This window comes from Mesorhizobium sp. M8A.F.Ca.ET.161.01.1.1 (genome assembly GCF_004792105.1).
Taxonomy (GTDB): Bacteria; Pseudomonadota; Alphaproteobacteria; order Rhizobiales; family Rhizobiaceae; genus Mesorhizobium.
Map to the genome: position 1 here is coordinate 1 of NZ_SRTD01000017.1, position 114,518 is coordinate 114,518.

Annotated in this window: 90 protein-coding genes and 16 pseudogenes; 56 read left to right on the forward strand and 50 right to left on the reverse strand. The window is 59.3% G+C overall.

Annotation, left to right across the window (positions count from 1 at the left end; all coding sequences use genetic code 11):
• Window positions 1-260: 260 nt before the first annotated feature.
• From EN804_RS28385 to EN804_RS28400, 4 genes are all read right to left on the reverse strand, one after another.
• Complete coding sequence (locus EN804_RS28385) at window positions 261-944, reverse strand: lytic transglycosylase domain-containing protein (protein ID WP_024505647.1); 684 nt, start codon at window positions 942-944, stop codon at window positions 261-263.
• Window positions 932-1,480 (reverse strand): S26 family signal peptidase, encoded by a 549-nt coding sequence (locus EN804_RS28390; RefSeq protein WP_024505646.1) that lies wholly within the window; start codon window positions 1,478-1,480, stop codon window positions 932-934. Before EN804_RS28390 ends, EN804_RS28385 begins: the two co-directional genes overlap by 13 nt.
• Window positions 1,477-1,746 carry a helix-turn-helix domain-containing protein gene (locus EN804_RS28395; protein ID WP_024505645.1) on the reverse strand — a complete coding sequence of 90 codons (270 nt, stop codon included), beginning with the start codon at window positions 1,744-1,746 and terminating at the stop codon, window positions 1,477-1,479. Before EN804_RS28395 ends, EN804_RS28390 begins: the two co-directional genes overlap by 4 nt.
• 181 nt (window positions 1,747-1,927) lie before the next feature.
• Entirely contained in the window at window positions 1,928-2,251 is a 324-nt protein-coding gene (locus EN804_RS28400; protein WP_024505644.1) for a DUF736 domain-containing protein, read from the reverse strand.
• Between the two features lie 1,010 nt (window positions 2,252-3,261).
• Here EN804_RS28400 and EN804_RS28405 point away from each other — a divergent pair.
• From EN804_RS28405 to groL, 3 genes and pseudogenes are all read left to right on the forward strand, one after another.
• On the forward strand, window positions 3,262-3,609 hold the full coding sequence (locus tag EN804_RS28405) for a hypothetical protein (protein WP_063169239.1): 348 nt from the start codon (window positions 3,262-3,264) through the stop codon (window positions 3,607-3,609).
• Between the two features lie 62 nt (window positions 3,610-3,671).
• Window positions 3,672-3,965 (forward strand): annotated as a pseudogene (gene groES / locus EN804_RS28410) (co-chaperone GroES); the annotation flags it as partial.
• 65 nt (window positions 3,966-4,030) lie between these two features.
• A complete protein-coding gene (groL, locus tag EN804_RS28415) occupies window positions 4,031-5,686 on the forward strand; it encodes a chaperonin GroEL (protein WP_126057772.1) in 1,656 nt (551 codons plus the stop codon).
• Window positions 5,687-5,843: 157 nt separating this feature from the next.
• On the opposite strand, the gene EN804_RS28420 is transcribed toward groL, so the two are convergent.
• The gene (locus EN804_RS28420; protein WP_126059319.1) at window positions 5,844-6,845 is read right to left on the reverse strand and encodes a zincin-like metallopeptidase domain-containing protein; all 1,002 of its coding nucleotides are present in this window, start codon (window positions 6,843-6,845) and stop codon (window positions 5,844-5,846) included.
• Window positions 6,846-7,456: 611 nt separating this feature from the next.
• Between EN804_RS28420 and EN804_RS38205 the strand changes: the two genes are divergently transcribed.
• A complete protein-coding gene (locus EN804_RS38205; RefSeq protein WP_245454735.1) occupies window positions 7,457-8,026 on the forward strand; it encodes a hypothetical protein in 570 nt (189 codons plus the stop codon).
• A 6-nt stretch (window positions 8,027-8,032) separates the two neighbouring features.
• Here EN804_RS38205 and EN804_RS28430 read toward each other — a convergent pair whose 3' ends face one another.
• On the reverse strand, window positions 8,033-9,232 hold the full coding sequence (locus EN804_RS28430; RefSeq protein ID WP_306462679.1) for a cation:dicarboxylase symporter family transporter: 1,200 nt from the start codon (window positions 9,230-9,232) through the stop codon (window positions 8,033-8,035).
• A gap of 707 nt (window positions 9,233-9,939) precedes the next feature.
• Between EN804_RS28430 and EN804_RS28435 the strand changes: the two genes are divergently transcribed.
• Window positions 9,940-10,329, forward strand: coding sequence for a hypothetical protein (locus EN804_RS28435; RefSeq protein ID WP_024505560.1), 390 nt, complete (start codon window positions 9,940-9,942; stop codon window positions 10,327-10,329).
• Window positions 10,330-10,518: 189 nt separating this feature from the next.
• Here the strand turns inward: EN804_RS28435 and EN804_RS28440 are convergent, their stop codons facing one another.
• The 3 genes from EN804_RS28440 to EN804_RS28445 form a co-directional block, all read right to left on the reverse strand.
• Window positions 10,519-10,764 (reverse strand): hypothetical protein, encoded by a 246-nt coding sequence (locus EN804_RS28440; RefSeq protein WP_063169243.1) that lies wholly within the window; start codon window positions 10,762-10,764, stop codon window positions 10,519-10,521.
• A gap of 174 nt (window positions 10,765-10,938) precedes the next feature.
• Window positions 10,939-11,073, reverse strand: a complete 135-nt coding sequence (locus tag EN804_RS38725; RefSeq protein ID WP_256754986.1) for a hypothetical protein — start codon at window positions 11,071-11,073, stop codon at window positions 10,939-10,941.
• Complete coding sequence (locus EN804_RS28445) at window positions 11,066-11,536, reverse strand: hypothetical protein (RefSeq protein WP_245454734.1); 471 nt, start codon at window positions 11,534-11,536, stop codon at window positions 11,066-11,068. Before EN804_RS28445 ends, EN804_RS38725 begins: the two co-directional genes overlap by 8 nt.
• A 599-nt stretch (window positions 11,537-12,135) precedes the next feature.
• Between EN804_RS28445 and EN804_RS38210 the strand changes: the two genes are divergently transcribed.
• The gene (locus EN804_RS38210) at window positions 12,136-12,384 is read left to right on the forward strand and encodes a DUF6074 family protein (protein WP_063169245.1); all 249 of its coding nucleotides are present in this window, start codon (window positions 12,136-12,138) and stop codon (window positions 12,382-12,384) included.
• A gap of 366 nt (window positions 12,385-12,750) precedes the next feature.
• Here EN804_RS38210 and EN804_RS28455 read toward each other — a convergent pair whose 3' ends face one another.
• The 4 genes from EN804_RS28455 to panB form a co-directional block, all read right to left on the reverse strand.
• Window positions 12,751-13,383, reverse strand: coding sequence for an acyl-homoserine-lactone synthase (locus EN804_RS28455; protein WP_126057769.1), 633 nt, complete (start codon window positions 13,381-13,383; stop codon window positions 12,751-12,753).
• A 92-nt stretch (window positions 13,384-13,475) separates the two neighbouring features.
• Window positions 13,476-14,195 carry a LuxR family transcriptional regulator gene (locus EN804_RS28460; RefSeq protein WP_126057768.1) on the reverse strand — a complete coding sequence of 240 codons (720 nt, stop codon included), beginning with the start codon at window positions 14,193-14,195 and terminating at the stop codon, window positions 13,476-13,478.
• Window positions 14,196-14,293: 98 nt separating this feature from the next.
• Entirely contained in the window at window positions 14,294-15,202 is a 909-nt protein-coding gene (panC, locus tag EN804_RS28465) for a pantoate--beta-alanine ligase (protein WP_024505565.1), read from the reverse strand.
• Window positions 15,199-16,035, reverse strand: a complete 837-nt coding sequence (gene panB / locus EN804_RS28470) for a 3-methyl-2-oxobutanoate hydroxymethyltransferase (protein ID WP_126063927.1) — start codon at window positions 16,033-16,035, stop codon at window positions 15,199-15,201. Before panB ends, panC begins: the two co-directional genes overlap by 4 nt.
• Before the next feature lie 171 nt (window positions 16,036-16,206).
• Here panB and EN804_RS28475 point away from each other — a divergent pair, with 171 nt between their 5' ends.
• The 10 genes from EN804_RS28475 (at window position 16,207) to EN804_RS28520 (ending at window position 27,600) form a co-directional block, all read left to right on the forward strand.
• Window positions 16,207-17,169 carry a hypothetical protein gene (locus tag EN804_RS28475; protein ID WP_126063926.1) on the forward strand — a complete coding sequence of 321 codons (963 nt, stop codon included), beginning with the start codon at window positions 16,207-16,209 and terminating at the stop codon, window positions 17,167-17,169.
• Between the two features lie 62 nt (window positions 17,170-17,231).
• The gene (gene nadA / locus EN804_RS28480; protein ID WP_126063925.1) at window positions 17,232-18,206 is read left to right on the forward strand and encodes a quinolinate synthase NadA; all 975 of its coding nucleotides are present in this window, start codon (window positions 17,232-17,234) and stop codon (window positions 18,204-18,206) included.
• A complete protein-coding gene (locus EN804_RS28485) occupies window positions 18,203-19,744 on the forward strand; it encodes an L-aspartate oxidase (protein ID WP_024505569.1) in 1,542 nt (513 codons plus the stop codon). The genes nadA and EN804_RS28485 overlap by 4 nt, the downstream gene beginning before the upstream one ends.
• A 1-nt stretch (window position 19,745) precedes the next feature.
• Entirely contained in the window at window positions 19,746-20,627 is an 882-nt protein-coding gene (gene nadC / locus EN804_RS28490; RefSeq protein WP_024505570.1) for a carboxylating nicotinate-nucleotide diphosphorylase, read from the forward strand.
• A 174-nt stretch (window positions 20,628-20,801) separates the two neighbouring features.
• On the forward strand, window positions 20,802-21,770 hold the full coding sequence (bioB, locus tag EN804_RS28495) for a biotin synthase BioB (RefSeq protein WP_245454882.1): 969 nt from the start codon (window positions 20,802-20,804) through the stop codon (window positions 21,768-21,770).
• Window positions 21,767-22,906: an 8-amino-7-oxononanoate synthase gene (locus EN804_RS28500; protein ID WP_135921824.1), complete on the forward strand. Its 1,140-nt coding sequence runs from the start codon at window positions 21,767-21,769 to the stop codon at window positions 22,904-22,906. Before bioB ends, EN804_RS28500 begins: the two co-directional genes overlap by 4 nt.
• Window positions 22,903-23,538 carry a dethiobiotin synthase gene (gene bioD / locus EN804_RS28505; protein ID WP_063169254.1) on the forward strand — a complete coding sequence of 212 codons (636 nt, stop codon included), beginning with the start codon at window positions 22,903-22,905 and terminating at the stop codon, window positions 23,536-23,538. Before EN804_RS28500 ends, bioD begins: the two co-directional genes overlap by 4 nt.
• Window positions 23,538-24,803, forward strand: a complete 1,266-nt coding sequence (locus EN804_RS28510; RefSeq protein ID WP_126080683.1) for an adenosylmethionine--8-amino-7-oxononanoate transaminase — start codon at window positions 23,538-23,540, stop codon at window positions 24,801-24,803. Before bioD ends, EN804_RS28510 begins: the two co-directional genes overlap by 1 nt.
• The gene (locus EN804_RS28515; protein WP_126063924.1) at window positions 24,800-25,783 is read left to right on the forward strand and encodes a beta-ketoacyl-ACP synthase III; all 984 of its coding nucleotides are present in this window, start codon (window positions 24,800-24,802) and stop codon (window positions 25,781-25,783) included. The genes EN804_RS28510 and EN804_RS28515 overlap by 4 nt, the downstream gene beginning before the upstream one ends.
• A gap of 173 nt (window positions 25,784-25,956) precedes the next feature.
• Window positions 25,957-27,600 carry an MFS transporter gene (locus EN804_RS28520; protein WP_126063923.1) on the forward strand — a complete coding sequence of 548 codons (1,644 nt, stop codon included), beginning with the start codon at window positions 25,957-25,959 and terminating at the stop codon, window positions 27,598-27,600.
• Between the two features lie 234 nt (window positions 27,601-27,834).
• Here EN804_RS28520 and hemN read toward each other — a convergent pair.
• Window positions 27,835-29,161, reverse strand: a pseudogene (gene hemN, locus EN804_RS28525) (oxygen-independent coproporphyrinogen III oxidase).
• Between the two features lie 470 nt (window positions 29,162-29,631).
• Window positions 29,632-29,988, reverse strand: coding sequence for a hypothetical protein (locus EN804_RS28530; protein ID WP_024505577.1), 357 nt, complete (start codon window positions 29,986-29,988; stop codon window positions 29,632-29,634).
• Window positions 29,989-30,670: 682 nt separating this feature from the next.
• Here EN804_RS28530 and EN804_RS28535 point away from each other — a divergent pair.
• On the forward strand, window positions 30,671-31,810 hold the full coding sequence (locus tag EN804_RS28535) for a porin (RefSeq protein WP_126063922.1): 1,140 nt from the start codon (window positions 30,671-30,673) through the stop codon (window positions 31,808-31,810).
• Between the two features lie 482 nt (window positions 31,811-32,292).
• On the opposite strand, the gene EN804_RS28540 is transcribed toward EN804_RS28535, so the two are convergent.
• From EN804_RS28540 to EN804_RS28595, 12 genes and pseudogenes are all read right to left on the reverse strand, one after another.
• Window positions 32,293-34,164, reverse strand: coding sequence for an acyltransferase family protein (locus EN804_RS28540; protein WP_126080682.1), 1,872 nt, complete (start codon window positions 34,162-34,164; stop codon window positions 32,293-32,295).
• 83 nt (window positions 34,165-34,247) lie between these two features.
• Window positions 34,248-34,808 (reverse strand): CpaD family pilus assembly lipoprotein, encoded by a 561-nt coding sequence (locus EN804_RS28545; protein WP_135921825.1) that lies wholly within the window; start codon window positions 34,806-34,808, stop codon window positions 34,248-34,250.
• Between the two features lie 12 nt (window positions 34,809-34,820).
• Complete coding sequence (locus EN804_RS28550; RefSeq protein WP_246693498.1) at window positions 34,821-36,242, reverse strand: type II and III secretion system protein family protein; 1,422 nt, start codon at window positions 36,240-36,242, stop codon at window positions 34,821-34,823.
• Window positions 36,243-36,313: 71 nt separating this feature from the next.
• Window positions 36,314-37,000, reverse strand: coding sequence for a response regulator transcription factor (locus EN804_RS28555; RefSeq protein ID WP_024505585.1), 687 nt, complete (start codon window positions 36,998-37,000; stop codon window positions 36,314-36,316).
• 812 nt (window positions 37,001-37,812) lie between these two features.
• Window positions 37,813-37,981: pseudogene (locus EN804_RS38215) on the reverse strand (transposase); the annotation flags it as partial.
• Between the two features lie 714 nt (window positions 37,982-38,695).
• Complete coding sequence (tdh, locus tag EN804_RS28565) at window positions 38,696-39,730, reverse strand: L-threonine 3-dehydrogenase (protein WP_127309475.1); 1,035 nt, start codon at window positions 39,728-39,730, stop codon at window positions 38,696-38,698.
• Between the two features lie 65 nt (window positions 39,731-39,795).
• A complete protein-coding gene (locus EN804_RS28570) occupies window positions 39,796-40,809 on the reverse strand; it encodes an adenosine kinase (protein WP_063170366.1) in 1,014 nt (337 codons plus the stop codon).
• 100 nt (window positions 40,810-40,909) lie between these two features.
• Window positions 40,910-42,085 (reverse strand): methionine adenosyltransferase, encoded by a 1,176-nt coding sequence (metK, locus tag EN804_RS28575; protein WP_063169265.1) that lies wholly within the window; start codon window positions 42,083-42,085, stop codon window positions 40,910-40,912.
• Window positions 42,086-42,142: 57 nt separating this feature from the next.
• Window positions 42,143-43,480, reverse strand: coding sequence for a serine hydroxymethyltransferase (glyA, locus tag EN804_RS28580; protein ID WP_063169266.1), 1,338 nt, complete (start codon window positions 43,478-43,480; stop codon window positions 42,143-42,145).
• A 37-nt stretch (window positions 43,481-43,517) separates the two neighbouring features.
• Complete coding sequence (locus EN804_RS28585; RefSeq protein WP_082826567.1) at window positions 43,518-43,862, reverse strand: helix-turn-helix domain-containing protein; 345 nt, start codon at window positions 43,860-43,862, stop codon at window positions 43,518-43,520.
• A gap of 1,056 nt (window positions 43,863-44,918) precedes the next feature.
• A complete protein-coding gene (locus EN804_RS28590) occupies window positions 44,919-46,853 on the reverse strand; it encodes an HrpF/NolX family T3SS translocon protein (protein WP_024505366.1) in 1,935 nt (644 codons plus the stop codon).
• Between the two features lie 301 nt (window positions 46,854-47,154).
• Window positions 47,155-47,853, reverse strand: a complete 699-nt coding sequence (locus EN804_RS28595; RefSeq protein WP_024505367.1) for a secretin N-terminal domain-containing protein — start codon at window positions 47,851-47,853, stop codon at window positions 47,155-47,157.
• Window positions 47,854-48,040: 187 nt separating this feature from the next.
• On the opposite strand from EN804_RS28595, the gene EN804_RS28600 reads away from it, so the two are divergent.
• The 12 genes from EN804_RS28600 to EN804_RS28655 all read left to right on the forward strand — a co-directional run bounded on the left by EN804_RS28600 (window position 48,041) and on the right by EN804_RS28655 (window position 57,592).
• Window positions 48,041-48,550 carry a nodulation protein NolB gene (locus tag EN804_RS28600; RefSeq protein WP_024505368.1) on the forward strand — a complete coding sequence of 170 codons (510 nt, stop codon included), beginning with the start codon at window positions 48,041-48,043 and terminating at the stop codon, window positions 48,548-48,550.
• Between the two features lie 36 nt (window positions 48,551-48,586).
• Window positions 48,587-49,423: a type III secretion inner membrane ring lipoprotein SctJ gene (gene sctJ / locus EN804_RS28605; protein WP_272483026.1), complete on the forward strand. Its 837-nt coding sequence runs from the start codon at window positions 48,587-48,589 to the stop codon at window positions 49,421-49,423.
• Window positions 49,368-50,054: a nodulation protein NolU gene (locus EN804_RS28610; protein WP_281033888.1), complete on the forward strand. Its 687-nt coding sequence runs from the start codon at window positions 49,368-49,370 to the stop codon at window positions 50,052-50,054. Before sctJ ends, EN804_RS28610 begins: the two co-directional genes overlap by 56 nt.
• Window positions 50,051-50,674 carry a type III secretion system stator protein SctL gene (gene sctL, locus EN804_RS28615; RefSeq protein WP_024505371.1) on the forward strand — a complete coding sequence of 208 codons (624 nt, stop codon included), beginning with the start codon at window positions 50,051-50,053 and terminating at the stop codon, window positions 50,672-50,674. The genes EN804_RS28610 and sctL overlap by 4 nt, the downstream gene beginning before the upstream one ends.
• Window positions 50,671-52,029 (forward strand): type III secretion system ATPase SctN, encoded by a 1,359-nt coding sequence (sctN, locus tag EN804_RS28620; RefSeq protein ID WP_024505372.1) that lies wholly within the window; start codon window positions 50,671-50,673, stop codon window positions 52,027-52,029. Before sctL ends, sctN begins: the two co-directional genes overlap by 4 nt.
• Window positions 52,005-52,517 carry a hypothetical protein gene (locus EN804_RS28625; RefSeq protein WP_032899688.1) on the forward strand — a complete coding sequence of 171 codons (513 nt, stop codon included), beginning with the start codon at window positions 52,005-52,007 and terminating at the stop codon, window positions 52,515-52,517. The genes sctN and EN804_RS28625 overlap by 25 nt, the downstream gene beginning before the upstream one ends.
• Window positions 52,518-52,606: 89 nt before the next feature.
• A complete protein-coding gene (sctQ, locus tag EN804_RS28630) occupies window positions 52,607-53,635 on the forward strand; it encodes a type III secretion system cytoplasmic ring protein SctQ (RefSeq protein WP_095769044.1) in 1,029 nt (342 codons plus the stop codon).
• Window positions 53,628-54,293, forward strand: coding sequence for a type III secretion system export apparatus subunit SctR (gene sctR, locus EN804_RS28635; RefSeq protein WP_029354851.1), 666 nt, complete (start codon window positions 53,628-53,630; stop codon window positions 54,291-54,293). The genes sctQ and sctR overlap by 8 nt, the downstream gene beginning before the upstream one ends.
• A 2-nt stretch (window positions 54,294-54,295) precedes the next feature.
• Window positions 54,296-54,571 (forward strand): EscS/YscS/HrcS family type III secretion system export apparatus protein, encoded by a 276-nt coding sequence (locus tag EN804_RS28640; protein WP_024505375.1) that lies wholly within the window; start codon window positions 54,296-54,298, stop codon window positions 54,569-54,571.
• An 8-nt stretch (window positions 54,572-54,579) separates the two neighbouring features.
• A complete protein-coding gene (sctT, locus tag EN804_RS28645; RefSeq protein WP_127395286.1) occupies window positions 54,580-55,398 on the forward strand; it encodes a type III secretion system export apparatus subunit SctT in 819 nt (272 codons plus the stop codon).
• A complete protein-coding gene (locus tag EN804_RS28650; RefSeq protein ID WP_029354843.1) occupies window positions 55,395-56,432 on the forward strand; it encodes an EscU/YscU/HrcU family type III secretion system export apparatus switch protein in 1,038 nt (345 codons plus the stop codon). Before sctT ends, EN804_RS28650 begins: the two co-directional genes overlap by 4 nt.
• A 356-nt stretch (window positions 56,433-56,788) precedes the next feature.
• Entirely contained in the window at window positions 56,789-57,592 is an 804-nt protein-coding gene (locus EN804_RS28655; protein WP_024505378.1) for a hypothetical protein, read from the forward strand.
• A gap of 542 nt (window positions 57,593-58,134) precedes the next feature.
• On the opposite strand, the gene EN804_RS28660 is transcribed toward EN804_RS28655, so the two are convergent.
• Window positions 58,135-60,249: a hypothetical protein gene (locus EN804_RS28660; protein ID WP_246693497.1), complete on the reverse strand. Its 2,115-nt coding sequence runs from the start codon at window positions 60,247-60,249 to the stop codon at window positions 58,135-58,137.
• Between the two features lie 1,351 nt (window positions 60,250-61,600).
• Here EN804_RS28660 and EN804_RS28665 point away from each other — a divergent pair.
• The 6 genes from EN804_RS28665 to EN804_RS28690 all read left to right on the forward strand — a co-directional run bounded on the left by EN804_RS28665 (window position 61,601) and on the right by EN804_RS28690 (window position 67,534).
• The gene (locus EN804_RS28665; RefSeq protein ID WP_129554541.1) at window positions 61,601-61,954 is read left to right on the forward strand and encodes a nodulation protein NopC; all 354 of its coding nucleotides are present in this window, start codon (window positions 61,601-61,603) and stop codon (window positions 61,952-61,954) included.
• A 72-nt stretch (window positions 61,955-62,026) separates the two neighbouring features.
• On the forward strand, window positions 62,027-62,269 hold the full coding sequence (locus EN804_RS38220; RefSeq protein WP_224570034.1) for a nodulation protein NopA: 243 nt from the start codon (window positions 62,027-62,029) through the stop codon (window positions 62,267-62,269).
• 117 nt (window positions 62,270-62,386) lie between these two features.
• Complete coding sequence (locus tag EN804_RS28675; protein WP_024505382.1) at window positions 62,387-63,277, forward strand: hypothetical protein; 891 nt, start codon at window positions 62,387-62,389, stop codon at window positions 63,275-63,277.
• A gap of 232 nt (window positions 63,278-63,509) precedes the next feature.
• On the forward strand, window positions 63,510-65,573 hold the full coding sequence (gene sctV, locus EN804_RS28680; protein ID WP_024505383.1) for a type III secretion system export apparatus subunit SctV: 2,064 nt from the start codon (window positions 63,510-63,512) through the stop codon (window positions 65,571-65,573).
• Window positions 65,574-65,626: 53 nt separating this feature from the next.
• Window positions 65,627-66,169, forward strand: a complete 543-nt coding sequence (locus EN804_RS28685) for a tetratricopeptide repeat protein (RefSeq protein WP_081714429.1) — start codon at window positions 65,627-65,629, stop codon at window positions 66,167-66,169.
• 894 nt (window positions 66,170-67,063) lie between these two features.
• Window positions 67,064-67,534 carry a MucR family transcriptional regulator gene (locus EN804_RS28690; protein ID WP_024505385.1) on the forward strand — a complete coding sequence of 157 codons (471 nt, stop codon included), beginning with the start codon at window positions 67,064-67,066 and terminating at the stop codon, window positions 67,532-67,534.
• Between the two features lie 228 nt (window positions 67,535-67,762).
• On the opposite strand, the gene EN804_RS28695 is transcribed toward EN804_RS28690, so the two are convergent.
• The gene (locus EN804_RS28695; protein WP_008874821.1) at window positions 67,763-67,975 is read right to left on the reverse strand and encodes a cold-shock protein; all 213 of its coding nucleotides are present in this window, start codon (window positions 67,973-67,975) and stop codon (window positions 67,763-67,765) included.
• A 524-nt stretch (window positions 67,976-68,499) separates the two neighbouring features.
• Between EN804_RS28695 and EN804_RS38225 the strand changes: the two are divergent.
• Window positions 68,500-68,716 (forward strand): annotated as a pseudogene (locus EN804_RS38225) (transposase); the annotation flags it as partial.
• A gap of 794 nt (window positions 68,717-69,510) precedes the next feature.
• On the opposite strand, the gene EN804_RS28700 reads toward EN804_RS38225, so the two are convergent.
• Entirely contained in the window at window positions 69,511-70,632 is a 1,122-nt protein-coding gene (locus EN804_RS28700; protein ID WP_128242924.1) for a DUF418 domain-containing protein, read from the reverse strand.
• Window positions 70,633-71,386: 754 nt separating this feature from the next.
• Here EN804_RS28700 and EN804_RS28705 point away from each other — a divergent pair.
• From EN804_RS28705 to EN804_RS28735, 7 genes and pseudogenes are all read left to right on the forward strand, one after another.
• Complete coding sequence (locus EN804_RS28705) at window positions 71,387-71,845, forward strand: response regulator transcription factor (RefSeq protein ID WP_224570033.1); 459 nt, start codon at window positions 71,387-71,389, stop codon at window positions 71,843-71,845.
• A 244-nt stretch (window positions 71,846-72,089) separates the two neighbouring features.
• Window positions 72,090-72,526 (forward strand): annotated as a pseudogene (locus EN804_RS28710) (helix-turn-helix domain-containing protein); the annotation flags it as partial.
• Between the two features lie 619 nt (window positions 72,527-73,145).
• Window positions 73,146-73,805, forward strand: a complete 660-nt coding sequence (locus EN804_RS28715) for a response regulator transcription factor (protein ID WP_127294589.1) — start codon at window positions 73,146-73,148, stop codon at window positions 73,803-73,805.
• A complete protein-coding gene (locus EN804_RS28720; RefSeq protein ID WP_135921826.1) occupies window positions 73,802-75,130 on the forward strand; it encodes a HAMP domain-containing sensor histidine kinase in 1,329 nt (442 codons plus the stop codon). The genes EN804_RS28715 and EN804_RS28720 overlap by 4 nt, the downstream gene beginning before the upstream one ends.
• 1,933 nt (window positions 75,131-77,063) lie before the next feature.
• Window positions 77,064-78,368: pseudogene (locus EN804_RS28725) on the forward strand (pitrilysin family protein); the annotation flags it as partial.
• Window positions 78,369-78,917: 549 nt separating this feature from the next.
• Window positions 78,918-79,643, forward strand: a pseudogene (locus tag EN804_RS38865) (pitrilysin family protein); the annotation flags it as partial.
• 412 nt (window positions 79,644-80,055) lie between these two features.
• A complete protein-coding gene (locus EN804_RS28735; protein ID WP_095486045.1) occupies window positions 80,056-81,531 on the forward strand; it encodes an NAD-dependent succinate-semialdehyde dehydrogenase in 1,476 nt (491 codons plus the stop codon).
• Window positions 81,532-82,317: 786 nt separating this feature from the next.
• Here EN804_RS28735 and EN804_RS28740 read toward each other — a convergent pair.
• Window positions 82,318-82,833 carry a DUF2285 domain-containing protein gene (locus EN804_RS28740; RefSeq protein ID WP_224570032.1) on the reverse strand — a complete coding sequence of 172 codons (516 nt, stop codon included), beginning with the start codon at window positions 82,831-82,833 and terminating at the stop codon, window positions 82,318-82,320.
• Window positions 82,834-83,626: 793 nt separating this feature from the next.
• Here EN804_RS28740 and EN804_RS28745 point away from each other — a divergent pair.
• Window positions 83,627-84,082 (forward strand): transposase, encoded by a 456-nt coding sequence (locus EN804_RS28745; RefSeq protein WP_256748481.1) that lies wholly within the window; start codon window positions 83,627-83,629, stop codon window positions 84,080-84,082.
• 974 nt (window positions 84,083-85,056) lie between these two features.
• Here EN804_RS28745 and EN804_RS28755 read toward each other — a convergent pair.
• From EN804_RS28755 to EN804_RS38235, 3 genes and pseudogenes are all read right to left on the reverse strand, one after another.
• Complete coding sequence (locus EN804_RS28755) at window positions 85,057-85,686, reverse strand: hypothetical protein (RefSeq protein WP_126080679.1); 630 nt, start codon at window positions 85,684-85,686, stop codon at window positions 85,057-85,059.
• A gap of 192 nt (window positions 85,687-85,878) precedes the next feature.
• A pseudogene (locus EN804_RS38230) lies at window positions 85,879-86,192 on the reverse strand (ATP-binding protein); the annotation flags it as partial.
• A 10-nt stretch (window positions 86,193-86,202) separates the two neighbouring features.
• A pseudogene (locus EN804_RS38235) lies at window positions 86,203-86,735 on the reverse strand (IS21 family transposase); the annotation flags it as partial.
• Window positions 86,736-87,251: 516 nt separating this feature from the next.
• Here EN804_RS38235 and EN804_RS28770 point away from each other — a divergent pair.
• Window positions 87,252-87,608 (forward strand): hypothetical protein, encoded by a 357-nt coding sequence (locus EN804_RS28770; protein ID WP_126080678.1) that lies wholly within the window; start codon window positions 87,252-87,254, stop codon window positions 87,606-87,608.
• A gap of 569 nt (window positions 87,609-88,177) precedes the next feature.
• Here EN804_RS28770 and EN804_RS28775 read toward each other — a convergent pair.
• Entirely contained in the window at window positions 88,178-89,494 is a 1,317-nt protein-coding gene (locus EN804_RS28775) for a HipA domain-containing protein (protein WP_063169281.1), read from the reverse strand.
• On the reverse strand, window positions 89,484-89,822 hold the full coding sequence (locus EN804_RS28780; protein WP_063169282.1) for a helix-turn-helix transcriptional regulator: 339 nt from the start codon (window positions 89,820-89,822) through the stop codon (window positions 89,484-89,486). The genes EN804_RS28775 and EN804_RS28780 overlap by 11 nt, the downstream gene beginning before the upstream one ends.
• 611 nt (window positions 89,823-90,433) lie before the next feature.
• On the opposite strand from EN804_RS28780, the pseudogene EN804_RS37415 reads away from it, so the two are divergent.
• A pseudogene (locus EN804_RS37415) lies at window positions 90,434-90,930 on the forward strand (aldehyde dehydrogenase family protein); the annotation flags it as partial.
• Between the two features lie 512 nt (window positions 90,931-91,442).
• Here the strand turns inward: EN804_RS37415 and EN804_RS28795 are convergent.
• Both EN804_RS28795 and EN804_RS28800 read right to left on the reverse strand, forming a co-directional pair.
• Window positions 91,443-91,903 (reverse strand): annotated as a pseudogene (locus EN804_RS28795) (OB-fold nucleic acid binding domain-containing protein); the annotation flags it as partial.
• 307 nt (window positions 91,904-92,210) lie between these two features.
• On the reverse strand, window positions 92,211-94,142 hold the full coding sequence (locus tag EN804_RS28800) for a potassium transporter Kup (protein ID WP_126080677.1): 1,932 nt from the start codon (window positions 94,140-94,142) through the stop codon (window positions 92,211-92,213).
• A gap of 975 nt (window positions 94,143-95,117) precedes the next feature.
• Here EN804_RS28800 and EN804_RS28805 point away from each other — a divergent pair.
• The 5 genes and pseudogenes from EN804_RS28805 (at window position 95,118) to EN804_RS37420 (ending at window position 101,541) form a co-directional block, all read left to right on the forward strand.
• Entirely contained in the window at window positions 95,118-95,396 is a 279-nt protein-coding gene (locus EN804_RS28805) for an AlpA family phage regulatory protein (protein WP_063169289.1), read from the forward strand.
• On the forward strand, window positions 95,393-96,025 hold the full coding sequence (locus tag EN804_RS28810) for a hypothetical protein (protein WP_135921827.1): 633 nt from the start codon (window positions 95,393-95,395) through the stop codon (window positions 96,023-96,025). The genes EN804_RS28805 and EN804_RS28810 overlap by 4 nt, the downstream gene beginning before the upstream one ends.
• 702 nt (window positions 96,026-96,727) lie before the next feature.
• Window positions 96,728-100,261, forward strand: coding sequence for an autotransporter domain-containing protein (locus EN804_RS28815; RefSeq protein WP_082826570.1), 3,534 nt, complete (start codon window positions 96,728-96,730; stop codon window positions 100,259-100,261).
• A gap of 243 nt (window positions 100,262-100,504) precedes the next feature.
• Window positions 100,505-101,188 (forward strand): annotated as a pseudogene (locus EN804_RS38240) (integrase); the annotation flags it as partial.
• 116 nt (window positions 101,189-101,304) lie between these two features.
• Window positions 101,305-101,541 (forward strand): hypothetical protein, encoded by a 237-nt coding sequence (locus EN804_RS37420; protein ID WP_063169293.1) that lies wholly within the window; start codon window positions 101,305-101,307, stop codon window positions 101,539-101,541.
• Window positions 101,542-101,702: 161 nt separating this feature from the next.
• Here EN804_RS37420 and EN804_RS28830 read toward each other — a convergent pair.
• Window positions 101,703-101,903: pseudogene (locus tag EN804_RS28830) on the reverse strand (SMC-Scp complex subunit ScpB); the annotation flags it as partial.
• A gap of 93 nt (window positions 101,904-101,996) precedes the next feature.
• Entirely contained in the window at window positions 101,997-102,257 is a 261-nt protein-coding gene (locus EN804_RS28835) for a hypothetical protein (RefSeq protein ID WP_095769041.1), read from the reverse strand.
• A gap of 217 nt (window positions 102,258-102,474) precedes the next feature.
• Between EN804_RS28835 and EN804_RS28840 the strand changes: the two genes are divergently transcribed.
• Together EN804_RS28840 and EN804_RS28845 are read left to right on the forward strand one after the other, a co-directional pair.
• Window positions 102,475-104,637, forward strand: a complete 2,163-nt coding sequence (locus EN804_RS28840) for a prolyl oligopeptidase family serine peptidase (protein WP_082826571.1) — start codon at window positions 102,475-102,477, stop codon at window positions 104,635-104,637.
• A gap of 38 nt (window positions 104,638-104,675) precedes the next feature.
• A complete protein-coding gene (locus EN804_RS28845) occupies window positions 104,676-105,374 on the forward strand; it encodes an OmpW family protein (protein WP_063169295.1) in 699 nt (232 codons plus the stop codon).
• Between the two features lie 307 nt (window positions 105,375-105,681).
• Here the strand turns inward: EN804_RS28845 and EN804_RS28850 are convergent, their stop codons facing one another.
• From EN804_RS28850 to EN804_RS28885, 9 genes and pseudogenes are all read right to left on the reverse strand, one after another.
• Entirely contained in the window at window positions 105,682-105,882 is a 201-nt protein-coding gene (locus tag EN804_RS28850) for a hypothetical protein (RefSeq protein ID WP_244514237.1), read from the reverse strand.
• Window positions 105,883-106,026: 144 nt separating this feature from the next.
• Window positions 106,027-106,686 (reverse strand): hypothetical protein, encoded by a 660-nt coding sequence (locus tag EN804_RS38245; RefSeq protein WP_063169296.1) that lies wholly within the window; start codon window positions 106,684-106,686, stop codon window positions 106,027-106,029.
• Window positions 106,687-106,787: 101 nt separating this feature from the next.
• Window positions 106,788-107,443, reverse strand: a pseudogene (locus tag EN804_RS28860) (IS630 family transposase); the annotation flags it as partial.
• Window positions 107,444-107,511: 68 nt separating this feature from the next.
• A pseudogene (locus EN804_RS28865) lies at window positions 107,512-107,746 on the reverse strand (aldehyde dehydrogenase family protein); the annotation flags it as partial.
• Window positions 107,747-108,054: 308 nt separating this feature from the next.
• Window positions 108,055-108,303, reverse strand: coding sequence for an aminotransferase class III-fold pyridoxal phosphate-dependent enzyme (locus EN804_RS38730; RefSeq protein WP_063169297.1), 249 nt, complete (start codon window positions 108,301-108,303; stop codon window positions 108,055-108,057).
• Window positions 108,264-108,491 carry an aminotransferase class III-fold pyridoxal phosphate-dependent enzyme gene (locus EN804_RS38735; protein WP_263485461.1) on the reverse strand — a complete coding sequence of 76 codons (228 nt, stop codon included), beginning with the start codon at window positions 108,489-108,491 and terminating at the stop codon, window positions 108,264-108,266. The genes EN804_RS38730 and EN804_RS38735 overlap by 40 nt, the downstream gene beginning before the upstream one ends.
• Before the next feature lie 221 nt (window positions 108,492-108,712).
• Complete coding sequence (locus EN804_RS28875) at window positions 108,713-110,695, reverse strand: argininosuccinate synthase-related protein (RefSeq protein ID WP_135921828.1); 1,983 nt, start codon at window positions 110,693-110,695, stop codon at window positions 108,713-108,715.
• A complete protein-coding gene (locus EN804_RS28880; protein WP_082826572.1) occupies window positions 110,692-111,636 on the reverse strand; it encodes a DMT family transporter in 945 nt (314 codons plus the stop codon). The genes EN804_RS28875 and EN804_RS28880 overlap by 4 nt, the downstream gene beginning before the upstream one ends.
• Before the next feature lie 657 nt (window positions 111,637-112,293).
• A complete protein-coding gene (locus tag EN804_RS28885) occupies window positions 112,294-112,512 on the reverse strand; it encodes a helix-turn-helix transcriptional regulator (RefSeq protein WP_029354714.1) in 219 nt (72 codons plus the stop codon).
• Between the two features lie 109 nt (window positions 112,513-112,621).
• Between EN804_RS28885 and EN804_RS37425 the strand changes: the two are divergent.
• Window positions 112,622-112,889, forward strand: a pseudogene (locus tag EN804_RS37425) (DUF2285 domain-containing protein).
• Between the two features lie 438 nt (window positions 112,890-113,327).
• Here the strand turns inward: EN804_RS37425 and EN804_RS28895 are convergent.
• A complete protein-coding gene (locus EN804_RS28895; RefSeq protein WP_082826573.1) occupies window positions 113,328-113,561 on the reverse strand; it encodes a helix-turn-helix transcriptional regulator in 234 nt (77 codons plus the stop codon).
• A 115-nt stretch (window positions 113,562-113,676) separates the two neighbouring features.
• On the opposite strand from EN804_RS28895, the gene EN804_RS28900 reads away from it, so the two are divergent.
• Window positions 113,677-113,958: a DUF2285 domain-containing protein gene (locus EN804_RS28900; protein WP_063169301.1), complete on the forward strand. Its 282-nt coding sequence runs from the start codon at window positions 113,677-113,679 to the stop codon at window positions 113,956-113,958.
• 438 nt (window positions 113,959-114,396) lie between these two features.
• A partial coding sequence (locus EN804_RS28905; protein ID WP_245474027.1) for a leucine zipper domain-containing protein occupies window positions 114,397-114,518 on the forward strand: 122 nt, incomplete at its 3' end.

Below are 114,518 nucleotides of genomic sequence, written 5' to 3' on the forward strand. Positions count from 1 at the left end.
CCTGGCCGGCATAGCGTTTGCCGGCCTTCGAGCCGCGCGACCCGATTTTGCCGAGCTTCGGCCTGAACTCGTCATCCTTAATGCGAGCCTCCCAGACATATCAAGCAAAATCAGACACTTACACGTCAAACCCTCTTGGCACCGGCGGCAGCCTCCCGGAAAAACGATGTGCAGACAAAGATTTAACCGCCTCCTGGAGGCGGTACCTTTATCTTGCCTTCCGCGCCCAGCCCCGCCAGACGCGCCCCCGTCCGCCATGGCTAACGCACCGGCTCCTTCGGCTGCGCGCCGTCCTTGCCGAGCGGCACGAAGAGATCGCCGTTTCGCACGCCTGAGTGAACACCGTCATGAATGAAGAACAGCGACCGTCCGAGAGGAGCGATTTGCGCCTTTGGAGCGACAGATTGGCTTTCGAACGCCTCGATGTCGGCCGCCGAAACTCCGGCCGCCTTGAGTTGGTCGAGGTACTCGACGGTCTCTTCTGGCAGCGGTTTGCCACGCTTCAAATGCTCGTCGTAGCGCTCGGGACCGGCATTGTAGGCGCCAAACAGGCCAGGAAATCCGAAGCGGTCATACATGGCACTGAGATAGGCCGTGCCGGCCAGGATATTGTCGCGCGGATCGTGGGGGTTAGGCCCAAGGCCGTGTTCGACCCGCATCTCTTCATAGGTGCCGGGCATCACCTGCATGAGGCCCATGGCGCCAGCGGGGGAGGTGATGGGGCGGCCGCCGCGCATTGTCTTGCCGCCGCTTTCGGCAGCCATGACGGCATAGATCCAGGCTTGGGGAATATGGAAGCGCCGGCTTGCTTCCGATACCAACGTCTGCCACTTTCGCAGCTGCGGACTTTGGGAGATGGCGACCGGCTCAGCGCCGGTCGAGGCGGAACAGGCGCATGGCGCAATGGCGATCATGCCCAACAAGAGGAGGGTCACTCGGTCCATAGTGGTACGAGCCTCCCGATGACATTTTGAGTGGGAACAGGCCCGAAATAGCGGCTGTCGAAGGAGCGGTTTTTGTCGCTGCCGAGCAGGAAAACCTCGTTATCCCCGAGCGCTCGGCAGCCGTTCCACCATGGCAAAGGTCGGCCTTCGGCGTCGATTTTGAGCCGGCGCGCGACGATGTCGCCGCCGATGATGATGGCGTCATTGAAGGCGCAGACATTATCGTCCGGCAGCGCTGCAAGACGTTTTGCCAGCGGCACATTGCGAGGCAGATAGCTGCGCTCGGCGGCGAGATACGCCGCGTATTCAGGCGGGCGCACGAGCACGAGATCGCCACGCGCCAGCGCTCCCGCAGCGATGCGGTAAAGGCCGATCGGCGCGCTGGCCGAGGCGTTCCAGACCAGCCAAGGGGCGGGCTTTCCCAGCGCCGTGAAGCCCAAAAGACCGAGACCGGCCGCGGCCAAGGCGACCGTCTTACGGGCTCGAACACGCCTCAGGCGGCTGCCGATCAGATGGATGGAAGGGCGCCGCCTCATGAACGGCCTCCCGTGCCGCCCTGGCCGGAACCGGCCTTGCCATCGCCGGCGATGGAGTGCTGCGGGTGTCCTTTCGACCAATGGTCGAGTTCGTCGATGTGATAGCGGACATAGCGGCCGTGCTTGCGGAATTTCGGGCCGCCGCCCTTGAGCCGCATCTTTTCGAGCGTGCGCTGGGAGAGCCCGATATAGAAGGCGGCTTGGGCTGTGCTGAGAAACGGGCTGCCCTTTTTCGCGCGGGCCGCGCGTTCGTTTTCGTCGTCCATGATGATCCTCGTTTCGCTTCGGACAAGCGAGGGCGAGGATGGGCGAGGGAGATCGTCTCGGGGACGGGCGAAGAGTCGGGGGAGAGTTTTCGCCGCCCTTTAGGGCGGACGGGGTTTGGGTGGAACTCCTGGGAATGAGCCCCGCGCCGGGGCTGCGGCGCGAGGCTCTTATCTCGGCCGGTCAGTCGGCCGGGTTCCAGATGATGGCGTAGGTGTCGTGATCGTCCTGGCCGGCGGCTCGGCCGAGATTGGCGTAGAGCTTGCGCGGTCCGAACTCCGGCGCTGCAATCGACAGGCTCACATAATCCTTGCCGGAAGTCTCGCCGGTGCGGATCCAGCCAGCGCCGACTTCGACCCCTTGCGTAAGCACCCGGAAGTCGGGATGGTTATCGGCGCTCTTGGCCTGGTTGGGGACGATATCGATGTCGGCGCGGACGCTGAGCGTCTTGAACTGGCCCTTGTAGGCGCCGTTTTCCTGCTTGTTGACGTAACCGATCGCGGTCATTTCGAAGTCTCCTTTTGTGGTTTCGCCGGGGACCATCCCCTGCGATGGCGCACCGTAATGGGCGCGTCAGGACCGCCTGAATCCGACAGGGCCGCAGCGACAGTGAAGGACCCGAGCGGGCAGCTTTTTTGTGAGCGAAGCGGCGCGAGGAAGCCGCCGCAGGCGGCGGGGAAAAAAGCTGATGGCGCGAGGGTTTCGGGCGGCCGGACCCGCCCATAGGTCGACAAGCCAGCCGCAGGGATGGTCCTTGGAGAGAGCATGGAGACCGCTCGCCAAGTGCGGTCTGTCAGCCAAGCAGGACGCCGGGATGAAACGGCCTGCAAAGATGCTGCGCCCTTATGCCGGATCGAGATCGTGCCAGCGGGTCGGGCGCCAGAGCAGACATCCGGCATGGTGCGATCTATGAAAGCAGGGCTCGCCAGCGGGAATTTGATACGCGAGGGGGCCAAAGTAAGGCTGGATGAGAAGCCGGTGCTACCTGCAGGTCCAGTGTCATGTGGCGGCGCTCGGGAAACCGCTACGCAATGTAACGCGCTCTTATGAGGCGAACAGACCGGCCCCAAAACCGATCGACCGGTGGTCGGCGCGAAACGCGTCATGCCTGTCCGAAAGCTGACAGTGGCAGAAGACGCATGTCGGGTTCCGCACAATTGACCATGCTGGATTTGTGAGGTTTTCAGGGAGAGCCATGCGTTCACTTCCCAGTGAGCTTTGGCACGGCATTTGCTCTTGATGTGGCAACACGGATCGAAGGTTGACTGCATGCACAAGCGCGAGATGAGCAATGCTCTCCTTTCCTGGAGGCTTGGCAGCAGATTCGATTTGACGTTGCGAGGAGCTTCAGCCGCTCGCGGCGGAAGTGATCTCAAATCTGAAGGCACCGTTGGGGCCGCAGCCATCAAACACATCTTTCTCTTTTTCGCAGCTCGTCTTCAACGCGATGCGGACTTCTTCGCGTCGACGGCGGCCGAAGGTGGAGAAGGGGCTCGACTTGCAAAAAGGAGTTGTCAATGACGTCTTACGTTCGCACCAACAGCCCGGCGCAGGTGCGCTCACTGTCCACCTTTGGCAAGCATCTGCAAAGGAGCGTGCTGACGGCGACGCTGCTTGCCGCGGCTTCGACGGGAAGTGAAGCGCAGCCCTATGTTCGTGCTGACGGCAGCACGACTGACGACTTGGAAGCGGCGCGAGCAAGTTGGCGTCATGACGCCGAATTCAATGGAAATGTGGGGCTCGCAGCCATCAACGCGGATGCCGCGTATGCGTTGGGTTCCACCGGGGAGGGGGCCAGAGCTCCTCGCCTGCCCTCGTCCGTCTTGACGAGTGCCCGCTTACAGCCTACCTCACTATCGCGTTAGCACTCGTCCATCGCGAGTGCTAACAAAAACCCCTCAACAGCGCACCAGGGAAAAATCCGAAAATGGCAAAGTCGAAGTTCCGCCCGCTGCATGACCGCGTGGTCGTTCGCCGGGTCGAATCCGAATCCAAGACCGCTGGCGGGATCATCATCCCCGACACGGCAAAGGAAAAGCCGCAGGAAGGCGAGATCATCGCTGTCGGCTTCGGCGCTCGTGACGAAGCTGGCAAGCTGGTCCCGCTGGACGTCAAGGCCGGCGACCGCATCCTGTTCAGCAAGTGGTCGGGCACGGAAGTCAAGCTCAATGGCGAAGACCTTCTGATCATGAAGGAATCCGACATCATGGGCATCATCGGCTCATATCAGGCCCTTTCGTCAACTGAATTCCCGGGCTCGATTGAAGCCCCTGCCAGGAGCTAAAAATGGCTGCCAAAGACGTAAAATTCTCCCGCGATGCCCGCGAGCGCATGCTGCGCGGTGTCAACATCCTCGCTGACGCGGTGAAGGTCACGCTCGGCCCCAAGGGCCGCAACGTGGTCATCGACAAGTCGTTCGGCGCCCCGCGCATCACCAAGGACGGCGTCACCGTCGCCAAGGAAATCGAGCTTGAGGACAAGTTCGAAAACATGGGCGCGCAGATGGTCCGCGAAGTTGCTTCGAAGACCAACGACATCGCTGGCGACGGCACCACGACCGCGACCGTTCTGGCGCAGTCGATCGTCCAGGAAGGCCACAAGGCCGTTGCCGCCGGCATGAACCCGATGGACCTGAAGCGCGGCATCGACCTCGCGGTAACCGACGTCGTTGCGACCCTGATCAAGAACGCCAAGAAGATCAAGACCTCCGAAGAGGTTGCCCAGGTCGGCACCATCGCCGGCAACGGCGATGCTTCGGTCGGCAAGATGATCGCCGAAGCGATGCAGAAGGTCGGCAACGAAGGCGTCATCACGGTTGAGGAAGCCAAGACCGCCGAGACCGAACTCGAAGTCGTCGAAGGCATGCAGTTCGACCGCGGCTACCTCTCGCCCTACTTCGTCACCAACGCCGACAAGATGGTTGCCGAGCTCGAGGACGTCTACATCCTCCTGCACGAGAAGAAGCTGTCCAACCTCCAGGCCATGCTGCCGGTTCTCGAAGCCGTCGTGCAGACCTCGAAGCCGCTGCTCATCATCTCGGAAGACGTCGAAGGCGAGGCTCTGGCCACGCTGGTCGTCAACAAGCTGCGTGGCGGCCTGAAGATCGCCGCCGTCAAGGCGCCGGGCTTCGGTGATCGCCGCAAGGCCATGCTGGAAGACATCGCCATCCTCACCGGTGGCCAGGTCATCTCGGAAGACCTCGGCATCAAGCTCGAGAACGTCGGCCTCAACATGCTCGGCCGCGCCAAGAAGGTGTCGATCTCCAAGGAGAACACCACCATCGTCGACGGCGCCGGCAAGAAGGCCGAGATCCAGGGCCGCGTTGCCCAGATCAAGCAGCAGATCGAAGAGACCACTTCGGACTACGACAAGGAGAAGCTGCAGGAACGTCTGGCGAAGCTCGCCGGCGGCGTTGCGGTGATCCGCGTCGGCGGTGCGACGGAAGTCGAAGTCAAGGAAAAGAAGGACCGCGTCGATGACGCCCTCAACGCGACCCGCGCGGCCGTCGAAGAAGGCATCGTTGCTGGTGGTGGCGTCGCGCTGCTGCGCGCTTCGGCCAACATCAAGGCCACCGGCGTCAATGCCGACCAGGCCGCCGGCATCAACATCGTGCGTCGTGCGCTTCAGGCTCCGGCCCGCCAGATCGCGGCCAACGCCGGTGCGGAAGCATCGATCGTTGCCGGCAAGATCCTTGAGAACAAGGGCGCGACCTTCGGCTACAACGCCCAGACCGGCGAGTATGGCGACATGATCGCCATGGGTATCGTCGATCCGGTCAAGGTTGTCCGTACGGCTCTTCAGGACGCGGCCTCGGTCGCCGGCCTGCTGGTCACCACCGAAGCCATGATCGCGGAGGCTCCGAAGAAGGAGTCGGCTGGCGGCGGCATGCCTGGCGGCATGGGCGGCGGCGGCATGGGCGGCATGGGCGGCATGGATTTCTAATCCAGCTCTGGCAGCTTTCGCAACGAGAGGGCGGCATCAATGCCGCCCTCTTTTTTTGCGAACCTCGGTCCGATGAACGATCGACGCCAACGCCGGCCATCGGCGTTAGGGCAACCTCAAAAGAACTGTCGAGTTGGTTGCGCGCGGCTTTGCGTCATCAGAGGCGCAAGGCGGTCGCGTGTGAGGATTGCGCGCTCCCATAGGCGGTTTCGGCATGTGCCTCGCCTTCGACATCGACATTGCGGCCAAGCAGGAAATCGGCGGCTTTCGAGGCATGGCTTGCGGCGCGGAAGATGGCGCGGTTGTCCTCGCGCAAAACCGTCAGCCATGAGCCGATGTAGTCGGCATGGCGCACGCTCGGCTCGATGCCGAGACTGCTGCAGATGAAGGCTGATGCGATTTCGGCGACCAGTTCCTCGCGCGCATAGGTGTTGGACCCGAAGGAGCCGGACAGGTCGCGCGCGAGTCGCCTCGGGTGGCCGGTCCAGTGTCCAAGCTCGTGAAAGCAGGTCCGGTAATAGTCGATCTGGTGGAAGAAAGCCGGCTGCGGCGGCACCTGTATGGTGTCGCTGCCGGGCATGTAGAAGGCGCGCTCGCCGCCGATGCGAAAATCAGCGCCGGTTGCATGAATGAGCGCCTCGGCCTGCGGGACCATCTCGCGCTCAGGCAGAGGCTCGCCGGCGGCGTAAAGATGTTCGGGCAGATTATCGCACTGCGCGACATCGAAGACGGTGAAGCGCTTCAGGAAGGGCACCGCCTGCGGTTCGTCGCCATCGGTGTCGGCGCGTTGCTTTTCGTTCTTGGGAACAAAGCGGTCAGCGTGAACGATGGTGGTGCCGTGCTCGCCCTTCCTGACATTGCCGCCAAGCGAAAGCGCCTGCCGGAAGGTGAGCCAGTTCTGGCTGGGGAAACCGCGCTCGATGACCGCGCCCCACAGGATCAGGATATTGATGCCGGAATATCGGCGCTGGGTGGCCGCATTCCGCGGCAGGCCGAGGCCTGTCCTTGCCCTGCCCCACGGCTTGACCCATGGCACGGTGCCGCGCTCCAGTTCGGCAATGATGCGGTCGGTGATTTCCTGATAAAGGCTGGCGCCGGTGCGCCCGCCACTGTCTGCGCCAGCCTGTCGGCTGCCGCAACGTTTGTTGTTTGCACGCATCGTGATGTCCTCCGCTCTACAATCGCGCGCCCTCCCCGGAAGCGGGGTGGGCGGCAAAAGCGACCGGAAAGGCCCGCCGTCGGAGGCGGACTGCATCAGCAGGACCGGAACGGAGTGGAGGACCCGAAAGCGACAAGCGAAGGGTTGCGGGACGCCGCGGCGGGCCTAGAAGGGAGTGCTGCCCACCCTGCGCCAGGGGGAAGGCCACAATAGAAAGACGCCGGCCGACAGGCCGGCGACCGTCAGCAGCCGAAGGCTGCCCCGCGCCAGGGGGCGATGCCGCAGGGCCAAGACCGCCTGAGCTTGCCGAAGAAAAGCGGGCTCGGTTCACGAGCACCCGGCCAGCGACTTCAGGCGCGGGCGCTCAGGATTGTTGTTGGCGCCCACGGCAGCTGGATGACCGCAACAAGATTACGAGGAGCGACAGCAAAGCCAGCTGCCACAAACGGCACGCTCCGGCAACAACAGCGTGGCCGGTCTACAGATGCTGCCCCGCACGAGAGCCAGCACGCTTTGAGCGCGCATCGGCGATGCAAGCGTTGCAAGCTGGCCATGTCCACAAGGTCGGCGACCACTATATCGCCGACCACCAACGCGGGCGTACCGTCTAAGTGCAGACCTTTCGCGAGTGCGCGGACCGCGCATTTCATCTGCGATGGCCGGATCTTGCATTCCCGCTTGAGCTGCTCAACGTCAAGGCCTACACGCGCTGCGATCTTGAGAGTGACCCTTCAACTGGGGGAAATCATAAGGGCGCGGTGGAATTCGTCGAACTTTCCCTGTTTTCTCGAGGCGAGTGCGGCGAAGGCTGGGAATTGGGAATCCGGTCCCAGGACCGGGAACTGTTTGATCACAAGCTTCAGATTGGGTTCATGCTTGAAGGCTTTTTGGTAGTTGATATCAGCCAGTCTGCAATGCGGACAGTTGTGGTAGTCATTGAATATGACCAGAACGGCATCGCCTTGCGGGTTGCCGGCGATTGGCGAAGGAGATCGTTGTCGAATGCGCCGCTCCACTTTTGCCTGTCGGTCGACCACGCCTGCCGGTGCAGGTTCGCGCTATATTGGCTCGCCAGCAAGGCGAGGAGTAAAAGAAGAGCTGCGACAGTGATGGCAGTCGGCTTAGACATGAGTCTCCAATCCATGGACGGCGTGGCAGCAACGGCCGCCTTTTTGGTGTAAAATGGGTCAGTTTTGATCGTGCCCCGCAGTTGCTACAGGCGCACAGGTGCCGGTGCGATCTGGCGGTTTCTCAAATACGGCTTTGCGCCATCGGGTCCACCCCAATAGCTGAGCGTCGTTCGCACGGGGAATTGTGTTCACCACGCCGGGCGACTTGACCGTCCACCGCCGGAGCGCTGAACGGTCCGCTAGTGAGGCGCTCCCCGAATCGTCGTTTATCCCGCTCGCCCCGGACCGGGTGACAGCCAGCGTTGCCGCTACGCTGCGGAGAAAAACCGTCAGCGCGTGGCATTCGGACATAAGCTGATCGACGCCAAGAATAAGCCCCACGGAGGTGACCGGTGCGGCCGGAACAAGAAAGAGCGTTGCAGCCATTGTGACGAGGCCTGCACCGGTAATGCGGGTTGTTCCGTTCGAAGGGAACAATGCGACAAACAGCATGAGGATCCGGCAGCCGATCGGGAGATCAGTTTTCGTCGCTTGGGCGATGAAAAGGGCGGCGAGCATCATATTCGTGCCGTCCAGATTGAATGGAATGAGACCCACGACCGAATGCGTGGCGCCGGCCCTTTCCATCTTCTCCATGAGCGAGGCCAGCGCGGCCTCTGAGGAGGACATTGCGAGCAGCAGCTCGTCCTTGATGTATCGGACGAGAGAGAAGAGCGAGCGGCCGTTGTAGCGGCAGACCGCGCCGAACAGGACCGAGAGGAACAAGACTTGCAGGATGTCGCCTTCCGCGAAGGCATTGGCAATCGTTGACGGGATGATGTTCATCAGGAAGCTGGTCACGGACTGCTCGTGAGCCGTGGCCACATAGCCCTTAACGGCTTGGACATCGAGCGAGGCCGGATCGATGTTGAGGCCGGCGCCAGGCTGAACGATATTCGCGACAATCAGCCCGACAACAAAAGCGAGCGTCGAAAAGGTGAGAAAATAGACCATCGCCTTGGCGGCAACTCGGCCGACCTTCTGCAGATCGCTCATGCCGGCAATGCCGGTCGCCATTGTCAGGAAGATGACAGGTACGGTGATTATCTTGACGACATCGACGAAGGCATCGCCGAGCGGCTTCAGGCTGTGGCCGGTCTCCAAATGGAAATAGCCGATTGCGGCACCCAGGATTATGGCGGCAAGTACCTGCACGTAGGTCCGGGCAAAATGGCGCTTGCGGGGCGCTGCGATCGCGCGGGGAACTCTTGGAACCAACACCGTCTCTCTCCTTGACCGGATCGGGGTGGGGCTCCTCCCTCTCCCATGCAGTGCTCCGGTCGAACGCTGCGCCCACTTCGGCGCAAACGATGTGCCAAATAGCAAAGAGGGGAAAACGCGCAGGACCTCACGCAATGCTTGCGATTCGCTCTCCCACACTCGTGCAGTGGTTGCCTGTCGCAACTATGGAAGGGTCGATTCTTGGGAACTCCAAAGGCCGCTCTTTGCGTCGAGCAGCTTGGCTGCCTGGAAGGTTCCCTCTTTGCCTTGCGGTCTGCGAGCTGAGTCCAGATCGTCATCATTTGGCTGCGCGCCGCACGGGGCTCGAAAGATTCAATCGAGGACGGGTCCTCTTGGAAAACGGGGGCAGCGTTGGTCAAGCCCTTCCACCCTGCTGTCCCAATGGTGTTCAGAAGCTCAGTTCACGATCAAGCGATGGATCAGCGTCATCTGGCGTTTGCGCCATCGCGGCGGCGTTGCAACGGGTCTGCCAAAGATGAGAAGGCCGCGAGGCAGGGTCCGAGACCTAGACTCCAACCTCATAGCGCGCTCGGCTCGCGTTCGGAAGGTTCGAACCGCAGCACGATCAGGTGGCGACACCGTTGGTCGGAACCGGAACCCGACGAATGATCGTTCGTGACCGACATCTGTGAACAAGCAGTATGTGTCATTGCAATCACCACCCGTTGCGCGGAAATGCCCATATGGCCGTGAATGAACTGGATTTGGTGATTTTCCAGATGGCGGTGGAAAGCGTCCGCTTGCTCTCTTCAAGCTTTGATGAGAAGGCGGCTGAGATAGCCACGAGGAGCCGTGGTAGCCTTCTTTTTGACGTGCGGGTGGACGGTGACCTGGAGGTCCAGCGAGTCGCAGCCATTGGATATCCAGGCGACAAGATCGGTGTGGTGGCATTGGACCGAGAGGGCCTTGTTAGCTGTTGTTGCCTAGTCAATGGCACCTTCTCACCTTTCATTGCACCGTTGGAGAACTGGACCAGCATGCCCCTTTCGATGCAGGCCCAGATCGATGTCACAGGCTATGCGAGGCTCCTTCTGGCCGCCTTGCGAAATGCTGGACATATGCTGGACAGGTAGCATCGCGATGATGTCTGTGATGAGATGGTGCAAACGGCTGGATGAGGCGATCGCTTGCTGGCAGCTTTGGCAACAAAGCGATCGGTGAGTTCGCAATGCTGGAACACGTCCTTTAGACTCTGCAGTTAAGTTAGCGGACTACCATCTGACGAATGCCCTCTGACAGTCTGCATGGCGCGGCATGCCCTCTTAGGAATGCAGCCGTGGTTCTACACCATCGGCTGTTTTTGTGTCGAAGGCGACGGGCACGCCATGAACGAAGGAAGCGGCCGCCAACAGTTCCTCCAACTCGCGGTCGGTGGCCTTGCATGCCGGCATTAGTGTTCGGATGGCGCGGATCGCCTGCGCCATGGAGAGAAAGCGGACCCTTCCCCTGGAAAGGACATAGGCTTCTGCGGCTTTTTCGACGGTGACGGTGTGAAACGAATTGGTCATGACGAATTCCTCCCTGAACCCTGACCAACCCGACTTATGGCACGAATTCGACCGCCTTCAAGCCTATGTCCGATTGCGGACAATAGCTGCGATTCGTTCAAAACCGCTGATGCTTTTGGGCGACCTGGTGAGGGGCAAGGAGACGTCGGCTGAACCCGTTTCAACCGACATGCTTCAGGCAGCGGCCAGGCCGAAATAACGCTGCTCCTCCTTGTCATAAGCGCCATGTGTGAGCTTTATCAATCCGGCACGGTCGATGATCGTGATCTCGCCGCGCTTGGCGTGCACCAGTCCTCGATACTCAAGCATTTGCAGGGCCGTGGTGACCCCGGGCGGTGGGCGCGAGCATGGTCGCCAGAAATTCATGCGTCGGGAGGATCTTATCTCCTTCCGCACGGTCGTGGACCATCAGCTGCCAGCGGGCCAGCCGTTCTTCGATCTTGGAGTGGCCATTGACCAGTGCCGTCCGGCATGATTGGACGAGGAACGCGTGGGCATAATCCAGCACTGAGGTGCGAAGCGACGGGCTAATCGCAGGGCGAAGGTTTTCAACCGGCAGGCGCCAGGTAGTGCTTTCCTTTCCGAGAATGACGGCAATTCCTTTCATCCCGTCATAGCCGACAATGCCGACTTCACCTTGCCGCCCGCCGGTCATGGTGGCGACCACCGACGCGATGCCCCTCTCGGGAAAATATACGTTCTTGATCGGCTGATGCGCGACCTCCAACTGGTCCTTGATGCCCGGTTCGACGTGATGCAGCGATGGTCGCAAAAGCGCGAAGTCCTGCGGGGTGAGGGCTTCAGCACCTGGTCGCGAAAGAGGGATCGGGCAAGGCTCTCTTCCAACGGGGCAAGAGCGCGTACGTCTTACTGTCGGCTGCACCGAAGTAAATGCCGGCCGATGCCAAAGCATAGGCTTCGAAACGCGCGATTGCAAAGCCCTGTCGGGGCAGTGCAGTCATGCTAGAAGTCGCGCCGCCTACGATAGGCAGCGGATGACATGATTCCCTTCTGCGGCGGCCACCAAGAACGGCTCGGGCACGCTTTAATCGTTCATACACAAGCTCGCAGGAATGTAAGCAGCGGAACAATCGGGTGATTCGTACCGCCCTGCCCTTTCAGAGATCAAGTCATTGGACGTCAATTCGGCTGGAACGCCTCGTCGAACGGCCCAGGAAAATGCAGCCGGATGAGCAATGGTGGTTCACCTTATGTGCGGTCCCGGATATGCGGTCCGGCGGCTCATCTCCCAATAGCTTGTCGATGGGGAAGTGGAACTCGTCATGTCGCCGCGAACCGTCACCGCGCTAGCGGGGCTCTTTTGAAGACGCCGGTGTTTTTCTTTGTGGAACTGAATCTGTGAGGTGATTGATGCATGAATCAAACATTTGCGTATTTCCGCTGCATCGGCGACGTATATTGGTCGAAAGTATCGCCCAGGCCCTCGAGACCAAGAACGGCGAGGCGGCGAGTGCGTTCTGGCGCTGTGCTGCCAAGAAAATGCTCATTCAATTGTCCGATGTAGGAATTGCGCCAGAGCTCGCTGCGCAGGAGGTTGGAAGCCTTCTTCATGCGGTCTTGGACGACATGGCCAACCGAACGGTAATGCACAAAGCATAGGCTCGGGCGCTGTTGGACCGCGCGTCAGCTCGGGTCCTTATCAGGGGACTGCTCCGACTGGCCGACGGTCCGGCCAAACCGGCATACCGGCAAAGGTTTGAGGTTGCGATCGCTCACGGCGGCCGGTCCAATATTCTAAGACGACCTCAGAAGCCACGTTGGCTTCTTTGGACGAAGCGGAGGGGCGCCATTTTGGCGTGCTCACGCTGGACTGCGGGTTGCGCCTACGGAAATCCAAAGTCCGGCCGCGCGAGCCAATCGACCGGAACAGTCGAAAGCTCGTGGGGGCGGGTCCGCTCACCCTCACGGCGGCGGTGGCGGCCGTGAGCAGACTTAACTCAAGTCACGGCTGAGCATCCGCAGGCGCTATGCCGATTGGATGAGAACTGGTTGCCACAACACCGGCCCGTTGAGGCGTCCCCTCCAGCGGATGCGCAAGAGACTGGCGTAGGAAATATCGAGGAAGCCGGCGACTGCCTCGGTGTTGCCGACCTGCTTGGGCTGTCCGATACGTGACAACGGCCAGGTGGCGAGACGAAGGATCCTTTCGATGCGCGTATCTGTCACCGTTACGATCCCGGAGAGATTGTTGGCCAAGCCGAATTCGATGATCCCCGCGAAGAGCTCGTAGGTTGCTTGGGCCAGGCCGCCAGCTGCCTTCGGCGCTGTCGCAGGGAGATCGAGCGCGAAACGACTACTCTCCCAGATATCGGCACTCGCAGGGACCACCATCTCATCCAGCAGCGTCGGAAACGTATCGCGCAACATTGTCGGTCCGGTGGTCGGCAAAAGGCGGACGCAGCCGCAAGTTCGCCAATCGGACCCCTTGAGAAGCAGGTAGACGGGGTTCAGGCTGTCAAACGGGTCCGTTTCCATTTCGCCTTCGGTCTGCACTTCCCAATCGAGCCGCTTCTTGAAAACCCGATACCTAAGTCCGTGCATTTCCTTGAGTTCGCTCGCAAACTCGGCGTAGCAGTCGGGTGTTATCAGCTGCATCATTGTCGTCTCCGTGCGGGATGTGTCCACGCAATCGAAGGGCAAAGCCGTCATGAATGCAGCCTGTAGACCTTTACAGCTAGACTTGGAGAGGATCAGGATCTCGCCCGAGCAGCCATCCGCACTACGGCCTGGTTGATGGTTCGCACGCCAAGCTTCGCCTTGGCGTTTTCCTGATGGAAGGTCACGGTGCGTTTCGAGACACCGAGAATCTGGCTGATATCCCAGGCCGACTTGCCGCACGCCGCCCATTTCAGGCACTCGAACTCCCGCCGGGTGAGCGTTATGCCATCTACCACGCAATCTTCGGCGAGCCTGCGCCGGGCATGGATATGAACGTTGATCGCAACCAGTTGCATTGCTTTTTCGTAGCGCGTCAGCGACCTCAGAAATGGCGGATGCGCCTCGTTGGAGGCGAAGGTCAGTGCGGCGAACCGGCCGCGATGATCATGCATCGACATGGTCAGTCCGCCGCGAATGCCGAACTCAGCTGCTTTTTCCAGGACTTCCTGCTGAGAGGTCGGCAAATAACGGTGATCGCGGTCCACACCCCAGTCGAAGGTATCCCAGCCCCGCAGTCCCCGCAGGATCACGGGATCCACGCTGTGGTAGCGCTGTTGCAGGTAATGTGATGTCCATGATGATGGATAATTCGAGATCAATCGCGGCCTGTCGCCGGAAGCGGATGGGTAGGTGAAATAAGCGAAGAGCGGAAAGTCGAACCCGGCTGCGGCGGACGCCATTGCCTCATGGAGATCGACGGCATCGACGCTTGCAGAGAGTTGCTCGACCAAGGTTTCAAATACGCGATGCATCTGCGCTTAGCGTACCTCGCGGAGGTTGCTGGAAGCCGACGGAGACGTGGTTCTAAATGATGGCCTGTCCCTGCAGGGCATACGACGCGCCGCCGTCATCACCGCAATTGCTGTGCTGCTTCCGATTGGAGAGAGCTCCGCCCACCTGACCAACTACCGATGGGTGATATTGCGACGTTATCGATGAGCCGCGTGTCGCCAAGCCAAGCCGCAGCAAGCAAGCGTGCCGGTCGGTCAAGGCTTGCTAACGATTGCAGGTCTGTTTCTCCGCGCAGCTCCAGGTATTCGAGCTCGCGATAGCCGGCAGCCAGAATTGCTGCACGCGCTTCATCAAGCGTAGGCAGGATGGGGGAGCCGCGTGCAAGCCGCTCGGCCGTATCGAGCAGGACCGATGCTAGTTTTGGGGCAATGGCGCGTTGGGCTGGGGAGAGCCGCACGTTACGCGACGATAGCGCAAGACCATCGGCTTCGCGGACTGTCGGACAGGGCACAATAGTGATCGGAATGTCGAGATCCCGGACCAAGCGCCTGACAAGCTGAAGTTGCTGAAAATCCTTTTCGCCAAAAAAGGCGAAGTCAGCGCCGGCCTGCAGGAAGAGCTTGGCCACGACCGTCGCCACGCCATTGAAATGGCCGGGCCGGAATGCGCCGCAAAGGCATTCGCTGATGCCGGACACTGAAACGGCCGTGGCGAAGCCCACCTGGTACATTTCCTCTGTGTCCGGCACATAGAGCAGATGCGTGCCCAGCAGAGCGAGCTTGGCAGCATCGTCGCTTTCCGTCCGAGGGTAGGCAATCAGGTCGGCGGGGCTGTTGAACTGCTTGGGGTTTACGAACAGCGTCACGATCACCCGCTCGGCCCTTTCGAGCGCCTTCCGCACGAGGCTCAGATGCCCGTCGTGCAAGGCTCCCATGGTCGGCACAATACCGATCGTGGCACCCGAGCGACGCCATTGCGCAACGACGCCGCGCAGCTCGCTCACGGTTCGAGCGATCGGCACGCTCATGTGAAGTCACCGGCCTTCAAGGCGTTGACATAGAGATGTTCGACCGCCGGAAAGTGCCGGTTCCGCACATCGGTGGCGTAAGCGGCGATTGCCGCCTCAGCCTGCTCACCGAGCTCGGCATAGCGTTTGACGAACTTCGGCCGAAATGAGGTGAAGAGCCCGAGCATATCGTGGCTCACCAGAATCTGGCCGTCGCAAGCTGGCGAGGCACCGATGCCGATTGTGGGTATGTCGATATCGGCGGTTATCTGCCGTGCAAGCTGCTCCGGTATCTTTTCCAGCACCAAGGAGAAGGCGCCCGCTTCGGTTACCGCCCTGGCGTCGCGCCTGATCCGCTCTGCATCGGCTCCCCGGCCCTGCACACGATAGCCTCCAAACGTGTTTACCGCCTGCGGCGTCAGGCCCACATGGGCCATGACAGGTACGCCGCGCGCGGTAAGGAAGCGGATGGTTTCCGAGATGGTCTCGCCGCCCTCGATCTTTACCGCTGAACAACCGGTCTCACCCATCACGCGCGCAGCGTTGCCGAAAGCGTGCTCTGGGCTTTCCTCGTAGGAACCGAAGGGCAGGTCGACGACCATCAGCGCGTGTTCAAGGCCGCGGCGAACGGCCTGTCCGTGCATGATCATCATGTCGAGCGTGACCCCCAGCGTCGACGACAGGCCGTGCAGCACCATGCCGACGCTGTCGCCGACAAGAACGATGTCGCAGTGGCGATCGAGCAGCCTCGCGACCGGCGTGGTGTAGGCCGTCAAGCATACAAGTGGCGTCTGGCCTTTTCGCGATCGAATATCTGGAGGAGTCATCCCTTTTATCTCACCAGCCGCGCTCAACCGAGGCCCCTTCCCTTACGTTACCAACAGCGGGTGTCGCGTTTGGCATATTTTTGTGCGACTGCGAAGAGCTAAAAACAGCGCTTGAGTACTCTGGTGTTGACGTGCTGGCTTCCAAGGTTACATTCAATCGATTAAGGCGCTCCGTTGGGCCAACCCGCTTTCGCAAACATGGATCCTCAGACAAGAAGAACCAAGAAAGGCAAAGCCGCCGTCAAAGCTGACGAAGCCAAAGTGGACCTGACTGCCGTCGTGGTCGCCGTAAACGACAGTGAGCCCTGTGTCCTCACAGTCGGTCATGCGGACACCCTCCCTTCTGGACCTTTTGCCCTTGAGCATCGATCACTGCAGTCGGGTTTGAGGGGGTGGGTGGAGCAGCAGACCGGCCATGCACTTGGATACATCGAGCAACTCTACACCTTCGCCGATCGCGATCGCATCGGCACTGAGCGCCACCAGCGCGTCATCTCAATCAGCTATCTCGCATTGACCAGGAAGGAACAGGCAACGAACTCGGCCGCGTGCGGCTGGCAAAGTTGGTACGAATATTTTCCCTGGGAGGACCACCGCTTCGGCACGCCGCCTGTGCTGCTCGATAGATTGCGGCCCCGCCTGATTGAGTGGGCCGGCGGCGCCAGCGAGCCGACCACTCAACGCGAGCGCCGGCAGCGCGCTGCGATAGCCTTCGGCTTCGACGACCGCCATTGGAACGAGGAACTCACGCTCCAACGCTACGAGTTGCTCTATGAAGCTGGTCTGATTGAGGAGGCCGGTGGCGGCAGGGACGCGATTGCGGCCGCGGCTGGCAAACCAATGGTCGCTGACCACCGTCGTATTCTGGCAACCGGGATCGCGCGGCTGCGTTCGAAGATCAAATACCGGCCGGTCGTGTTCGAGCTTATGCGGCCTTCCTTCACGCTGCTGCAACTGCAGCGAACCGTGGAAGCTTTGGCTGGCAGGCTGATCAACAAGCCGAACTTCCGGAGATTGGTCGAGCAGCAGGAACTTGTTGAGGAGACCGGGGAGACCTCCCTCGACACGGGCGGCCGACCGGCGAAGCTTTATCGCTTCCGGCATGCCGTCCTCGACGACAGGGCTATCGCCGGGACAAAATTACCGCTGGCGCGGGCTTGACATACTTATAGTCAAGGTAGATATATTCCCTTATTGTCAAACCGAATATAATCGAGGCGCCAATGACTGGGGCGTTACCTATGGCTGCGTCCCTGTATGAGCGTGTCCGGCGGGTGATCCCACCCGTTGAATGGCTCGCGTTCGCCGGCGATATTGAAGCCATCTTAGCGCTGAAGCGTGAGCGCAATGCGGTGGTGCTGGCGCACAATTACCAGACGCCCGAAATTTTTCATTGCGTGGCAGACATCGTCGGCGACAGCCTGGCGTTGGCCCACAAGGCGGTGACGGTCGACGCCGACATCATCGTGGTTGCCGGCGTTCATTTCATGGCCGAGACGGCAAAACTGCTCAATCCGAACAAGACCGTGCTCATCCCGGATCTCCGCGCCGGCTGCTCGCTGGCCGAATCGATCACGGCAAACGACGTGCGGCTAATGCGGCTGCGGTATCCGGGGGTCCCCGTTGTTACTTACGTCAACACTTCCGCCGCCGTAAAAGCGGAGTCCGACATCTGCTGCACGTCCGGCAACGCCAAGGCGGTGGTGGAATCGCTTGGCGTGGCGCGTGTGCTGATGCTCCCGGACGAATATCTGGCGAGGAACGTGGCAGCCGATACAGACGTCGAGATCATCGCCTGGAAAGGCCATTGCGAGGTGCATGAGCGCTTCACCGCAGCAGACATCCGGGAACTGCGCGATGCCCATCCAGGCGTCATCGTGCTGGCCCATCCAGAATGCCCACCAGACGTTGTCGCGGAGGCGGAGTTCTCCGGCTCGACCGCGGCGATGTCGGATTATGTCGAGCGTGAGAAACCGACGCGTGTCGTCCTTCTGACCGAATGTTCGATGAGCGACAACGTCGCGGTCGCGCATCCCGACGTCGAGTTCGTTCGCCCATGCAATCTGTGCCCGCACATGAAGCGCATCAACCTGGCCAACATTCGCGCCGCACTCGAGCAGAACCGGCATGAGGTCCGGATTGATCCCGAAATTGCCGGCCCCGCCCGCCGCGCGGTCGAGCGCATGCTTTCCCTATGAGTCTGGAGGTTCGCGACATCGCCGGGGCGCCGGTCGTCATCGGCGGCGGCATTGCCGGCCTGATGACGGCGCTTCATCTGGCGCCGGAACCGGTCGTGCTTTTGACCAACGCGCCGCTTGGAACCGGAGCCTGCAGTGAACTTGCCCAGGGCGGTCTTGCGGCAAGTCTCGGGGGCGACGACGGCCCAGATTTTCACCTTTGCGACACGATAGCTGCCGGCGACGGACTCTGCGATGAGGCCACGGTGCGGCGAGTGGTACGAGCTGCACCCGAAGCGATTAGGACGATCCAAAGGTTCGGCGTCGACTTCGACCAGCACCCTGACCGCGCGTTGCGACTTGGGCTCGAGGCGGCACACTCGCGACGGCGAATTGTGCATGCAGCCGGCGACGCCACCGGTCGCGAGTTGGTGCGCGCGCTCGTCGCCGCGGTTCGGCGTACAGCCTCGATCACCATTATCGAAAATGTGGAGGTCCGCCGGCTGGTCGTGCAGGACGGGTCGGTCATCGCCGTGGTCGCAGCAGGACGAGCCGGCGCGCTCGCTCTGCCCACGCGTCGCGCGGTGCTGGCGACCGGCGGCGTCGGCGGGCTGTTTTGCGACACGACAAACCCCGCTGGCTCATGGGGTCACGGGCTGGCGCTCGCCGCATGGGCGGGGGCGGAACTCGCCGACTTGGAATTCATACAGTTCCATCCAACTGCGCTCGACGGTCCGCGCCGGCCGATGCCGCTGGTGAGCGAAGCCGTGCGTGGCGAAGGCGCGGTGCTCATCGATGAGCGAGGAGAGCGCTTCCTCGCCGACACACCTGGCGGTGAACTTGCGCCTCGCGACGTCGTAGCGCGCGCCATTTGGCACCAGCTTGCCGTTGGACGCCGCGTATTCCTGGACGCACGGCAAAGTCTCGGCCCGAGATTTGGCAAGCGTTTTCCAGGCATCGCCGAATTGTGCCGGAGCGCAGGAATCGACCCCGCGACCGACCTGATCCCGGTGCGCCCGGCGGCACATTATCACATGGGCGGCGTCGCCGTAGACAGCGCCGGCCGCAGCTCCATCGAGGGATTGTGGGCCTGCGGTGAGGTGGCCTGTACCGGCCTGCACGGCGCCAACCGCCTGGCCAGCAACTCGCTCACCGAAGCGGCGGTCACCGCGAGCTGGGTTGCCGAAAGCGTTGCCGGCACGTCGTATACCCGGCGACCGCGCAGATGCTCCACATTCGTCCCTCCACGACCAGACGCTTCCGTGGTCCGCCCGATTGTCTCCGCCGCCCTGGGTATCATCCGCGACGGCGAGGCAATGCGCGAAGCGGTGGCGACCCTGCTGCCGATCGCAGCCAATAGTGTCGCTGCCTCTGGTCCGGCTTTGGTCTCACTGATGATCGCCGCGGCGGCCCTGAGGCGGGAAGAGAGTCGAGGCGCGCACTGTCGGTCCGATTTCCCGCTCCACGATGCCAACGTGCGCCCATCACGGCTGACACTGCACAGCGCAATGCGGGCCGCGGCCGCACTCGATTGCCGGGCTACCATACGGAGCACTTGATATGACTTCATTCTCCCCCCTCCCCGCGACCCTGATCGAACCGATTGTGCGCGTTGCGCTCCTCGAAGACCTGGGCAGATCCGGCGACCTGACCACCGATGCGGTTATCCCGTATGATTGCACTGCCACGTTGGTGCTCAAAGCGAGGCAGGCGGGCGTCGTTGCCGGGCTCGATCTGGTCTCGTATGCCTTCCTTCTCGTGGAACCGGCGATCAACATCCAGATCTGGCGCCCTGATGGCAGCGAGGTTGGGGCCGGGGAAACCATTGCAAGATTGTCCGGACCCGCACGAGGCCTGCTCACGGCCGAACGCACGGCCCTCAATTTCTTATGCCGGCTGAGCGGCATTGCCACTGCCACAGCGGCCATGGTTGAGGCCGTGCGCGGTCACAAGGCGAGGATTGTATCGACGCGAAAGACGACGCCCGGGCTGCGGGCATTGGAGAAATACGCCGTGCGCGTCGGCGGCGGTGCCAATCACCGGTTCGGCCTCGATGACGGCGTGCTCATAAAGGACAACCACATCGCGATCGCCGGCGATATCCGCACAGCAATAGAGCGGGCGCGCGCCGCAGCAGGGCATATGGTGAAGGTCGAGGTCGAGGTCGACACGCTGAAGCAGCTCGATGCAGCGCTCGCGATTGGTGTTGACGCGGTGCTGCTCGACAATATGTCGGTCGAGGATCTTGCCCGCGCGGTTTCTATAGTGGATGGCCGTACGATCACCGAGGCGTCCGGTCGGGTGATGCCGAAAACGGCGGCGGCGATTGCGGCGACCGGTGTCGATCTCATCTCCATGGGTTGGCTGACGCACAGCGCCCCGATCCTCGACATCGGCCTGGACATGCCGGACCACCAGAACATCTGCAAGCACTTGAACTGAGGATTACGGCGTGAGGAGCAACATCAGCTCGGCAGGCGTAGGAGGTGCTGGAAAGACGTGCCGCAGCTCGCCTTTAGCGAGTGCGCCCCAAAGCCAAGAAGGCGTACCGGACTAGCAAACAAAGGTTTGACGATGACGATTGGAATGAACTCGGAGTTCGACGTGAACCAGACCATGCAATCGGTCGATGGAACGCCTCCGCGATGGAACCGCAAAGAGGCCGAGGCCATCTACGGCATGCCATTCAACGATCTGCTGTTCCTAGCTCAGACGATCCACCGCCAGAACTTCGATCGAAACCGAGTGCAGCTGTCGCGGCTCCTTAGCATCAAGACCGGCGGGTGCCCCGAAGATTGCGGCTATTGCAGCCAGTCTGCGCATTACGAAACCGGTGTGAAGGCGTCGAAGCTGGTGGACGTCAAGCATGTCATCGACGAAGCGGCCATGGCGCGTGATGGCGGCGCAACGCGCTATTGCATGGGCGCGGCGTGGCGAAGTCCCAAGGAGCGCGACATGGAGGTTGTGGTCGCCATGATTGAGGGCGTCAAGGCCCTCGGCATGGAGACCTGCATGACGCTCGGCATGCTCGATCTTGAGCAAGCTGCTCGCCTGAAGCAGGCCGGTCTCGACTACTATAACCACAACATCGATACCTCTGAGCGCTACTATGGCGAGGTTATTTCAACCAGGACTTTTGCCGACCGGCTGGAAACGCTTGGGCACGTGCGCGCGGTTGGGATGAAAGTCTGCTGCGGCGGCATTGTCGGGATGGGAGAAGAAAAGACCGATCGCATCGACATGCTGGTCACGCTCGCGAACCTGCCCGAGCCGCCGGAAAGCGTGCCGATCAACATGCTTATTCCCATCGAAGGCACGCCGCTTGCCGCGGCCGACGCCATCGATCCGATCGATTTCGTCCGCATCGTTGCGCTCGCGCGGGTGATGATGCCGAAATCCTATGTAAGGCTGTCCGCCGGCAGGACGGCGATGAGCGACGAAACGCAGGCGCTGTGCTTCTTTGCCGGGGCCAATTCGATCTTTGTCGGCGACACGCTGCTGACGGCGGGAAATCCCGGCGAGGACAAGGATACCCTTCTGTTCCGGCGCCTCGGCATTGAGCCTATGGAACTCGCCACGCAATGAAGGAGGCAATTCTTGCCCGCTATGACGCAACCTTGCGGGGACTGGGGCGCAAGGACCGGTTGCGGACGCTCGCACCGCGCGCCGGGCTCGACTTCTCGTCGAACGACTATATCGGACTTGCCGCCTCCAAAAGACTGGGCGATGCGGTTTCGACGGCGATTGCGCGGGGCACGCCAGTGGGCGCCACCGGATCGCGGCTGTTGCGCGGCAATGCACCGGAACATGAGCAACTGGAGGCGGACGCAGCGGCATTTTTCGGAGCCGAGCGTGCACTGTTCTTCGGCAGCGGCTATATCGCCAACTTCGCTCTGCTGACGGCCCTGCCGCAGAAAGGCGACCTGCTGGTCCTCGACGAGCTCGCTCATGCCAGCTTGCATGAGGGTGCCCAGGCCGGGCGCGCTGAGTTCAAGCTGGCCGCGCACAACGACGTCGACGCTGTCGAGGACGCAATCACCCGCTGGCGCGCCGAAGGCGGCATGGGGCGGGTGTGGATCGCCTTCGAAAGCCTTTACAGCATGGATGGCGACCGTGCGCCGATGGAGAGCCTGGTCGCGCTGGCTGATCGGTACCAGGCATTCATCGTCGTCGATGAAGCGCATGCCACCGGCGTCTGGGGACCGGACGGCCGGGGACTGGCCGCCGCGTATGAAGGCCGCGACAACATCGTCACGCTCCACACATGCGGCAAGGCGCTTGGCGCATCCGGCGCGCTCGTTACCGGACCGCGAACACTGTGCGACTATCTTATCAACCGGTGCCGGCCATTCATCTATGCGACCGCACCATCGCCGCTGATGGCAGTCGCGGCACGTGAGGCGCTGACTATTCTGTCTGACGAGCCTATGCGTCGTGCTCAGTTGCACGAGCGTGTCGCTTTCGCGAGCCGGCAATTGGCCGAACGCTGCGGCGTGATGCCCAGCGGTTCGCAGATCCAGCCGCTTGTGATCGGCGATAACAGCCGCACCATGGCGGTGGCGGCAGGACTGCAGGCACGCGGCTTCGACATACGCGGCATTCGCCCGCCGACAGTGCCTGAGGGTACGTCGCGCCTGCGCATTTCGCTGACTCTCAACGTCGACGAAGCCGACATTTCCGCCATGGTCGAGGCTCTCGTCGGAGTGTTGGCCACAGCATGACCAAACGCATCGTCGTCACCGGAACAGACACTGGAATTGGCAAGACAGTGTTTTCGGCCGGACTTGCCGGGCTGCTCGACGGCTTCTACTGGAAGCCGGTGCAATCGGGCCTCAACGAGGAGACCGACAGCGAGGTCGTCGCCCGGCTTTCCGGCTTGCCCGACGGACGCGTGCTGCCCGAAGTCTATCGACTGACGATGCCGCTGTCGCCGCATCGATCAGCCGAAATCGACGGCGTCGCGATCGAGGCCGACGATCTTTCATTTCCGGTCCTGCCGACACCGCTCGTCATCGAAGGCGCCGGCGGGCTGATGGTGCCGCTCAATCGACAGACAAGGTTCATTGACATATTCGAACAATGGCGGCTGCCGGTCATACTGTGCGCCCGCACCGCGCTTGGCACCATCAATCATACGCTGTTGTCGATCGAGGCCCTGAGAGCCCGCTCCATCCCGCTCATCGGCATTGCCTTCATTGGCGAAGAGGTGGCCGATACACAAAGGACAATCGTGGAATTCGGCGGCGTGCCGCAGCTGGGCAGGCTGCCGCACCTCGGTCCGCTGACGGGTGAAACGTTGAGAGATGCAATGATTTCCGGCTTCGACCTGGCCATGATTGCCGGAGGCGACTGATGGCGGAGTCTCGAGTCTGGCATCCGTTCACGCAGCACGCGCTAGAGCCCTCGGTCCCTGAAATCGTGCTGACTGAAGGCGCCTATCTCCACAAGGCCGACGGCTTCCGCATCCTCGATGCGATTTCTTCCTGGTGGGTCGTCACCCATGGCCATCGCCACCCCCGCATCATGAAGGCCATCGAGACGACCGCGTCGAGCCTCGACCAGATCATCTTCGCGGGCTTCACCCACGAGCCGGCCGAACGGCTGGCCGAGGCGCTTATCGGCATCGCACCCGCCGGCCTCGACCGGGTGTTCTATTCCGACAGTGGCTCCACCTCAGTCGAAGTCGCGCTGAAGATGGCGCTCGGCTATTTCCGCAACATCGGCGCGCCGCGTTCGCGCATCGCCGTCATGGAGCACAGCTATCATGGCGACACGATCGGGGCGATGAGCGTCGGCGCCCGCGGCGTCTTCAACGCCGCCTATGATCCTTTGCTGTTCGAGGTCGACGCCATCCCCTTCCCGGCCGCCGGGCGCGAGCAGGAAACGCTGGATCGGTTCGAGGCCGTTAGCCGCGACCGGCGCGCAGCCGCGCTGATCGTCGAGCCGCTGGTGCTTGGCGCCGGCGGCATGCTGATGTATCCGGCCTGGGTTCTTGCCGAATTGAAGAGGATCGCCGAAGCCTCCGGCACGCTGCTGATCGCCGATGAAGTGATGACCGGCTGGGGGCGCACCGGAACCATGTTTGCCTGCGAACAGGCGTCCGTCTCGCCCGACATCTTGTGCACCTCGAAAGGTCTGACCGGTGGTACCATCCCGCTGGCCGCCACGATCGCCACCGATGCCATCTTCCACGCTCACTTTTCGGAGGATCGCAAGAAGACGTTTTTCCATTCGAGCTCCTACACCGCCAATCCGATCGCCTGCGCGGCAGCACTTGCCAATGTCGAGATCTGGCGTGACGAGCCGGTGGCCGAGCGGATCGCGGTCTTGAGCGCGAGGCAGGCCGCCGGGCTGCAACGCTTCCGGGTCAATCCATATTTCACCGACTGCCGGACAACCGGCACCATCGCGGCACTCGACCTACGCACCGGCTCAGCCGGTTATCTGGCCGAGATCGGGCCAAAACTGCGCGCTTTTTTCCTTGAGCGGGGGCTACTTGTGCGCCCGCTCGGCAATGTCCTCTATCTTCTACCGCCCTATTGCATCACCAGCGACGAATTGGGCGGGCTCTATGACGCGATAGAGGAGGCCGGCGAACGCTTCGGCTCGCGGCCATGAACCTATCGTCGCGCGTTCTCGGCTTCGGCCATCATGCGCCGGCGCGCAAGGTCGAGAACCCGGAAATCGAAGACCGGCTCGGGCTTGAGCCCGGCTGGATCGAGCGGCGCACCGGAATTCGCTCGCGCTTCTGGGCAACAGACGAAGACACGCTGTCGGGCCTTGCCGCCTCTGCCGGCGACATGGCGCTGACCAATGCCGGTATCGACCGCGGCGACGTCGGTCTACTCTTGCTCGCCACGTCGACGCCCGATCACCTTCTGCCGCCAAGCGCGCCGCTGGTCGCACATCGGCTGGGGCTAGGCCGCGCCGGAGCGATCGACCTGACCGGCGCCTGCGCCGGCTTCATCTATGCGCTGATGTTCGCCGACGGGTTCACCCGCCTGCACGGCAAAGCGAGCCTTGTCATCGCCGCCAACATCCTCAGCCACCGCATCAATTTGGCCGAGCGCGCCAGCGCCGTGCTGTTTGCCGATGCCGCCGGCGCCATGGTGATCAGTCCTTGCGATGACCCGGATCGAGGCATTCTCGGCGCTTCGGTGGATTCCGACGGCTCGCGCTACGGGCTAATCCAGATTCCCGCCGGGGGAAGCAACACTCCGTTCCATGCCGACCTCGACCTCGCGCAGACACGGATGACGATCACTGACGGCCGTGAAGTATTCAGCAAGGCCGTGGAGATGATGACCGCCTGCTCGAGAGATGCGCTCACTGCTGCCCGACTGAGGCCGCAAGACCTCGATCGTTTCGTGCCGCATCAGGCCAATGCGCGCATTTTCGACGCGGTCGGCAGGAACCTCGGCATCGCTGATCACTCGATCGTCAAGACGATCGCCGAATATGGCAACTCTTCCGCCGCGACGATCCCGCTCTCATTGTCGCTGGCCCATCGGGCGCAGCCGTTTCGGCCTGGCGAGAAAGTCCTCTTGGCGGCAGCGGGTGCGGGTCTCAGCGGCGGCGCGCTTGTGGTGGGAATTTAGCAAAGCAATGCTTGCGCACAGGACTGCTCATGAATGAGACTATGAGAATGGCTCAATACGTAAATAGTCGCCGGCAAGCTCCATAGAGCTGGGTTCCGTGCGGTGCTCCGCGATGTCTAAGTATCGACCCGCTTGCTCAAATCGCAGCGCTCATCGAAGGCCAGCAATACCTCATGCAGAGCGAAAATCCTCAACCGCCCGTTTCAAAGACGCTCGCCCCATTTCGAAACAAGGTGTTTCGCTCAATTTGGGCGGCCACCCAGATTTCCAGCCTCGGTTGGCTAGTGCAAACGGTCGCCATCAGTTGGCTTATGGCAACGATTTCAGCGTCCGACCTCATGGTGGCACTCGTCCAGGCCGCATCCACATTGCCGGTGTTCTTCCTCTCAGTTTTCGCCGGAGCCATTGCCGACAACTTCAGCCGCCGGTGGGTGATGTTTGCGGGACACTGCCTGATAGCATCGGCGTCGACGACGCTGATGATTTCTGTGGGTCTGGGATTTGTCAGTCCTTGGCTGATTCTCGGGTTAGGTTTCCTGGCCGGCTGCGGCTTTGCCTTGAATGATCCGGCTTGGCACGCTTCGGTCGGCGATATCCTTCACAAACGCGACATTCCGGCCGCAGTGACGCTTATGTCCGTCGGATACAACATTGTGCGCAGCGTTGGTCCGGCCTTGGGGGGCGTGATCCTGGCCGTCTTTGGGCCGCTGGCCGCTTTCGCCTTGGCTGCGGTGAGTGATCTGGCGCCCATAAGCGCGATATGGCGCACCAAATGGGAGGTCCGCTCTTCGCCTCTCCCTCGTGAGAGAATGACGACGGCAATTCATGACGGAGTGCGCTTTACTGCGATGTCTTTGGAGATCAGGGCAGCGACCGCCCGAGCCGCTCTTTTCGGATTGGCAAGCATCTCCATTCTGGCGTTGCTCCCCCTCGTCGTCCGGGATCAGTTGAAGAGTGGGCCAATTGTCTACGGTATCTTATTGGCCGGCTTCGGCATGGGTGCTTTCATCGCGGGCATGGGCAACGGCTTCTTGAGGAAGGTCACGTCTCAAAACAGGCTGGTGGCCTTCGCCTCTGTGGCTTGTGCAGTCTGTTGCCTCTCCCTTGCCCTTACATCGTCGATTCCTGTGGCGGCCATTTCGCTGGCGCTCGGCGGAGCGGGTTGGCTTATCACCTGGACGGGCATTGACGTGTCGGTGCAGTTGGCAAGCCCAAGGTGGGTTGTAGGCCGCACGCTCTCCATTTACTACGCCTTGAGCGCAGGCGGTATGGCTGCTGGCAGCTGGATCTGGGGTTCTGTCGCGCAAAACTATTCCTTGACCTTAGCATTGGAGGGCGCCGCAGGCGCTCTGTTGCTGGTTGCAGCAGCGGGGATCGTGTTGCCGGTCCGTCCCTGGGAAGAAACCGATCAAGAAAGTTCAGTTTTTCATCCGCCGGACGTGGCTCTCGATCTGAAACCCAGAAGTGGCCCTATCGTGGCCAAGGTCGAGTATTTGATATCGGAGGAAAATATCGAGGCCTTTCTGGGCTCCATGCGCACGCGGCGACACGTCCAGAGCCGTGCCGGTGCACGAAACTGGACGCTCCAGCGAAATCTGCAAACACCATCACTTTGGACGGAGACATTCCGCACCCCCACCTGGATGGACTTTCTCCGCCTAAATCATCGACTCACCGCAGCAGATAAGGAAGTCGCCCAGCATCTCCTGTCACTGCATGAAGGAGAGGTGCCTCCGCAGACAGTGCTTTCGATTGAACGGACGACCGAGGCAATTCGTACCCGTACCTCGACAATCTTTTCTCGTCCTCCAAGATGACGCCATCAAGCTGCTGTCCAGGGACAGGGTGGATCACCGGTGCTTTGCAGAGCACGGCCTCACACCGAGAGCAGCGTGCTCCGGGTTGTGCGCTTTCGCGCGCACCCAGGCGAGATGATGGTGAACGCGGCGTCAAGTGGAAGTCCCCTGCATACGCTTGCGGAGTCTTCTGCGAGAGCCCATGCCGACGAGCGCCAAACAAGGTTTGATGCCTTTCGGCGTCGTGGCCTCAACTCATCGATTCGCGAGAAAAGCATCGAATGCAGCAGCAACGGCGCGAACAACAAAGCGGTGCTCCGGCCGCACGCGGATGAAGCCGTTTTCGACGTCCAGGATCCCCTCCTCAGCCAGCGTCACCAAACTCTCAACTGAATCGAGAAAACGAGCTGGTTCGATTTCGTGGGCGGCACAGATGGTCGGCACGTCGGCCTCCAAATCGCACATCAGTCGCTCGATGATCGCTGCGCGCACCCGGTCATCGTCGGTCAGACGGTGACCCTTTGATGTCGCCAGACGTCCACTTGCGATGTGCCGGGCGTAAGAATCCCGTGTTACTTCGTTCTGAACATACCCCTCGCGGACTCGGCCAATAGCCGACGCGCCTAAGCCGATCACGTTTTGCAAGTATCGGCCGAGTATCCCAGCGAATTACGCCGTAGGCGCGCCCGGTCTTCTGCGCTAGCGCGAGTTCGTCGTCCGGCGGAGCGAAATGATCGAGCCCGATCTCCCGGTAGCCAGCGCCAACCAGTGTCTCGGCGACAGCTGCAGCCTGTTCGGCGCGAAGATCGCCGTCCGGTAGACCTGCCTGCTCGATAGGCGCTGGTTCTTTATCACGGAAGGAATATGCGCGTATCCGAACACCGCAAGCCGGTTGGGGCGCATGGCGACCGCAGCCATCGCGGTCTGGATGCAGGACTGCACAGTCTGTTTCGGTAGACCGAAGATGAGGTCGAAGTTGATATGGCCAACGCCATGCCGGCGGAGATTTTGGACTGCAGCGGCCGTCTGCACCTTACTCTGGATCCGATTGATCGCCTTTGCACATCGGGATCAAAGCTCTGCACGCCGATGCTCGCGCGGTTGACACCGTTAGCTGCCAAGGCTTCGGCCATTTCCGGTGTGAACGTTCGGGGATCGATCTCCACGGTGATCGCAGCAGTTTTGCTGAAAGCGAAGTGGCGGCGTAGAAATTCCATCAGCGCCAAGTGCTCGGCTGGCCCGATAAGGTGAGGCGTTCCGCGCCGAAATGCACATCGCTCACCGGCAGCCCTTGCCGCACTTGCTCCGACACCAAACTGATCTCCTGACGCAGCACCGCTAAATAATTAAGGATCGGGCCGTTGCGACGGATGACCGCGGTAGGGAAGCCGCAATACCAGCACATGGATCGGCAAAACGGAATGTGGAAATAGAGCGACACCGATTCGTCGGCCGGGAGGCCCCCCAGCCATTCCTCATAATCGTCAGCACCAACTGCCGCAGAGAAGTCTGGCACAGTCGGATAGATGGTATACCAAGGCGGCCGGGGGTCCCGGTACTTTGTCAGGATTGAGGTGTGCAAGGAGCTGTCATCCCACGTCGCTGATCCATCATTCTTTCGTTGCGCGCTCGTCCTGGTCTCTGACCTAAGTCAGTGCGTCCCGCTTATGTCGCAGTCTCGTTTGGACAGGATGGGGTCAACCACGCCGGGGAGCGCGCGTGCCATGGTTGCGCCTGAGGTGATGGTGCGGTGCCGCATTCAACGTCTGAGTAGTACGTGACGCCAGTGCAGTGTGCTTGAGGCGTCTGCGGAAGAACTTTGCAATGCGAAATTCATGTCCGACGCAACGGACCTGTCAAGCCTCGTTCAGACGCCATCCAGGTCCAGCCAGCGGCCTTCCCTGCCGGCCGAAAAACCATACCGGCTTTAGCCACCGAGACGCTCTAAAGCTGACGTCGGCTCATTTGATGAAAGGAGGACGCCGCTAGGGGGTGCACAAGGTTCCCCGGCTTGACGTCGCTTCGAGCGAAGAGCGGCGGTGTGGCTTGTCGTCAAGCGCCGGGCAGCGTGCCCCCTACCGATATCCCGAAAAGATCGACCAAGATGGCCATGCCGACGCCACACGCGGTCTGGATGAGGCCGACCATGAAAATGCGATTGGCGCGTTCGTAGATGGGGCGCCGCAAGGAACTCATGTCGAGCAGCATGGACAGCGCTCTCATCTGCAGTGCGATGCCGAGCAGGATCGGCACTACGGCGAACAGATCGTAGAGTTGCCATGGCAAGGGGTTCGCGGCCCAATGAGTGAGGAAGCCGAGCGAAAAGGCAAGCAGGATACCCACGGCAGTGATTGTGCCGTTGCGGAAAATGGTCTCGATCGGTTCTTCCTTCGGATCGTGCTCGTCCAAGCGGCTTCCTTTCGTTGCTCTTTCCGTCGAGACTAAGTTCTCGAGAATGCTGTTCATCGCCAATTACTCGAGGCGAGCCGTAGGCAGCCGTTTCAGGGTGCGCTCCCTCTCGCTTCCGGCCGCGCAATGTACCTGCACGGCGAACTTACAGCGGCGAAAAGGTGCTGCGGCCACCATGCGACGCCTCGGACGCGCACGCCCTCTGTTCCTGGCGCAGCCCTTGCGGAGCGTACGCGCAGTGATCCTTCTCGGTAGCGCATGGCGCGGCCTCCGTTGCGGTCAGACGGGAAGCCGTCGCTGTTAAACGAGACTGTCACATATCGAACATGGCGAACCGTGTCGCACATTGCTTTTCGCAGTGACCCTCAAAAAAAGTGATTCCAGCGAGACGAAGGCGCGTCGGCCCGATTTTGGTGTCGGCCGCATTTACGCTTCAGGTTGGCATGTCGCTTGCTGCTCTATTTCGGAGAGCTGCAGCGGTCCGACCGGAGTGTTTCACATGTAAACGATAATGAATCTCCTAACAGAAAACACTATTATAAGTACATGTGGCTTTTACGCTGGCTCACCTCTCGTGTCAAGCGCTTTGGCGTCCACATATTGGAGACAACACGCACAAAATTTAGAGGAAAAGCTTGCTCTTTCGCCTCTATCCTTTTTATTCCTTCATGGAGATCTAGACATGTACATCAAGAGTCCTCTTCTCGGCTTAACTGCTCTGATGACCGTTTCCGTCGGTCGAGCAGCTGGCGCCGAGCGGGAACCGGCCGAGTACATCAAGATCTGCGACGTCCTCGGCTCGGGATATTCCTATATTCCCAACACCGAGACCTGCCTGCGCATCGGCGGCTATGTCCGTTACGATATCGGCCTGGGTGACGTCCGATCGTATGACAGCGCAAGAACCTCGGACGTGAGAACTGGCGAGGACCAAGGCACTTGGCGAAACAGCACACGCTTCACGTTCAAAACTTGGACCGGCCAGCAGACCGAGCTCGGCGCGTTGACGACCTATACCGAAACCCACGTGAATTTTGGCAACAGCGCTAACTCGCATGACAGTCCTCAGAACTATGATTTCAACAGCGGCCTCGCACTGGCTTCTGCCTGGGTCGAGCTGGGAGGCCTGCGAGTTGGCAAGGAGGGGTCGGCCTTCGATACGTTTGTAAGCTACGCTGGCGACGTTCTCGATAGTATGCTCGTTCCGTCGGCCGGCTTCGACACCAACGTGGCTCAGTACCACTTCGACGCCGGCAACGGCATTTCGACTGTGATTTCGCTCGAACAAGGATCGGGCTCAGCCGGTACTATCGACAGCTATATTCCGCACGTTGTCGCCGGCTTGAAATACACGCAAGGCTGGGGCTCGATCACCGGCGTCGCGGCTTATGACAGCAATTACGAAGCTTTTGCCGGCAAGATCCGCGTCGACGTCGCTGTCACAAACCAGCTGTCGCTGTTTGGACTCTTCGGCTACGGTTCCAATGCCAGTCTCAACGAGGACTCAAACGGCGCAATTGCCAATCATGGGCGCGGCTCGTACAAAATCTGGAACGGCCAGTGGGCTTTCTGGGCGGGCGCCACCTACGAGTTTGACGAGAAAACTTCGTTCAACCTTCAGGTCTCGGGTGATCAGCTCAAGGATGCTGGTGTGGCTGCAAACGTCGCCTACATGGTCGTTCCCGGCTTCACGGTCACAGCCGAGGTCGATTACGACCACTACGGCAACTCTGGCCTCGGCCCTGCCGAGCCTACCGCCGTCAAGGGCACGAGCAAGCCGAACAGCGTCGGCGGCATTCTCCGCTTACAAGGCTCATTTTGAAATCTCTCCAGTCGCGAGCATGGCAAAGGCACTTGCCTCGACAACGCACGCATGGAGAGCTTCGTTCGCCATCTTGAAGTCTGCATCGACCGTCCACGGCCCATCGTACCAACTAGAAACTGAAAGTTATGAGCCCTGTGTACTACACCTAGCCCTTGACCTGCCCGATGAACCGGCCAGGGGCCGTCAGTTCAAATTCGGGGCCGCTTAGAGGGCAGTGTGAGGCCGTGTTAGGTAAGCGCCACTGCAATGTCGAGGCCGCGACACGCCTGTCGCTTTGGACGGCTGGAATTGCCCTTCGCGGCGCCATTCATTCTCTCAACATTTACGTGATAATGCACGCTGAGTCCGAGCCGCGTGGCAGCACCCATCCTAGGTCACTATCGGGGGGCCTTAAACCTGAACAGCTCCATCGTCGCGGCTGCTGCGGAAGCAGGAGCTATCACTGGGACCCGTACTGGTGCTTGTCAGCCGCTGAGCCGCTACTTCGTCTTAGGAAGAGCATTGTCCTTGCCAAAAGCCGGCCAGTATTTCGAGATTGCCAGTGTGGCGCCGGCTGAAGAGAAATGACCATAGTCGAAATATAAAAACTCTCCTCTATCGGAATAGGCGCAGCGTCCTGCGCTGCACAGGAATTTCAGCGGATCGATGAATGTGGCGCCTTTGGTAAATGAGCGCACACGTTCGTTGATGTCGGGGTCCATCGCGATCGGCCAGGACGTATCGTCCAGATTTTGGCGCTTGGCGAAGAACGCAATTTTCCGGACGTCAGTTGGGAACTGCGGAGACTGGCCGATGACAAACACGCGCACGCCCAGGGCACGAAGCGTAGCGATTGTTTGCTGAAGACCGTCGAAACCTCTGACCTCATAGTCACTCCATCTACCGCTGAGGATAACCGTCTTGATGTCCGCTTCCAAGATGACGTCCAAGGCCTTGCGATTGAACCGGACACAATCAAGACGATCGTAAGGGTAGTAATAGAGTATCGGCGCGCAGCTGGCGTACGTATATTCAACGATGTTCGCCTGCAATCGATTTATGTTAGCACCCAAGCCGGAAACATAGTGCGCGGCGAAGGAGTCGCCCCACAAAAAAACCGTTGTTGGAAAACCGCTGGTGCGCGTGCAATCCTCCATATTCCAGCTTTCGATCCGGCTGGTGCCCTCGTTGAAACAGATGCCATTCCTCCAGTCCCCGACGGAAATGCGCCGCTGGACATAGTCCGGAAACCGTTGCGGAAAGCCATTGCCGAGCGCCCCCGCCGCTCCGCCGGCACAAAGGACAACGATCGCGAGCGCTGAAAAGGCGAAGATAGGCCCCGGGGAGGTGAAGGCCCTCTTCTGTCGAAACGGCTGCTCTACAAACTTCCAGGAGAATGCAGCCAATGCGAGGCTTGCCACCAACATCGCACCGGTCATCAACGGATCGAGTTTTTGGAACGAAAGATAGTGCGCGAACGCATTGAGAGGCCAGTGAACAAGATACAACGAATACGAGATGAGCCCAATCCAGACCAGCGGCCGGACTTCGAGCATGCGGGTGGCGACCGTCGAGGGGGTATTTTGGCCAACATAGATCAGAAGGGCCGTTCCGATGCATGGATACAAGGCGTTGTAGCCTGGGAACGGATCACTCGCCGAAATCGCGAAGAACCCGATGGCGAGAAGGCCAAATCCGGCCACCCCCACCGACTCCATCAGGAATCGGTTGCCCAGCGGCGAGGGGCATTTGAGCATGAGCAGGGCGCCCAACATGAGTTCCCAGATTCGGGTCGGCAGCAGATAGAATCCGGCGGTGGGTGCCAGCGATGTCGCCATCACCGCCACTACGAAGCTGCAGAGAATTATCGGAAGAAGTGTCGTCAGCCAGCGCTTCCCGATGTAGCGATAGATTAGGAACATCAGGATTGGTGCGAAGATGTAGTACTGCTCCGCTACGGAAAGCGGCCAAGTGTGCAACAGTGGTAGAAGCGCGGCATCGATAGAGAAGTAACTTGACGTTTTCCAGAAGAAAACGTTCGACCAGAAGGTCGAGGTAGCTATGATGCTAAGACTGAATCCGCGCAGATCCGGTGGCAGAAGAATGAACAATGCTGCAATGCAGGTGAGAAGCATCACAAAGACGAGCGCCGGCAGAATGCGCCGGGCACGGCGCCAGTAGAAGTTGACGATGGAAAATTGGCCGCGTTCAAGGTCATCCAGGAGGCTTCCGCTGGTTAGGTAGCCGGAGATGACGAAGAAGATATCGACCCCGCTAAAGCCACCCGGGATCGCCGAAATTCCGAAATGAAAGAGTACGACCGGAAGTACAGCAACGGCCCTAAGGCCCTCGATATAGCGCCTATATTGCATCCAGCGGTTCCTTTTATTTTAGATCAGGACGCGATTGGAAGCTTTCAATCTCCGGTAGGAGTGCTGCCGAGATAAGGGCGGTATCAGCCACCTTTATCCGTCCCGAATGTTCTGTAAGTTGCAACTGGTACAGAAGCACGATCGCCATCGCCGGCCTTGACGGCCTGATTGTCGAGCAGATCGCGCGGATCGTTGACCATCACGGCCAGGTTATGTCCTGTCGAACAACCAAGCGGCTGTTTGAAGGATTCTTCATTGGGTAAGGCACCATATGAGGGACAGACCGGCGGACGGGCGTGATAGACAATCGCCTCAATTCGCACTGAGCCGGCGTCGTGTTGATCGCGCAATTGAATGTTGTCTTCTTCGATTGCCAACTGCCTGGCCTGATGGGCTACCCCTGCGCTGAGCTGGGGCGAACCGCTGATGAGGAGGTGGATGGCATCGAACCGGCCGCGACTGGCCTTGTCTAGGAAAACACGCAAACGCTGCCGTTCGGAAGCGCGCAGGCTTTGCAACGTCAGGACGGTGGTCTCCTCTCGGACAAGCATTGGTGCCGATGGTTCGACATCAACTGGCGTAGTGTTTGTGCAGCCACTTACGCTTGGTGCCAGAGCGACAAAGAGGATTATAAAACGCAACATCTTTGGATGACACTATTCGATGATGAAGCCGAGACCGCCCTGGGCGCTTGGCGCGCCCGCACGGATAGCAGCGCGGTCTCGCGGGGGACTTGTCACGGAATTCGTCGGAGCGCCCCCTCCGTTCAAAGCCGGTGCCGCCCGCTCGGTCGGTGCGCTCATCTGGTTTGGGTTGGAGCCTGGTCTTACAATGTAAGGCGTAACTAGAATGACCAGTTCTGACTCCTCTTTTTGAAACGAGGTCGAGCGAAAAAGCGGTCCCAGGATCGGCAGTTCTCCGAGCCAGGGAAAGGCCCTGACATCATTGTTGACGTTCCGCCTGATTAGACCGCCGATTGCGAAGCTCTGGCCGCTGGCGAGTTCGACGACCGTATCGGCTCGGCGCGTGGAAACTGCCGGCACGGAAATTCCGTTGATTTGCACGGCACCTTGCGTCGACAGTTCACTGACTTCGGGCGTTACGTGAATGTTGATTTGATTGTTGCTGAGAACTGTCGGCACAAATTCCAGACTGACGCCGAAGTGACGGAATTCAACCGATACCTGCCTGTTTTCCTGCAGGACAGGAATGGGAAATTCGCCGCCCGCGAGAAAGCTGGCCTTTTCACCCGACATAGCGGTGAGGTTCGGCTCAGCCAGGACGGAAGCTATATGCTCCTTGGCGAGCGCGTCGAGAACCGCGCTGACGTTGACGGCACCGTTGTCGAATCCGATTTCTGCTGTACCGCCACCCTGGGTTGAACCAGACCCAGCGCTTGCAGCGCTTCCGCTTAGAACGCCCACTTTGAAATTGCCGATTTGACCGAAGGCGGACAAGTTGACGCCGAGTGACTTCATGGCGCTGCGTGAGACTTCGGCTACGCGCACGCTGAGGTTAACTTGCAGGGATCCAGCGACCTTGATGTTGTTGACGACTTGCGCTCCGTCGCCCAGATATTGCTCAGTGACTCTTTTTGCGGTGTCGGCGACCTCTGCGTCGGGCGCCGTCCCGCTAAGGATTGCGCCGCGCGGCGTATAGTTGACGCGGATGGGATAGTCGCCGACCTGCTCCCGCAACATGGCGCGTAAATCCCCGATCGGTTGCGTGACAACGATACGCAATTCGGCGAGAGGCTCGCCATTGCCATCCAAGGCGAATAGGCTGGTCCGCCCCGATTTCTTGCCAAAGACGAAGATTGTTTTGCTCGATGGCGCCTGAAAATCCGCGATCGTGGGGTCAGCAACAAAGATGGTCGTGGCTGGCCCGGGCAGATGAACGGTCTCCCCGAGCGAAGAGGAAAGGGTCAGCGTGGCGTTGATGCTATTCGAAGCCGCATGCGGCGGGCCTTTGTCCTGCTTGTTTTGCGCCGCGACACCAAGTGGGAAAGTCACAATAAGCGCGCAGAGGAGATGGCCCAGGTAACGGGGCACTGCAGGTCTTGTAACCTTGTTGGCGATCGCCCGCCAATTGAGCGCAGCGCAAGGATGTTGAAGGATCAGCAAAATAGATCTTCTTTCGATTCGACAAACTATGCGGACGAGGCGTCAGTCAATTCTAGGATGTAACCAATGCCTCGGATGGTCTTGATCCGTGGCGTTGCACCTGATCTGGTCAGATGTCCCCGTAAACGATAAATTCCGACTTCAAGCGCGTTGGCAGACACGTCGTCGTTGAATGAATAGAGGTGATCTTCCAATTGCGCACGGGGCACGATGCGGCCTGCCCGGTTAAGCAGGTGCTCTAGAATACAGAGTTCGCGACGTGCGATCATCATTGGGTGCCCATCAACGAAAACCTGGCGGGCGACCGGATCAAAGTCGAGATTGCCAAATACGAGCCTCAGGTCGGTCATCTGTGTCGCCCGGCGCAGAATGGCTCTCATTCTGGCAATAAGCTCATCGGTAGAGATGGGTTTGAGCAGAAAGTCGTCCGCACCACCGTTGAAGATCGCAATTCGCTTATCGAGATCGTTAAGGCTGCTCATAATGACGGCAGGAACTGAATGCCCGTGGGTCCTCAACTGCCTCAGCCAACCCAAGCCATCGCCATCTGGCAGAGCCAATTCCAGCAGGAGAATTTCATAGCTGGCGCAAGAAAATGCACTCGAAGCCAGTTCCAGAGTACCAACGACATCAACGACGAAGCCGCCATCCCCGAGCGCAAGTCGCATGGCGCGCGCAAGATCCGCATGATGATCCACGAGCAGCGTTCGCATTTCATCTCCTCTCGAAGAGGGACGGCCCATCGAACGCGTCACCGGCGGCCATCTGATCGGAGCACACGGCGCGCAACTCGTCGCAGCTCTCGGAACTGGTCCGAGTCGGAGGGACATGCAAGTCGCTCGGTGGCAATAGGCGCGGGTGAGGACCAACTGACGGGCTCAAATACGCCGGTCGGCGAACCCACGAGGCCAGCAACCCGCGTGCGATTTCTCGTTGCATCATCTCTCCTACGTGCAGCCCCTGCGCTCGCAAGGCAGCGTCGCGGCTCAGAGCCCGATTCCCACAGAGGGTAGGGTTAGCTTTCGAGAAACTGATTGAACAAATCGATTATTTGGATCGAATGCATCCACGGTATGGATGCAGCGCACCATCTTCAACGACTGCGGCGTCCTGATGCACTGTTGTGTCTGTCGTGCTCTGCTTTTTTCGCTGTCCTTCAAGGCTGGCGAGCCTGGTGGAACCTGCGCGTCATTGGCTTGGTAGCTTGAATGCTCAACAACGGAGCGCCCTGCGCAAAGCCGCTCTCATTTCCAAAAAGCCTTGCAATCTGGTTGGAGCACTTCGCGCTCGACACCAAAATAGGCGAGGAAAACTGACGTCTGACAGGGATGTACATGCAACAGCCGATTTGCGGCACCAGCAAACGACCGCGTTCAGGCTGAAGATCGACGACCAACGGCTCCTCGATTTCCGCACCGACCGCTTTTACAAGCTCTTCCTGTGCGGGCGGATGCCGGCAAACAGCAGCACAGGGTCAGCGAAACCGGGAGCGGGCCTGCTTGATCGCCATGATCACATTGCCGCTGTCGCGCGTGCGGAGCGGAATGCAATCGGTCCAGCCGGCGGCAATCCGGTCAGCACCATCGTCTGCACGAAGCTCCCTGACGAAGACGTGCCCGAATGCGCTCAACAAAGCCGGGCGGCGGATCTTTCCAATCGCCGAAGGTGCGGGCTGGCACCGAGCGGCGAACTGCGAACTCATTCCTGCCCGGCGGCGCTGGCCGCCGCGAGCGTCGATGCGGACCCAGCCGCTCCGAATCCTCCCACAACACGATGAGCGCGTCGCGGACATCGCTGCCGTAACAGCGGCTGCGGCTCTTGCCCGCAGACGGCCTCTGCTCACGACGGTTCATAAGACGGATCGCGCGCTTGCGAATAATAGCCGGTTACCGCCTCGAACTCATCCAGAATGCGCCGCTTGTCAACGCCGCAATAAAGCTCCACGATCGCCGCTTCACCGTGTCGCCATGCTGAGCCGCGCCATCCTTCCCCCGAACCGGAATGGCACGACCTGTCCATCCCCTTTGGAACAGGACACTATTGGTAACATTTTGCTTGAGGCAATGCGGCTCGTTGCCTTCCTTTTCGCTGACCGGAAGGGTACCGGAAGTCGTCTATCGCATCTTACCCGCTGAAAGCGGCAACACCTCGACCTCAATCGCAGATCATAGGAAATAGACGATCGCGTCGGGGCCTCAGCATCGGTTCACCGGGTTTCCGTCATCGACTGAAGCGAATTGCCCCATCGACCGTCACCGGGTGGGCCGCGATACGTCGCCGTATATGATTAGCGAGCGCACGTAGCGGAGCCATAGCTCTCCACCCAGCCATGTTCCCCTAGTTGGAAAATGTCCGGCGGACCAGAGGTGCTGTCGTCAGCTTTTCCTGAATAGCGGCCAAGGCAATCCCTACCAGTCCATCACCACCTTGCCGGAACTGCCGCTCTTCATCGCATCGAAACCGATCTGAAAATCGTCGATGCCGATGCGGTGGGTGATCAGGCCGGAGACATCCAGCGGACCCTGCACAAGCGCGATCATCTTGTACCAGGTTTCGAACATCTCGCGGCCGTAGATGCCTTTGAGATGCAGCATCTTGAAGATGACCTTGTTCCAGTCGATCTCGAAGCCGGTCGGCGCGATGCCCAGAATGGCGATCTTGCCGCCATTGTTCATGGTGTCGATCATGTCGCGGAAAGCGGGGGTGGCGCCTGACATTTCGAGGCCGACGTCGAACCCCTCGGTCATGCCGAGCACCGGCATGACGTCGCGCAGCTTCTCCTTCGAGGCGTCGACGACATGCTGGACGCCGAGTTTCTTGGCTAGCGCCAGCCGCAGCGGGTTGATGTCGGTGATGACCACTTTGCGCGCGCCGACGCATTGGGCGACGAGCGCGCCCATGATGCCGATCGGCCCGGCGCCAGTCACCAGCACGTCCTCGCCGACCAGATCGAAGGACAATGCGGTGTGGACGGCATTGCCCAAGGGATCGAAGATCGCGGCAATCTCATCGGGCACATCGTCGGGGATCGGCACGACATTGTGCTGCGGGATCGCCAGATACTCGCCGAAGGCGCCTGGACGGTTGACGCCGACGCCGAGCGTGTTGCGGCACAGATGCCCTCGCCCGGCGCGACAGTTGCGGCAATGGCCGCAGACGATGTGGCCTTCGCCCGATACACGCTGGCCGACCTTGTATTCGGTGACCGCTGCGCCGAAATCGGCAACGGTGCCGACGAATTCATGGCCCGTCACCATCGGCACCGGCACCGTCTTCTGCGCCCACTGGTCCCAATTGTAGATGTGCACGTCGGTGCCGCAGATCGCCGTCTTCTTGATCTTGATCAGCACGTCGTTGGGGCCGATTTCCGGCACCGGCACCTCTTCCATCCAGATGCCCGGTTCGGCCTTGGCCTTCACAAGCGCCTTCATCATGTTCGACATCAGGATTTCCCTATTCCGTGATTGCGCTTCTGGCGAGATAGCCTGCACAACGGGAAGGTAGGCCACTAACTCGTTTGAACGTCCGGAATGGTCAGCCCCGCCTGCTCAGCCTCGCGGCGCAAATTCTGACGGGGCCTGGGGCCGATCTGCTGGATCACCAATCCGGCTGCCAGTGAGCCAAGGTCGCCGCAAGTCTGCAGGTCGCGGCCTTGCGTGTAGCCATGCAGGAAGCCGGCGGCATAGAGATCGCCGGCGCCCGTCGTGTCGACCAGTTCCTTGATGGCGGTCGCCTTGATCACCACGGTCTCGTCGCCGCGCACGATCACCGAGCCTTTTTCCGAGCGGGTGACGGCGGCGATCCGGCAATCCTTGCGGATCTGGGCCAGCGCCTCGTCGAACGACGATGTCTGGTAGAGCGACTTGATCTCGTGGCTGTTGGCAAAGACGATGTCGACCGTGCCCGAGCGCACCAGGTCGAGGAATTCGTCGCGGTAGCGGTCGACGCAGAACGAATCCGACAGCGTCATCGACACTTCTCGGCCTGCCGCGTGCGCCAGCTTCGCCGTCTGGCGGATTGCCTCCTTGGCGCGCGGCGGGTCCCACAGATAGCCTTCGAAATAGGTGACCTTGGCGCCGGACGCCTTGTCGGCTTCGACATCCTCAGGGCCAAGCTCGACGCAGGCGCCGAGATAGGTGTTCATCGAGCGCTCGCCGTCGGGCGTGACGAAGATCATCGAGCGCGCCGTCGGCGGCTCACCCTTGAGCGGCGTGGTGCCGAAGGCGACGCCCTGCGCATGGATGTCGTGGGCGTAGATTTCGCCCAGCGCATCGTTGGAGACCTTGCCGAAGAAGGCCGCGCGGCCGCCGAAGCTGGCGACGCCGGCCGCCGTGTTGCCGGCGCTGCCGCCGGACGCCTCGATCGCCGGCCCCATGCGGCTGTAGAGCAGTTCGGCGCGCTGTGTGTCGATGAGGTTCATCGCGCCCTTGATGATGCCGTTGGTCTCGAGGAATTCCTCGTCGCACTGGGCGATGATGTCGACAATGGCATTGCCGATGCAAAGCACGTCATAATCCGGCATCAAAATCTCCGCCAAAACCCGAGCCGGCTTCTTGCCACGCCGGCCGGGCGTGGTCTCGCGAGTTGAAATGGGTTGCCGCATGCGCTTGATCCAGCCGCCCTCACGCAGCTGCCGGTCCGGCTTCACGCAGCAAATCGTCAGCTTTGTCCGTCTTCTCCCAAGTGAACTCAGGCTCTTCACGCCCGAAGTGTCCGTATGTCGCCGTCTTGCGGTATATCGGCCGTAAGAGATCAAGCATCTTGATGATGCCTTTCGGTCGGAGATTGAAAACCTCGAGAACAAGGCGCTCGATCCTTTTTTCCTCGATCCTTGCGGTTCCGAAGGTATTGACCATGACAGAAACCGGACTGGCCACGCCGATCGCGTAGGCAAGCTGAACCTCGCAGACCTCCGCAAGGCCGCTGGCAACGATGTTCTTCGCGACATACCGGGCGGCATAGGCCGCCGAGCGGTCAACCTTGGATGGGTCCTTGCCCGAAAAGGCACCGCCGCCGTGACGCCCGGTCCCACCGTAGGAATCGACGATGATCTTCCGTCCTGTGAGGCCGCAGTCGCCGGCAGGCCCACCGACCACGAACCGCCCTGTTGGGTTGACCAGAAATCTGATCCCCGAAGTATCCAGGTGGGCCGGCAGGACCGGTTTTATGATCTCCTCAATGACGCCTTCGCGGACCGTGGCTTGTGAGACCGCTTCGTCATGCTGCGTTGACAGGACTATGGTATCCAGCGCCACCGGGCGGAGCCCTTCGTAGCGTACCGACACTTGAGATTTCACGTCCGGACGCAGCCAGCCAAGCTGTCCCGCTTTCCGGACCTCGGCCTGTCTTTTCGTCAAATGGTGAGCGAGTTGGATCGGCAGGGGCATCAATGTATCCGTCTCGTTGCATGCGAATCCAAACATGATGCCCTGATCCCCTGCCCCTTGCCCGAGATCCTGCCCTCGTCCTTCATCAACGCCCTGGCTTATGTCGGGCGACTGCTCGGTGAGGGCCAGAACGACGGCGCAACGTCGACCATCAAAGCCAATCGCATCATCGTCGTAGCCAATATCGAGTATCGTATCGCGGGCGACTTGGCTGTAATCGATGTGGGCATGGCTGGTGATCTCGCCAGCCACAACGACCATCCCCGTCTTCACCAACACTTCACAGGCGACGCGCGCCTTCGGATCGGTGCGCAGGACCGCATCGAGAATGGCATCGGAGATGTTGTCTGCCATCTTATCGGGGTGTCCCGCGCCGACGGATTCGGAAGAGAACACGAACTGCCTGGTCATAAAAATGCCCTCGCTTCAAGTGCTGGAGTTAGTGAGGAGTTTCTGGATTGGGGTGGCTTATCGGTCGGGGATGCCGGGAACATCGAACGCAGTGCAGAAGTCGGCAACGTCTCTTCGTACGCTCGCATGAACTTCCTGGTCATCGGGCTGGCGGCAGACCGAGTCGATGAAAGCGGCGATCTGCACCATCTCCGTTTCGCGCATGCCCATGGACGTCACCGCTGGTGTCCCTAAGCGGATGCCGCTTGTCAGCGCCGGATGCCGCCGGTCGCCCGGGACCATATTGAAATTCGCAATGATGCCTGCACGCGATAAGCGCTCCGCATAGGCTTTGCCTGACAGCGACCGGTCCCGAAGATCAAGGATCAGCATGTGATTGTCAGTGCCCCCGGTGACGAGTTCATAACCTCGCTCCAGAAGTGCCTGGGCCAGAGCCTTGGCGTTGTGGACGATCTGCTGACCGTAGACACGAAAGGACGAGTTCGCTGCTTCCTGCAAAGCGACGGCAAGCGCGGCGATAGTATTCATATGCGGTCCGCCTTGCAGAAGAGGGAACACGGCGCGGTCTATACGTTTGGCCAGATTGTGTTTGCTCTTCGGATGATGGAGGGGCTGATAACGGTCTTCATTCCTTGATAAAATGAAGCCACCCCGGGGACCGCGGATCGACTTGTGAGAGGTGCTGGTGACCACATCGCAATGGGACACGGGGTTCGGATGCACTCCTGCGACAACCAGGCCGCAGATGTGGGCGATGTCAGCCACCAGATACGAGTTCACCTCCGAAGCAATTTCGGCCATTGCCGCGTAGTCAAAAATACGCGGATAAGCAGTTCCGCCGACCCAAATTAGCTTCGGGCGTTCCCGCTTGGCGGTCTCGCGCAAGTGGTCATAGTCAATTTGCTGTGTCTTTTCGTGCAGCCTGTACGGGACGCGCTGATAATCGCTGCCGGAAAAATTGACGGACCAACCGTGAGTCAGATGGCCGCCTTCGGGTAAAGGCAAGCCCATGACTTTGTCACGGGGGCTCAAAAGCGCGCGATAGACAGCCTGGTTGGCTGGCGAGCCTGAATAAGGCTGGACGTTGGCATGTTCACTGCCAAATAGCGCTTTCAGGCGCTCGATCGCGAGGGTCTCAAGCTCATCGACGATCTCGTTTCCGGCGTAGTAGCGCGCACCGGGGTATCCCTCGGCATACTTGTTGGTGAAAATCGACCCGGTCGCTTCCAACACCGCCGAGGAGGCAAAGTTCTCGGAGGCGATCAGTTTGAGAGTTGTCCGCTCCTGACGCTCCTGTCTTAGAAGCAGTTCGTGAACGCGGGAGTCGACGGCGGCTAAGTGAGGCCGCCCGTAAGTGTCGGGCTGCGCGATGGCGCCGCCGGCGGAGTTATCCATGGTAGTCGCGCTCCATTTGGACTGATCTATTTCACGATCAAGCAGGCGGTCCCTTCAACCGCGCGTCTTGTATTGCTTCCAGGCGTTGTAGGTCTCTTTTATGATGGCCATCATCGTGGGGCAGGAGATCGACCACCAATTGAGCCAGCTCGCCATCCTTGCCTCCTGCTTGCATATGGTACGAAGACTGCGGACGTTGTTCGTTGCAGCAAAGAAAGTTGGCTCTGACCAGCCGCCGAACGTGGCGTCGAACCTGCTCGCGAGGCAGACCGGTAATATCGGCCAGCTCGCCGACGGTTAGATCCGCATGCGCGCAAAGGCCCAGGATTCGAAGGCGATCAAGATGCGCTGCCGTCCTTAGGCGATTTACCAGTGTCAACATTGGTTAGCATCAACCCGGACGGGATGCAGCAAGCCGCTAGCCCTTCTATCCCCATCAATCCGCATGAGACCTCTCTCGTCATTTGCTGTAAATCCGCTGGTATGGATGCTAATGGAAGATAGATCACAGTCCTTTCTACGACTAAGACGCCAGATATTGGGGCTAATGTACCACCTGACAGGAGACTACACTCACGAACATTATGTGAATTTTTTTTAACGTTGCTGAGAATCAAGGGGGAGGTTTGGCGAATGTCTCGCCGTCGACTGTCGAATCCTGCCCGACGGGATTATAGGGTGCGTAGCCTGCTTGTCCTTTCCACATGACCAGCGACGATGGGGCGAAGGCGGCAGACATAGCTCTGGAGCATGCTGCGGTATCTTTGGCCTGAAGCCGAGGAAGGCGGACCGTGGCTTCCGCGCCGCTGCCGGGAGCCCGCGAACAGGCCAAGTGGATCAGCCGGGTGTTGCCGTCATAGAGCGTGAGACCCAAAGCTGGCCAGCCGCGCCCTGAGGCTGACGCACCGCTCAGCGTCCACCTTGCTCTCGAAGCCCATCGGCATAGCGCCGATAACGACTTGACCGCGTGCGTGTCGACGAGCGATCGGTGAGCGCAAGGATCGAGGGTGCAGTGCAGGATAATGCTGTTTTAAATCAGCGCTGTTTTCAGCCGACTGCCTTGAGCGTGGCACGAGGATATAGGCCCAAGGCAGGAGATCATCGTCTGCTGTTCGGGAGGCCGCCCTGGGCGCGCGACAGCCGTTCCTTCGGCTGCGCCGCTCCGCCACCATCCGCGCCGTGCCTTCCGGAGACCATTCCCGCTACCGGCCGGCGCCCGTGAAAACCTCGACCCGGCGCACCGGCTCGAGATGGCTGGGCTCAGCGTAACTCTGAAGTCGTCATATACCGAAGTCTTCACAGACTTCGGACATCCCCCTCACAGTCCGATCCAGATGGCGTCAGGAACACCGCTTGCGTTGATGCGGATGAACCCCTGCTTGTGCCACAATGACCCTTATGTCAGCGCGCGAGCCAAAGCTTCCGCGCAAGGCGACGGCTAGGATAAGGCAATGCCGACGAAGGGCACATTGCTTGCCACACTCTGGAATGATGGCATGCTCGGAAGGCCTAGGCTTTGCTCAGGGCCGCCTGCAAGGCGCGCTTTGAGGTTATTCACATAGCCTTCTGCGTAGTCCTGCGCCGTCGAGACCGAAAGATCAATGCCTGCCGCCAAGGCCTCTTCCATCAGGTGCTTTACGAGCCCATTTCGAATGGCCAGCTTGACCTCGGGGCCTGCGATAAGGCCGATCGCCTGCGCGGCCATATTGAGGCCAGCTTCCTCCAGCGCTCGCTTCATATCGCCTCCGTTAATGGCCGTACGCAGGAGATTGGCTGCTTGCGACTCAGCCTCGAGAACCATCGAGGCAAGATCGGCTACTTGTCCGAGGCCCGGAATGAAGCTGAGCAGTCCCACCGCCGTTGCCGCCAAGTCGAGCACTTTCGTCTCGATTTTGAGCACGGAGTCGACGACGTGCATGACGGCCCCGCCGTTCTTTTTGGCTGACTTAATGTCAGGCTGGTCCATCAGGCCCATCTTCATGTCCGCGACGGCATTCTGCTCTTCTGCGGTTTGGGCGCCGTGGGTGATTGGCTGCTGAACGTTGCGGTTCGCAGACGACATGTTTGTGCAAAAATGGGCAAAGTCTTTTTTGCTGATATTGCCGGAATCAACCGTATGCCCGCCGCCAAAGTCGAAGAATTTATGATGGGTCTTATAGCCCGTGATCGAATTGTTCAGGAGGCCAAACAAAAGAGGATCTGAAAGGAGCTGAGAGGCTGCTTCCCGCACTTTCGGATCAAGGCTCTTGTCGTCTTTCATTTTCGCCAGTTTGTCGCGAGTCAGAACACCGCTTCCAAAGAACGTGTCCTGATGGTCCTTGATCATCTCGACCGTATTCAGCTCAGTTTGCGTGAGGCTCATCGACGATGAGGCGACTTGCAGGAAATCCTCTTTGTGCATCTTCCCTTTCGAGCCACCGCACAACTGGTTCCAAGCATCGGGGTGATCGAGGAAATATTGCGCCGCCGCAATGACCTGGGGCGGAAATTTGCCGTTTTTCGATTCGCCGCCGACCATTTTCTTGAACTCATCCAGACTCAGGTCCTTGGACAGATTTTCGGAGTACCGGTAAAACTCCCGCAAGGCATCGCTCAAGGTCATGACCGAAGGCTGCAAACCTCCGCTGCCGTCGGATGGTATGTAGTTCTGCTCGTAGCTTCGCGCTTGGGCTTCCTGAAATGCAGCAACTTGTGGGTGGTGGTTTGAAAATCCGGCCAAGTCCTTGGCGTTGATCTTGCCTCCACAGCGGCCGTCGCCCTGCGAGCCAATCGCATAAAAAAGTCCCGAATCCTGCTGCAGTCCCTGGATCGCCGCTTTCAGATCCGGTGGCGTAGAGGGATCATTGGCTTTGTCGGTCAACGACTTCCAAGTAAGCGGGCATTGGTCCTTGTGACGGTTGAGTACCGCAACAATCTGCAACTCAGCCGTGGTCAGCGACCCACCGTTCCACGTGATTCCGGGGCTCGGCCTGGGAGCCGGCTCGATCTTCGGAGTGACGCCGAGCAGATGTTGGGCTTCAGTCGCCTTGGAGCGTTGCGATTGGTCCTCCTTGAGAGCCGCCCTCATATTTGGCGGCAGCAGATCCAGTGGGTGTTGCTCCAAGCCATTCAATGTCAAGACATCCGGTGCCAGATGGCCCAAAGGGTCCTGCCGCAATTTATCCATTGTCGAATCAAGATTCGACGCTGGCAGATCCCCTTGCGCGAAAGAGCCGGGCTTGTCTGCCAGCACACAAGTGGACAGCATCGCTTCGAAGCACGATGCACTTTGCTGATGCTGGGTCGCAAAATGGGAAACTTTCAGGCCCGGCCAACCCCTTGCGGACTGTAGCGAATTTGAGCGGTAGAAAGTTGAAAGATTACTGGCCGACATTATGCATCCTCAGACGTGACGTTGAAATCCCCACAAGAGACCCCGACAGAAGATCCCTTGCGTTTCACAAAATTCGACAATTCCAAGCGTCGGCAGGTCACGAATGCGCCTGCCCTGCCTTCAATTGCTGTGTTCCGGGCCGGCTCCAAGGTTCGGTCCAACACAATGGCCGGAGTCACCGCGAGAGCTGCCGGGACTCATCATGAGCGGATTAGCTTTCGAGAAACTGACGAGTTTGCGAAGAGTTCACAAAGGGGTAGCCGCAGTCATGTTCTTCAGAGCTGCGGGAAATCCTCAATGTTCATTTCTTGCCCAGCTCAGGCTTCCCGCCAACGCTATCCTGTTGTGGGATGTCAGAAGAATAAGAAGCATCCGGTCGTCCGTCGCGAACGACCGTAGTGGAGGAGCCGCGAAACAAGATCAGCACTGATTCCTTTGGCGTTGCCGCTATGTGAGTCTGCGCCTGCGCCTGCGCCACCAAGCCGTTAAAGGTCTGCTCCACGAGTGCGACGAAGCGCGGTGGACCGGAAACGAAGACGAGGCCATTGCCTGGCACGGGTTTGACCACATAGCGCTCGTCGGAGATATCAAGCTTGTCGAGAGCCCCCTTGAACGCATCGAAGCGAATCGACGTCATCAAAAGCATTCGAGTTTGCGATTCTTGTGCAGCAGACACATAGAGCACAAGGCCGTCATAGTACCATTGTAGACCGTAAAGGTTCGTCAAGCGGTCGAGGAACGCGCGCGGTGGCAAATCAGGCATACGTCCGCGAATTCGCCCCTTCACCGCAGGACTGATGTTGACCCTGATATTCAGGTTGTTGCCGAATTCCTGCAACGCTGCAGCGAGCTCCTGATCCAGAACCGTGTATCTATAGGGTGTGGCCGGAAGGGACAGCGGGACTGCATGCGCCGGGTGAATCCCGGTGGACAGAAAAAACCCGGCACAAAGAAGTCTCAAAACATGCAGGGTGACGGGTTGGATAAGCGTTCTCGGCATGTCGCACTGATAAACCAAACGCTGAAATCATCACAAGTGACTAAATTGCCGAAGAGATTTTAGATTGTCGAAATGACGCCGCCGTTAGTCAGCTTGTTGTCAGCTTGCCCCCCTAGGAGTGTTGCGCCGACACCGGGTGATGAATGGGCGGGGCTCGCCCGGTCAGAGAGAGCAACCGAGTCCTTACATGATGATGCCTGTCACGTCGATCTCTGCCACTCTAACGGCTGGCCTCCCCAGGGTCGGATCACCGTCGATTGTCGAGCAGGCCCAGTTTGAGCGCGCCTTAGGGCATGCAGCCGACTCGCTGAAAAACGATGCCGCCGCGGGGCCAGCGAGTGCGGCGCCAGTTGCTGCGGCGATGGATGTTCAGCGCGCGGCTGCGCCGACGAGCGGCATGGGCGATCGCGTGTTGCAGACGATTTCCTCCCTATATCCACACAACACTGTTTCCTTCCCCGCGCTCGACCATGACATAGCCCTTTCGAAGGGCGCTCTACCGGGACCGGCGCAGAAGCTTCCCGTTCCAGGTGAGGCGGGAACCGGAATCTCGGGCATTCCCCAACAAGGGCAAGACTTCGAAACGATGATGGCTGGTCTTCGGGATGTTTACAACGGCGTCACCCAGGTGGCGCTTATCTCCAAAGGCGTCAGCGGCGTCACATCATCCGTGAATAAACTTTTGAAGGAAGGCTGAACCGCGCGCATGATTGGCTTGGCCGAGGGCGAAATCATGCGTGGCCTGTCAGGGTGGCGGTCGGTTAGGCTTGTCATGCTGCCAGTTCTCGTCGCCCTCACTGCTTGCAAAGCCGACCTCTACACGCAATTGCAAGAGCGTGAGGCAAATGAAATGCTCGCACTTCTTGAAGACAACGGGGTCGCCGCGATCCGGGTGGTCGCCAAGGATGGAACCAGCACGATCCAGGTTGACGAAAAGCTGCTCGCCTTCTCAATCAACCTTCTGAACGCCAAGGGGCTGCCGCGCCAATCCTTCAAGAACCTCGGTGAGATATTCCAAGGATCAGGCCTGATTGCCTCGCCGACCGAAGAGCGTGCCCGTTACGTGTATGCCCTGAGCGAAGAGTTGTCGCGGACGATCAGCGATATCGATGGCGTTTTTTCTGTACGTGTTCACGTCGTGCTGCCGCATAACGACCTTGTGCGAGCCGGTGCCACGCCATCCTCGGCCTCGGTGTTTATCAGGCACGACGCAAAAACAAATGTCGCGGCTCTGCTGCCAAAGATAAAGATGCTTGTAGCCGACAGCATCGAAGGCCTGTCCTACGATAAGGTGGAAGTGGTTTTGGTGCCGGTAGAACGGTCCGCACACGAGCAACGGCCCGATCCGACTGCTGTTTTGCCACAAGCATCACTACCTCTTCCTGCGCCACTTCTGGCGACCGTAACAGGTTTTGCCGCAGCCGTATTCGCCGTGGCCTGTTATCTCTTGATCGGCGTTGTTACGCGTCGGCGCAAGCAATCAACCGGCGTTTCCAAGGTCGAGGGGCGCCGGGATGCTTCTGCTGTCGAGGCCATTCGCAAAAGAATGCCTGCAATTGGACGTGGGTGACATCTCATTGCCAATGCCTATACAGACCGCCCGACCTGATGGTCCGCACTTTCCGGGCGCGAGCGAGCTTGCGGCTTCGGCCCATCCAACCCGTCTTGCGGCGCGTCTTGATCCAGCGTTATCGGCCGAAACGTTAGTGAAGTTGCAGAAGTGTTCCAGACTGCATCCAAGGCTGGCAGAATTGCTGGGCAACGATGACGTGGATCTGAACCACATCGGCTGCAGGCCGGACCTTCTACGCGGGCATGATCCATATCGAGCGGCCCTTCTTGCTGGTAGTATCTGGCATGCCCGTTCGCTGGTCGCGTTTGTCTCTCAGCCTGAGCTTGCCATCCTTGTTAAACGCATCGGCGTGGATGCACACGCATTCGGAATCCGACACCTGCTGCATGCTGTTGACAAAAGACTGATCTCGGACCCAGAAAAACTCGCTCAGCAAATCGAATACGATGGACACGCATGTCTTGGAGCTTGGCTCCAGGACAGTTCAGCGACCGAGCGTAACCGCGTGCTTCTTCGATTGCCCGAGGGGACTGCCGCGGAGACTCCAGCACCTGAGCATTGGACCGCCGCCGGCCAATTGCTTTCACTTGTAGTAGCTCATTTTGAGACAGAGACCCCGGTGAAATGACAGTCGAACTTTCCGAGGGGCCAATAGCGCCGCAGATGCGTCCAGTCGGACCACTGATACCCGCGAGCGAGCTCGAAACCTGGCACAGCGCCGCGCAAGCCCTTGCCGCGGCAGAACGGCATCGGCAGCGCGTTCGAAACTGGGCACGCGCGGTTTACCAGCGGGCGTGGGCGCGCGGCCACATGGAGGGCTCGAATGCAGGCACCGAGGAGATGGCAGGGTTGATTGCGGAGACAATCTCCGAAATCGCGCGACGAAAGGCCGCTCTGGAGCAGGAATTGCCGCAGCTCGTGATGGAAATATTGAGCGATCTTATCGGCGCTTTCGATCCGGGCGAGCTATTGGTGAGGGCTGTTCGTCACGCCATAGAGTGTCAATACAGCGGCGCCGACGTTTGCCTTCATGTTTCTCCCATGCAAGTCGACATGCTTGCACGAGAGTTTGCTCGATGCGACGGCCAGGATGGTCGACCAAGGGTGCGGATCGAGCCCGACCCGACATTGTCGCCGCAACGCTGCGTGCTGTGGAGCGAGTACGGCAATGTTGACCTTGGACTTGACGCCCAGATGCGCGCGCTGCGCCTTGGTTTCGGGACGCTCTGTGAGAAAGGCGAGCTATGAGAAAGCCCGTCCCAGAACATAACGCTGACGCCGACACTCGAGCTCTCGTTCCAGCAATCTCGTCTTTGAGGGCTGCGGCCAAGCGAATTGACACGCGTGCGGTGCGCGGTCGGATCACGCGGGCTATCGGCACACTGGTTCATGCCGTCTTGCCAGACACTCGTATTGGGGAACTTTGCCTCCTAGAGGACCCGCGAACCGGGCTGTCGCTCGAGGCCGAGGTGATCGGCCTGTCGGGTGATGGTGTATTGCTGACACCGATCGGGGACTTGGTGGGCCTATCCAGCCGCGCAGAGGTCGTGGCCACTGGCCGAATGCGTGAGGTGCCCGTCGGCGGCGATTTGCTCGGTCGCGTGATCGACAGTCGTTGCCGCCCATTGGACGGCAAAGGCGAAATCAAGACCGTCGAAACTCGGCCCCTGCATGGCAGAGCCCCCAATCCGATGACGAGGCGCATGATTGAGCGGCCATTCCCGCTTGGGGTCCGTGTCCTCGATGGTCTGCTAACGTGCGGCGAGGGCCAGCGGATCGGGATTTATGGCGAGCCAGGTGGTGGCAAGTCGACGCTGTTGTCACAGATCGTAAAGGGTGCCGCCGCTGACGTCGTCATAGTGGCGCTCATAGGCGAACGTGGACGGGAAGTTCGTGAATTCATCGAAAGGAATCTTGGTGAAGAGGGCCTTCTCCGTACGGTCGTCGTGGTTGAAACATCCGACCGCTCGGCGGTAGAGCGTGCGCAATGCGCTCCAATGGCGACTGCGCTCGCGGAATATTTCCGCGATCAAGGCCTACGCGTTGCTCTCATGCTGGATTCGCTGACGCGCTTCTGCCGCGCTATGCGCGAAATAGGCCTTGCTGCGGGTGAGCCGCCGACGCGACGGGGCTTTCCTCCTTCCGTTTTTGGCATGCTGCCAGGCCTGCTCGAGCGCGCCGGCATGGGTGAGCGGGGCTCAATCACGGCCTTCTATACGGTGCTTGTAGAGGGTGATGGCACGGGTGATCCAATCGCCGAGGAATCGCGTGGTATTCTCGATGGCCATGTCATCCTCTCACGCGCTATTGCGGCGCGATCGCATTTCCCCGCTATTGATGTGCTGCAGAGTCGCAGCCGCGTCATGGATGCAGTCGTTTCGGGGACACATCGCAAGGCAGCATCCATTTTCCGCGAGCTCCTGTCGCGCTATGCCGAGACCGAGTTCTTGATCAATGTTGGCGAATACAAGCCAGGTGGAGATCCCCTGACTGACCGGGCTGTCGCGTCAATCGACGAACTGAGGGAGTTTCTGCGCCAGAGCGAAGATGACGCGTCAGATTTCGAGGAGACGGTCGCATGGATGTCGCGTCTGACCGCGTAAACTGGATTCAGTCTTCGAGGTTACGGCTTCTGAAGGAAATGCAAGAGCGTCGTGCCCTTGGCGAGCTGTCCAAGAAGGAAGCCCAGCGCGATGTGGCCGCCTCAGCCGTACAAAATGCCTCTAGGGAGCTTGCAATGATACAGCAACATTGTTCAAGAAAAGAAGCAGCGCTCTATCAGCATCTGATGTCACTCGACAACTTGTCTAGCGCAGCGCTCGACCGTCACCGCCTTCACACTGAACAACTTGCCGCTGAGATCAATTCCAGACGGCAGATGCTTGATGATACCCAAATCGCTCAAGAGGAGGCTGAGATGGCGGCGTCCAGGACGAGGGAGCTATGGGTCATATGTTCGGCGGCAAGGGACAAATGGCAACAAATCGAGGACGACGTGCGGCGCGCCGTCGAGACTCATTCGGAGGCCGCAGCCGAGATCGAGGCCGACGATGAGATACTGCTGAAATATGCGAGGGGGTCGCTTGCCTAAATGCCGCGCAACCGGATCCGACGGTCGCAAGAGGTCGTCCGAATGACACGACCGTGCAGTCTTTGATAGGCGCTGCGGTCACACCCGCCATGTTCGAACCAGTTCTGAAACTGTCCCACACGGTTGTCTCGTGGCTCAATGATACAGCAGCGCCGCGCACGCCGTTTCAAAGCCGGATCAACGAGGTGCCGCTATCGGTGCGAACGGCAGGGCTTGTCTGGCAGCAGGAACCTGCTGCCATTCCGATGCTTGACTGCGTCTGGAGAGTGGGAGCCGAAACGGTCATCTTGTCACTGTCGCGCCCGCTCGTAGAGGAGTTCATCACGACAGTGCAGAACGGCTTGGCCTTCCCTTCCGAGCCAACTGCTTCGCTAATTCTCGAACTCGCTCTGGAGCCGCTTGTCACTCGACTGGAGGAGACGACGCGTCTGAACGTGCAACTCGTGCGGGTATGCGAAGCCACGATGCTGGCTCCTCATCTTGAACTCGACATCATTTTCGGCGCGGTCAAGGGCAAGGGCCGTCTATTCCTGTTCACGCCACTTGACGGCTTAGTACCGCCTGCGTTTCGCGCGCTAGGCGAACTGCTTGCCCAGTTGCCGCGGCAGCTGGGCGGGCTGCCTCCAGAGCTCCCGCTCATTGTTGCAGGAGAGGTCGGCACGCTTCGCCTTCCTGCGGCGCTTCTTCGAAGCGCATGTGTCGGTGATGCATTGTTGCCCGATATTGCGCCGTTCGGCCGCGGCCAGATCACCCTAGCTGTCGGCCAGTTGTGCGCCGAGGCGGATCTTGACGGCGATGAATTAATCTTGCGGGGGCCTTTCCGCCCGCGACCGTGTCCTTTGGAGAGTGCGCATATGACACAACCCGGATCGCAACTGGAGCTTACTAAGGATCTCGACGATGTCGAGATCGTGCTTGTCTTTGAATGCGGCCGCTGGCCTATTTCTCTTGGGGAATTAAGAAGTGCCGGCGAAGGGCATATTTTTGAACTTGGATGGCCGATCGACGGCCCGGTCGACATAGTGGCCAATGGTCAGCGTATCGGGCGTGGCGACATTGTCCGCATCGGAGAAGAGCTGGGCATCAGGCTCCGTGGCGGGTTTGCATGCAATGAGTGAAGCTCAGCCGACAATCCTGGCGCTTCTTGCGGTTACCGCCGGACTCGGTCTGCTGGTTTTAGCAGTTGCCACGACAACGGCCTTTGTAAAGGTATCAATTGTTCTTTTCCTCGTCCGCAATGCGCTCGGGACCCAGACCATACCACCCAATGTGGTGCTGTACGCCGCGGCGATGATCCTCACTATGTTCGTTAGTGCGCCCGTTGCTGAGCAGACCTATGACCGCATGTCGGATCCCAAGCTCCACTATCAGACATTCGACGACTGGGTAAGCGCCGCTAAAGCCGGAAGTGAGCCCTTGCGCGAGCATCTCAAGAAATTCACAAATGAAGAGCAGCGGCGATTTTTCCTATCTTCGACAGAAAAGGTCTGGCCAGAGGAAATGCACGCTGCAGCCACGCCTGATGACTTTGCAATACTTGTACCATCTTTCTTGCTATCAGAATTGAAGCGCGGATTTGAGATAGGATTTCTACTTTATCTGCCTTTTATTGTTATAGATCTGATAGTGACAACTATCTTGATGGCAATGGGTATGTCGATGGTCTCACCAACTGTTATATCTGTCCCGTTCAAGATCTTCTTGTTTGTTGCCATTGATGGTTGGTCAAAATTGATGCATGGGCTTGTGCTGAGTTATACGTTACCGGGAGGCTGATCATCACTGAATCCAGCATCATTACTCTTATGAGCCAATCACTGGTGGTTTTCATGATCTGGATTCTACCGCCGCTCATTGCATCAGTGGTTGTCGGCCTCGTCATCGGCATCCTCCAGGCGGCGACGCAGATCCAGGATGAAAGCTTGCCGCTCACCGTGAAGCTTCTGGTCGTTGTCGCGGTGATTGGGCTGTTTGCTCCTGTGCTAAGCGCCCCGCTCATAGAGCTAGCCGATCAGATCTTCACCGAGTTTCCCGCAATGACACTTAGCTACTAGTCCGCCCCATGGACGCGCCATCGGCCGATATTCAAATTCTGATCCAGACGGCTCTCGAACTCGTCGTTGCGGCAGGTCTTGGGGCAGCCCGCGCGATGGGCATCATGCTGATCTTTCCCGTATTCACACGCTCGCAGATCAGTGGGCTGATCCGGGGCTGTTTGGCTGTTGGCTTCGCACTACCATGCCTGGCACACGTCAGCGGCGGATTGCCGGCGCTGGATCCTGATACGCGCCTGATCCAGCTAACCCTGCTCGGATTCAAGGAAGTTTTTGTCGGTGTACTCCTTGGCACTTTTCTTGGCATTCCGCTTTGGGGCCTTCAGGCTGCCGGGGAGCTTATCGACAACCAACGCGGCATCAGCAGCCCGACCGCTTCGGCCGATCCCGCGACGAACAGTCAGGCTTCCGCGATGGGCGTTTTTCTGGGGATCACTGCGATTGCCATATTCGTCGGATCAGGAGGCCTGGAAACTTTGATCAGTGTCCTGTACCGCAGCTACTTGATCTGGCCGGTGTATCAGTTTCACCCGACACTGAGCGGGCCAGGAGCAATGGAGTTGTTGGGGCTTCTCGACCGCATAATGCGCACGGCATTATTGGTATCGGGGCCTGTCGTGTTCTTCCTGATACTGATTGATATATCGATGATGCTGCTGCGTCGCTTTGCCCCGCAATTTAAGGCGAGCCAACTGTCTCCGGCAATCAAGAACATTGTCTTTCCAGTTCTCATGGTCACCTACGCTGCCTATCTGGTGGAGAGCATGAAACTGGAGGTCACACAAGCCAACGGCGCGCTGGAGTGGTTCGACAAATTGCTGCCATGAGCGACACAAGTGAAGAGAAGACACACGCCGCCAGCCCGAAGAAGTTAAGTGAAGCGCGCAAAAAAGGACAGCTGCCACGTAGCTCCGATTTCGTCCGCGCGGTCGGGACTTGCGCTGGGCTCGGCTACCTTTGGCTAAGAGGCAGCGTGATCGAGGACAAATGCCGGGAAGCGCTCCTATTAGCCACCAAGTTGCAGAGCCTACCTTTCGATACCGCGGTGCCGCAGGCATTGGTTGTGCTCGTCCAACTCACCGTCGCGGCTGTTGGCCCGCTGCTTGGAACCCTCGTCGCCGCGGTGATTTTGGCCAGCCTGCTAGCCAATGGTGGATTTGTCTTCTCTCTGGAGCCGATGAAGCTCAGCTTTAAGAAAATTGACCCCTTTGAAGGGCTGAAGCGCTTGGGGTCTGCTCGTTCCATGGTCGAAGTCTGCAAGACCATGTTCAAGGTATTGGTTCTCAGCGCAACCTTTTCCATTGTCCTTCTCGGGATGTGGAAGACAATGGTCCCTCTGCCGATCTGCGGCATGGGCTGTGTTGGCCTCATCTTTATGGAGACAAAATTGCTGATGGGAATTGGCGCCGGCGCACTGCTGGTCGGCGGACTGATCGATCTCCTGCTCCAGCGCGCGTTGTATCTGCGCGAAATGCGCATGACCAATACCGAAGTGACGCGCGAGTCGAAGGATCAGCAAGGAGCGCCAGAGTTGAAAGGTGAACAGCGTCGCATCCGCGAGGAGGCGGCCGACGAGCCTGCGCTTGGCGTGCATCGCGCCACGCTGGTCTTAACAGGAAGGGCGGTCCTGATCGGTCTGCGTTACGTTCGCGGTGAAACCGGGGTGCCGTTCTTAGTTTGCCGTGCCGAAGGTGAGCGCGTTTCACATGTGTTGAGCGAGGCGCGGGCACTACGCCTGACGATCGTCCATGACCATGTCTTAGCGCGTCAGCTGATAAGCACTACAAAACTCGGCCACGCGGTTCCTATGCAATATTTCCAGCCTGTCGCGAAAGCATTCTTTGCCGCAGGCTTGGCCTAGTCATTGGAAGTCCACGACTGCCCAGTTCAAAACTGACCTGGTTCCATGCTAGTGGCAAATGTCGGCTGGCCATCCGTGCCCCAGTGTCTCTGTCAGGCCAACCGCGCAACCGCGGGCCTGGGGCAATCACTCCCCTCGGATCTGCCACCCAGCAACTACGGCAAGTCCTCCGGGCATGACCTTTCAGCCTCTGCTGGCCGGTGCGTGGCGCAGTCCGAGGTTTTGAGGCCGGCAGTGCGGATTTGATTGGTGCAGCCGTTGGAATGCCCTCGTCAGCTAGTCGTCAACTAAGCGCCCTATGTTGAACAGCCGTGCTAACTTGAGCTCGGTTGCGAAACATAGGAGTACGAATCGTCATGTATGGTCGAATTGGTGGCTCATCCGATAGTTACCGCGCGCATAATGCCGGCGAGCAATCGGATGCAGGAAGCGAAGGGTTCGCGGACACATTTGCCCGAATGCACTTATCCGGATCGGAAGGTAGCGGCGCCTCATCATCGGCGGCTCCCCAAGCATACTCCCTCAATTCCCGACCTCCTGTGGTGGAGATCAACAGGACTTCCTTCAGGAGACAGGTGAGGCAATTTCATGGTGATGAAATCACGCACATCGCCGACAATCCTCAAGAGTATTCGGAGTTCGTATCGTCACGAGCCAGGCGCACCGCGGACGTTGCTCAGCAATATGGCATCCGTCGAGATACGGAGCACGCGCGATATTTCAGTTACCAATTGGGAGACCGGAGTGCCGGACTGCTGAGAATGGAAGGCGGATTCAGCATGAACGAGTTCGAATCGGAAAGTTGGCGGGAACAATTTCCTGGTCGAACTGAGGTCACTTCCATAGTGGATCTTCAAGTCGCCCATCCGCTCGTCGAAAATGCGGGCGATATTCTGCTGGAGCATCAACTTCGGATAGACGGCGACCGACCGTTGCTGAATTGGCGTGCGGCTAATCCGGAAGCACAAGCGCGCGCGCAGACGATGGGGTTTGTTGAAGTGGATCATGGCGACCTGGTGCTTGACCCTACGCAGCATCCCGACAAATGGACGAAGAACAGTGCCGGTGAGTGGCAGCGTGCAGGCAAACCTCCACTCTATCTCCACAAAACCGAGGACAGCGACAGCAGCGATAGCGGGTCCGACGACGATTTCATGTGATTTGTCGACCCGCCGCCGAGCCTTGCAACTGGTGACGGTTGCAAGGCTGTTGGCAGTGAATGCTAATTGTCCGGCGACAGCCCCGCCTTAGCGCCAGCGCCGCCGAGCAATCCAGCCCATCTCCCAGACAATAAACTGCGGATGCGCATCGTGGGTGCTTGCGAGCGGATTGTATTCGGGCCGGAACTCCGCCTCTTGGATACGAGCTCTCCCGAATCCAATTTTCTCCACCACACCGTTGGGTCGTTGCGATGCGCCGATCCCGATCGGATCGGCTATGCCTGCTCCGCGCTCGCAGGAAGACCTTCCGCCTCGATCTTGGCGGCGCGATCTCGGCGATAAGTTGGATGGGAGGCAAGATACGCCGCCACGTCAACAGCAGGTAACGCGACATCGCAAATCGGCCCTGACGGTAGCCGATCGACTCCAATCGCCGGACCGCAACTCGCGCAGCGGCATTCGCGGTTTGGCCAGGAGAAATGCTCGCTGACTCACAGCGTGGCCGGCCGCATTCTGCCCTAGACCCCAAAGTACGTGCCCTGTCATGCAGCCTGCGCCGACGGGAGCTCGGCACGCGAATGGCGTGGTTGGCGGCCAAGCCCCGAGGTCAACAAGGACTTACAGAAAGCGGGGGTGAGTTTGCCGCGATGAATTATGACCTTCTCGCGACCGGACCTAGCATCGGCTTCCTCTCGCTCTCGATTGTAGCCGCGCTGTTCGTTGGATTTAACGTGGCAAGCGGTGAATTCGGAATCAGCCAGCCCTTCCAAGTTTCTGGCCATGACGGGGCGACTCGTGTGGATGTGCACCCACATCGGGCTCGGCATCGCACCATTGACCAGCATCTTGGGCTGCAGCTTCATCTCAAACAGCTTTCCTGGCTCGCCACGCAGCGCGATCGGTGCCTCCGGCGGCATCAATTCGTCGGCATTGCACAAATGTTCCAGGTATTTTTGCGCCGGAAATGCGTAGGTCTTCATGCAATCAGTCGTAATGCCGGCTTTTCCTTCATTCAATGCGTTGGCCTGTCCCAGCACCATGTTCAGCAACCCTTTGAGCTGGTCTGTGCGTTCGTGCACTTTGGGTAGCTGGGTGGAGGTGAGTAGCAGGCGTACATTACGCCCCTGCAACCCGGCGAGACAGGTTTGCATCTCAATGGCCTGGGCTCGCAGGTACTGGGCCACATCGTCCACGACCTTACCGGCCTCCTCAGGCTTCATCTGGCGCACTTGGGAGACGACGCTTTGCTGACCGGCCAGATCGAACTGCAAAAGTTCGTCCAATCGTTTGAGCCGCTCCGTCAATACCTCCATTGACAACGCGGCGCCCCCGATTGTCGAGCCTGCCCCCGACGAACTCGCAGCCACCTCTTGCGCTCTCACCTGTGTACTCGCAACTTGATCCGAGCGCGCGAGAACCTTGGCTGCTGGCACTGTGCCGGCGTTCGCAGCGACTGGTGTTGATGGCTGCCCGGCGGCAGAAGTCCCGGCGCGAGCTGCCGACTTATGCTTTGACTTCCCTTTCCTTCGCGCTGTAGTGCCTTCTGACACTGCAGCCGTACCAGCAGTGTCAGCCGGTATCGCAGCGCCTGCCTTGGCCGGCATCGCAGCGCCCGCCTGGGCCTGTGGCGCCATGATGGCTGACGGCGGAGACTGCAGGTTCAACAAGTGCATGGCATCGTGCGCAGTGATCCATGCATCGTCCACGATCCGTTCGAACAGTTTCAATGGGAGGCCGGCATCTGGGTAGGTATGGCTTAGCTTGGTATGCACCTCGTGCAACGCCAATCCAAAATCCGAAAGCCGCTCCATGATTTTTTCTACAACCGCGCAATCATGAGCGTTGAGTGCTTTGCCATCATCCATTATGCCCTTCGCCAAAGAGAGGGCGCGAAGAGCTTCTTGACCGGCGCTTGCCATCAGCTGCACCACTCCATTTCGACCGACGAGGAGTTCCTTCAAATCTGGCTCGAACCTGCTCGCCCGCAGTTCAATCTTGGCCCGCGCAAGACCGATCCGCTCACGGACCAGCCAGATCCTGACACTCAGTACCGAGCCGGCACGCAGCCGCAGTGCGCACCGCTCGGCTTCCCGCATCACGGGCGTTCCACTGGATAGGCTAGCGGTGGCAGCGCAGGCGGATCGCTGCCGTTCGGAGCGCCATGCCTTTTTTTCCCACCACTTAATTGCCGCCGTATGGTGGTTCTCCACATTTAAAATCAACAGCTCCTGCCGGTCCGCCTGGGAGTAGGAGTAGAGTTTATCGACCATACCTGCCGCTTTCTTGGTCTTTTTGTCCAATTTCGTGATCGTCGACAGGCCAAGTTTGTCTACTTCATTCGCGGCGTCGCACACGATCTGGCAACATCTACGCACCTTGTCGTCTGGCATAATTGTCTGCGCCTCAGCCGCAGGCAGGCTAGCGCGGTACTCCAGAATTGCTGAGGCTGCATCGACGACCCGACTGATCAGCTCCACCGCCTCCTCGGGGACGTCGGTTTTCCTGGCCGCAGCCTCGCAATCAGTCAGTTGTTGAACAAGACTGTTCATTCTGAGCTGTGTCGGACTGATATCTTCATTTGACGATGAGCTGGTGCCTTCCACCTGCGCGGTTGATAGTTGGCTACCGACCGGCGCCATGGCTTCGCCCTCAGACATGGAGGGAGAACCGCGCCGCCTTGCGGCTGCGCCACGTGGCGCTACGGTTCCGCGTGGTGGCGCAGCGGCTCCACGTGGCGGTGCGTTCAGGATTTGATCTTCGCCAATCGAGGCGCCTGGCAGACTTTCGCGGGCATCGCCTGGACCGCGCGCAACTGGAAGGGAGGAGGGCCTCCTATCGGCGTCCCCAGAGCGCATCTGCTCCACAACGGAATCGAATGACTGTCCACCTTCTCCCGCAGCAAGACTTGATTGCGGAAGGGAACTGCTCGCCCGCCCCGCGCGGCTGGCTCCAGTTTCAGCCTGCGATTTCCGTGGTCGGCCAATGCCCTTCATATTGCGTCTCCGTAGTAGGCGAGAATGTGCTGCTATTGTGCTGGCGGCTGACGAGACCAGCGGCATCTTTCGGTTAACGTCACGGTCAGCCAGACCCGCGACGGCGTAATGTTCCCGCCAAAGTGCTTCTCAGTAGCAGGCCAAGATTGGCCCGAGCTCACAGGACTTTCGCAACGTTGCCATCGATGTCCTGAGATTATCAGCGCTTCAGTCCGCCGATTTCCAGGAACAGCGAATGAAATCAGACCAACTCGGCTAGCTCCCCTTCCTAGACACGTGCCTGACGATTTTATTGAGGCGTCACTCCTCTCGTTCGCCACCGACAAAGTCACACATTTGCTTCAGAGAAGCGTGTGCGTTGCGTATCGCGCGGGAAACCATTTCGATCTATAGTTACAAAAAGTGTCGAGACGGGACCTTTGGATCCGAAGGTCAGGCACGGCCGGCCTAGATAGACCGCTTGGCTGACGATTAGCTGACGATGGGAGTTCTCACGAACAGGGCAAGAAAATCCGACCGCTTCAAGCTTTCGATATGGTGAGAAGAGGATCCGCACCGGCCTCCCAAAGCCGGCAGACCATCCCATGTTCGTACGGTCGCCGACCTTCTCGAAGCCAATGAGCTCACCGCGCCGGGCCGTGATGTGCAGGCGAGAGAATGGTGATGCAAAGACCGAGTTCCTGCTCGTTGCGTGCGCCCGTGGAGCCAGCAAGAATACGGTCATTGCGGTCATGCAGCACGTGGACCGTGTCTCCTGTTCGACACCACAGCATCGAGGATGCAAACGAGCTGCTGCGGCTGCCATTCGGTCGCGGCATGCGTGGACGGCGGGATTGGCCGAACAGCCGAGATCGTGGTCGACTGTTCGATGCGAGAGCAACATCCTGCAGAGCATACGTTTTTGCGCTGGCCGGTTTTTGTCAAAAGCCGTCAGGTTCTCGAAAGCTCCCGCCCTTAGCTTGATCGAGGTTAACCTTTAACACGTCGCCGCCAATGGCAAATGCCGGAGTACCTGATGATAGCAGCAATTGGGAGTGGAGTTGGCAACCTCGGGACTTCCTTGATCCGAAAGGGCCATGGGGATTCGAAATCCGAGCATTCTGGTGATGGCAAGCCGGCTGGTGGCAATGATGGCAAGCCGGCTGGTGGCAATGATGGCAAGCCAGCTGGTGGGAATGATGGCAAGCCAGCTGGCGGGAACGATCGGGCGGATAACCGGACCGTTTCAAATGATCAACTTCAAGACAACTCACAGTCTGCAGCACAAAGTGAAGCCTTCCAAAGTATCCTGCGATCGTTCGCGTTCCAATTCGCGAACAATGCGATGGCTGAGGCCGATGAAGCTTTGGATGACACAGAAGATGCCTGACGCGAGAAAATCCGGCGTGAGGTCATACAGGCCGTTATTGACGGCACAACTCCAACAGAAAAAGGAATGATCATGGCTGCAGTTGATAATAATAAAAAATCAGGCAATACCAATACCAGTAGCGCCGGCAATACCGATAAAACTAACAGTGGCACTCCCGGCAATACAAGCGGAGCTGATGCTACTGCTTTTCAGGCGCAAGTGCAGGAACTAACCAATGTTAGCTTGGAGGCGACGAAAAGGAGTGTCCAGTTGCGCACTCTAACGACCAATCTCCAGACCATCAAGAAGGCCGCCGACGAACGCGTTTCGTAATGTCGGAAGCGGGTTTTAGACTGCCCCCTAGCGCGTCTCCTTATTGACGCGACGTAGTCCCGAAATGAGCCGCATGGCAATTGCCATGCGGCTTCTATCCTGTTTGAGAGATGCTCTGTGGATGACGCCGTTTCCCTCCGTTTCGAAGTGCGTTCGGGGCACTATTGCGGTCTGACCGGCAAGACGGATCTTCAAAAGTGTTTAATCGGCAGCGGCTTCGATGCCGATTTGGTCTTTGTCGAGCAGGGACTGGCACCGCATCACCTTCGTGTAACTCTTCTTGGCAAGTCGATCGAACTGGAGGCGCTTGCACCCGGACTCAGTATCGAGGGCAACCGGAATATCGCCGCAGGCCAGTCCGTTGTTGTGCCCCTTCCTGTCGTCCTGCTCGTAGGCGAGATGTCCATTGCTTTGTCCGTGCAGGATGCAGAGCCGCCTGGTTCGACCGGCATACCGCGCCTACCGATCGGTGTGCTCGCCATGGTCATAATCAGCTCACTCGGGATCGGCGCGCTTTCAGGCACGATCTCCTATCTTGGCAATGCAAGTGGATCGAGCCCCAATTCACTTCGGGCTGAAGTCGCGTCCAGAACGATCAGTCACCGCGCTGACAATGAACTTACGGAGGCAGCGGCCCAAGAGCTGCAGGAGGAAGTCGATCGAGCGGGTCTTCTCGACGTCAAGATTGGGTCGGCAAAGGGTGTTGTGACCGCCGAAGGCACCGTCACGTCTGAATCGGTCATCAGCTGGCAGAAGCTTCAGCAATCGTTCGATCGTCGCACCAAGGGTACTCTAACACTGGTGAACGGAGTGCTCATCAAAGAGGAGAAGGCGCCATCCGCAATCGCGGTCGAAGCTGTGTGGCATGGGGTCCAACCATATATTGTCATCGACAGCGAGAAGTATTTTGTCGGCGCCATTTTGGCTGATGGATGGGTGGTCGAACGTATTGAGGACAGCCGTGTGCTGCTGAGCAGGAATGGCCGCATTGCTGCTCTCCAATATTGAAAGCTCGCAGGCCCCATCAAGCAGCACTCTATGGCCAGCCAAACATCCTGTCGCGCTCGGTGCTGACAAGCTGGCTGCGTTGGAAACATTTGCTGCCCAGCCATTTCGCGCCTGCTTGTGGCTCTCATGCAGGGTCACGCGCTGGCCAAGGCTGAGGCGCCTTCGGAGTTCGAAAGCCACGTTTCATGGCGTAACAGCAGAGTAAGTCTCAACCGATTGCAAAGGTGTCTCGATGGCCAACGTCCTGCGTGACTTCATCAAGCGTGCGCCGGCCAGCCCGGATTTAATGGTTGCGTTGATGCTGCTTCTGGCTGTCGCGATGATGGTCATGCCTATCCCGGTCGTGGTGGTCGACGCCCTGATAGGATTCAATATGGGGTTGGCCATACTGCTGATGATGGTTGCCCTGTATGTCAGTACTCCACTTGATTTTTCCTCTTTGCCCGGCGTTATTTTGATTTCCACTGTATTCCGTCTCGCGCTCACGGTCGCAACGACGCGACTGATCCTGGCCGAGGGGGAGGCCGGCAGCATTATTCATACTTTTGGCGATTTCGTCATTTCAGGCAATATCGTGGTGGGTTTCGTCATATTTCTGGTCGTCACCATGGTGCAATTCATGGTCCTCGCGAAGGGTGCCGAACGGGTGGCAGAAGTGGCGGCGCGTTTCACGCTGGATGCTCTGCCGGGCAAGCAAATGGCGGTCGACGCAGAGCTACGCAACGGCCACATCGATGCCAACGAATCCCGCCGGCGGCGCGCCGAATTGGAGAAGGAAAGCCAACTCTATGGCGCGATGGACGGCGCGATGAAATTTGTGAAGGGCGATTCCATCGCCGGGCTGGTGGTTATCTGCATCAACATGCTGGGTGGAATTTCGATCGGCCTGCTCTCCAAGGGCATGTCCTTCGGCGAGGTACTGCATCACTACACTCTGCTGACGATAGGCGATGCATTGATATCGCAGATTCCGGCCCTTCTGCTCTCCATTACTGCGGCGACCATCGTCACCCGTGTGACTGGGACGGCGAGGATCAACCTCGGTACAGAAATGGTCAGTCAGCTCACGGCCAGCACTCGAGCCTTGCGACTGGCGGCCGGCGTCCTGGTTGTAATGGGGTTCGTTCCTGGGTTTCCCCTCCCCGTCTTTCTGATGCTGGCCGCAGTGTTCGCTGCGGTAAGCATTGTCAAGGCTGATGTGCTGGGCGCCGGCACTGCCGATGCGAAAGGTGGAACTGCAGCGGAGCCTAAGCAAGCCGCGCCTGCGAAGGAATTCCCGATCGCATTTTTTCTAGCGCCAGATCTTATGCAGGCGGTCGATCAAGCCGAATTGCAAAAACATATTGGGCGCGTTTCGCTCCTGGTCACAGCCGATCTGGGCATTATCGTTCCTCGCATCCCTGTCTTGGTTGACGAGCAGCTGCCTGAATCGCAATTCCGAATTGATGTCGAGGGCGTGCCAGTCGAACAGGACGCCTTAGATCCAAACCAGATGGCGCTCCGAGCCGATGTAGCGCACGTCGACTCGAGCGGTGTCCCCCTTAGACGTGAGCCGAAAACGGACACACTCCCGGTTGAACATACCCCTGCAAAGGCCCTTACGGGCGCCGGCACGGAGCATAGGGCTCCCGGCGAACTCCTCGCCTTGCGCGTCCATGCAGCGTTGACCCGCTACGCACCGCGATTGGTGGGCATCCAAGAGACCCGACATTTCCTGGGCCGAATGGAGCAGGAATATTCTGAGCTTGTGAAAGAGGTGCTACGCACGACGCCGATTCCTCGGATTGCCGATGTTCTGCGCCGCCTCCTGGAGGAAGGTATCCCAATCCGCCACACCCGTCTCGTGTTGGAGGCATTGGCCGAATGGAGCGAGCGTGAGCAGAACGTTGCCCTGCTGACGGAATATGTCCGTTCTGGTTTGAAGCGACAGATCTGCCACCGCCATGCCAACACGGAGGGCATCGTGTCCGCCCTGGTCGTCGAGCGCGAGAGCGAGGATGTGATGCGTGGCGCGGTTCGAGATTCGGATGCAGGCCCCTATCTCGCACTGGAGGATCGGCAAAGCGAAGCGATGCTATCACAGATACGTCAGGTCCTTTCGAACGCAGAACCGGGTCAAACCCGCCCTATTCTGTTGACGTCGATGGATGTCCGACGTTTCGTCCGCGGCTTTCTGACGCGAAACGGGGTTGATCTCGCCGTGCTGTCTTATCAAGACCTCGCCTCCGACTTTACAATTCGCCCCGCAGGATCCGTCACACTCCCGCACGGATCGAACAGCGGATTGTTAGAGTAGTCCCACCTTTCCTAACTGAACGCCACGCGCCTCCCCGATAACTGAGAGATAACATGAATAGTAATACAGTTTCTCCATCGCCTATGTTTCTGCGCCGGAACTCACTTCTTTTTGCCGTACTCGCCATTCTGCCTTTGGGCGGTTGCGCCAGCTGGCAAAAGCCGGCTCTTTCCGTGCAGGAGACATCTTCCCCCGAGTTGCTCAGCGCCGATCAAATCGATCCGGCTATGCGCGAACGCATTTTGCGCGAAGTTGGTCAGGATGTTCAAGAGCGGGCTTTGCGGGATGAGGTGAAGCAGCACCCGGACAATGTTGATGCGGCGATACGACTTACAAATGCCTTGGTGGGCCAGAAGCGCCCGCACGAAGCGGTTGAGGTGCTCGACAGCGTCTTGGTTGCAGCCCCAGGAAACGTACGTGCATTGAATGCGAAGGGCGTGATTTTGGACATTGAGGGGCGGCATGACGCGGCACAGGCCCTGTATCGGCGAGCTCTCGAAAACGAGCCAGGCAATCAGATGGTGCAGCATAACTTCAATCTGTCGCTTGCCTTTAACGGCAAGTCCAAACAACCAAGGTTAGCACGATCGCAATAGGTGGGCACAGTGCATGCGCAGCCTGTTCCCCGGCTCGAACACGCGCTCGGCTCCCATCATAGATGGCCCCCTGAAGAGAGCCATATCTATGCAAAACAGTTGCTCCAGATCTGGCCGGCAGAGATCGGCAGGAGAGCCGGATGACATCACGCGGCCACCCGCAAGGCCACCCGCCTCGCTTCGTTGCCAGAGCGCCCTCTCCCTCGCCGGTCACCGTCTCGCAATGCGGCGACCTGGCTTAAGGCGGTCGACCGAGCGCCCGATGCAGTAGCCATGAATACGTAACGCAGCGATGGACCCGCCGGATCGTGTCGCGCTTGTGCTGGCCGTCCCTGCCATTACAGCACGGTGATTGTAGCTGGATCCTATTCTAGAGGCATCGATGGTGTGGATGCCTTCGATCCAAACAATCGATTTGTTGAATTCGTCCGCCTGAGGAAATTAGCTGCGGCGATCCGACTTCCGACGCCTGCAGGCGCAAAACCAACAGCGTGAGCGCTGCGGGTCCGGAGGCAGGCTGCAAAGTGCAATCACCAGCGCTGATAAGCGGCAAGTGAAGAATGTATCGCTCGGGCGACTCCTGTGTTGTGCACGGTTGCCCCGCGAGGTGAACTGTAGCAGCTTGGCAGCTCAGCGTTCACGAAAGGAGAAAAGATTTGGGGCCAAGCAAAGACCGGCTTTTTTGATTGTCTTGCTGTATCGCTATGGTGGGGCGGGCGCGACCGCTCCCATAATTCAATACGCTGCCTTTAGCGATGGACGATGACGGGATGCGTCGCCGAGACTTCAATGGTGGAGGAGCAGCGCACCCGTCGATCCATTTGCTTTCAGCGGCAACCGCCACTATGAAGCGACACTTCGCCCAACTGTGTTTCAAGCTGCCCGGAGAAGTTTATGACAGAAGAACCCCACAAGACCGACATCCTCATCGAGCTCACTGCCGATGTTGTATCAGCCTACGTCTCCAACAACCCCGTCCCGGCGGGGGAGCTTCCTGCCCTGATCGCCCAAGTGCACGGGGCTCTAAACGGCACGGCTGGACTCATACCGGCAGAAGAGCCTGTGCCTGTAAAAAAACCTGCTGTCCCGATCAAAAAGTCGATCGAACCGGACTACATCATTAGCCTTGAAGACGGCAAGAAATTCAAATCGCTAAAGCGCCATCTGGCGACGCACTATGGTCTGACCCCAGACGAATATCGCGCCAAATGGGGTCTGCCGTCGGATTATCCCATGGTGGCGCCGAATTACGCCGCTGCGCGCTCCGCCTTGGCCAAGACCATGGGACTCGGCCGCAAACCGAAAGAGCCGGAAGCCCCAGCCACGGCGCCGGCGAAACGGACCCGCAAGAAGGTCGCAGCCTAAATCCGTATCAACAGTCGTTCGGACGCGCAGCAGCCGTTGGCCCAATCTGCGCGGAATCAAAGGGCGGGGATGAGCCCCGCCTTTCCCGTCCAAGAGCCTCATTTCCAGAGTAATTCATGATGGCTCCAGCAATCCCTGCCGCGGCATTAACTTGCATGCTCCGGCCCGGGTTTCGAGCCGTCAATGCGTTCCGGCGATGACGAACCTTGCCAAGGCTTTCCCGGACCGTTAGCCAGCCTTGCTGAGGCTGCCTGCAGAGGACTTTCCCGTGCGGCGATCCTGTTCCACCTCGTAGTTGATCTTCTGGCCCTCATTAAGGGTCGACAGGCCCGCTCGTTCAACAGCGGAAATGTGGACAAAGACATCCTGACCGCCGTTGTCAGGCTGAATAAAACCAAAACCCTTCGTGCTGTTGAACCACTTCACCGTTCCAGTCGCCATATCCATTCCTTTGTAATAAGTCGCAACTTAGGCAGGCCATTCACGCCAGCCTGATTTGTACACGAGACTTTAGGCGCATCAAAATCGGAAAATTGCAAGGCCCACTCGATCGCCTGATCTCCAGCAGCAACTGCAACATATGCGAGGCGCGTGCCAGACGAGGCGTATGCCAGACGTTTCGTCGTGCGCTGTCGCTCGAACGTTGACAGAAACAATGACACACCTTGCAAACTCGGCACATCTTGTGGACGTGCTCGGGTCGCTTCTCGACTGCGATACCCGCTCCTGACCGGGTATCGTCGGCCAAAATGAGGGTTTTTGTCATGTGCCGCCAGACCGAAAGATCAGGCGCGCAGCGACCTGCACATTCAAACCGGAACCCGCGAACCTCGATTAGCTTCTGCCTGCTCCGAAGGGCGGTAGCCTGCTCTGAGGCGGGCCACTGTCGGGTTGAAAACCAACTGTCGGGTTCGGAACCCCAGATTGTCGGCAAGGTACGCGCCGCCCACTGGTTGGCCAAAGGGCACTGGCTCCTGATCCTGCCGCCATGCTCGCCCGATCTCAACCCGATCAAGACAGGTCTGCTCAAAACTCAAGGCGCGGCTGCGGAAGAAGGCGGCCAAAACTTTCGACGCTCTCTGCGGAACTCTCGGCGATATCTGCCAGCTGCTGGAGCCAAATCAAAAACCATTAATTGCGACAGGTGATTTTATGACATTCATTGCGAAGAGGCCAGAATGAACAGCGGAAGAGAGTAGCAGCTCTCTGGTCGCGGCGAGGTGGATCGTCGACACGATCGGCACCTGGCCCGTGCGGGGATCGCACCGCAGCCAGCACCAGAGCCAGACCTTGACCGCTTGCCTTGCTCAGGCGCCACAACAACGAGTGGCTGGAAGCAGATCCACGTGAACTCAGCGATATCGATCAGACGATGCTTACCCTCATGAAAGCCGATCCCGACGCTGTCCAGCGCCGCGAAATCCTGACCAGCATATGGCGCATCGGATGCCACCGCCTGCACACTCACCATCGACATGCCGGAACTCGGAACCAAAGGCCGCAAGCCTCGCCGGCCTCGGCAAAATGGAGCGGCCGCGCCTGGGCGGCCGGGCCAATGTTCGCCAGGCCCTCTACATGCCCGGCCCTTCGCCCTGCGCTTCAACCCCGACCTCAAGGCAAAATACCAGGCGCTAAAGGCGGCAGGCAAACCCGCAAAGGTCATCATCTTGTTGCGAAAGCTCCTCATCCTAGCAAACGCTCTCCTCAAGGCGCAGCGAAAATGGCCCCTAAAACCCTTGACCGAAACGGATACCTTAGCCTTTCAGGTGAGGCGGGCCGAGATAGACCAACCGCGGGTTTAACTTCGCGAGTTTAAGCTGATTATGCCGATGCAACTCTAGCGCCTGCGCGACCGTTTTAGCTTCCATCAACAAGGCGGCAGGGTGGGAGGAAGTACCCTCCCCTGCCGCGAACAAGCTTTGGACAAAGCCCCACCTTGTCCGTAATGTGATCGGGAGGCCGGGGCGCGGCGGTGCTCAGCGGATGTGACGCGCGAGATCTGCGACCCTACCCATCAGCACTTCCATCGGTCCTCGCTGGAAGACGCGCAGCCAAAGCACCGCAAAAGTGCTGATAACCACAACGAAGCCAAAGAGCGTGGACAGGCTCTCGTCTTTGAAAATGTTTATCTTCATAAGATAGGCTATTCCCGCAATGTGCAGCACATAGGCCGTCAAAGACATCGAGCCGACTGCGATTATTGGCCAGACCAGCTTTCGCAGACGCGGGAGCGCATCCACAGCGAGCATGCAAGCCGCCAAGATGATCATTGCGCAACCGGTGCTGCCCACGATCGAAAGCGTCGTTTCGCTATGAGGTGCGGCTATCCATGACGACTTGACTATCAATGACGACTTGGAAGGCTCAAAAAAGCCGTCAACGTCAGACCACCACAAGGAGGTTTCAGTCAAAGCGCGGGAACTCAGCGCGAGCAAGGATCCCCCATGGCCCAACACGGCCAGCGCGACCCCCGCCAGACCAAGGCGCCAATGCGCTGCTAGCGTATTAAGATTAAGGCGCGCGATGGCCATGCCAGCGATGAGGAAAGGAACCCAGGTCACCGCGGGATAGTAGCCGTTGACCATGAGGTTGAAGACCGGGTCGAGGAGGTTGGGGGCAACCGACAGAAGGGAGGAACGGACTTGCGGGAGAACTAATGCCGTAGCGGCAGCGATCAAGCCCAGCTGATATGCGCTGAGCCGATGGAGCGGCAATACCAACAAGAAGCAAATTCCGTAGTATTCTAGGATGACTTCGACCTGGGTACCGAGGCAGCCCAGGATTGAGCCAAGCGCGAGCAAAACAAGGGCACGAATTGCGACTCTGGCGATGGCCTGTCTACCGGCTATCCCCGACTTCGGCGCCTTGCGACCTGTAATCAGGAGGATTGAAAAACCGGCCAATACGGCAAACAGGGCCGACGGCCGCCCATGGGTTAGTTCCATCAGAAACCCGACTAGTCCTCCTTCGCCGGGGTCGGGACCGAGATGGGCGGCATACATCCCGAAGACAGCCAGGCCCCGAGCGAGGTCGATGCCGACCAGCCGATCTACTACCGACCCATTCCTAGCGTCGGCAACCGGTGCCTTCATTACCATGGTAGATTCCCTTGTTGGGTGTGTGGATCGCGGGAGCCGCGATAGGAGAGCCGGTCGGCTGCTGCCGTCGCCTCGTGAAAGGGTTCAAAACATCGCGCCATCTGGCGCATCGAGCCGGCGACAGAGCTGTTCAGCCATTAGCCTGGGGTAAGAACAACAGATCGGCTCACAAAGCCTGTGTCACGGACCTGAAAAGTGGTGTCGCGGAACCGTCGTTTTTTGCATGATGGCTAAGCCGAGAGATCCACTGCACCGACGAGAGACTCAGCGACGTTGGATATCCGATCAGTACGCCGCGGCTCCGCCGGTGACGATCACCCCGGGTGTCAAGGCCAGGGCGTAAACCTGCCATAATCTGTGGTGGTGCGCCCGCGACCAATCCGTTCGACAAAGCTCGGCGCATGGTCGAGCCAATCATATTCTTCCATGTGGCTGTTGCCTGAAAAACCGAAGACGCCGTTCGCTGGTCCAGCTGTTCCAGACCTCGGCCTGCGTCGGTCGTTAGAACCGGCGCGCCTGTTTCCCAAATCAATTTGCTGATGCAGCCGCCGGGGGTCACATTGAGCAAAAGTGCCGAGGTCAGGACGGGTTTCATAGGGGCTCTTCGTTTGGCTTTGTTAACGACCCCTTTCTTGCAAGTTGTAGCTGACAGCAGCCTGAAAGCTCCCCAAATAATTCGCTGCCGCCGGTTCAGCCTATTGTCAGCTTCGACCAATAAGATGGGAGCCTTGCCCTCATACCGGAGCTCGGCAGCATGATGCGAATACTGCTCACTGAAGACGATAAGGACCTTGGAAGTGCTATGCACGATCATTTGGTGGCTGGTGGCCACGCGGTCGACTGGGCCAAGAACCTGTCCGAAGCGCGCGATTATGCAGCTGTGGTCGGCTACGACCTTATTTTGCTCGACGTTCACCTGCCGGACGGCAATGGGATCGACTATCTGCGGGAGCTGATCAAGGAACTTGAATCGGCACCGGTCATCATTCTGACAGCCTGCGATCGGATTTCGCATCGCATCGAGGGCTTCAACGCTGGAGCCGACGACTATTTGGTCAAGCCGTTCGATCTGGGGGAACTCTCAGCGCGTATCCATGCAGTGGCACGTCGCCATGGGCATTTTCCGGAGCCGCAATTTTCGGTTGGGACGCTTTCCATACAGGCAGCCGAGCGACGCCTCTTCCGCGACGGGCAGGAGGTCTACCTGACTTGACGCGGATGGGCGGTGCTCGACTACCGTCTGCCCCAGCCCTGCACGGTCGTTTCAAAAGGGAAGATCGTGGACGCGCTTTTCGGCAGACGGCGCTGATTCATACTCTAAAAGAAAATTCGGCTTCCAGTTGCCTTGGCCATGACTGCCCTTCCCGAGAGATGGGTGACATTTCATTCCGGATAGATGGGTTACACTTTCGGCCCTTTGCAAGGAGAGCAAGGTGCCTTGGAAGGAGTGTAACGTCATGGAAGAGCGGCTGAAGTTCGTCGCCCGGCTGCTGGACGGCGAGAAGATGGCGGTGCTTTGCCGGGAGTTCGATATCTCGCGCAAGACCGGCTACAAGATCCTCACGCGCTACAATGATAGCGGCCTGGAGGGGCTGACGGACCGATCGCGGCGGCCCTATCGCCACGCCAATCAGCTTCCGTTTCAAATCGAGAAGCTGATTGTGCGCCTCAAGCAAGACAAGCCGACATGGGGTGCGCCGAAGATACGCGAGCGGCTGGCCCGGCTGTATCCGGATGTGCACCGGCCCGCGATCTCGACGGTGCATATGCCGTGCTCGACCGCCACGGCATGGTCGAGCGCCGCAAGCGCAGGCGCAACAGGGCGACGGGGACACCACTTTCAAACGGCTGTCGCCCTAACGATCTTTGGTGTGCCGACTACAAGGGCGAGTTCGGCAGAGAACACGGCCGGGACAGGGGATCACAAACACTTGACCGTTCCAGACCCTGGCAGTGGCGCATCGATTGACCGTTGGCTCTGTTCGTGGGCACCGAAAATAGGGCCTTCTTGGTCCTCGGCAGAGAATATGGCCCGGACGGGGGATAACAAACACTTGACCGTTCCAGACTCTGGCAGTGGCGCATCGATTGACCGTCGACTCTGTTCGCGAGCGCCGAAAATACGGACGACCCCTATGGTCAAAGTGCACTTCTGACCTGCTAGGCACTGTTCGATAACTGGAGGCACCCGCTACGGTGCCCTCGTATTTAAGACACCTGTCAGTTTCAAGCCTGGACATTGACGCGTGGCGCGGCTGCCATTCGTTGACCGCCACGTCGAATTGCCCGCCAACCAGTGTACAGCCGCCGGTGGTCACATTGAGCAAAAGTGCCGAGATCAGGAGGGGTTTCATAAGGCCTCTTCGTTTGGCTTTGTTAACGACCCCTTTCTTGCAATTGTAGCTGACAGCAGCCTGAAAGCCCCCAGATATTCGCTGGCGCCGGTTCAGCCTACTGTCAGCTTCGATCAATAAGGCAGGAGCCTTGCCCTCATACCGGAGCTCGGCAGCCTGATGCGAATACTGCTCATTGAAGACGACGACGACCTTAGAAGTGCTGTGCACGATCATTTGGTGGCTGGTGGCCACGCGGTCGACTGGGCCGAGGACCTGTCCAGAGCGCGCGTTCATGCAGCTGTGGCCGGCTACGACGTTATTTTGCTCGACGTTCACCTGCCGGACGGCAATGGCATCGACTATCTGCGGGAGCTGATCAAGGGGCTTGATACAACGCCGGTCATCATTCTGACAGCCCGCGATCGGATTTCGCATCGCATCGAGGGGCTCAACGCTGGCGCCGACGACTATTTGGTCAAGCCGTTCGATCTGGGGGAACTCTCGGCACGCATCCGTGCAGTGGCACGTCGCCAAGGGCATTTTCCGGAGCCGCAATTTTCGGTTGGGACGCTTTCCATACAGGCAGCCGAGCGACGCCTCTTCCGCGACGGGCAGGAGGTCCACCTGTCTGGACGCGAATGGGCGGTGCTCGACTGCCTTCTACGCCAGCCCGGTTCGGTCGTTTCAAAGGGGAAGATCGAGCACGCGCTTTATTCATTCAATTCGGAGTTCGAGAGCAACACAGTGGAGGTTTATGTCAGCCGGCTCCGCAAGAAGATCGGCGGGGATAGAATAGCAACCGTGCGTGGCTTCGGATACAGGCTCGTGGTCACATGACGAACTCGAACAGCATGACGAGAAAGCTGATATCGTGGTTAGGCGGGGCAACGCTCCTGGTTTGGATCGCCGCCCCAACCATTGCTGCGTTCATTTTTTGCAATAATGTAAACGAAAGTTCGGATGACTTGCTCCAGGCGAGCGCAAAGTACAGACAACCAGAGCTGATCAAGGTCTTGAATGGAAAACACGTTGATCAATACAATAACCACTTGCAAACTTATGAAAAGTACTGGACCTATCGTGAGCAGGTTATTAATAAGTACGGGGTAGTGCTTATTTCTGAACCGGAAGAGGGTCAGCAGCCCTTCCCTGATGCTCCCCTGAGTAACGGCTTTTGGGGAAACGCTGATTACCGCGTCTACACAGAGGAGATCCAAGACGGCGTGTATCATCAGTTGGCCGAACCGCTTGATGGCCGCCGTACCACAATCGCGAAGGGCGCACTTTTTGTCTTCCTTCCGACACTCGTGCTCCTGCCCTTTAGCTTAGCTGTTTGGTGGATCGTGATCCGGCGCTCGCTGCGGCCAATCGAGGTACTGCGACAGCAGATCGGATCGCGCGACGGCGGCAATCTGTCACCAATGGACTTGAGCGATTTCCCGGCAGAGTTGGCTCCAATCGCGGCATCCGTCAATCGGCTTCTCGATCGTCTGCGGGCGGCTCTCGAGGCCGAACGCGAGTTCGCCGCAAACAGTGCGCATGAACTGCGCACGCCGATCGCAGGTTCAATCGCTCAGATGCAGAGATTAGTGGCCGAGCTCCCCAATGGGTCGGCCAAAATGCGTGCGCGCGGCATCGAGCAAGCGCTGTCGAGCCTTGGCCGCCTTGTCGAAAAAGTGCTTCAGCTCGCTCAAGCTGAATCGGGGGTTGGCATGGCGGATCACGCGATCGATCTTGTCCGATCGGTTCGGCTGGAAATCGACGACCTGAGGAAAAAGCCGCAATATGCCGGACGCCTGCATCTTAACGTCGACGGCTGCCCCACTTTGATGCGCAAAGTGGATGTCGATGCGTTTGGGATCCTCCTTCGTAACCTGATCGAGAATGCGCTGATACATGGACTGGCCACTGTTCCGACAACAGTTTCCGTCCAAACTGATGGAACCATCGCTATTGCAAACGCCGGACCGGTGGTGCCCCTCCCCGACCTCGAAGGGCTTACAAAGCGATTTAGTCGTGGTGCTACTCCTGCTGCGGGCTCAGGCCTTGGTCTACATATCGCTAACATGGTTATCCAGCGGATCGGTGGCAGTCTAGAGCTTGCGTCGCCCGCCCGCGGTCGCAATGATGGTTTCGAGGCGATCATACGAATTCCTCAATGACACCGGTGAATTCGACGACAGTTGGACACAGGGCGGATTGCTGGCAAGGCTGCTGACATGGCGAACTGTACGGCAGTATGTATACGGCGTAGAAATCGTACTTCACACAACGCATTTCGGCCGCGGCAATCAATGCCGCTATCATCGTCTGAGCAGTTCGATCGAAGCGACACGACATGATCGGCAAAATCGAAGGCTCCGCCTCACCGCTCGCTCGATTTCGCCCGGGGAGAAAAAAGGCCATCCGAGAAAGTGCAAGCCGCCGCGCAAAGGCGACGTGTCCAATTGTCTGGGTGCCCCTGTGCGCCGGCCCGATCGGGTTGGCGGGGTCCAGTAAGGACCCGGACCAACCATTCCATTTAGACGACCGGCAGGTTTTAATCGGCGTCCGGATCGCCGTCCCAAAATGCCCCAAGTATACGGCTAGAAAGGCTGCCAACGATCGAGCTTTGGTCGGAGGCGTGCTTGTCAGCGTCTTGGGTGCTTGACCGGCCTTTGCAATGGCCATCGCCATCGCAAGTATCGTGCGTGGCCAGTGAGACCGCAATTTCATCAGCCTGGAGCCGACCGTATCGGTGCTTTTTTATGATTTAGGGATTTTTCGTTTTCCTCTTGGATCATCACGGGTTTGGAGAGGATCTGGTGTTAAGTGCCATTCGGAGCGCCGGCGAACCGCCCGAAATTAATGTGGTCGAGTGATGAAGCCTCCCGAATGCGTTAAACGAGACCCTTTATGGCGGCCCTGGCTGACAACAGTCTGAAAGCTGCAAGCGGCATGCGAAAATGGGGCGATCCTGAATGACGACAGATGCTATCAACATGAAAGAGGCTCGCCCTGAAAGCTGAGCACGCTTTATGCTCAGGCTGCTGACAAGGCCAAAGCAGCGTAAGTGCGTAGTGAAATCCAAGGTCCACATGGGTCGTCGCGCGTCCCATGCGCCTGGGAAGGCGCCGGCCCGGCCAAGCTTTCCCAGCTCGTCCGCATGATGCTTCGCTGAGCGTCAATGGACGTTGGCGCGAGACCAAGGCGTCGTGCGTTGCAATCCGGACGGTCCAGGGTCTCAGGAGTTTCACGGCCTCGGCCCGCTTGGCTGGCCACAGTTGAAGCTCCAACGTACCGGCTGGCACCGGGAAATTGGGCTCTGCGCTGCCTCAACGCTGATGGCACGGTCAATGCTTGCCTACCGATGGGGCCGCCCATGCCGTGATGCTGTCGGTCGACGTTCGCAAACCAGACCCTCGCGAGACCCAGCGAAGGGGCTCGCCGGTACGACGAGGGACCTTACCTCTTTATGCGCGGCATCATTAGCCTTACACGTCGTCCCTCGCGCTCGGGTCTTTGTGGGGCGGATGAAGTCCTGATCGCGGTGGCACTGCTGCATGTTTGCGTAAGACCCATCCAGTCACGATCGCGCTGTCCTTCGATGTCGCGGTGCTGATAGGCGGGCAGATCGGTGTGCGCGGCGCCCGCCAAAGGATCGTCGTCACGCCGGAGGAGGCGAGCGTCATAGCCGGCGCGCCGGCGAAAGGCGCTTTCTGTCGGATGCCCGACAATGTCGGATATCGCAAGTATCAAGGTTGGATCAAACCTTGCGAATCGGGGCTTTCTTACTTGGCACGGGGCATGCTCAGGTATCCGCAAACACCCAATGGATAACGAGCAGACTTCCCATGGCCTCACCATGCCGAAAGTTTCCCGGACGCATCCAAAGATGAGGCTCGCGTCAGGCCCAGCAACACGCTGACGGCTCATGTGGCTCGGCGTCGCGTGCCGATCCACTTTCTCCCAATAGGCGTTCGGGAGACATAGATCCTTCAAAATGAGGAACAGATCACTTTGCCAGGAACGCAGCCCATAACCCCACTCTCCCTACCAGAACTACCAAGCAAGCCCCGCACTCATGGGCTTCGCAGGACGTCCGTTGCGTCCGAGTTGGTCGGCGCGGGGCCGGCTCCGATCCCCGTCGCATGGGAGGACGGCAAGGCGAGGGATTTCGTGCTCGACAACGGCATGGAGGTGGTCGTCATTCCCAACCACCGGGCGCCGATCGTCACCCACATGGTGTGGTACAAGATCGGCAGCGCCGACGAGCCGCCGGGCAAATCCGGCATCGCCCATTTCTTCGAGCATCTGATGTTCAAGGCGACGACCAACCATGCGGGCGGCGAATTCGACCGCGCAGTGTTCGAGATCGGCGGCTCCAACAACGCCTTCACCTCCTCCGACTACACCGCCTTCTATCAGACAGTGGCGCCGTCGGCGCTCGAGCTGATGATGAGCTTCGAGGCCGACCGAATGCGAAACCTCATCCTGACCGACGATGTCGTCAAGACCGAGCGCGATGTGGTCATCGAGGAGCGCCGCTCAAGCACCGACACCAACCCGCAGGACGTTCTCCATGAGGAGATCGACGCGACGCTGTGGCAGAACCACCCCTATCGCATCCCGATCATCGGCTGGATGCAGGAGATCGAGCAGCTGAACCGCGTCGACGCCACCGTCTTCTATGAAAAGTACTACTGGCCCAACAACTCCGTGCTGATCGTGGCCGGCGATGTCGAACCGGACACGGTGCGGGCGCTGGCCGAAAAGACCTATGGCAAGGTGGCGCGCGGACCTGACCTGCCGCCGCGCATCCGGCCGGTTGAGCCCGAGCAGAACACCAGGCGCACCGTCACGCTCTCAGACGCCCGCGTCAGCGTGCCCAGTTTTTCGACGCAGTGGGTGGTGCCGTCCTACCACACCGCCAAGCCGGGCGAGGCCGAAGCGCTCGACCTGCTGGCCGAAATTCTCGGCGGCGGTAACCGCGGCCGGCTCTACCAGGCGCTCGCTGTCCAGCAAGGTATCGCTTCCAGCGCCCGCGTCTATTTCCAGGGCACTGTGCTCGACGACACCAAGTTCGCCATCTATGGCGCACCGCGCGGCGATGCCAAGCTGGCTGATCTCGAAGCGGCGGCCGCTGCCGAAGTTGCCCGCATTGCCGAGGATGGTGTCAGCAACGAGGAACTAGGCAAGGCCAAGGACCACTATTTGCTCAATATGATCTTTGCGGAAGACAACCTGGACTGGCTCGCCAGCATCTACGGCTCGACGCTGGCCACCGGCGGTACCGTGAAGGATGTCGAGGAACGGCCGAATCGCATCCGCAAGGTTACCCCCGAGCAAATCAAAGCAGTTGCCGCCCGCTATCTCGCGTTCGACCGTTCGACCACGGGCTATCTCTTGCCCAAGACGGAGAATCAAGAGATGACGCTCGGCGCTCGGCCCCATGCTGCGATGAACATCCAGGAGGTGAAGTCCGAAAAGGGCATCATCGCCTGGCTGGTGGAGGACCACACAGTGGAAATCGTCAACATCGGCTTTGCCTTCAAGGGCGGCACCAAGCAGGACCCGGTCGGGAAGGAGGGGATGGCCAAACTGATGGCCGGCCTGTTCATCGAAGGCGCTGGCCATTACGACAGCGGTGCCTTCCAGGTGAAGCTCGACCATGCCGGCGCCGAAATGAGTTTGGACGCGCAAAGCGACGACATCTACGGATCGATGTGCATGCTTTCCAAAAAGCAGGACGCGGCGTTCGGCCTGCTTCGGCTCGCGCTGAACGCGCCGCGCTTCGAGCAGGGGCCGATCGATCGCGTCCGCGCCGAGATTGTCTCCCGCATCGTCGGCAGCGAGCGAGACCCTAACGCCATCGCTCAGCGCAAATGGCTGCGCGCGATCTATGGCGCGCATCCTTGTTCAAGGCCGGGAGAAGGCACAAAAGAGAGCCTCCCCGGCATCACGCCGTCCGACCTCCGCGCCTTCCACCAGGCCATTTTCGCTCGCGACGGGCTCCATATTGCCGTGGTGGGTGACATTGACGCGAACACGTTGAGGGAAAGGCTTGACCAGCTGTTTGGTGATTTGCCTGAGCAACAAACCCTCGTCCCCGTCTACGATGTCGCGCCGAAACTCGGTCAACTGGTGGAGGAGAACTACGACCTGCCGCAGACTTCGCTGACGTTGGCCTGGCCTGGCGTGAAGCCTAGCGCGCCGGATTTCTACGCGGCCGTGCTGCTGAACGACATCCTTGGCGGCTCATACTTGACTTCCCGCCTTTACGAGGAGGTACGTCAAAAACGCGGCCTTGCCTATCACGTCAGCTCTGAACTAACCCTTGACTCGCTTCTGGTTACGACAGAGACACGCTCGGACTGCGCTGCCCAAACACTGAGCATCGTGCGAGATGTGGTAAAGCAGATGGCGCAGCAAGGACCGACCGGGGCCGAGCTCAAGGCGGCGAAGAAGCACCTGATCGGCGCCTATGCCATCGACCAACTGGGCTCGACCCGCTCGATTGCAGACCGGCTCCTGGATTTGCAGATTCACAAGGCCGACGTCGACTACAACCAGCGTCGCGCCCGCAGCATCGGTCGGGTGACGCTCAAACAGGTCAAGGCGGCGGCCAAAAAGCTGCTTTCGGCCGAGCCCGCCATTTTGGTGGTCGGCCCGCCGCTGGGCGGCAAGGATGAGTAAAGAAACTCATCACACCTTCCTTCTTCATCGGGGCTTCTCGTGGGAAGAGCGTTGGAGGCCCGTGGGCCAAGCAGATCATGCAGACGCGCGGAGTCGTTTTCGCCGACCTTGCGCGGCATTGGCGGTCCGGCGGCCTCTCGCCGAAATGGCGCTCCTCAGCATGTATGCCGCCTTTTTGCAGAATTCAGTCGCACGCCACCAGCAGGCATGGTGGATGAAGCAAACATCCGACTGCTTAATCCATCAATTGATGAACCGCGGGCACTCAAACTAACGAAACTGCTGTCTTTTCATCGGGCTAGCGTGGTCTACCAGCTGCTTTGCCGAGGCCCTACGACGAACCCACTGGTGCAGAATACACACTGACGGCCCGTCGACCTGGATGTTCGCTGCGTTGAGGAGGAATCCGGTATTGCCCCTGTGCCTGCCGATGATCCGTCGCCTGAAATCCCCGCACCTGTTTGGAGCCATCGACCGCCTGCCGGCACTCGGCAGACCAGTTGGCAATAAGACGTTCGAGGTCGTCAATCCGTCGACCGGCGAAGTTTTGGCAGAGCTTCCCGATATGGGCGTGGAGGAGACACGTGCTGCGGTAGACAAGGCCTATGTTGCGCAGTCGGGATGGGCCGCGTTGACGGCCCGAGAACGTAGCGACGTTCTTTGGCGATGGCATCAGCTGATCATCGACCATGCAGGCGATCTCGCCGCGATTCTGACTGCGGAAATGGGCAAGCCGCTTGCCGAAGCCATTTCAGAGGTATCGCATGCGGCGGCGTATCTGCAATGGTATGCCGAAGAGGCCAATCGCGTCTATGGGGAGACGATCTCGGCACCCTCGACAGACCGCCGAATGCTAGTGATCAAGCAGCCCATCGGCGTTGTTGGCACGATCACGCCATGGAATTTCCCGGCCTCCATGGTGGCGCGCAAAATCTCGCCGGCCTTGGCTGCGGGCTGCACAATCGTGCTCAAGCCCGCTGAACAGACGCCGCTTGTGGCTGGCGCAATGTTCGCCCTCGCCCATCAGGCCGGCTTTCCCGATGGCGTGGTCAACCTGATCTATGCGTCCGAAGGTGATCGCGTGGGCCGTGAACTCTGCACCAATTCCAAGATTCGAAAGATCAGCTTCACCGGTTCGACGGAGGTCGGACGGCTGCTGATGCGTCAGTGCTCTGACCAGATCAAGAAGGTCAGCCTTGAACTCGGCGGCAATGCACCTTTCATCATCTTCGATGATGCCGACATTGACGGTGCTGTTGACGGTGCGGTCCAGGCGAAGTTCCGCAATGCCGGCCAGACCTGCGTTTCCGCGAACCGCATTTACGTCCAATCGAGCGTTCACGATGAGTTCGTCAAGAAATTCGTGGAAAGAATCCGGCACTTGTCGGTTGGCGACGGATTCGATGCCGGAGTGGACATCGGACCGCTCATCGACAAGCATGCTCTGGCCAAGATCGAGTCTCACATCGCAGATGCCATTGCGAAAGGCGGCACAATACGATGCGGGGGCCAGCGTATCGGCAAGAATGGCACGTTTTTCGAACCCACGGTCCTCACCGAGATTTCCAGCGTCATGGCAGTCGCGCAAGAGGAGACATTCGGGCCGCTCGCGCCGATCATTCGCTTCAACGATGCGGATCAGGTCGTGCGCGAGGCCAATGACACGATCTACGGCCTCGCCGCATACTTCTATGCCTCAAACCTGAAGCGGGTCTGGCGTGTGGCAGAGGCTCTGGAATATGGCATGGTTGGCATCAACACGGGACGCATGTCCTCGGAGGCGGCACCGTTTGGCGGGATCAAACAATCCGGCATCGGGCGGGAGGGTTCCCGTCATGGCCTCGAGGACTATCTGGAAATGAAATATCTTTGCATGGGCGGGATTTGAAACCTGCTGCACTGTCTCTCCGCCCCACCGGGGGGCGGCCTGCGGTCAATGCCGCCACCTAATTGGAAGTTCCAAACGCCGTTGACCTGAAACACGGATGCCCGGCAGGAGACTGAGCTCGCTGCCGGGCCGGACATGCCTTGGGAGGGCATAAATCAGCGCTCCTAGGGCCGATGGGCCACTCAGTTCGTGCGCCTTTTGCCGATTGCGTTGCATGTGCCGTGCCAAGCCAAAAAGCATTGATAAACCGCCGATGGATCAGCTTTTGCCCTGTTGCGCATTCTACATTGTGGGATATGCGACAATGCCCAAGCGGTTGAATCGTCGTGTTGCAGAACCCCAGACGGGTCATGACTGCTATTCTTAGGACAGTGCGCAGCAAGCCGCTACTCGCTGCACTCCAGGCACACCATTTCCATAATCAAGCGGTGGGTGCTATGTCTGACCGAGCTGTCGACCAGGGAACGGTGTGAGGCCTCAAATCCCTCCATATTGTTGCACCCGCCGGTCCAACAGGACTGCAGGTCCGGACTCAAAGGATCTTGGCTGCTATGGCGACATTGCGGTGCACGCCGCTTTCCGACCAATGATGTGCGTCCAGGTCGAGGCCGGCCCTAATGAACCACCGCCTTGGCACCCTCGCCCATCTCATTTTCGGCATCGACAAGCTAGACCAGAGCGCACTTGCAAGGCGCCATGCAGTCCTGTCGGCGGGCGAACTGTTGGTGACGGGTACAGCTGCGAGCGAACGTTCATCCACCGACGCACAGCGCGGACTGTCGCTTTTCAAATTAGGAAATCTCTGTAGCCACCATTCATGAGCGCGCGGCCACGCGAGACGGCCCGACGGATGCGGTCGCGCAGATGATCGCGAGGATCCGCCCAGTCGGCATGGACGCGCCGTTGACCGATGAGAACTTCGGCGAGCTCGCGATGAGGTGCTCCGGCGAGCGAACCGTCGAGCGCACGAAGAACGAAGGACAAACGAACGCCGCGCTTTTCCGGCGCAAACAAGCGGGGGGGCAACTGTTGCCCTAGACTGAGAGCATTGAGGCACTCCAGTCCCCTCAGTCGATGCTTTAAAAGCACCGCGGGCCAGATGGCTTGCGTATGCAGGCAAACAGGGTGGAGGATATTCGCGCCCGAGACGGCGAGCTGCAGCGCGTGGTCCGCATTGCGAAGAAGAACATGCTGGCTCTTGTCGGGCGCCAGCAGGACGATTGCACGACAGGGCAATGCCGAGAGTTCGAACGGCGGTGTCGGCGACGAGGCAGGCAACCGTTCCGCAATGACCGGCAGCACATGGACGCACCAGAGCGGACACCAGAATACGACCGAAGCGCGGCCACAAGACTCCGCGAAACAGAACACCCCAGCGTGACAGGTCGCCGGCCGACGCGACCATATCGAGAAAGGATTGGAGAGACCAAGTCTTGCAATGCTGGCGCGCAGCGGTCAGATCGCGCTGGAACGCTGGATTGCGGCGTAAGAACTCCCAAGCCCACTCCCGCAGCGTCAGGCCAGCGGTGTAGTCGTATGATCTTTCATCCCGCCAATCGGCCTGATCCGCGCCAGTCAGGAGATTCATGACTGACATCCCCTGCCCGCGCCTGCGTGCGTCGAAACATTATGCCACTTCGCAAAGCATCGGCGTAGGCAGCAGACGTCGAAGACCCCGTTTCGTTGAAGCGTCAGCCATCGCCACTGTCGGCGACAGAAGATGTGCCCAAATTGCCACCAGACCGTCGAACTGGCACAGCGACGGCCAGCGCGACCTGGAATTGATCCCGTAACAGTCATCGGCTCCTGCGTCGCGATCCAGACGTCCCTTGAAGGCGCAGTAGCGCGGCAGTGGATCGCACGCTGCTTGTCGGCAAGTTGTCGTAGCGGCGGCGCCATAGGCACGGTCATCGGAGGGTCTCCTGCGGCAAGCTTTCGCCATTGGAGGCCAATCTCCCCGCTAGGGCAGCCTGTGCAGTTGCACAGGTGAAGCGGATCAATCAGGGGGAGCCATGGCGGAAACTGGATGATGGCGGCTTGAGGAGAGCGGCGTATCGAGGCGGGTGATGAAGCCTGCCAGTACCTCTCAAGGAGAGTGATACGCCATGAACGAGACTATCAACACATTGTTCGCCTTCGTCAGCCCGACGAAATCGATGATACCCTGACGGATGTACTTCGCAGCGGCGCGCGCAAATTGCTTGCGCATGCGATCGAGATGGAGGCCGAGGCGTATGCCAAGGCGGTCGACTGCCTGACGAAAGATCATATTGCGTCGCTGGCGCTCTACGATTTCCCCGCCCAACACTGGGATCATCTGCGAACGTCCAATCCCATCGAAAGCGTCTTTGCAACCGTTCGCTATCGCACGGTGCGTACCAAGGGCTCGCTATCCTCGAAAACCGCCCAGCTGATGGTCTTCAAGCTGTTGGCCGCGGCCAGGAAGTGGCGACGATTGAAAGGACAAAATCAGTTGCCGAAACTCATCGCAGGTGCCAGGTTCCTGGACGGAATCCAGGTCATCGAAACGAAGCCGCAGAGCGCCGCTTGATCAGCCTCGTCACCCAAATTCCAGCATAGCTCCATCGGAACTGCCAGCCTTCCTTGCCGATCAGGCGCATATCAGCGCTGACGATACCGAGGACGGCGATGGCGGTCACCTCCAGGCCGCCGAGTAACGACCCTCAAAACACCGCACTGGTCGAGGCCAGCCTGAACCGGTATCTTGTGCCTGCCCTCGGGAGTCGCTCTATCCACCATGTGATCGACACCGACATTGCTAACGTCACCAAGAAGATCGTCGCCGGGGGTCACCCGCAAGCGGCTAACACGGCCTTCTGGTGTATGCGGGCATTTTTCAACTGGTGTCGCAAACCGCCGCAACGGCTCATCCGCGGTTTCCCCGCGAGGGATTGGAAAATCCGGATCCGGCCCCGATCGTCAAGCGCAAGCGAGTGGTGAACGATGCCGAACTGGCGGCTATATGAACGGGCTGTGAGCCCGAACCGGGCGATATCGGCTATTCGTTCGGCTCCATCGTCAAGCTGCTCATTCTGACCGGACAGAGGCGTACGGAAGTTGCCGCGATGCGTTGGTCCTCAACCTTGAAGCCGGAACATGGAACTATCGGGTGACCGCACGAAGAACGAAGAGCCTACGCTTATTCCGCTGCCCACACTGGCGGTGTCGGTCCCCCAGACGGTACCGAAGACCAATGACACGTTTTTTTCCCTGCGAGGGGCAACGAAAGAAGCCACTTCTCAGGCTACGCGAAGGGCAAGAAGGCTCTAGACGGCAAGGTCAATACTGACGGGGTGGCTTTGGAGAACTGGACCCTTCACGATCTGCGCAGGACGCTCGCGACAAATCTCGGCAGGCGGCAGGTATTGCCACACGTCATCGAGCACATACTGAATCACAAGGCGGCGTCCTTGACAGACATTGGCGAAATCTACAATCTCTATAGCAAAGTCAAGGAGAAGCGCGAGGTGTTGCAGATGTGGTCAAATCACATCGAATGGCTGATCAAGCAGGCTGCGGATGACGCTCTGGCGGCGTAGCTGCTGGCATGGGCGGAAGATGCGGCGCAACAATCGTCAGAGCCTCATCGAATTGGAGATCATGCTTGACCAGCAAATGCGCGGCCAATGCTTCGATGGCCGACCAGTGATCGAGTACTAGCCGGGCCGTGCAATCTTCGATCCGCCCCCAATCGGGGCGGCGCGGCATCAGGAACCGCAACTCACCATAGATTCGCTTGGCATCCGCGTAGTCGCAGCTCCCCTCATTCCCATCGGACGCATTCATCGCCATATCGCGCGGGTCCAGATAGCCTTCGAATGCGGAGTCTGCAAAAGGACCTGCCAGACACGCAACTATCTCCCGGATCGCATCATCGCGTTCCAAACATCGATCCATATCGTCCTCGAAAATCGGCTTTCGCTTCGAGGTGAATCCTTGCGCTGAATAAAAACCCGCGCCTTCGACAACACCACCGCACTCTCCGTCACCGGCGTCGGGGTAAATACTAACACTTGAGAAAGCAGGGAGTTCACGGTCGTCGTCGAACGTCTGACGGTGCAAAACGATGGCGGCCACCGCGTGCCCGGCTTCGTGATGCGCCACAAGCGGCAGATATTGGGAGGCTACATTCATGCGGTGCGGCTCTCAGGTCTAGTTTGCTTTTGCGCATAGGACCGCAATTGTCGTGCCAACTGGGAAAATCGTTTCGGGCAATGCGATCGCTCCGATAGCGTTGCGTCTCCTGTCTGACATTGTTGGGAAGTCGACACGCGCCCGTCGCAATGCGGTCGACCTTCCGCGCGAGTTGGGTGACCCGTGAAGGCGGCCGACCAGGACGATGTTGCGCTGATCGGCGACGAAGGCGCGGCCGGGCGAGATCGCGCATCAGGGGGTGACCGGCGTGTCGGCGAAGTCGAAGTCGTCGATGTCCTTGGCCAGCGGCAACTTGGCGACAGCGAACTGGTATTTGATGGAGCGGGCCTGCTTCTCCGATATCTCGGCCTGCAAGAGATCACCGACAATCCTGGGCGGCTCGTGCCGTCGCTTGATGGCGACGCGCCCATGATCTCGTCATAGGCTCTGCGCATTCCGTAGAGCTTCAGCGCTCCCATCAGTTCCAGTACCTCGGTGCGTTCCATGGCTGTTTGTCCTCCTGAGACTGTCATAGCGGGTGCAGTCGGCGACACTCGTGAGCTAGCTTCAGCGCTTGGGGAATGGAAAGGATCGTGCCCGGCGCCGGATCGCGGCTGCGGGCCAGGATGTTGAGGATCACCGGCGCCGACGATGCACCGTGCTCGATGGCTTCCTGACAGGCGGCCTCGACCGCGCTCAATCCGTCGGTCAGCACCCAGGTGAGGATCAACACCATCTGCCGGTCGACGTCATCAACCGCCTTGAGCTGCGCCGCACCTTCTCCATTGCCGACCGCACGACCCAGCTAAGGAACGGCGCGCGCCGTGTGCCAGGGATCGTAGACGACCTCGTTGCGGCCAAAGGAGCGAACGTGTTCTCCCACGACCACGCCATCCTCTGGCGGATGCGATCCGATCGACATAAGCATGGATCTCGACGGGCCGACCGACGGCACTCGACAGCACCGAGTATTTGTTGTTGTCGAAGCGCACCGTGCAGGTCTTCGACACCGACGGGGGAATGCAGTGGAAGCCGTCGAAGCGACCGGCAGCCGCTCCCGCTGCGGCTTGGCCGCATTCGCCGACAGCAGCCGGTCCCGCGTCTCACGCCGAGCTCCCATGCGGGGATAGGGCTGGTGCTTGCGCTCGTAGCGGAACTCCGTCTGCTCAGAACGCAGGACCTTGCGCACCACCTTGCGCGAGATCTTCAGCTCACGGCAGATCGCCTTGATCGACTTCCCCTGGACCAGCGACAGCCGACGTATCTTTGCAATCGTCTCTAAAACCAACATCCAAAACACAAATGCCTCCGATCAAGCCGGAGGCATCTTGATGACCCCATCGTTAAAGGGTCCCGTTTGGACGAAAATCACCCTTTAAACAGGGTCCCCATTCCACGAAAAATCAATGCACTACCTTCCAAAGCTGCGAGAGATCGCCACCGACCGCTTTGAAGGGGCTTTCGGCGGTCTCGTCAGCGAGGTTGTGGCATGAAGAAACATCAATCCACAGCATTGGGCCGAAGCATGCCACGGGCTCATGCCGCGGGAGAGCGGGAAGATATTCTTGAAAGAAGCGGTCTCCGACATCAATACCGACAGGATGGGCAGCTTTCTCACATCACTTGAGGTCGAGCGTGGCAGTTGCGACCCGCAATGCAAGGCTGGCGGCGATGGATGCCTTTGCGCGGTTCCTGATTTCGGAGCACCCCGAATATTAGGATACGCTGCAACTGGTGGTGACACTTCCCTTCAAGAGGGCGCGTGGGTGGCACCTGTCGAATATCTCGATGAGCCCGGAAATCAAGAGCGTCCTGGCGCGTATCGTCCGCCGCACGCCTTCTGGACAGCGGGATTACGCTCTGTTTTCGCTGATGTTCAATACGGATGCACGAGTTCAGGGATCCTGAATCTTCGATTGTGACCTTCGTCTGGTATCGCCCTGTCCCGCCGAGCAAAGCAACGACCGCCCCACACTGCTCACCCGGTTCGGTGTTCCATACTTGCTGCGCACACATGGCTGCGGGCGAAGGAACCACCATGGCGGAAAAAAGCATCCATCATCGCCCTTTGCGGGACACGACGGCCATCCACCTCGTCAAGGCGGGTGTTGACATCGCCACCATCAGTCGATGGCCAGGCCACTCGGGCTGAACTAACGATGCGCTACGCCCAGGCCGGTATCGATATGAAGCGGCAAGCGCTCGAACAAGGCTTCCCCGACGTGATGTCATCGGCAAAAGATCAGACGATCATCGCTTTGATGGCTGGATGTTTGGCTGGCTGCACCGCTTGTAGACGCTCAGTTATGTGGAGTTGTATCGCGGGAAGTCGCGCGTCTTGGGCTTTTGCGGTGTCAGCTCCACATCTCTCCGCAGTGCACGTTGTCACTGTTGAAGAGCCGTTTGTTCAATCTTCGTCCTGGCACGGCAAGGGTTGTCGATATTGTGGGCGTCTTGCGCTTGCCGAGCTTGTCCGAAATCCAGCGCCGGATCAGGCGTGAACACTGTTGCGTAGTTCGTCAGCCAGAGCGCGGAGAACGTCGGCGCTTCCTTCCAGCGCCGTAAAAGCGTAGGGATTGAGGAACTGTCGGCCCCAGAACAGATTGCGATCTGTGCCGGATAGCGTAGCTTCCTCGCTGACACGCGGCCAATTCTCCGCAATGCATCGGAGCTGGCCTTCAACAATCGCAAGAGCTTCCGGCGCGCTGAGCAGGAAGTGATGCGCCGCTTCAAGGCAGGACGCTATCCGGCTCATGCGGTTATTGCCGCTGATGAGCATGGCCTGGCTGGCCTCCTGGCCACTGCGGGCCTGCGGACAAATATCGTACGCAGGCGTGAGGGTGAGCTTAGCGCCGTCCCAGAATGCCGCATGGTTGCGGGCATGATCGTCGGTGTTGCCGCAAAGTATGTTGAAGACAATGCGGCTGAACAACTCGCGCAGAGTTTCCGACGGCGCGGTGAATCGGTGGCGAATGATCTCCGCCAAATCCTGGTAGCTGGCGTAACGCGCCATCATCTCATCGAGCGCGAGCATCGTCAGCGCTGAGACCATGGATTTGCGTTGCCAGCCGCCCGTGACCTTGATCCGGTCGAATCGCTCGACGAGCAACACGTCGTTGCCTGCGGCGCGAACGAGCGAGACGGATGCCGCTCTGATGCCGCACAAGGCGGCAAGCCGCATGGCTATGAATTCTCCTTTGACGACGCTGTAAAGGTCGGCAGACGAGGAAAATTTCGCGACATGCTTGACGGCGTCACCCTCGATCAGCGCCTTTGGCCTTGCGCCGCCGATCGAGCTGCCGTGATGCAGCGCCTGATCTAATTCGGGGGTGAGCGGAATACCTTTCTCTACCCGCTCCGCCGATTGGACAAGCTCTTCGAGAGTGGCATTGGCCAGTGCGCGCGGCTCGTAATGCATTGGCGAAAACTGAAAATCGAGCGCGCCGATGCGGTCCGAGCCTGATTCCAGCAAGAACGTCAGTTCTGAAATATCGAGCCGCGCGATTTCATCGCCCTTCACACCGAATTTGCGGTTTAGGATAACCCGTCGTCCCCAGGCATCAGGGGCAGCATCGCGGATGCATCCCGGCATGGTTAGGCCAGGAAGCAAAGGCAATTCGCCTGCCTTCAGGGGCAGTTCCGGGAGATAAAGCGGGATCGCGCTTCCCAGTTCACGAAAGCTCCTGCCATAGTTGAAGCTGACGAGTCCGTCATGGGCATATAGCCGCCCGGCGACAACCGGCGCGGTCTCGCCCGGCAGCCAGACCCAGACATAGGCTTCGTCGTACTTGGGGACCTTAGAACTCATCGACGATCTGCTTGCCGGCCTTGTAGACGTGCTTCGGCAGCAGCGCGATGCGATCGTCCATGCGGCCTGTGAGGGCTGTGATGCCATTGCCGTCGGCATCGAACAGCTTCACACCGACAATGGCAGCAGCTTCGAACATCAGTCCGATTTCGACTTTGGGATCGCCCTTCTCGATGCGCTGCAGGGTGCTGCGTGAAACACCGATTCTCTCGGCTAACTCCTGTGCGGTTAACCGGTGCTGCATCCGGCCAAGCCGGATGGTCTTACCGAAAAGGCCAAGCGCTTCCATCGCGTAGCGCGAATAGGTGCGTTTATACGTTGCCTTCATTCGGGTCTCTGTGACCTATGCATGATCCATATCGCCTTCTTTCGAACTTTATATAGGTAATGTCACAGAGCGACTGCCAAAGTCAAGACTCCGTATCGCAAGCGTTACCCATCCGAACGAGGAAGGCGGATATTGCCGACGGCTCCTGCACAACCGGCCAGCTCTGCGCGTCTCGGGCGAGGCGGAGATCTGGCGCTGGATCGCGGACAGCCTTGAGACGCCTCGCATGAGTCATTCATGGGCGGTCCCTGGTGCGGGGCCGCGGCGCTCGACTGCTGGCCGACATTCTCGGCGGCGGGACCCGCATCCGGCTACACCAGCACTTTTCGACCGCATACGCGCCCAGCTTCTCTCCGAAATCATTGCCAATGAGCGCGAACCTCATGCGATCGCCGAGCTGGCCTGGCGGCGCGGAATCTACGCACGCATCCGTATTCGAGACCGCCCAAGGGAGGCTGACTAGCGTAACGCCCTCCGATCTAAGCGCCTTCCACAAAGCCGCTTTCGCACGCGACGGGCTGCATGTGGCGGTCGTAGGCGACATAGATGCCAAGCCCTGAGAGTAAGGCTCTACCAGCTGTTCGGCGATTTGCCTCAGAAACTGGCGCTTGCCGGCGCGAACCAGTGGTATCGCGAGGGCGAGCACGCCGAGCGCTTTTCCTCCGCCCTCCACTGACCACAGACCCGCACGCAACGAAGCCGCGCTCGATCTTATCGTGGCGTGGCTAGGTGCAATGTTTGCTCTCGCCATCAGGCCGGCTTTCCCGATGGCGTGGTCAACCTGATCTATGCGTCCGAAGGTGATCGCGTGGGCCGTGAACTCTGCACCAATTCCAAAGATCAGCTTTACCGGTTCGAACGAGGTCGGACGGCTGCTGATGCGTCAGTGCTCTGACCAGATCAAGAAGGTCAGCCTTGAAACCGGCGGCAATGCACCTTTCATCATCTTCGATGATGCCGACATTGACGGTGCTGTTGACGGTGCGGTCCAGGCGAAGTTCCGCAATGCCGGCCAGACCTGCGTTTCCGCGAACCGCATTTACGTCCAATCGAGCGTTCACGATGAGTCCGCCGAGAAATTGTGGAGAAGGTCCGGCACTTATCAGTGGTCCGACGTCTACTCCCGGAGCGAAGCCGTCGCCAACCCAAGATCGAGTCCCACATCGCAGATGATAATTCGATGCGGGGCCGAACGATAAATATGCATGCTTTGGCCACCCCGAGGCAGGGCTCATTGAGATGATCCGACCGCCTTGGAACAAAGATGGGGTAGAGCAGATGAAGCGTTGGCAGCGTGTCTCCATTCGACGCGAGCGCTTAGGATGGGATCACGATCATTCGCATCACGCGCAGCCGCAAGGGCGATGCCATGGCTACTTTGGAATCGTTGAAGTGGTTTGAGCCGGACAGTCACAAATACACCCGTTACGCCGCGGCTCAGGAAACGGGGCGGCGTCCGGCGGTGGAGGTGCTCGCTGACTTAAAAAGGGTGCGGGCAGTCGTTGCGCTTGAGAGCGACGACATTTGGGATCCGGCACGGGGTGACCTGCTGCCAATCGGCAGTTAACAGGGTCCGACAAAAGTGTGCACAACATGCTGCTGAAGTGGCCTCCGGAAGCGCTACCGGAAGTTACGCGTCTTGAACTTGATAGGGTCGATATGGTCATACTGCATCGACGATGTCGCGCCCCTTCGGCATGCCGCGCGGATCGATGCCCGATCCGCCGTGATGAGCCTCGTCCCTCGGCCGTGCGGCAACGGAAACGGCGTCTTGCGGTTTCCCACGCTGGCCAGCCCGGCCGACAGATCGGTCAGCTCGTGGGCGACGAGGTGCACCACCTCCTCTTCCGTCGGATGCGTCCGCGGACGCCGAGCATGGCCGAAGCAAGAAGCACGCGCCGGAATTTCTCGAGAGATCTTGACCCAGACGACGACGTTTGCCGCACCCGTCTCATCCTCCAGAGGAACATGAAGCCTTTGGCCGAGCCCGGCCGCTGCCGGACCAGCACCAGGCCGGCGGCCTCGAGCCAGCTTCTGCCTCGCGCCTGCATAGCATCCTGACAGGTCACGGTGCGGCGCCGGTTAGGCGGCACGCCGATTTTGGCAACGCTAGCCTGTGAACTGAAGAATGAAGGTCGGACTTGCGGCACATCGATTAGGTTCAAATGATAAGTTGCTGCCCGGCGAGGTCGTTTCAGCGCATCTCGACTGGTGGGTCGGCAAGACAATGCGGAACGGAAATGATCGCAGGCGTAAAGGACGGCTTTCGGGGCCGGAAGCTTCAGGCCTGGAACCGGACCCCAGTTTGGCGCAAGCATCGTGGCCTCCGCCCGGTCAGGCATTCACCGGCTCGCGAAATGCCAATTGATTCTGCTTAACCGGGCATACCTAAACGGCCACTTGCGTTCCGATCTCGACCACACGTCCGGTCGGGATCTGGAAATACTCCGTCGCGTCGGCGGCCGTGCGCGCCAAGCCGATGAACAGCTTGTCCTGCCACACCGGCATGCCGGAGTTGGGTGACGCCTTGAGCGAGCGACGCGACAGGAAGAAGGACGTCGTCATGATGTCGAACTTCCAACCCTGCTTGCGGCAGATCGCCAGCGCACGCGGGATGTTAGGCTGTTCCATGTAGCCGAAGGTCAGTGTCACCCGCATGAACAGCTCATTGATCGTTTCCATCTTGATCCGCTCGCTGTCGGGCACCACGGGCTGCTGCGCCGTCACCACAGAGAGGATGACGTTCTGTTCGTGCAGCGCCTTGTAGTGCTTCAGGCTGTGCATCAACGCGGTCGGCGCACTGGCGGGATCGCTGGTCAGGAACACGGCCGTACCGGACACCAGCTGCGGTTTCTTCTTCAACAGATTGCCCGCAAGGAAATCGAGCGGAATCTGGTTCCTGCGCGTCTTGTCAAATAGATACCTGCTGCCTCTTATCCAAGTCCACATGGTCATCACGATCACTGCGGCAATGGCAAGCGAGGCCCAGCCGCCTTCGAATACCTTGACGATGTTAGCTGCAAAGAAGCCGGTATCGATGAAGACGAACACCGCCATTAAGGCTATCGCGACGCCGAGCGGCCATTTCCAGATGCGCGTCATCACAACAAAAAGCAGTATGTTCGTCACCAGCATATTGCCGGTCACCGAAATACCGTAGGCCGAGGCCAGCCGGCTGGATTCGCCGAAGCCGACCACCAGCAGCATCACCACCAGCGCCAGCATCAGGTTGATGCGCGGCAGATAGATCTGGCCCGACTGTTTTTCCGACGTGTGCTGGATGACGAAACGCGGCAGCATGTTGAGCTGTACCGCTTGCCTGGTCAGCGAAAAGGCGCCGGAGATCACCGCCTGGCAGGCGATCACGGTCGCCGCCGTGGCAAGCACGACCATCGGAATAAGCGTCCAGCCCTGGTTCATCTCGAAGAACGGATGACCGACAACGCCGCCATTTGCCAGCACGAAGGCGCCTTGCCCGACATAATTGAGCAACAGACAAGGGAACACGATCGCCAGCCAGGCGAGCACGATCGGCTTGCGGCCGAAATGGCCGAGGTCGGCGTAGAGCGCCTCGGCTCCGGTGACGGCGAGGAAGACTGCACCAACCGTAACGAAGGCGACGTCAGGCGAGTTGACCAGGAACGACACGATGTAATGCGGGCTGATTGCCAGCAGGATTTCCGGGTCGTCCATGATGTGGTTGAGCCCGGAAAGGCCGATGGCCAGGAACCACAGCGCGGTAACGGGTCCGAACACCAATCCTACGCCGCCGGTGCCAAACCGCTGTACCGCAAACACGATCGCCAGGATGGCCAGTGTCAGCGGCACCACATAGGGCTGGAACGTCGGCGTGACGACATTCATACCTTCGACCGCCGACAGTACCGAGATTGCCGGCGTAATGACGGCGTCGCCAAAAAAAAGCGCCGCGCCGACGATGCCGATGCCGATGCCGATGCCGAGGATCACCGCAGAGCAGGTCGGGAAACTGTTGCGCGCCAGCGCCATAAGCGACAGCACTCCGCCCTCGCCTCGATTGTCGGCGCGGAGCACGAACATGATGTATTTGATCGTCACGGTGATCGTCAGGGACCAGATGATCAGCGAGAGTACGCCGAGGATGTCGCCACGGCTGGCGACGTTGCCACCCGCTGATGCATGCAACGCCTCGCGAAATGCATAGATCGGGCTGGTGCCTATATCGCCATAAACGACACCTAGTGCGCCCGACATCAGCGCCTTGGTGCTGTGCTGCTCGACCTCAGAATGGCTCGATTGTTCGACAGGTTCTGCCTCGTTACCAGCATTGGTAAGGGCCATGGACGACACTCCGATAAGCGCGCGGTGCTCTACGCTTGCTGCACTGCAATATCAAGTTCCGTCACGTAATGTCTGCCGTCTCGCCTGTCGTTGCTCGCCTTGGTAGACTCGCCAGCCCGCAGCCCTACCGAGCAGCAATAGCGCCCCGGCAGAACCCTCAATCGCCCAGATCAATGAATGGTTATCGCCCACAGTGCCCCCCCGCGATGCGGCCGATGGCGACCAGGGTGTCGTGGGCGCACAAGGATGGCGCTTTCCTGATGACGCCGTGCTCCAGGTGTGATCGCACCGTTGCTGCGCAAGCCATTTACTTGCTCGTCCCAGCGAGGACCGTGGCCAACTGGAACGCAGGGCCACGCCGCTCACCGGCCGCACTTTGCGGCGCAGATAACGATTCGATCTCCGCGGCGAGATTCTGGTTGAAGAAGCCACCAAGCTTGTCGAAGGACACACGGTCGTAATATCGACATGCCAGTATCCGCAACCCAGAAAAGCTCCTTGGGCTCCGCTGCGCGCGCCACGAACAACCCGATCTTCTCTGCGAAGAGGACGCCGTAATCCTTCAGGTTGAAGCCAAACCGGGGGGCGGCCGTGACGTATGGGCGAAGGGCTAGGAGGCGGGTTCGGTGAGGAACGGCATTGATGTCCACGCCGTCTCCTGGAAAGACAGAGGAATGCGGTGTCACCGACTGGCGCCGGAGGTTGATCCGGTGATTAGGAGGAGCACTCGTTGTCGGATTCTCGACGATGTCGGACATCTGACACAACGCTGCCAGAGCGATCACGTTGTTCCGAAACGATTTTCCCAGTTGGCACGACAATTGCGGTCCTATGCGCAAAAGCACTGCGATGCCGCACCGACTGGAAGAACTCATCAATGATCACGCTTTTCGAACATGTGGGCGCCGCTACCAACACTAAGCGTTCCCGATCAAACGGAAGCCTCTATCCCTTCTTTCTGAAGGCTGTCCGGACATGAACGCATTTGATGTCCGTCCAACGCTGGATGCTCCCGACGACGATCTCTATCTTTGGCTTGAAGATGTGGAAGGCGAGCGGGCACTTGCCTGGGCCGCCGGCCAGTCGGCAAAGACCCTGAAGCACTTCAGTGGAACGCAGTTCGAGCGCGACCGCGCGACTCTGAAGGCAGGCCTGTTCCCTAAGCGGCGTCGCATCTCCCCCGGCCGAGTCGCATGGCTTGAATCCGATATCAGGGCTTGGATGGAAACTAGATCTGAGAGCCGCACCGCATGAATGTAGCCTCCCAATATCTTCTCCCGTCTGTGGCGCATCACGAAGCCGGGCACGCGGTGGCCGCCATCGTTTTGCACCGTCAGATGTTCGACGACGACCGTGAACTCCCTGCTTTCTCAAGTGTTAGTATTTACCCCGACGCCGGTGACGGAGAGTGCGGTGGTTTTGTCGAAGGCACGGTTTTCTATTCAGCGCAAGGATTCACCTCGAAGCGAAAGCCGATTTTCGAGAACGATATGGATCGACATTTCCAACGCGATGAAGCGATCCAAGAGATAGTTGCGTGTCTGGCAGGTCCTTTTGCAGAATCCGCATTCGAAGGCTATCTGGACCCGCGCGATATGGCGATGAATGCGTCCGATGGGAATGAGGGGAGCAGCGACTACGCGGATGCCAAGCGAATCTATGGTGAGTTGCGGTTCCTGATGCCGCGCCGCCCCCGTTGGAGGCGGATCGAAGATCGCACGGCCCGGCTAGTACTCGATCACTGGTCAGCCATCGAAGCATTGGCCGCGCATTTGCTGGTCAAGCATGATCTCCAATTCGATGAGGCTCTGACGATTGTTGCGCCGCATCTTCCGCCCATGCCAGCAGCTACGCCGCCAGAGCGTCATCCGCAGCCTGCTTGATCAGCCATTCGATGTGATTTGACCACATCTGCAACACCTCGCGCTTCTCCTTGACTTTGCTATAGAGATCGTAGATTTCGCCAATGTCTCCGGTGCGGGCTCACAGCCCGTCCATATAGCCGCCAGTCTGCTGCCTTCGAGTGGCCCATGTTGGCCGCGGCCAGGAAGTGGCGACGATTGAAAGGACAAAATCAGTTGCCGAAACTCATCGCAGGTGACGGTCTGGTGGCAATTTGGGCACATCTTGTGTCTCGTCGCCAGTAAACACGGATGCCCGGCAGGAGCTGAGCTCGCTGCCGGCGGAAATCGTAGAGCGCCAGCGACGCATTCTGATCTTTCGTCAGGCAGTCGACCGCCTTGGCATACGCCTCGGCCTCCATCTCGATCGACCTGAACCGGTATCTTGTGCGCCATCCGGACGATCTGGGAAAGCTTGGCCGGGCCGGCGCCTTCCCAGGCGCACGGGAAGCGCGACGACCCATGTGGACCTTGGATTTCACTCCGCACTTACGCTGCTTTGGCCTTGTCAGCAGCCTGAGCATAAAGCGTGCTCAGCTTTCAGGCCGAGCACTCATCCATTGTTGACAGCACCTGTCGTCATTCAGGATCGCCCCATTCTCGCAGGCCGCTTGCAGCTTTCAGGCTGTTGTCAGCCAGGGCCGCCATAAAGGGTCTCGTTAAACAATTCAGGAGGCCGTTCCAATGAACAATCAGTTTGCGAGACTTTTTCGAGGACCAGGTATGCAGGCTTGTTTCAGGACAAAGAACTTTCTGGCGGCAACCACCGCGATGACGACGGTATTCCTGCCGGCTGTGTCTCTCGGGGTGGGTCTGGTAGCATTTCCAACTGGAGAAGCGTTGGCCGACGACCCGATTTCGATCCCGCTGGAGTATGTCGGGGAAGGCCATGACCGCCTGGGCATCTGGGCCAAGATCAACAATGGCAACGCGCAGCGATACGTATTCGACACGGGCTCGGACCAGCTCAACACGCAGATCGGGTCAGAGGTGACCGGGGTCCGCCCGATTGCCGACACGCCTTACGTATATACGTACGGGGACGGAACGTATGGTAATAAGCTTCAGAACGTGGAAATTGATAAATTTACATATGTCGATCCAGATCAAAAGATAACAATCGACGGGCCGTCTGTAAGCGATAAGAAATACCGGGCTGCTCGCATTCTCGATTTTGTCTATACCCATGCGTATTGCAAGGACAACAATCTTAAGTGCACGCCGGGATCCGTGACGGATGGACTTAAAGATATGTATGGTCAGGATCTCCAAGAACCTTATCACGCCGATAAGGAGCAGCGGGCGAAAATGACCGCTGGCAAGATGGCAGACGAAGGCGGCGATTTCGCAGGTACATTCGGGGCCGGCGATTTTCTTGGCAAGACAAGTGTCTGGGGCATGATGGGCAGTGTCACCAGGTCTGGCTACGTGGTCTCCGCCAATGTGAATCCGGATTCCGAGAGCGACCAAACGCCTGGCTGTTCCCCCTGCACGATTGTCAACCTCAATCCAAGCCTCCGGGCCCAATATACTAATGCCATGCCATGGGGAGAACCCGAGGAAAAAGATCAGGATTCTTATCAGAATTTTCCTGGCTCTGGCGCCAATGCCTCGACCGAATACGAAGGCAGCTACAATCTGCAGTACACGGTTAAGGATGGAGCCCCACCAATCACCGACCCCAACAAGACCGCGGTATTGCTCGACACCGGCACACCGGGCGGTGGCAGTCTGGAGATCAGTGATGCGATGCTGAAGCAATTTCAGGATGCGGGCGTCAAACTTAAAAATGTTCGGAGAAATGAGCAACGCGAGATCGTAAGCGCATCGGGCAACATCCCGAGCGTTACAATCGCAGGAACGGATGGCGATCCGGTAAGGCTGGACAATATCGACTTCACCTACACCAGCGGCACGACGGAACAACCCAATGACCAGACCAGTTTTGTTGCCGGTCTTGACTTCTTCAAAAACAGATCGGTCATTTTCGATCTGGAGAAGAAGTATACCGCTTATACGTCACATTTCGTCACTGCCAGCAACTTCTCTACCGATTCATCCGCACCCGAAGGGACCGGTCTGAGCAGGATCACGACGAGCATGGGGAATGAGGGCGGGTTCGGCATAGCGGGTGTCGTCTCCGGCTCCGGATCGCTGACGCTTGATACAAAGACGGTGGTCCGGATGACGAATGTCAACACCTACACCGGCGAGACGAATATTGCTCAGGATGCCTATCTCTCGCTTGCGGGGCTCGGCAACATCCAACGGTCAGCGAAAGTCGTTGCAGACGGCACGTTCGATATCTCCGAACATGGAAATGGCAGCGACTATTGGGGAATCTCCGACGCCTACAACGATGCCCGTATTCGTAGCCTGAGTGGCAGCGGAACGGTCGAACTGGGCAAGCGTACCCTGGTGCTAACGGATTCGAACGACACGTTCGCCGGCAGCATCAACGACCTCGACGTTGATAACAATAATATGGGCGGCAAACTATTCGTTGCCGGTGGCGTGCAAACGCTGAGCGGAAAGAACAATTTTTCCGGCATGACGACGGTCGGTTCCGGCGCGGGATTGCTGCTTGCCGATACAGGTGTGCTTTCCCATGATGCGACCACGTCCGGCTTTCTCGGGAATGACGGGCAGATCGGGGGCACGGCTATCGCAAACAGCGGCGGTGTCGTCGCAGGCGGCGGCACCTACGGTGCGGTCACCATTTCCGAGGGCGGCACGGTCGCTCCTGGCAGTGCGACCGATCCGAGCAGGATCGTCACCACACTGACTGTCACGGGCGATTTCGCGCAGCAGTCCGGATCGATCTATCAGGTCGACCTCGCAAGGTCGTCCGATCTCATCGATGTTGGCGGAGCAGCGGCGATCGACAGCGGCGCGCAGATCGAGCTGCTGCGGCAGGGAACGCTATCGGTCGATGCCCGATATACTCTGCTCTCCGCAGCAGGCGGCGTAAGCGGCACCTATGGCGGGCTGACGGGGGCTCTGGCGACAGACGCGACGCCCTTCGTCGATTTCCAGCTCGTCTACGATGCCAACAATGTCTATCTCGATATCAGCCGCACATCGACGGCGTTTGCCGATGTAGCCAGCACCTTCAATCAACGCTCGGTCGCCGCAGCGGCTCAGGCGCTTGGAAGCGGTAATCCGATCCAGGACAACATCCTGTTCCTGACGGCGCCGGAAGCCCGCAACGCTTTCGATATGCTATCAGGCGAGGTTCATGCTTCCATTCATAGCGGCCTCATCGAGGACAGTCATTCTGTACGCGATGCCGCGAGCGAACGGATCCGTGCGGCGTTCGACGGCGTCGGTGCCTCCAGCGTTCCGGTGATGACTTATGGGCTGGGTGGTCTGGAACTGGCCCCGGCAACGAGTGAGAATTTCGCCGTATGGGGCCGTGGCTTCGGCGCCTGGGGTCATCTCGACAGCGACGGCAATGCCGCCGGTCTCGATCACTCGACAGGCGGCTTTCTGGCTGGCGGTGACGCGGCTGTCGGCGAAAGCTGGCGGCTCGGCCTCATCAGCGGCTACAGCCATACCTCCTTGGAGGCGGACGATCGCGCGTCGTCGGGCTCGAGCGAGAATTACCATCTCGGTCTTTTTGCCGGCACGCAGAACGGCAATCTCGGTTTTCGTTCCGGCCTTGCCTATACCTGGCACAGCATCGAGACCGGCAGGTCCGTGGTCTTTCCAGGCTTCGCCGACAGCCTTTCGGCCGATTACGACGCCGGCACGTTCCAGGCCTTTGGCGAGCTCGGCTACCGTATCAATACGGCTTCGGCTTCCTTCGAGCCCTACGCTAATCTCGCTTATGTGAATTTTGACGCCGATGGCTTCACCGAGAATGGCGGCGCAGCCGCCTTGTCGAGCGGGGATCGCTCGAGCGACACGGCGTTTACCACGCTAGGTCTGCGTGCGTCGACGGTACTGACCCTCGGCACCGTGACTGCTACCGCGCGCGGCGGTCTTGGCTGGCGCCACGCCTTCGGCGACGTCAGGCCGGATACCGCTCTTGCCTTTGCTGGCGGTTCCTCCTTCGCCATCAAGGGCGTGCCGATCGCAAAGAACGCAGCTCTGCTCGAAGCTGGGCTTGACGTAAACATCACCGAGAACGCGACGTTCGGCATCGCCTATCAGGGACAGATCGCCTCGGATGCCCAGACACACGGGTTCAGCGCCAAGCTCGGCGTCCGTTTCTAAATCACCCGCAAAAGAGATTGGTTATGAAGTCAGTGAGTGCATTTTCTTTTACCGTCGTTCTCGGCTCAGCGACGGTGATGTCTGTGTCCGCCGCGCGAACGGACGATGCCTGCTACAACAAGGCACAAAGCCTATGATGACGCAATGTTCAATCGACGACCTGAAGCCAGTCGATGGCGAGCTTGACAAGCTCTACAAGGAGATGGAGACCCGGCTCAAAGAGTCCCGGCGCATGTCCAGGAACTGGTCGAGACCGCGAGGGGCTACAACGCCACCTCGGAGAACACGCGCGACGCCTACCCCAAGGATTGGCGGCATTTTTCCTCCTGGTGCCGGCGCGCTGGCTTCGATCCCCTGCCTCCGGGCTCGAAGGTGATCAGGCTCAATATCAGCGCCTGTGCCTCGGGCACCGCCGCCGGCGATCCGAAGCGTGGCGCCCCTGCCCTTTAGTTTGCGACCATCGAGCGGCGGCTTTCCGGCCTCGCCTGGAACTTTACCCAGCGCGGCCGGCCGTTGGACCGCGCGGAGCGGCATATCTATAAGGTTCTTGCCGGCATTCGCCGCAAGCACGCAAAGCCACCGCGGCAGAAAGAGGCGGTCCTGGCGACGATCTGCTGGCGATGATCGCCACGCTCGGCCACGACCTCAGGGCCTGCGCGACCGCGCTATTTTGCTCCTGGGCTGTGGCGGCGGCCTGCGGCGCTCCGAGATCGTCGGTCTCGACGTCATGCGCGACGACAACAGCGATGGCGCCAGCTGGATCGAGATTTTTGACGGCAAGGGCTGCTGGTCACCCTGCGCGGCAAGACCGGCTGGCGCGAGGTCGAGGTCGGCCGCGGCTCCAGCGACCACACCTACCCCGTAGTCGCGCTCGAGAGCTGGATCCGCTTTGGCCGCATCGCACGTGGACCCCTGTTCCGCCGCATCTTGTCGATCAGGTCGATATAATACGAAAAAGCCGCCGCCATTCGGGACGGGCGTCGGCTATCATGTCCAGCCATTATGCGGCGAGCGGATAGCTTTCGCCGGACCAGGCAGAGAACTTGGCGGCAAAAGCCTTCATCTCGTCGACCGCGAATGTGGTGCGCGGTTGCGAACTCGACTTGCTGGGCGAGAGGGACCTCGCCGAGAAAGGCGCTGACATGAGCGGGATGCTGCTTGGCCAAATCGAGATCCGCAAAGCAATCGGCCAGCGCCGCGTCGTCCAGCTGTACGCTGCAGGGCGCGTTCACGTCGTCAAGACGGATGCCAAATGCTTGCTCATAATGGCCGCAAGGTAATCGTTTCGGGTCGGAGACACAAGTTGCCGCCTCCTTCGCCGTAGAGTGGCCCGATACAATCACGATCGATATTGCCACCTCTTATCGATAGTGATCGCATAGTTCCCTGATTCGACTCTCAACCGCTCATATCAAGCGATTACTTCCATGTATCTGCTGCGCTAGCCCGTCCTGGCCTTGGAGTGTCGCTCCTCACCTCCTCCACCACTCACCAGCCCGATGGGAGTATCGCCCGCCAGCAGCTTCTCCTTGCTGAGCAGCGCGGCAACCTCAATCGCCTCGAAATCGGGCAAATCCCGCAGTGTGTCGAGGCCGAAGTGCAACAGGAAGGTCTTGGTCGTGACGTAGGTGTAAGGCGTGCCAAATTCAGCGGGCAGGCAGACGTTGACCCACAACAATCAAGGGGACGGTGCAGGCCAAGATTGCGGCAGGGCTTGGGCCCCCCACCCTTCTCCTCAGAACTCCGCTGCTTCCAGCTGGCGGCTGAAACTCACAGGCGCAGCCAGCTTGGTCTCTAACAGCATCGATCGCATCATGGTGTCTGCCATGAATCCGTGTGCGTGAAGCGCTCCAGAGCGAAGATGTTGGGCGTCAACCAGGTTCACTCCAATGAGCTTCACTTCTCGAGTTCTGCACAGTGTCCACGACTGGCGCCGGAGGTTGATCCGGTGATTAGGAGGAGCACTCGTTGTCGGATTCTCGACGATGTCGGACATGTGACACAACGCTTCCAGAGCGATCGCATTGTTCCGAAACGATTTTCCCAGTTGGCACGAAGGTTGCGGCCCTATGCGCAAAAGCACTGCGATGCCGCACCGACTGGAAGAACTCATCAATGATCACGCTTTTCGAACATGTGGGCGCCGCTACCGACACTGAGCGTTCCCGAGCCGACGGAAGCCTCTATCCCTTCTTTCTGAAGGCTGTCCGGACATGAACGCATTTGATGTCCGTCCAACGCTTGATGCTCCCGACGACGATCCCTATGTCTGGCTTGAAGATGTAGAGGGCGAGCGGGCACTTGCCTGGGCCGCCGGCCAATCGGCAAGGACTCTGAAGCACTTCGGTGGAACGCAGTTCGAGCGCGACCGCGCGGCTCTGACAGCCATTTTCGACAATCGCGACAATCTTCCCCTGATCGCGCGCCGTAGTCAGTACCTCTACAATTACTGGCGAGATGACGGTAATCCACGCGGACTGTGGCGCCGGACCACCCTTGCCGCCTACATGAAGGCGGATCCCCAATGGGAGCTACTGCTCGATCTGGATGCTCTCGCGGCTAGCGACGGAGAGGACTGGATCTGGGACGGCGCGTCCATCGAGCCGGAGAGACGGGAAAGAGCCGTTCTGCGCCTGTCGCGCGGCGGCAGCGACGCGGTCGTGCATCGCGAATTCGACCTGATTTCTCTGAGCTTTGTCGCCGACGGCTTCAACCTCCCCGAGGCCAAAGGCTACGTTAATTGGCTGGACCCTGACACGCTTCTGCTTTCCAGTGCGCTTGGTAATGGCATGGCCACCCGCTCCGGCTATGCGCGCACAGTTCGACTGTGGAAGCGTGACGCGGATCCCCTCACCACGCCGGCAATCTTCGAGGCCGGGTTCGAAAGCTTCCAAGTGTCTGGTCATTCGGACCGCACCGGCCGCAGCGAGCGCCTTTGGTTCATCGAGCAGCCGGCCTTCTTCGAGAAGATCAGCTGGATCGGCGATAGGAGCGGGCCGAGGAGGCAGATCGATCTTCCTCGCGACGCGTCGTGGCGGGTCTTCGGCGACTGGCTGGCGGTAAGGCCGCGCAAGCCCTGGACGGTGGGAGGCACCACCCATCCCGCCGACGCGCTGATCGTCATCTCGCTTTCCACTTTCCTCGCCGGCGGACGCCGTTTTGAGACCCTGTTTCAACCAGGGGAAAGGCGCTCCATGCAGTCATTCTTCTGGAATGACGGGAAGCTCATTATCTCTTACCTCGTCAATCTCGCACCGCGTTTCGAGATGTTCACTCCCGGCCACCAGGAATGGACGCGCCGAGTCCTGAACACCCTGCCCGCCGAAGGTACTGTCGACGTCTGGTCATTCGATGCGGCAGTTCACGAGACCAATGGAGAGGTCCTGATCTGTGCTCAGGATCCGATCACGCCGCCGCAGCTCTTGCTGTTCGATCTGAATGCCGCGCCGTCTCTCAGCGCTTCAGCAATCCTGAAGCGCAGCCCGGAGAATTTCGATGCATCCGGACTGGTGGTCACGCGCCACGAGGCAGTCTCTATCGATCATGAGCTGATCCCCTATACGCAGGTTGGTCCGGCGAACGGGAACGGAGATGCTCCGATTCACCTTTCCGCTTATGGCGGGTTCGGCGTATCATTCCTGCCCTACTACAACTCCCCGCTGGGCAAGCTGTGGCTCGAGCGCGGCGGCACGTGTGTCGAGGCGAACATCCGCGGCGGCGGCGAGTTCGGCACCCGCTGGCACGAAGCCGGGCGCAGGGAGGGCAAGCGTCTCGCCCACGACGATTTCGCCGCCGTTGCCTCCGACCTCGTGCGAAGGGGCATCACCCTGCCGAGGCGGATTGCCGCCGAGGGTGGCTCAAATGGCGGCCTGCTGATCGCAAACATGCTGACCCGCTATCCTGAGCATTTCGGGGCTCTGTTCTGCACAGCACCGCTTATCGACATGCGTCGCTACACCAAGCTCTTGGCGGGCGCGAGCTGGATCGACGAATATGGCGATCCGGACAAGGTTCACGATTGGGCTTTCCTGAAGGAAATCTCCGCCTATCACGCCGCAGCGCCGGGACAGCCCTATCCGCCTATCCTGATCGCCACCACGAAACGAGACGACCGCGTCCATCCGGGCCATGCGCGCAAGATGGCCGCAAAACTGCAGGCTCTTGGCTATCCCGCTTACTTCTACGAGGCCAGCGCAGGCGGGCACGGCTGCGGCGAGGACAATCGGGAGCAAGCCGCATTCATCAGTCTAGGCACCAATTTTCTCCGCAGCGCAATCGGCTTCAACGATCACCCTCCGGAGACGGCGGAACGCGTTGCAACGCAAGAGGGGCATTTGAGGTCCATCAACAATTCATTCGAGCAGGAGACGAAATAGTGCAGTGCATCCTTTCTGAACATCAAGGAGTGAATCTCATGGCGAGAACGCGAATGGGCGTAGCGCGGGCAACAGCAGCGGCGGTGGCCCTGATCATGGTGGGACAGCAGGCCGTCGCCGCGGAGCCTGCGCAAGCAGAGACCGTCCTGGCGGAGACGGGAGCCTCGGTCACCGAAGCGCCAATCCCTTGGCAGGTCCGCCTGCGGGCGTTGGGCGTCGTTACGAAAGATCTGGGCTACGTTGATACGCTTCCCGGCTCCGGTCTTTCGTATTCGGACACGGTGACGCCGGAACTCGATATCTCGTATTTCTTCACCGACAACATCGCCGCCGAACTCATACTCGGTACCACTTATGCCAACATCGCGGGCCAAGGGACGATCGGAGGGTTGGGCAACATCGGCAAAGTTTGGCTGCTGCCGCCGACACTCACGTTGCAGTACCATTTTACCGATCTCGGCGCGTTCAAGCCTTATGTCGGCGCCGGCGTGAACTACACGATCTTCTACAACCAGGACACTGGCAGCGCTGATGCTCTCAAGGTGAAGAACACGTTCGGCACGGCGCTGCAGGTCGGATTCGACTACATGGTGGACCAGCACTGGGGCCTCAACTTCGACGTGAAGAAGCTTTTCCTGAAGCCGGACTTCGACGTCACGGTGACCGGCGCGAAGCTGACGGGGAAGGCGGAGCTCGATCCCTGGCTGATAGGCGCAGGTGTCACCTACCGCTTTTGAATATCAGAGTGAAGTCTGCTTCCCGACTGCCGGTTTAAATGAAGGGCGCCTCGCGCGCCCTTTTTTACGGTCGACACTGCAGCGCAAGACCTCATGAAGCTATTGTCGGGCGGGGTTCTCTTCCGGCGGACCAAGAAGATGCACTGGCCAACCGGCCTTGCGCCTGAGGTGGAGTGCTTAGAAGCGCTTTGGATCGGGACGGGCTTTGGTATTGTGGGTGGAATGCTTCAGCCAGACCATTTGCCAGCATCGTCTCCCGGACGTCATGTGTGAGCTTCTTTGTCAGCGCAAGGCGAACACGGATCTCCTAGCAGGCCGTTGAAGAAGTGTCCCGTTTGGCCTTGAGGATTGCCTCGTCGCCGTTGTGATAGAAGGTGATGTCGATGGAGCCGTCGTCGAGCAGTTCAGCATGGCCGTCGCCTGTGACCTCGTCCATTTCGTCGAATCCGACCCATGTGAAGAAGACCGTCGACGGGCCGTAGCCGAGTTCGAGGGTTAGATGAGCCAAACGCCAGTGGGGCGTCCTGGGGACGACGCGCGCGAGATTCTGGTCGTGGTGGCCAGCCCAATACGATGTGAGAAGTTGCTGCCGGTGCGGGTACCGGAGGTCGCCGATAGTGACAGCCGATGTTCGACAGCGGCAAGGACATGCTCAGCCGTCAACGCGCCGAGGGCTTGGCCGGGAATGGTGGTGATGGAACCAATCCAGAAAGCGGCGGCTGCCCAGGAGAACGCCTTCGCGGGACTTTGACTCCAGTCCGCACACCCTGCTCAGATAGTCCGAAAAAGAGGTCAGAAGCGGAGCATCCGGATTATTATCTACACTGGGAACAGAAGCATGGAAGCGTTCTGGAGCCACTCGCCGCGCGTTTACCAGTGCCGACACTGCTCCAAGCTGACTATCTGCCATGACCACCTGCCGAACGTAGTCCGTTGATGCCACCGGTACCCTTCGCGGTCTGCTCCAGCGGGAAGATCGGGTCTGATCGACCCTGCTGACCTGTGCGGCGGCCTCTCTCGCTAGGGCGTCCCCCTTCCTGTCGTCCTCCTCCGCCGCTTTCGGCTGCTTTCGGCCCGCCGCCCTCGCCAAGGCGTCGTAGTCGGTAAGCGCGTCCTCCGTCTCCTTTAGGGGCTTCATCGCGTGACTAGAGTTTAGCGCGTGTTTGTAGGCGGCGGACCGAATGGTCGTCGAAATGCCACTCAGCGCCACCGCAAGATGCCCTAGGGCTTCCGCCTCATGATCTGACAGCGGCACGTCACGATTAGAGCCGATTGCCCTGCCTTCTTCCAGTTTCACAATGTTTGTAGTCATTTCCTGCTCCATCGCGTTGACTGAGATACGATGGAGACGGAAGTGGAGAACAAATTTTTACAAGCAACTAAGATGATATTCTCGTCAACGGGACAATAGTGGACGTTGAGGGCGGCGAACAGGGTGGTGGTGCCGTTGCGCTTGTAGTCGTGCCTCATCGTACCGAGCCGCCCCTTCTTCATCGGCAGGCCGGGTGGGTGCGGTCGAGCGCCGGATCTGGCTCTTTTCATCGACCGACAGAACGATGGCATGGGCCGGCGCATCGAGATAGAGGCCGACGACGGCGCGCAACTTGTCGACGAACTTCGGATCATTGGAGAGCTTGAACCTGGCGCCAGCGGTGGGGTGCGAGACCATGCGCCTTCCAGATGCGCCTGACGGCGCTGGCGCTGATTGCGGCGGCTTGCGCCATCATGTCGGCGGTCCAGTGGGTCCTCTCGCCCGGCGGATCGGCAAGCGTCAGTGCCACGACGCGCTCGCCGACATCGGGACCGAGCGGCGGAATGCGCCACTGTCGCGTCTTGTCGCGCAGCAGCCCGTCACAGCCTTCCGCGGCAAAGCGCTCCTGCCAGCGCCAGACGTCGGTCTTCGACTTGCCGATGCGGCGCATGACCTCGCCGGTGCCGACGCCGTCGGCGGGCAAAAGCACTATCTCGGCGCGCCAGACATGCTTTTGCGGGGCGTTGCGATCCCTGATCAGCGCCGTCAGACGGACGCGATCGGCCGACGAAACGGTGAACGATCTTCCTGTGCGCATGCGCCAGACTCGCACGCGCAGGCCAGAAAGGGAATCTCTGATTGGACTCCTATGTCAGGCGGGAACCACTAGACGCCGAGACCGCCGATGCAGACATGTTTGGTGTCGAGATAATCCACGATGCCCTGGAGGCCGCCTTCCTTGCCGAGGCCCGATTCCTTGACGCCGCGGAACGGCACCTCCGGCGTGGTGATCAGGCCTTCATTGACGCCGGTACTTCAGTCCTTCCATCACGCGGAAGGCGCGACCGAGATCGCCGGTGTAGAAGTAGGCCGCGAGGCCGAACTCGGTGTCGTTGGCGAGCGGCGTGCCCGACCTGAGACATGGGTGACGTTTTGTACCGGACACGGATGAAGTGCACCCCTCGGGTGAGCGTTTGCTCGATAATATCCACTGAAGTGAAGCAGTCGGTCTTAATGCTGGAACTCATGCCACCCGACCGACCCGGGAATTCGCAGCAGCGGCGCCGTCGAGTGCAGAACGAATGCCGTCAACCAAGGGGTCGATCTCGCTTTCGGTGATTATATAGGGCGGACAGATTCCAAGCACGTCTCCCATATTGCGGATCATGACGCCGTGCTCGCGGCACCGCCGCTCGACATCGCCGATCCTCAGCTCGGGCGCGAAGACGCGACGGGCGCACGATCCTCGACGATCTGAACCCCCGCGATGAAGCCGCGGCCGCGGGCTTCACCGACAAGCGGATGGTCGCCGAGCGCGTCCGCGAGGGCTCCATGCAAGTGATCGCCGAGACGACGCGCCTGGGTCACGAAATCGATCTCGCTGTAGATCCTGATCGCCTCGGCGGCGACGGCCGCTATCACCGGATGACCGGAGTAGGTGAAACCGTGACCGAACACGCCGACCTTGTGGGCCTCGTCAGCGGCGCATTGATAAATCTTGTCGAGATAATGACGCCGCCAATGGGCAGGTGACCGGATGAAAGCCCCCCGGCGATCGAGAGCATGTCCGGTTCCATCCCAAATGTCTGGCTACCAAACCAGTTCCCGGTGCCTCCGAAGCCGCAGACCACCTCGTCGGACAGCATGAGGATAATTTCTCACTTTCTTGCGAAGATCGGGGGTGTCCACGGTCATTCGTATTACGCGAGATCCGCGAGGCCAAAAACCATCATACCAGAGAGGCGAAACTGCTATCTAGGTGTTTAGATGCAAGAAATTAATCCTGCATTGTTCCCGCACCAGGAACACCCGAGAGGATACCAAGCAGTATTGAACCTTGTTGAAAATGCTCTCGGCGCGCTGGGCGTTATAATTTCTCGAAGGCGATCACAAGGACGTCGCGATAAGCGTACGGCATTTTCAGGTTTTCGGCCACAATCGACGATACATCGTGAAAGGTTTCGCGGTCGTTGCAGATCACAAAATCATTCGGGGAGTTCATTTCGACCTCGCCGAGGAACTCCTTTGAGGCGTCGGTGATCATGCTCATGCCGCCGGTGACGTTGACCCGCCCAATCATATAGCAAGCAATGAAGTCCACCCCGTCCTGGTGAAGGCCCTCGGGTGCCGGTTTGCCATTTACACCATCGCGCGCGACAATCCGGTAGGGATGGATCTTGATATTCCAACGATCATGTCGGGCGGCTTCACATAGAATTCTGCAGAAACCTGTCAGAATCTTTTCTAAGACGGGATGGTCTATAAAGGAGTTTTCAAGGGGCTCGAAGTGGCGCTTGAAGCCGCCATTCAGATGATTGACACTTTTTGATTGTTCGTAGGGGGCGTGGGGTAGGAGCCTAAAGATTCCGTCAGTCGCGTCATATTCAAAAGCGCTATAGCGCCGGTAACGATATGTTCCGCCGTCACGCATGTATTCATCGAGAAGAAGTCGATTCCAATGGTCAGCAAAGTTCTTCCAGGCTACATCAATTTCGATGCCAAAGCAGGCTTCGGCGCGCTCGCCTTTTGAAAACCACCATCCATTTGTCACCAGACCGTCAGTGCATTGTTGACTGAGGTTGGCCGGCGCCTGGGGTGCGTTGTTTTCCACGGGTGTCTCCCTTTTGGTGACTTGGCGAGGACGGAACGCTTTGGACAACGCTATGTGGGTTGCGGCTTGGTATTCCCAAAGGTCGCGGTCCCTAATGTATCTCGGCGTCCTGGCTCGGATCGACCGAGGTAAAAAGCGTGTGTGATCGACTATGTAGCTGACGCTCCCGCTAACGCCCTCGAGGGCGGATGCAATGGCCCGTTCGCACATCTGGTGAATAGTACTGCCCCATGCACCTGAAACCGCCTCTTGGGACCAGGCTTGCTCAAGCCCTTGCTTCAAAACGATTGATGCCACGTCAAGAGAAGCGGTTTCGAGGTGACGCAGCGCGTCGAAGATAATGGCCGCGGCAGGGGCCTCGCGGACTTCGAGAACCTTTTGGCCGGTTGTGATGTGTTCAAGCCCGACAAAGCGGCCGTGCCCGAATTTGCCGACCGTGTTATTCAGGAACGGGATTGCGTCGACCAATGCAACATCACGGTCATCAATTGACACGAGACTTCCGTCTGCAAACCCGAGTTTGATCTCTACCGGCTGCTCTGCGGGAATGTGGCGCGTCCAAGCAAATGCCTCCTCGGGGATGGAAAAGTTCTCGGGATCTTCCAAAGGCCCCGACTCGAATTCCCGACACCAGAGGTTTTCGTCCGCGCTCCACGTGCGGTCCGCCACAAAAGTCGCTCCACACTTGGACAGGTCGGAGGTCTTCTGTTGTCGGGATATCACAGAGCATTCATACGGACTGCCGAAGTTGCCGGAAAATCCTGAGCGCTTAATGCTATTGTTAAGGCGCGGAAGACTGTTTTGAGAAAGGTTTGCTGTATGAAGAACCAGCCGTGAGTTGATTGACCTAGCATGATTAACAACCAAAGATGCGATTATGGGACGGCTCAACGAACTGCTCAACGGATAGATGCCAAGGTACTTGGCGTGGGCTCGAATGGCTGATTTCACGCCTTGTTCGACAAAGGCATCCCGCCCTTCGAGGCAGACAAAGCGCGCGCCGAACATGGCTGCCGTCCGTTCCAACAAAGGCTGATCGATGCGCGTTCCGACATCCGCTGCGACAGCTTCAATGTTCGCAAAGCCAAGGCTTTGCAGCTTGTAGAGAAGATAGGTGCTGTCGAGACCGCCGCTGAACATGGTTGCAACTGGTGCGGTTCGGTCCGGAAAAGCCTCCAGATCTTCAAAACTCGAAATGCCGCCGATGGCGGGTTTGGTGGAAGCCAAGATGGGGTTCATTTGGATGTCCTGCTCTCAAACCAGATGCCAGCAAACGTCGCAGCGAGGACGAGGCCTGCGCCTATCAAGCTCGGTACTGTCAAAGGCTCATTCAGAAGAAGGTGCGCTAGAACGAAACCAAAAAAAGGTTCTGTTCCCATCAAGAAGCCAACCCGTGTCGGTGTGGATTTTCTCACTGCGGCATTTTGAATGTAGAATGCAGCGAGGGTGCAGAAGAGTGCAAGGAAGGCAACAGCGCCCCAAAACTGAAGGGTGGCCCTCACAACAAGGCCTGAAATTCCGAACTGAGCGACGGCCAAAACGAAAGTAAGTGTTGCCACCGTCGATCCTTGGATGGCCGTCAGGGCTGCAGATGAAATCTGCCGGCCGGCCAGAAGGCGTTTGGTGGAAACGACCATAACCGCTCGCAGAATCGCGGCCCCCAAGACAAGCGCGTCACCCGGGCTGAACCTGCTGATCCCGCCAGTGAGAATGCCGACACCGATGCACGCTATGGCAGCACTTGCCAAAATGCCCGTAGGTGGAAGTCGCCGTGATAGCCCATAGTCGATGCTCGGCGTGAAAATCACACAAAGCGATATGATCAAGGCCGTGTTCATTGCGCTTGTCGATGCAACGCCGTAAGTTTCAGCAATAAAGATGCAAAAAAGTATTGTTCCCAATGCGAAGCCGCGGATGAAATCGCCCCAGGAGACCAATGCGATCTCATGTCTTGCAGCCACTGCCGTAATGATCGTAGTAATCAGGAAGCGATAAAGAACAAGTATCGAAACCGGCGCGTAGAACAGTGCGCCTTTCCCGACCGGATAGCTCGCCCCCCAAACGAATGCGACTCCCAGCAAGGCTAGATCCACCGAGAAAGATGGCGTCCGTGTTTTCCTGACAGGTATTGGAGAACTTTCGAAAACGTCCACCTTCAAAGTTTCCTTTGTGTTAGCCATCCACCCCTGCTGCGAGGGTCAAACAGATCAGGTCGTTCAGCCTCTTGGGCGATCCGTGCCGCGGCGTACTTGTTTTTGGTAACGCAAGTGCCGTGCCGATTCGGAAAACCATTGCTAGACAACAACCTGGTCGCCTTGATAGTTCGGCGGTTCATGTCCATTGTTGTCAGAATGCCGACAATGACTTCAACTGCAGGGATCCTACCGGCAGGGCCTCAAGGCGAACACGCGGCTCCAAGATGCCGACACGATGGCTGGTTCAGCCATGCTTCGACAGTTGCCTGTTTTTTCAGTTCCTTTGCTGTTCGTGCGCTAACCGCAACGCTCCATACTAGTCTCGCGTGGCTGTCCCCGTGGGGTGGGCGGCAGAAAGCGATTAGGCCCGCTGAAAGAGGCGAACCGCATCCGAAGGATCGTAACCAAGAGAAGGACCTGAAGCGAGAGCGAAGGTTGCGGGAGGCCGCGGCGGGCCTAAAAGGCAATGCCGACCGCCCCAGGAAAGGCTGACAAAAACCGCAGCGGCCGACTGTCCAATAGGGTGCGCCGGGCCAGGGCGAGCCAAATGGCAGGGGCTGCCGGGGGACCCTAAGAAAAGCCTGGGTTCACGAGCACCCGGCGCGCGCCATCAGGCGGCCAGCTACTTGGAGGGCGGGTGTATCATGCCTGTTTGTCGGGCCGAACCAGATCCATGTGGCTGACGCCGAGGGCCAATGCCAGTTCATAGATCGTGATAATTGTCGGATTTCTTCGGCCTTTCTCCAAGCCGCTGATGTACTGCTGACTGAACCCGGAAATCTCCGCAAGCTGCTCCTGCGTCAGGCGCTTCCTTTGCCTGATCCTCTGCACATTCCGTCCGACCAACTTGCGCATATCCATGCACGCAAGCCAGCGGATCAGGCGGCTTGAGTTTATCAACTATAATATGTAATCCACATTTAGCAGGCACAGGGCTTCGCGGGTCCATTGGCCGGAGATAGAATTAGCGATGTTGCAGCCCAGATCGAACACGCCGTTCGCCGACGAGGTCCCCTGGTCGGACCGCATTACAGCCTACGACAAGGACCACTTTACAACCCTATATGAGGCTCCTGGACGCCTCGGCCGACAACGCCACTGAAGAGGAAATGGCCAAAGTGATCCTCGGCATTGATCCGGCACGCGAACCTGAGCGCGCACGCAACGTTCTTCGCAGTCATCTCGACCGTGCAAACTGGGTGGTGACGAGCGGCTACAAGGATTTGTTCGCCAGTTGACGAAATGGGCGGTGCGGTCGCTTCGCTTCAAGCAACGAAGTCGCGCAACCGCCATGCATCGACGTATCACCACAGCGCGGATGGCCCAGCGCTTCGCTGTCTCATCATTTTGTCCTCCGCTCGCCAATGGCTGCTTCCCAGGAATGGGTGCGGCGGCGAATCATGACAGGAACGGGTCCGCCGTCTGAGCCGCACCGCATCCGAAGGGCCGGATGGACAACCTACTGAAAGCTCACAGCTGGCTAAGGGTTGCGGGACGCCGCGGCGGGCCTAGAAGGATGCGGCGCCACCTGCTGAGAAAGGCACAAAACAGAGCGAATTGCGAGAGTCTAACGACGCGCTAGGAGGCGCAGCGGAATGGTCGAGACGCCAGAGCCAAGAAAAGCGGGGCTCGACCCACCGGCACACGGCACGCGCGGTGATGGGCGCGGGCGCCCACTACGTGCGCAGGCTCAACAGAATCTCACACGGATCAGCATCGAGGGCCGCAGTTACGTCGAGAAACTCAATGACATCGAGACGCCGTTCGCCACCCTCATATTTCGCCACGAAAGATTGCGGACGACCAAGCTTCTCAGCCACCTGCGCCTGCGTCAGCCCTTTGACATTGCGCAGTGAGATCAACTGGGCCAGAAACCGCTGGTGGCGGGGAGATCGAAGAGATTTGGGCATTTAGGTGAACCGGCAGGTAGAGACCGGCTCAGCGACTAATCCCCGTTTCGGATTATCCCATTTTGGGATATTCTGCCTTGGATCCAGCGATCAACATGCGAGGTTCGCGGCAGACATGAATCAATCAACGGGAACAGATAGGACTCAAAGCTCAACACTGCTCGACGAAGTCCCTTGGTCTGACCGTCTTACCGCCTACGACAGGGCGCACTTTACCATCTATATGAGGCTCCTGGACGCCTCAGCCGATGAGGCGCCCGAAGAGGAAATGGCCCAACTGATCCTCGGCATTGATCCGGCACTTGAACCGGAGCGCGCCAGGAAGGCGCTTCGTAGTCATCTCGACCGTGCGAACTGGATGGTGACGAGCGGCTACAAGGAATTGTTCGCCAGCTGACAAATTCGCAGTGCTCGGTCATAGAAGCGTTCCTGTGCCATTGGTCAGGCTGATCGGGGCCTGCACCACAGACGCGCCGGCAAAATGGACCCGGTGGCGAGCACAATTCAGTTCCCAGGAAATCGGGGTTTGGCAACTGTCCGAGCGTCTGACGTGATAGAAGGTTCCGCTCTGTCTGGATGGGTATTAGCCCGGAGCAGCACTCCATATCGTACCGGCGCTCGACGAAGGGTCCACCTCTTCGCTTTCAAGCCGCATAACCGATAGCCATCGCCCTAAGTCAAGGGTTAGAGATTACCGGCAGGCAGGTATGCAAGCGGGCCATCCTCGGAAACTATATAACCGCACGACTAGCTGTGAGCTTTCGGGAGGTTGTCCATTCGGACCGGACCGGGGAGACTGGAGTTACCAAGCTTCAGCACTCACCGGAGGGTCCGAATGAACATCCATAAGAATGCCCGTCTCACACCGCTGCGTCGAGAGGAGATGGCGCTGTCGGTGATAGAAGGCGCTTTCTCCAAAGCCCATGCGGCGCGTGTCTACGGCGTGTCGGCCAAGAT

What these genes read in the sequence shown, in the direction of transcription:
- EN804_RS28385 (WP_024505647.1), bottom strand. Translation starts at nt 944, where the DNA reads ATGGACCGAGTGACCCTCCTCTTGTTGGGCATGATCGCCATTGCGCCA.
- EN804_RS28390 (WP_024505646.1), bottom strand. Translation starts at nt 1,480, where the DNA reads ATGAGGCGGCGCCCTTCCATCCATCTGATCGGCAGCCGCCTGAGGCGT.
- EN804_RS28395 (WP_024505645.1), bottom strand. Translation starts at nt 1,746, where the DNA reads ATGGACGACGAAAACGAACGCGCGGCCCGCGCGAAAAAGGGCAGCCCG.
- EN804_RS28400 (WP_024505644.1), bottom strand. Translation starts at nt 2,251, where the DNA reads ATGACCGCGATCGGTTACGTCAACAAGCAGGAAAACGGCGCCTACAAG.
- EN804_RS28405 (WP_063169239.1), top strand. Translation starts at nt 3,262, where the DNA reads ATGACGTCTTACGTTCGCACCAACAGCCCGGCGCAGGTGCGCTCACTG.
- groL (WP_126057772.1), top strand. Translation starts at nt 4,031, where the DNA reads ATGGCTGCCAAAGACGTAAAATTCTCCCGCGATGCCCGCGAGCGCATG.
- EN804_RS28420 (WP_126059319.1), bottom strand. Translation starts at nt 6,845, where the DNA reads ATGCGTGCAAACAACAAACGTTGCGGCAGCCGACAGGCTGGCGCAGAC.
- EN804_RS28435 (WP_024505560.1), top strand. Translation starts at nt 9,940, where the DNA reads ATGGCCGTGAATGAACTGGATTTGGTGATTTTCCAGATGGCGGTGGAA.
- EN804_RS28440 (WP_063169243.1), bottom strand. Translation starts at nt 10,764, where the DNA reads ATGACCAATTCGTTTCACACCGTCACCGTCGAAAAAGCCGCAGAAGCC.
- EN804_RS38725 (WP_256754986.1), bottom strand. Translation starts at nt 11,073, where the DNA reads ATGCTTGAGTATCGAGGACTGGTGCACGCCAAGCGCGGCGAGATCACG.
- EN804_RS38210 (WP_063169245.1), top strand. Translation starts at nt 12,136, where the DNA reads ATGCATGAATCAAACATTTGCGTATTTCCGCTGCATCGGCGACGTATA.
- EN804_RS28455 (WP_126057769.1), bottom strand. Translation starts at nt 13,383, where the DNA reads ATGATGCAGCTGATAACACCCGACTGCTACGCCGAGTTTGCGAGCGAA.
- EN804_RS28460 (WP_126057768.1), bottom strand. Translation starts at nt 14,195, where the DNA reads ATGCATCGCGTATTTGAAACCTTGGTCGAGCAACTCTCTGCAAGCGTC.
- panC (WP_024505565.1), bottom strand. Translation starts at nt 15,202, where the DNA reads ATGAGCGTGCCGATCGCTCGAACCGTGAGCGAGCTGCGCGGCGTCGTT.
- EN804_RS28475 (WP_126063926.1), top strand. Translation starts at nt 16,207, where the DNA reads ATGGATCCTCAGACAAGAAGAACCAAGAAAGGCAAAGCCGCCGTCAAA.
- nadA (WP_126063925.1), top strand. Translation starts at nt 17,232, where the DNA reads ATGACTGGGGCGTTACCTATGGCTGCGTCCCTGTATGAGCGTGTCCGG.
- EN804_RS28485 (WP_024505569.1), top strand. Translation starts at nt 18,203, where the DNA reads ATGAGTCTGGAGGTTCGCGACATCGCCGGGGCGCCGGTCGTCATCGGC.
- nadC (WP_024505570.1), top strand. Translation starts at nt 19,746, where the DNA reads ATGACTTCATTCTCCCCCCTCCCCGCGACCCTGATCGAACCGATTGTG.
- bioB (WP_245454882.1), top strand. Translation starts at nt 20,802, where the DNA reads ATGCAATCGGTCGATGGAACGCCTCCGCGATGGAACCGCAAAGAGGCC.
- EN804_RS28500 (WP_135921824.1), top strand. Translation starts at nt 21,767, where the DNA reads ATGAAGGAGGCAATTCTTGCCCGCTATGACGCAACCTTGCGGGGACTG.
- bioD (WP_063169254.1), top strand. Translation starts at nt 22,903, where the DNA reads ATGACCAAACGCATCGTCGTCACCGGAACAGACACTGGAATTGGCAAG.
- EN804_RS28510 (WP_126080683.1), top strand. Translation starts at nt 23,538, where the DNA reads ATGGCGGAGTCTCGAGTCTGGCATCCGTTCACGCAGCACGCGCTAGAG.
- EN804_RS28515 (WP_126063924.1), top strand. Translation starts at nt 24,800, where the DNA reads ATGAACCTATCGTCGCGCGTTCTCGGCTTCGGCCATCATGCGCCGGCG.
- EN804_RS28520 (WP_126063923.1), top strand. Translation starts at nt 25,957, where the DNA reads ATGCAGAGCGAAAATCCTCAACCGCCCGTTTCAAAGACGCTCGCCCCA.
- EN804_RS28535 (WP_126063922.1), top strand. Translation starts at nt 30,671, where the DNA reads ATGTACATCAAGAGTCCTCTTCTCGGCTTAACTGCTCTGATGACCGTT.
- EN804_RS28540 (WP_126080682.1), bottom strand. Translation starts at nt 34,164, where the DNA reads ATGCAATATAGGCGCTATATCGAGGGCCTTAGGGCCGTTGCTGTACTT.
- EN804_RS28545 (WP_135921825.1), bottom strand. Translation starts at nt 34,808, where the DNA reads ATGTTGCGTTTTATAATCCTCTTTGTCGCTCTGGCACCAAGCGTAAGT.
- EN804_RS28555 (WP_024505585.1), bottom strand. Translation starts at nt 37,000, where the DNA reads ATGCGAACGCTGCTCGTGGATCATCATGCGGATCTTGCGCGCGCCATG.
- tdh (WP_127309475.1), bottom strand. Translation starts at nt 39,730, where the DNA reads ATGTCGAACATGATGAAGGCGCTTGTGAAGGCCAAGGCCGAACCGGGC.
- EN804_RS28570 (WP_063170366.1), bottom strand. Translation starts at nt 40,809, where the DNA reads ATGCCGGATTATGACGTGCTTTGCATCGGCAATGCCATTGTCGACATC.
- metK (WP_063169265.1), bottom strand. Translation starts at nt 42,085, where the DNA reads ATGACCAGGCAGTTCGTGTTCTCTTCCGAATCCGTCGGCGCGGGACAC.
- glyA (WP_063169266.1), bottom strand. Translation starts at nt 43,480, where the DNA reads ATGGATAACTCCGCCGGCGGCGCCATCGCGCAGCCCGACACTTACGGG.
- EN804_RS28585 (WP_082826567.1), bottom strand. Translation starts at nt 43,862, where the DNA reads ATGTTGACACTGGTAAATCGCCTAAGGACGGCAGCGCATCTTGATCGC.
- EN804_RS28590 (WP_024505366.1), bottom strand. Translation starts at nt 46,853, where the DNA reads ATGTCGGCCAGTAATCTTTCAACTTTCTACCGCTCAAATTCGCTACAG.
- EN804_RS28595 (WP_024505367.1), bottom strand. Translation starts at nt 47,853, where the DNA reads ATGCCGAGAACGCTTATCCAACCCGTCACCCTGCATGTTTTGAGACTT.
- EN804_RS28600 (WP_024505368.1), top strand. Translation starts at nt 48,041, where the DNA reads ATGATGATGCCTGTCACGTCGATCTCTGCCACTCTAACGGCTGGCCTC.
- sctJ (WP_272483026.1), top strand. Translation starts at nt 48,587, where the DNA reads ATGCGTGGCCTGTCAGGGTGGCGGTCGGTTAGGCTTGTCATGCTGCCA.
- EN804_RS28610 (WP_281033888.1), top strand. Translation starts at nt 49,368, where the DNA reads ATGCTTCTGCTGTCGAGGCCATTCGCAAAAGAATGCCTGCAATTGGAC.
- sctL (WP_024505371.1), top strand. Translation starts at nt 50,051, where the DNA reads ATGACAGTCGAACTTTCCGAGGGGCCAATAGCGCCGCAGATGCGTCCA.
- sctN (WP_024505372.1), top strand. Translation starts at nt 50,671, where the DNA reads ATGAGAAAGCCCGTCCCAGAACATAACGCTGACGCCGACACTCGAGCT.
- EN804_RS28625 (WP_032899688.1), top strand. Translation starts at nt 52,005, where the DNA reads ATGGATGTCGCGTCTGACCGCGTAAACTGGATTCAGTCTTCGAGGTTA.
- sctQ (WP_095769044.1), top strand. Translation starts at nt 52,607, where the DNA reads ATGTTCGAACCAGTTCTGAAACTGTCCCACACGGTTGTCTCGTGGCTC.
- sctR (WP_029354851.1), top strand. Translation starts at nt 53,628, where the DNA reads ATGAGTGAAGCTCAGCCGACAATCCTGGCGCTTCTTGCGGTTACCGCC.
- sctT (WP_127395286.1), top strand. Translation starts at nt 54,580, where the DNA reads ATGGACGCGCCATCGGCCGATATTCAAATTCTGATCCAGACGGCTCTC.
- EN804_RS28650 (WP_029354843.1), top strand. Translation starts at nt 55,395, where the DNA reads ATGAGCGACACAAGTGAAGAGAAGACACACGCCGCCAGCCCGAAGAAG.
- EN804_RS28655 (WP_024505378.1), top strand. Translation starts at nt 56,789, where the DNA reads ATGTATGGTCGAATTGGTGGCTCATCCGATAGTTACCGCGCGCATAAT.
- EN804_RS28660 (WP_246693497.1), bottom strand. Translation starts at nt 60,249, where the DNA reads ATGTCTGAGGGCGAAGCCATGGCGCCGGTCGGTAGCCAACTATCAACC.
- EN804_RS28665 (WP_129554541.1), top strand. Translation starts at nt 61,601, where the DNA reads ATGATAGCAGCAATTGGGAGTGGAGTTGGCAACCTCGGGACTTCCTTG.
- EN804_RS38220 (WP_224570034.1), top strand. Translation starts at nt 62,027, where the DNA reads ATGGCTGCAGTTGATAATAATAAAAAATCAGGCAATACCAATACCAGT.
- sctV (WP_024505383.1), top strand. Translation starts at nt 63,510, where the DNA reads ATGGCCAACGTCCTGCGTGACTTCATCAAGCGTGCGCCGGCCAGCCCG.
- EN804_RS28685 (WP_081714429.1), top strand. Translation starts at nt 65,627, where the DNA reads ATGAATAGTAATACAGTTTCTCCATCGCCTATGTTTCTGCGCCGGAAC.
- EN804_RS28690 (WP_024505385.1), top strand. Translation starts at nt 67,064, where the DNA reads ATGACAGAAGAACCCCACAAGACCGACATCCTCATCGAGCTCACTGCC.
- EN804_RS28695 (WP_008874821.1), bottom strand. Translation starts at nt 67,975, where the DNA reads ATGGCGACTGGAACGGTGAAGTGGTTCAACAGCACGAAGGGTTTTGGT.
- EN804_RS28700 (WP_128242924.1), bottom strand. Translation starts at nt 70,632, where the DNA reads ATGGTAATGAAGGCACCGGTTGCCGACGCTAGGAATGGGTCGGTAGTA.
- EN804_RS28705 (WP_224570033.1), top strand. Translation starts at nt 71,387, where the DNA reads ATGATGCGAATACTGCTCACTGAAGACGATAAGGACCTTGGAAGTGCT.
- EN804_RS28715 (WP_127294589.1), top strand. Translation starts at nt 73,146, where the DNA reads ATGCGAATACTGCTCATTGAAGACGACGACGACCTTAGAAGTGCTGTG.
- EN804_RS28720 (WP_135921826.1), top strand. Translation starts at nt 73,802, where the DNA reads ATGACGAACTCGAACAGCATGACGAGAAAGCTGATATCGTGGTTAGGC.
- EN804_RS28755 (WP_126080679.1), bottom strand. Translation starts at nt 85,686, where the DNA reads ATGAATGTAGCCTCCCAATATCTGCCGCTTGTGGCGCATCACGAAGCC.
- EN804_RS28775 (WP_063169281.1), bottom strand. Translation starts at nt 89,494, where the DNA reads ATGAGTTCTAAGGTCCCCAAGTACGACGAAGCCTATGTCTGGGTCTGG.
- EN804_RS28780 (WP_063169282.1), bottom strand. Translation starts at nt 89,822, where the DNA reads ATGAAGGCAACGTATAAACGCACCTATTCGCGCTACGCGATGGAAGCG.
- EN804_RS28800 (WP_126080677.1), bottom strand. Translation starts at nt 94,142, where the DNA reads ATGGCCCTTACCAATGCTGGTAACGAGGCAGAACCTGTCGAACAATCG.
- EN804_RS28805 (WP_063169289.1), top strand. Translation starts at nt 95,118, where the DNA reads ATGAACGCATTTGATGTCCGTCCAACGCTGGATGCTCCCGACGACGAT.
- EN804_RS28810 (WP_135921827.1), top strand. Translation starts at nt 95,393, where the DNA reads ATGAATGTAGCCTCCCAATATCTTCTCCCGTCTGTGGCGCATCACGAA.
- EN804_RS28815 (WP_082826570.1), top strand. Translation starts at nt 96,728, where the DNA reads ATGAACAATCAGTTTGCGAGACTTTTTCGAGGACCAGGTATGCAGGCT.
- EN804_RS28835 (WP_095769041.1), bottom strand. Translation starts at nt 102,257, where the DNA reads ATGTCCGACATCGTCGAGAATCCGACAACGAGTGCTCCTCCTAATCAC.
- EN804_RS28840 (WP_082826571.1), top strand. Translation starts at nt 102,475, where the DNA reads ATGAACGCATTTGATGTCCGTCCAACGCTTGATGCTCCCGACGACGAT.
- EN804_RS28845 (WP_063169295.1), top strand. Translation starts at nt 104,676, where the DNA reads ATGGCGAGAACGCGAATGGGCGTAGCGCGGGCAACAGCAGCGGCGGTG.
- EN804_RS38245 (WP_063169296.1), bottom strand. Translation starts at nt 106,686, where the DNA reads ATGACTACAAACATTGTGAAACTGGAAGAAGGCAGGGCAATCGGCTCT.
- EN804_RS38735 (WP_263485461.1), bottom strand. Translation starts at nt 108,491, where the DNA reads ATGCTGTCCGACGAGGTGGTCTGCGGCTTCGGAGGCACCGGGAACTGG.
- EN804_RS28875 (WP_135921828.1), bottom strand. Translation starts at nt 110,695, where the DNA reads ATGAACCCCATCTTGGCTTCCACCAAACCCGCCATCGGCGGCATTTCG.
- EN804_RS28880 (WP_082826572.1), bottom strand. Translation starts at nt 111,636, where the DNA reads ATGGCTAACACAAAGGAAACTTTGAAGGTGGACGTTTTCGAAAGTTCT.
- EN804_RS28885 (WP_029354714.1), bottom strand. Translation starts at nt 112,512, where the DNA reads ATGGATATGCGCAAGTTGGTCGGACGGAATGTGCAGAGGATCAGGCAA.
- EN804_RS28895 (WP_082826573.1), bottom strand. Translation starts at nt 113,561, where the DNA reads ATGCCCAAATCTCTTCGATCTCCCCGCCACCAGCGGTTTCTGGCCCAG.
- EN804_RS28900 (WP_063169301.1), top strand. Translation starts at nt 113,677, where the DNA reads ATGAATCAATCAACGGGAACAGATAGGACTCAAAGCTCAACACTGCTC.